The following is a 100,593-nucleotide window of genomic DNA, read 5'->3' as shown; positions in this document are numbered from 1 at the left end:
CCTTCTTCTCGGTGTCGCACCACTGCCAGCCGATCACATGCTCTCCGGCGATCGCGATCAGGCAGCACTACGAGCCGACGTAGATCCCGTCGATCTGGACCTGGTCATGGATCTCGCCCGTGGCCGGAATCGCGGGGGCAATATTCCAGCACCACGCCGTGCGGCGCCGGAAGGACCGGGCCGTACCGAACGAGTCAACCAGCGCTTGGCCGCCGGTACCCAGCAACCAGCCCGGAAACGCACCCAGCTCCGCACGCCGACTCACATCCGGGCGTTCACCCGAGCGGCTCGCCCCGCATTCCAGGCACCGGTAGCGCTGCTTACCCGCGGCCGTTTTCCCGTTCCGTACCAGCGCCTGACCGCAGACCAGACATTCCAGAGATATGCAAGCACCCCAGCCACCCTAAGCTTCCAAAGCTTAGCTACCCCGAAATTCGCCCGCCAACACTGGGAAGCAGGCACAATCCATACACACGTTTTGTCCTATAACCCATCATTTCCGTGTTCAGGCGCCATTTTCATGCCCACTCGGCGGATTCTGCTCAATCATTCGAATGGACAAACCCCGTACCCTTGGAATCAAGCGGCCGGCAACTCGCGCTCTGGGAATGATCCAGCAGAATCTCACGGAGACGCCTGCTCTTGTCTCCGCCTTGTCTTGGCCAAGCGCTAGGGTGGTACTCAAGAGAAGGGGAGGGCTGAATGGACCAGCAGGAAAGCTACACCGCGCCTGAACCGGAAGCCGTTGGGGCTCCGGTATCCGAGGACCGGCAAACGGTGGCAGCAAGTGGCCGTACAGTGATCTCGGATTCCGCTGTCGCCAAGATTGCCGGCATTGCCGCCAGGGCTGTTCCGGGCGTCTATTCGCTCGGCTCGGCTCCGTCGCGCGCCCTCGGAGCCATTCGCGATGCCGTCGGCAGCCAGGACCATGCTGCGGGTGTCCGCGCCGAGGTCGGAGAAACCCAAGTGGCCGTGGACCTCAATCTGGTGGCCGTCTATGGATACCCTTTGCATGATGTCGCCAACCAGGTCCGCGCGGCCGTCTATCGCGCCGTCGAATCGTTGGTGGGCCTTGAGGTCATTGAGGTCAACGTTGAGATCAACGACGTGTACGTCGCTCCTCCGGTCAAAGCCGGAACAAGAGGCGCATTATCGGAAAGGGAGCCACTCCAGTGAACTTGACCGTTGTCGGAATCGGGATCGGCGCCTTCGTGGCGTTCATGGCGTTCCAATTCGGATTGTGGGGTTTCATCATCGCCCTTCTCTTCATGGGCATCGGTGCACTCCTGGGCCGCGCCGCGGACGGAAAGCTTGACCTTCGCAGCGTGCTGGATGCCCTCACCGGCCGCCGTTCGTCGTCATGAGTTCCGCGGCTGAGGCTGTGGAGCCCGCCGTCTCCCTGGCTGGCCACAACCGAATCAGCACCCAGGCCCTCACTACTTTGGCCCAGGCGGCCGCCGCGGAAGCGCTCGGTGTCTCGGCGCAGGATGTTCGCGCCGAATGGTCGGACGACGACGGCCTCCTGGCACTCTCGATTGCCGCCCCGATCCGTGTGCCCTCGCTGACGGAAGTCCTCAGGGACCCCCGGCGGGTAGAAGGATACGGTGGAACGGTCTGGGACCGGGCCGTCGCTGCCAAGACGGCCATCCTTGAGCGCGTCACCCAACTCAGCGGTTCCACCCTGAGCCGCGTGGATATCCGGATCAGCGGCGCACGCGTCAGCGAAGGAGCCCGCGTCCAATGAGCCACGCCCAGACCCCGCACGCCCGGCGCAGCCACCCGGACACCGCGCGCGGGCAGACGACGGACAGCGGCACACCCGGGATGCAGACACCGGAGACCCCAGACGTCGGCGACCGGATCGACGTCGGCCTCCAGCGCATCCTCAAGCGCGAAACCCGTTCCTCGCGTGCGGGAATGGCCGGGCTGGCAGCGGCCCTTGTGATTGCGGCGTGTGTCTACGCCCTCCTCGAATCCGCTTTGCGCGCCATTGGCCAACCGCCGTGGCTCATCGATCCGCAAACGGCTGCCGAACGGCTCATTGCCCTGCCCGGAGGTATTTCGCCCCTGCTGCTCGGTTCCCTCGGCGGCGTCGTGGCCATGGTGGGCCTGATCTTCTTCTTGAACGCGGTCCTGCCCGGCCGAAAGTCCCGTCACTTGCTTCAGGATCCCCGGGCCGGAGTAGTGGTGGACGACGAGGTCATCGCTTCGGCGCTGGCCCGTGCTGCCCGGACCGCAGCGAACGTCACCCAGGAGCAAGTCATGGTGGTGGTTTCACAGCGGCTGGTTGTGGTCAACGTCCGGCCCACCTCGGGCGTGCCCCTGCACGAGGAGCGGATCCTTGCCGCCGTCGAGGATGAACTTCGAAAAATGGCCCCTTCACCCATGCCTTCAGTCCGTGTCAATGTCGCTACGTCCGGGGTGATCGGTGCATGAACGGCACTCCGCACGTCCTCAACCGCATCCTGATCGGCATCCTTGGCCTGAAGCTGCTGGCCATCGGCATTCTCCTGATGCTGCTCGCCACTGTTCCCGCCGTGGGAAATTGGTGGCAAGGCTGGTCCACCGGGCTCTGGGAACACGCCAAGTACCTCTCAGAGCAGACCCGCATTCCAGGTCGGGAGGAAAGCTGGCTCTGGATTGCCGCAGCAGCGGTGCTTGTGGTGCTGATCGTGCTCATGGTGGCCTGGGTGTCGCAGCAGGGCAAAGGCCGCGCCAACCTCATCGTGTCGGAGTACGACGACGCCCGGACGCCTGGCGACGTCAACATCGGCGGGAACCTTGCCGAGCAGTCGCTCAAGGCGGCCCTCGCAGAACGTACGGATCTCGCGGGCTTGACGGTGGCAACCTACGAGGTCAACGGTCGTCCTGGGCTCCGTGTCAGGGTCCAGCCCCGTCAAGGCGTTTCCCCGCACCTGCTGGCCGCGGACGTCTCCCGGCTGGTGGAGGCGCTGGACGTGGTGGTGGGACGCAGGACTCCAGTTTTGATTCATATCGGGGCAGGCGCGCGGACCCGGTTCAGCAAGGCCGAGCGCGTTCGTTGAACTGATAGCAACCCGTGTTAATCGGATAGCTACGTTACCTCCCAGGCATTTTGCGTTGCAGAGGTGTCCGTGTGGGCCATAGTTTGAAGGGTAGGGGGAAATCTTCCCTTTGGTTGGGCTTGCCCGGCCGGCACCGGACCTAGGGTCCGAGTCAAGCCGATGGACCAAAAAACTTGGGCCAGGAACAAGGAGAAAACCATGAGCGAAGAAGTCAACAACATCAAGCAAACCGGCGAAGCCGCGGCTGAACAGGCCAAGAACGTCGCAGGCGATGCCGCGGAACACGTCAAGGAATTCGCCGGCGAAGCGGTCGGGAACGCGAAGGAATTGGCCGGCGATGCCGCTGAGCACGTCAAGGAGTTCCTCTCGGGTGACGTGGCTGAGAAAGCCAAGGACCTCGCGGGCGATGTTGCCGGGAACGCCAAGGAAATCGCGGGCGACGTGGCCGAGAACGCCAAGGGCTTCGGATCCAAGATCGCTGGTTTCTTCAAGGGCGGCAAGTAGGCTCCTCGCCATTACGGCGCCTTCTTGACCCTCTTTGGCTACAGAACGGGGCCGACACGCAGCAAGTTGTGCGTGTCGGCCCCGTTTTCGCGCCAAAGAAGGTCGGGAAGGGAAGGCCCTACTCCGCCACGAGGTACGCCCCGCTGTTCGGGACAATCGAATGCCCGCCCGAGCCGCCGTCGCTGGAGAGTTCCACCCGGAACCCGGCCGGCACGGGGAGGTCAGCAGTACCCATGTTGGCCACTACCAAAACGTCCCGGTTGTGGAAGGCCAGGACACCGTTAGCGGGATCGTGCTCTTCAGCCCACTGGAACGTGCCTGAGCCCAAGCGGTGCGAGCGGCGGAATGCCAGGACGGAACGGTACAGCTCCAGGGTGGAGCCCCCGACGCCGGCCTGGACGTCCGCCGCCAGCTCGCCGAACGCTTCGGGTTGGGGCAGCCAGGGCGCTGCGGGTGCTATGCGAGTAGCACCGGCGCCGCCCGGACCAGCCGACGGGTCCGAGAATCCGAAGCCGGGCTCGGCGGATTTCCAGGGCAGCGGCACGCGGCACCCATCGCGGCCGCGCTCCACGCCCTTGGTACGGAAGAATGATGGGTCCTGACGCGCCTCGGCCGGCAGAGACGTGTGCTCCGGCAGGCCGAGTTCCTCACCCTGGTAAAGATAGGCCGAGCCGGGCAGGGCGAAGGACACCATTGAGGCGGCCCTTGCCCGCGCCAGGCCTAGAACGGCGTCGGGCTGTTCGTCTTCCGCTGCGATTCCCTTGGGGAAAGTGGTGGGATCTGCCAGCCCGAAGCGGCTGGGGTGCCGGACAGTGTCGTGGTTGCTCAGGACCCAAGTGGAGGGCGCCTCGACGGATCCCGCCGCGTCCAGCGAAGATTCGATTGCCTCTGCCATGCGCTCCGCGTCCCAGCCTGCCAAGAGGAAATCAAAGTTGAAGGCCTGTTGCATTTCGTCCTTCCGCACGTAGCGGGCCAGGCGCTCGGCAGGCTCCACCCAGGCCTCGGCAACCAGCATGCGGTCGCCGTCGTACTCGGCGAGGACTCTGTGCCATTCGCGGTAGATCTCGTGGACGCCGTCCTGGTCGAAGAAGGGCGACGGCGGGTCCAGCGGGGGCTTGACCTTGTGCTCGACGGCGGTCGCGACGCCCCCGGCGGCGGGCCTGGCGCCGGTAGCGACATGAGGGTGTGCGGTGTGCGGTTCGACGGCTTCGCTGTGGGCGCCGGGTGCGGATAAACCACCTTCGACCATGGCAGCAACGCCCTCCCAGTCCGGCAATCCGGCTTCTTTGACCAAGCCGTGGGCAACATCCACCCGGAAGCCGTCAACTCCGCGGTCTAGCCAGAAGCGCAGTACCGAACGCATCTCATCATGGACCTCGGGGTTTTCCCAATTGAGATCGGGCTGCTTCGTGTCGAAAAGGTGCAGGTACCACTCGCCGGGAGTGCCGTCGTCGTTCGTTAGGCGCGTCCACGCGGGGCCGCCGAAGATGGACTTCCAATTGTTCGGGGCCAAGGCCCCGTCCCCGGAGCCCGGCTTGGAGTCTTTGCCCGGGTGGAACATGTAACGCTCGCGTTCGGGGGAGCCGGGGGCGGCGGCGAGGGCTTCGCGGAACCAAGCGTGCTCATCCGAGGTGTGATTGGGCACGAGGTCGACGATCACCTTGATGCCCAGGCTGTGTGCCTTCTCCAACATGGCGTCGAAGTCAGCCAAGGTACCGAAGAGGGGATCGACGACCCGGTAGTCCGCCACGTCGTATCCGGCATCAGCCTGCGGCGACTCGTAGAACGGGGAAAGCCACACCGCATCCACGCCCAACGATTGGAGATAAGGCAGTTTCGCGGTGACGCCGGCAAGGTCGCCCATACCGTCGCCATTGGCATCGGCGAACGAGCGGGGATAAATCTGGTAGACGACGGCGCTTGCCCACCACGCGGAATTGCTGGAACCGGGGGTTGGGATCGGGGAGTTCGGCACTGGATTCCTCTCGATGACATATTTTTGTGTAAACGCTTGCATTACTACCGGGAAGCTTACTAATGTGAGGCTCACCACATCAACCGCACTGCGGAAATACCTGGTCCACTCACTGAGGAGTTCCCAGCATGAACACACGCAAGTACCTTTTGCCGGCCGCTGTTGCCGGCGTGCTAGCCATGTCCCTGTCCGCCTGTGGTGGCGGCGGTGGCGGCAGCACAGCCTCAAGCGGCGGAGATGCCGCAGCGAACCTCGACGGGCGGGGTCCAATCACCTACGTCCAGGGCAAGGACAACAGCAACGTTGTCCGCCCGCTCGTCGATAAGTGGAATGCGGCGCACCCGGATCAGAAGGTCACTTTCAAGGAGCAATCCGACCAGGCGGACCAGCAGCACGATGACCTCGTGCAGCACTTCCAGTCAAAGGATGCCAACTACGACGTGGTTGACGTGGACGTCGTCTGGACGGCGGAGTTTGCCGCGAAGGGTTGGCTGCAACCGCTCTCGGACAAGATGAGCATCGATACCTCCAAGATGCTGCCGGCCACAGTCAAGACGGCAACGTACAACAACACCCTTTTCGCCGCACCGCAGACCTCGGACGGCGGCATTCTGTTCTACCGCAAGGACTTGGTGCCCACCCCGCCCAAGACCTGGGACGAGATGATGAGCATGTGCTCCATCGCGAAACAGAACGGCATCGACTGCTACGCGGGACAGTTCGCCAAGTACGAAGGCCTCACGGTGAACGCGGCTGAAGCCATCAACACGGCAGGCGGCACAATCGTTGGAGACGACGGCAAATCGAGCGTGAACTCCACGTCGGCCAAGGACGGCCTTAACAACCTGGTCACCGCATACAAGAACGGAAACATCCCCACGCAGGGCGTCACGTACCAGGAGGAACAGGGCAGGCAGTCCTTCGAAGACGGCAAACTCCTCTTCCTACGCAACTGGCCTTACGTCTACAACCTCGCGAAGACGGACGGCTCATCCAAGGTAAAGGACACCTTCGGCATGGCTCCGCTCCCGGGTAAGAGCGGCCCTGGCGCTTCATCCCTCGGCGGACACAACCTTGCCGTCAGCGTCTACTCGCAGCACAAGGCCACGGCCAAGGACTTCCTGACCTTCATGACCAGCGAAGAAACCGAGAAGTTCTACGCAACGCAGGGATCGCTGGCCCCGGTGCTGACTTCCTTGTACGACGATCCGACCCTGGTCACGCAGCTGCCGTACCTTCCGGTGCTGAAGACCTCGATTTCCAATGCCGTGCCGCGCCCGGTCACACCGTTCTACCCGGCCGTGACCAAGGCCATCCAGGACAACGCCTACGCTGCCATCAAGGGCGACAAGTCTGTCGATCAGGCATTGAAGGATATGGACACGGCCATCAACTCGGCCAGCCAATAGCGACACTTCCAGTGAACCTCGGGCGGCCGGCGCATAAGGCGGACGGCCGCCCGGGGGGCCACACTATCAATTTCCGGAAGGAGGGGAAATGTCCACCCTTGCGCAGCCTAAGCGGGCGCCAGAGACACCAAGCCCCAAAACCAAAAAAGTTCAAAAAGAAGTAGGACAGGACCGGGCAGCCACGTCCCAAGGCCGGTGGGCGTTCTGGTTGATTTCCCCCGCCTTGGTGCTGCTCGCCGTCGTGATCGTATACCCGGTGGTCAACGCCATTATCATGGCGTTCCAGAAGGACCAGGGCCTTGACCCGGCGACCAAGCTATTCGTTCAGGGTGGACCCGCGGGCTTCGATAACTTTGTCCACTGGTTGGCCCAGCAATGTGGCCCCGCTGCCTGTGCTCCTGGCACTCTCGGTTCCCAATTCTGGAGCGCCGTTGGGACGACGTTCTTCTTCACTGTGGTCACGGTAGTCTTGGAGACCGTCCTAGGGTTCTGGATGGCCATCATCATGGCGAGGACGTTCCGCGGTCGCAGCGCCCTTCGCGCTGCTGTCCTGGTTCCGTGGGCCATTCCAACGGCCGTTACCGCAAAGCTGTGGTTCTTCATCTTCGCCTTCGACGGCATCGCCAACAAGCTCTTTGGCACGGCGATCCTGTGGACCGGAAGCGAATGGCCGGCACGCTGGGCGATCATCATTTCCGACGTCTGGAAGACGACGCCGTTCATGGCCCTGCTGATTTTGGCTGGACTCCAGATCATCCCGGCGGAAGTGTACGAAGCCGCGAAGGTCGACGGCGCCTCGGCATGGCAGCGTTTCACCCAGATCACTTTGCCATTGGTGAAGCCTGCGCTCATGGTGGCTGTCCTGTTCCGTGTCCTTGACGCATTGCGCATGTATGACCTCCCGGCCATCATGACCCAGGGCTCCAACAACACCACAACGTTGTCCATCCTGGTGGTTGAACAGATCCGTCAGGGATTTAACTCAGCAGCGGCGCTGTCAACCATCACGTTCCTCATCATCTTCCTCGTCGCGTTCATCTTCGTTCGCTTCCTGGGAGCCAACGCGGTCGCCTCAGCCACACCCAAGACCAAGGGGCAGGAAAAATGACAGCCGTGAGCATCGACGCCGCGCCCAAGACAGCCGCTCGACGGCGGGAACGCTTGGCGAGCAGCCGCACGTACATCAGCGCAGCGCTCATCTTCATCTGGTGCCTGATTCCCTTCTACTGGATGATCGTGACCGCGTTCCGCGACGTTGGATATACCTTCGACTCGACTCCGTTCTTCACCCACGTCACCTGGGACAACTTCACGACGGTGTTCTCGGAGAACCTGGGCAACCACTTCGGCCGGAACCTCCTGAACTCACTCTTGGTAGCAGGGGTAACCACTGTGGTCGCGCTGCTTTTCGGGGTATTCGCGGCGTACGCCTTGTCCAGGCTTGAATTCCGCTTCAAGTTCCTGGTCCTCGGCTTTGTCCTCGGAGCGTCGATGTTCCCGGGCGTGGCCTTGGTGACGCCGCTGTTCCAGCTGTTCACGAACATCGGCTGGTACGGCACATATCAGGCGCTGATCATTCCGAACATCTCGTTTGTGCTCCCTCTGACGGTTTACACCTTGACCTCCTTCTTCCGGGAAATGCCTTGGGAGCTGGAGGAATCGGCTCGAATTGATGGCTGCACACAGGGCCAGGCATTCCGCAAGGTGATCATGCCGCTTGCTGCGCCGGCTGTCTTTACCACCGCAATCCTGGCGTTCATCGCTTCGTGGAACGAGTTCCTCATCGCGAGCCAGCTGTCCAACGAGCAAACCAAGACCGTTACGGTCGCTATTGCCTACTTTGCCGGTGCCCAGGCCCACCAGGAGCCGTACACCGCCGTCATGGCGGCCGGAACGGTTGTGACGATTCCGCTGGTGATCCTTGTGCTGGTCTTCCAGCGCAAGATCGTGGCGGGCCTGACAGCGGGCGCCGTCAAATGACGCATACTCCGGATTCGGCCGGCCCGTCCCTCGGCGGGCCGGCCAAGGAGCAGCACTCGCGAGTGAAATCGGCGGAAGATTTCGACCTCGTGATCGGTTTTCTCGGCTTTTGGGCCTTGGTCCTGCTGGTCATCACTGTGGCCGCCGAGCTCACGGCCCAGCCCGCATTGGGCTGGGCCCTGGGCCTGCTGGCGGTGTTGCTGGCCCTGTGGGGGATGCTCCGGCTTCGCCGACGGCTCCCAGCACGGACAACCAGACGCATCAGGTGAGCAGCCAGCCGAAATAAGTAGCGCGGAATCGGCGGAGGGCAACCATGCGGAATACGCTGGTTATCTGCCGTCTGGGAAGGAACCCCCGGCTTCCGCACGGATTCCTTGAGGGGGCTTGAGTGGCAAAAACGAGTGAACGGTCCCAGCGTGGCGGCCACGCAGGAGCCAGCATTGAGGACGTCGCACAGGCCGCGGGCGTTTCCACCGCCACCGTTTCCCGTGCAGTGCGCGGCCTTCCCCGGGTATCTCCTGCAACCCGGGAGAAGATCCTCAGGGTCGCCGGAGAACTTGGGTATGTTGCGTCGTCGTCCGCTTCGGGACTGGCCACGGGCCGTACCAGGACGATCGGTGTCCTGGCACCTTACGTGGACCGGTGGTTCTTCTTCAAGGCCATCGAGGGCGTGGACCGCGAGCTCCACGCCCGCGGCTACAACCTGTCCCTGTTCAACTTGGGCGGGCAGCGGGGAGCGCGGGAACGGCTCTTCAGCAAGACGATGGTCTATAAGCAGATCGATGCGCTCCTGGTCCTTTGCATGTCCCTGACACCCGAGGAAATCGCCGATCTCCAAAGGATCGAAATCCCTCTGGTCATTGTCGGCGGTCCGGTGGAGGATTGCCCCAGCATCGGCATCGACGATTACGCCGCCTCGGTTGAAGCCACCATGCATCTGTTGAACCTCGGTCACCGGGAGATCGCGCTGCTGCATGGCCAGGACGATTCGGACCTGAACTTCACCGTCCCACGATTGCGCGTTGATGGCTTCACGGATGCCATGACGAGCGCGGGTTTCTCCATGCCTCCGGAATGGGACATTTTCGGAAACTTCACGGTGGGCAGCGGCCAGGAAGCGTTCGACGAGCTCTGGAGCAAGCCCGGGCCTAAACCGACGGCGATCTTCTGCGCTTCCGATGAAATGGCCATGGGAGCCATGTTGCAGGCGCGGCGCCGTGGCGTCCGTGTACCGGAGGACTTGTCCATCATCGGCATTGACAACCATGAATTCGCCGAGGCCATGGGCCTGACAACCGTGGCGCAGGACCCTGTCGAACAAGGCCAACTGGGCACGCGCATGCTGTTGGACGAATTGGCCGGGGCCGCGGGTTCCGTGCGGTCCATGAAAGCGCCCCACCGGCTGATCGTGAGGGAAACCACCGCACCGCCCCGCCCCAAGGACTAACTCCCCCCAAGGGCTAACTCGCCCCAGGAGCGAGGAAGCCCAGGAGCTAGGAAGCCCGGGCCAGCTGCCTGATGGGGATCCAGCGGGAAGCCAGCCTGCGATAAGCCGCGGCCGCTCCTGTCATGTCCCCCTCGGCCAGGCATTCGATGCCGAGCCTGACATCCATGGGCGACTCGTCCGGGTACACCTTGTCCGCCACGGCGCCGTAGTCCAGTTCGACCATTGACTGCACGTGGAACAATTCGAGCCACTCGGTGAGCTGGGTGAGGTCGTCCAACATGTCCAGGTCCGGGGCGGCGAGGGCAAGGTTGGCTACGGCGAACCGGGCCCGGTCCAAGGCGTCCGTCAGTGAGGCCCAGACCCTGACCGTCAGGATGCGTCCGCCGGATTCCACGACATCCTTACGGTCCGACTCCTGGAACAGCGAGAACCAGCTGAAGGGGATGCCCCAAGTGGAGGCCCGGGTGTGCACGCGTTTCGCGTCGTGGCTGGCGTTGATACGGTCTATGCGTGCTTGGTGCCGGTCGCGCTGGTCCACGGGGATGAGCAGGTCCGCGAGGGGACCGTGGATACCTTCCATGAGGGCATTGGCCGCCAATCCTGCCCGGATGACCAGTTGGCTGGGGCAGTAAAGCAGCCGGCCGGCGTCGGGGTCGTTCCGGTCTCCGGAAGGAACCCGTGTGATGCGGACCAGATCGGTGCTGCCGGTGGGGAATGGGTCCCCGCCTTTACGAGTGACCCGTCCGAGGGAAGCGAGCAGCTCGGCAGTTTCGACGGCGGCCCGCGAACCGCTGCGGGTGCCGCTCGCCACGAGCTGCTGCCGCTGGTCCTCGGGGAATGCCTCGAGTGGTTCGTAGACGCGCAACGCTGAAGAGAAGGGCAGCCCTGCCTGGCTCCCGTATAGCTTTCCGCTCATCGCGGGCCCGCCTCCTCCGTCATTGTTGCTGCTCAGTCCGTAAGCTCCACGATCACGGGAGCGTGGTCCGAGGCGCCCTTGCCCTTGCGTTCCTCGCGGTCGATCGAGGCCCCGGTGACACGGGCGGCCAGCGCGGGGGAGGCCATGACGAAGTCGATGCGCATGCCTTCCTTCTTGGGGAACCGCAGCTGCGTGTAGTCCCAGTAGGTGTAGACGCCGGGACCCGGGGTGTAAGCGCGCGCGACGTCGGTGAAACCGGCCGCTTCGAACGCCCGGAAGGCCTCGCGCTCAGGTTCGCTGACGTGGGTGAGCGCGTTCGCCCGGAAGTAATCGATGTCCCAGACATCCTCGTCCAGCGGCGCGATGTTCCAGTCGCCCATGAGCGCCACCTGGGTCTCGGGGTTCTCCGTGATCCAGCCGGCGGCGTGGCCCTTCAGGGTGTCCAGCCACTTGAGCTTGTACGGCATGTGTTCGTCGTCCAATGAACGGCCGTTGGGAACGTACAGGCTCCACACCCGGACCCCGCCACACGTTGCGGCAATCGCACGGGCTTCCTGGACAGGATCCTTGCCGGCTTTTCCGAAGGCGGGCTGGTCAACAAAGGTGCGCTCGACGTCGTCGAGCCCTACACGCGAGGCGATCGCTACGCCGTTCCATTGGCTCAGACCGAAGTGGGCAACCTCGTAGCCCATGCGTTCGAAGAGCTCCCACGGGAAGTTGTCGTCCTTGCACTTGGTTTCCTGCATGGCGAGGACGTCGCAGTCACTGCGCTGCAGCCAGGCTTCGACGCGGTCGGCACGTGCGCGGAGCGAATTCACATTCCAGGTAGCTATCTTCACAGCCACTAACTTACCGAACTTGGGACTGGGCGCATCCCCTTGGGGTGGATTGCTACCGGGGACTAGTGGGCGAGCATCACCGAAGAAGAGGCGCGCCTGCGTAGTTTGATGCCGGAGGCGATCAACAAAACGCCACTGACCGCGGCATATGTCGCGAGGAGAGCCACCACGCTCAGGAATCCCGCGCCCGGATTGACGAGCACAAAGAGCCCAAACAAAGTGGTGACCAACGCTGTCAACATCCAGATCCACCAAGCCCTGACCGTCGTCCTGGTGTCCATGGCAAGGATGATTTGCGAAATGCCGAGGACCAGGGCCCATGCTCCTATGAGGACGCCCAGTGCCGCGGCGGTGATCCCTGGCCACGAAACGGCCACGATGCCGGTCGCGACGGAGATGAAGCCGCCGATCAGGCTCCAGCGGGAGTGGCGCGCAGGGTCGTAGAAGTAGTGGGCCATATTGGTGAGCCCGTCCGTCATAGCGAAGACGCCGAAGACGTAGACGAGGGCAAACACCGTGGCGACTGGCAGGGAAGCGACAAGGAAGGCCAAGAGTAGGGCCAAGGCTCCCCGGAAGATGAGCGCCGTTCCTGAATGCTGGAACAACTTGCGTCCTGCGGTGTCGGACATAGGGTCAGTTTAGACCCGGGGCGGTAGCTGGGGAATGGGCCAGCCGGAACTCCCCACCTTTGGCCTTGAAGCGGCGGCCCGCGTCACTACGCGGGCCGCCGTCGGCGTCGGGCGTCAAAAGCGGTGAGTTTCAGCGGGAGTCTTTAGACCGACTCCAAAATCGAAACGTAGTTCGCAATGCCTACGCCGCCCATGTTCTGCACGGCACCGCGGCGGGCGTTGGGCAGTTGCATGGCGCCCGCGGTTCCCGTGAGCTGCATGGCCGCGATGACGTGCTGCGACACGCCGGTGGCGCCCACGGGGTGGCCCTTGGCCTTGAGGCCGCCGGACACATTGATGGGCAGCTTGCCGTCCTTGTAGACCCAGCCTTCCTGAACCGCCCGGGAGCCTTCGCCACGCGGCGTCAGTCCCATGGCCTCGTACATGATCAGTTCGGCGATCGTGAAGCAATCGTGCACTTCGGCGAAGTCCAGTCCATCGATCCCGACGCCGGCCATCCCCAGCGCGCGCTCCCAGGAGACCCGCGTGGCGGCGAACTCGGTGGGGTCGCGGCGCTCCGCCGGGAAGAAGTCGTTCGCGTGCCCGAAGCCCGCCAACCGCACGGCGTCGGTAGCAGCGCCCGACGCCGGACCGAGGGAAAGCACGACGGCGGCGGCGCCGTCGGACACGGGAGAGCAGTCCGTGCGGCGCAGCGGTTCGGCAACCATGGGATTCTTCTCGGAAACCGTCCGGCAGAACTCTTCGCCGAAGTCCCTATGCATCTGCGCGTAGGGGTTGTCCATGCCGTTGTGGTGGTTCTTGGCGGCGATGGAACCGAGGACGTCGCCCAGGCCGCCGGCAAAACCAGCGCCATCGATGCCAGAACCACGAATGCCCTCGCCGTAGCGCTTTTCGTAGTGCTTGGCCACCTCGGCGAACAGCCCCGTGAATCCGGTGGTGGAGGCCTTGCCCGCCATTTCGTAGGACGCTCCCAGAAGGGCTGCGCCTACGACGTCGGCTCCGGCGTCGGTCATTTTTTCAGCCCCGATCACCAGGACGTTCCGGGCAGTGCCGGCCAAGACAGACTTCACGCCTTGCTGGAACGCTGCAGAACCGGAGGCGCAGGCGTTCTCCGTCCTCGTAGCCGGCACGTTTGCCAGGTCCTCGGACAGTTGCAGCGCCAGCGAGGACGTGAAGCCAAGGGGCTGCATGCCTGAGTTGAACTGGCCGAGGTAGATTTCGTCGATGTCCCGCGGCTCAAAGCCGGAGTTACGGATGGCCTCCGCGGACACCTGGACGATCAAGGACTCCAGCGTCTCGTCCGTGAGTTTGCCGAACTTGCTGTGTCCCCATCCGGTGAGGAGGACATCTTTGCCGAACTGCTCTTTCAGGCTCATGCCAGGGTTCCTTCCAATGCAGGAGTGGTTTCCAATGCGACGTCGAACGCTGCCTCGGTCTTTTCACGGAGTTCCTCTACGGTGATCCCCGTGGCGAGGCGGGTCAGCGTGAGCTGCCGCCCGTCGTCGTCGTCGTTCTTGAACAAATCGAACACAGCGAGGTCACTGACAATCCGGTCCACCACCCCCAGCCCGGTCAGCGGCAGGGTGCATTCCCGGACGATCTTGGCGCTCCCGTCCTTGGCATTGTGCTCGGTGAGGACCACGACGCGCGGGGTGCCGGCCACCAGGTCCATGGCGCCGCCCATGCCCTTGACCATCTTTCCCGGAATGGTCCAGTTGGCGAGGTCGCCATTGCCGGAAACCTGCATGGCACCGAGTATGGCAACCTTGACGTGTCCGCCGCGGATCATGCCGAAAGACGTTGCCGAGTCGAAGATGCTGCCGCCGGGCAGGACCGTGACGGTCTGCTTGCCGGCGTTGATGAGGTCGGCGTCTTCCTCGCCCTCGTAGGGGAAAGGTCCCATGCCGAGGAGGCCATTCTCGCTTTGCAGGACAACCCGCACGCCGTCGGGCAGGTTGTTGGCAACGAGGGTGGGAATGCCGATGCCGAGGTTGACGTAATCGCCGTCGTTGAGCTCCTGGGCCGCAATGGCGGCCATTTCGTCGCGGGTCCATGCCATGGTGGTTCTCCTTGTCGGGTGGGTGCTTAGACGGCCGGGGCTTCAGTGCGGGGCCGGACGGTACTAGAAAGCCGGGGCCGGACGGTGCGCTGCTCAATGTCCTTGGTCCGGCCGCTCGCCTGGACCAGCCCCTGGACGTAGACGCCGGGCGTCACGATGTGGTTCGGGTCCAATTCGCCGGGCTCCACGATCACTTCGGCCTCCGCGATAGTCACGATTCCCGCCGTCGCCACGACCGGGTTGAAGTTCCGCGCCGTGTAGCGGTAGATCAGGTTGCCGTCCGTGTCCGCGGTGTGCGCGCGGACCAGTGCGACGTCGGCGACGATCCCGCGCTCGCGGACGTAGGTGACGCCGTCGAACTCTTCGAGCGGCTTGCCTTCGGCAACCAGTGTGCCGACGCCGGTCCGCGTGTAGAAGGCGGGGATGCCGGCACCACCGGCGCGGAGCCGCTCGGCCAAGGTGCCCTGGGGAGCGAATTCGACCTCGAGCTGCCCGGAGAGGTACTGCTCGGCGAAGAGCTTGTTCTCGCCCACGTACGAGGCGATGACCTTACGGACCTGTCCGGCTTCGATGAGGACGCCAAGCCCCTTGCCGTCAATGCCCATGTTGTTGGAGACCACCGTCAGCTCCTTGACGCCCGAATCGCGGACGGCGTCGATCAGGTCCGCGGGGATGCCACTGAGCCCGAAGCCGCCGACGGCGATCGTCTGGCCGTCGCGGAGGACGTCCTGAAGTGCAACGGCTGCGCTGGGCTGGATTTTGGCCATGGCTTTGTCCTCGTCTTTGAGTAGGATCCCTCATCGGCTATCCACTTTGTGGACACCGGGCTGAGTTAGCGGTCTGAAAAGGAGCTTAGGGCGGCTCTGCGCGGAGGGTCAACGGTCCCGCACGGCGAGTAGGGCTGAACTTGCACAGTGTGGACGCTAGTCTTAGAAGTGTCCACATTGTGGAGGAAATTTTTGAAACGGGGTAGCGTTGCCAGCTCAGCAGCCGCACATCAAGCCGGTCCAGGGCGCCCAAGTGGTGGGCCGGGTCGCCGCGCTCCTCCGGCTCGTGGGGCGAAAGCCGGAGGGCATGTCCATCGCTGGCCTGGTCCGTGAGTCCGGACTAACCCGCCCTACGGTGCACCGCTTGCTCGCGTCCCTCGCCGCCGAAGGCCTGCTGGACCACGACCAGCGGACCGGGAACTGGATCCTGGGACCCGAGATCTTCCTGCTGGGGTCGGTGGCGGCTGCGCGGTTCCCGTTTGAGGACTTGGCCCGGCCCAGTCTGCGCCGCTTGGCAGAGGAGAGCGGGGAAAGCGCCTTCTATTCGATCCGTCGTGGCCACGAAACCGTCTGCGTGCTCCGCGAGGAAGGCAGCTTCCCCGTGCGGTCGTTCGTCTTGCACGAGGGTGTCAGGTTCCCGCTCGGCGTAGCGTCGGCCGGCACGGCAATCATGGCCTTCCTGCCGGACGAAGAACAGGCAATGATCCTGTCCGGCTGGGAACGGCATGCGGGGGACTTCGCCGCCGGCCACACCGAGAGTGTGGTGCGCCGGAACCTTGAGCGCACCCGAATAGCCGGGTACTCGGTGAATCCCGGCTTGGTGCTCGAAGGCAGTTGGGGAATGGCGGCCGCTGTCTTCGACCAGCTGGGCCGGCCAATCGGCGCATTGTCCCTCACTGGGATCGAGCCGCGATTCCGTCCTGAACGCCAGGAATTCCTCGGCAAGTTGCTCATGGAAGAAGCGCACCGCATGAGCCCCGCTTGAGGGGTGCCAAATTAAGTTTTGAAGATCTACCCATCCACCCGGCCCGCACCTCCGAATAGCTGGCATAAGGACTTAGCCCGCAAGGGTGAAGTGCTTTCACACCGGAATCAACCGGCACCGAATGTCAGTCCGTTTGAAGGAGAAATGTCATGCTTGCTACAAAGCGCACGTCTTTTGCGATCGCCGGCCTCGCCGCTTCCGCCCTGCTGGGCCTCACTGCTTGTGGCGGCTCCGCTTCCACGGCCTCACCGTCGTCGGCCGCTCCGAGCCCGTCGTCCACCATGGCGGCGACCCCCTCCGCCTCGGCAAGTGCCGCGATGGACCCGACCAAAGACCTGGTTGGCCCGGGCTGTGCAGGTTACGCCTCCCAGGTTCCCAGTGGTGCAGGTTCGGTTGCCGGCATGGCTCTCGACCCCGTAGCCGTGGCCGCTTCCAACAACCCGTTGCTCAAGACCCTCACGGCCGCGGTGTCCGGCAAGCTGAACCCCAAGGTGAACCTTGTGGACACGCTTAACGGCAGCCAGTTCACTGTCTTCGCTCCGGTGGACAGCGCTTTCGCCAAGATCCCCGCCGCCACCATCGACACCCTCAAGACGGACGATGCCCTCCTGAGCAAGATCCTCACCTACCACGTCATCCCCGGCCAGCTGACCCCGGACCAGATCGTGGGCACCCACAAGACGGTTGAGGGCGACTCCGTGACCGTTACGGGAACCAAGGACGCGCTCAAGGTTGACGGAGGCTCTGCCGTGATCTGTGGTGGCGTCCACACCGCCAACGCCACGGTGTACCTGGTTGACTCCGTCCTGATGCCGAAGTAAATCTCAGTACCGGCCGTGCCCCTTAAGATTCGTCTTAGGGGGCATGACCTTTGCACGAAATTCGAGGGGGATGAGTGAAGCCGTCGATCGTGTGGTTCCGGGACGACCTCCGGGCCGCGGACAACCCGGCACTGCGGGCGGCAGCCGACGACGGTTCCGCCGTCGCGCTCTACGTCCTCGATGAGGAATCACCTGGTATCAGGCCGCTCGGCGGCGCCTCCCGCTGGTGGCTGCATCATTCCCTGCTTGCCCTTCGCGAAGACCTTGCCGCCCTGGGTGTTCCGCTTTTGCTGCGCCGCGGACCGGCAACGGAGGTTGTCCGGGAAACCGCGACGGCGGTGGGTACCGGTTCGCTGTACTGGAACCGCCGCTACGGCGAGCCGGAGCGAATGCTCGACGCCGGCATCAAGACCTGGGCGCGCGAATCCGGGATGCACGCGGAGAGTTTCCAGGCCTCCCTGCTGCACGAGCCGTGGGCCGTGACCACGAAGCAAGGCGGCCCGTTCAAGGTCTTCACGCCTTTTTGGCGGACCGTGTCCGGCTTGGATTTCCGTGAACCGCTAGAGGCTCCGGAACCGGGCCGGGGATTCTCCGGCCGGCTCCCTGAGTCCGAGGATTTGGACACGTGGGGAATGCTGCCGCGAAACCCCGATTGGTCTGCGGGGCTGGCGGAAAGCTGGCAGCCGGGTTCGGCCCAGGCGCATGAGCTTCTTGACGACTTCGTGGAGAACGGGCTCGCGGACTATTCGGTGAACCGGGACCGTCCGGACGTGCCGGGCAGCAGCCGGTTGTCGCCCTTCTTGCGGTGGGGGCAACTCAGCCCGTTCGAGGTATGGCATGCCCAGCAATGCCGGCGTCAGGAACTGGGCGACGGTGCAGCAGTCTTTGCCTCGGAACTCGGGTGGCGTGAATTCTGCTGGCACCAGTACTTCCATCATCCGGACCTTGCAACGGCCAATTTGCGGCCCGGGTTCGACCACTATCCGTGGGCTTGGCCGGGTGGTCAGGGTGCCGGCTCGCATGAACCAGCCGTCCAGGAAGCCGCAAATCTCCTTCGCGCGTGGCAGCAGGGCCGCACCGGGTTCCCCATCGTGGACGCAGGCCAGCGGCAATTGTGGCACACAGGATGGATGCACAACCGGGTCCGCATGGTCTCAGCCAGCCTCTTGGTGAAGAACCTTGGTATCCACTGGCAAGTGGGCGAGCAATGGTTCTGGGACACCCTCGTGGATGCCGATCCTGCGTCCAATCCCGCGAACTGGCAGTGGGTAGCCGGTTCCGGCGCGGACGCCTCGCCCTTCTTCAGGATCTTCAACCCGGAAACCCAGGCCAAGAAATTCGATCCGAACGGCAGCTACGTCGGCCAGTGGATCCCGGAACTGTCCACGGCGGACTATCCGGAGCCGGTGGTGGACCTTAAGGCCTCGCGCCGGGAGGCTCTGGATGCCTACGGCAACCTGCCTCGCTGAGCGGGCTCAACTGAGCACCAGCTGACGTGCTCTAGAAATTAGTAGGAAGTCCGAGTATATTCGGGATCAAAGACGTCCCGGAGCGCAGTTGGACATGTGCCTTCGAGGCCGATGGCGGGTATTCCCCATATGCAAAGGAGCATTCCATGGTGCGCGAACTTTCCCACTACATTGACGGCCAGAGGATCGACGGGACCTCCGGGCGCTTCAGCGATGTCTACGATCCCTGCACCGGCGAGGTCCAGGCAAAGCTCCCCTTGGCCAGCGCCGATGAGGTCAGGAACGCGATCGCGAACGCAGAAAAAGGCCAGCTCGAATGGGCTGCCATGAACCCGCAGCGCCGTGGCCGGATCCTGCTGAAGTTCGTGGACCTCGTCAACGAACACATGGACGAACTCGCTACGCTGCTCTCTTCCGAGCACGGCAAGACCTTCCCCGATGCCAAGGGCGACATCCAGCGCGGCATCGAGGTGGTGGAGTTCGCCGCCGGTGCCCCGCACCTGCTCAAGGGCGAATTCTCGGACAACGCCGGCACCGGCATCGACGTCCACTCGCTGCGCCAGCCGCTCGGCGTCGTCGCGGGCATCACTCCCTTCAACTTCCCGGCCATGATTCCGCTCTGGAAGTCCGGCCCCGCGCTGGCCGCCGGCAATGCCTTCATCCTCAAGCCCTCGGAGCGCGACCCCTCGGTGCCGCTCCGCCTGGCCGAGCTCTTCACCGAGGCCGGATTGCCGAACGGTGTCTTCAACGTCATCAACGGCGACAAGGAGGCCGTTGACGCCCTTCTCGAGGATCCACGCGTGAAGGCCATCGGCTTTGTCGGTTCCACGCCGATCGCCCAGTACATTTACGCCACGGCGGCGGCCCACGGAAAGCGCGCCCAGTGCTTCGGCGGTGCCAAGAACCACATGGTGATCATGCCCGATGCCGATCTCGACATGGCCGCGGATGCACTCATCGGCGCCGGCTTCGGCTCCGCCGGCGAGCGTTGCATGGCGATCTCGGTGGCCGTACCGGTCGGCCAAGAGACGGCCGACGAACTGGTTTCCAAGCTGCAGGACCGCATCAAGGCACTGAAGGTCGGCCCGAGCCTGGCCAAGGATTCGGACTTCGGCCCGGTGGTGGCCGCCTCGGCGAAAGAGCGGATTGAAGGCTACATCCAGGCCGGCGTCGACCAGGGCGCCACGCTTGTCACCGATGGTCGCGGCCTCAAGGTCGATGGTTACGACGGCGGTTTCTGGGTTGGCCCGACCCTCTTCGACAACGTCACGAAGGACATGTCCATCTACAAGGAGGAGATCTTCGGCCCGGTCCTGAGCGTCCTCCGCGCGTCCGACTACGAAGAAGCGCTGCGGCTCTGCTCCGAGCACGAGTTCGGTAATGGCGTCGCGATCTTCACCCGCGACGGCGACGCCGCCCGCGACTTCGCCAGCCGCGTCGAAGTAGGCATGGTGGGCATCAACGTTCCCATTCCGGTTCCGATCGCCTACTACACCTTCGGCGGCTGGAAGGCCTCGGGCTTCGGCGACCTCAACCAGCACGGTGCGGACGCCTTCCGCTTCTACACCAAGACCAAGACGGTCACCACCCGCTGGCCTTCGGGCATCCGCCAGGGCGCCAGCTTCGTGATGCCGGCCGGCAGCTAATGGCCGAGGTTCTGTTCGAGAAGCGCGGCCACCTCGGCGTCATCACGCTGAACCGGCCCAAGGCCGTCAACGCACTCACCGCCGGGATGGTGCACGCCATGCTGGAGCAGCTCACCGCGTGGGCGGACGACGACGCGGTCAAGACGGTCTTGGTGCACGGCTCCGGGGACCGCGGACTGTGCGCGGGTGGGGACATCGTGGCGATCTACGACGACATGCTGCGCCACGGTGACCAGACCGCGGACTTCTGGGCTGCGGAATACCGCTTGAACTTGCTCATTGCCCGGTACCCGAAGCCTTATGTGGCCTTCATGGACGGTCTGGTCCTCGGCGGCGGGGTCGGCATTTCAGCCCACGGCTCCGTCCGCGTAGTCACCGAGCGGACCCGCACCGGCATGCCGGAAACAACGATAGGCTTTGTGCCCGACGTCGGCGGGACCCTTCTGCTGTCCCGCTCGCCGGGCGAGTCCGGCACCCACGCAGCCCTCACGGGTGCCCACTTGAGCGGGGCCGACGCCTTGTTCCTGGGGTTCGCGGACCACTTCGTCCCGTCCGAAAGCCTGCCCGCGCTAGCGGAAGCGCTGCAAAGCTCGACGGCGGAGGCCGCCGTCGGGCGCTTCGTGCAGGAGCCGCCGGCCTCGGCCCTGTCCGGCCAGCGGGACTGGATCGATGCCGCCTATGCTTCCGACGACGCAGAGGAAATCGTCGCGAGACTGCGCGCCGCCGGAGGCGACGCCGCTGCAGCCGCGGACACCATCGAGGCGAAGTCGCCTACGGCCGTGAAAGTCACCCTGGAATCGTTGCGGCGCGTCCGGGAGCTATCCCTCGAGGAGGCCTTGGAGCAGGAATACCGCGTCGGCGTGCGCTGCCTGGCTGGCCCGGATTTCCGCGAGGGGATCCGCGCCCAAGTTGTGGACAAGGACCGCAACCCACAGTGGAAGCCAGCTTCCCTGGCGGAGGTGTCGCGGGCCGCCGTCGAGGGCTTCTTCGCGCCGCTCGGCGACCGTGAACTCAAACTTCATTCAAAGGAGCCCGACCATGTCTGACGCAGTTTCCGGCACTATCGCTTTCCTCGGCCTCGGCCACATGGGCGGCCCCATGGCCGTAAACCTTGTCAAAGCGGGTCATCAAGTAGTCGCGTACGATCCCGTGCCGGCAGCACTCGAGGCAGCCCGTGAACATGGCATTGCCACGGTGGATTCCGCTCCGGAGGCCGTCGCTGGCGCCTCCATTGTCCTGACCATGCTGCCCAGCGGCAAGCACGTCCTTGACGCGTACCGGGGAGTGGACGGAGCACCGGGCCTGCTCTCGGTGGCTGCGCCGAACACGCTGTTCCTGGACTGCTCCACCATCAATGTCGATGAGGCCCGCGAGGCCGCGGCCATTGCCTTGGAGGCCGGCCACCGCTCCGTGGACGCGCCCGTTTCCGGAGGCGTGGTGGGTGCCGAAGCCGGAACCCTGACCTTCATGGTGGGGGCGCTGCCCGAGGACTTCGAAACGGTGAAGCCGATCCTGGAGCTCATGGGCCGGAGGATCGTGCACTGCGGTGACCACGGGGCCGGGCAGGCCGCCAAGGTCTGCAACAACATGATCCTGGGCGTTTCCATGATTGCCGTCAGCGAGGCATTCGTCCTGGGCGAGAAGCTGGGCCTCACGCACCAAGCGCTGTTCGACGTCGCTTCCAACGCCTCCGGGCAGTGCTGGGCGCTGACCACCAACTGTCCGGTTCCCGGACCGGTCCCCACCAGCCCGGCCAACCGCGACTACCAGCCGGGATTCGCCGGAGCGCTCATGGCCAAAGACCTGCGGCTCGCGGTCAACGCGCTTGAGAGCACCGGAGTGGACGGCCAAATGGGGCACTTGGCATCGAAGATCTACGACGCTTTCGCAGCCGAAGGCGGAGCCGGGCGCGACTTCTCCGGCATCATCACGGACATCCGGGACAAGTCCGCCAAGTAGCCTTGGCGGGTAGGTCATTTACGAAAAAAGGGGCACGGCTTGGCGCAGCAGTACGAAAACATCCTGGTGGAACTCCGCGGACGCGTGGGCCTGGTGACCCTGAACCGGCCCAAGGCGCTCAACGCGTTGAACCAGGCCACCATGAATGAGATCGTGGCGGCCGTGTCGGACATGGATGCGGATCCCGCCGTGGGTGCCGTGGTGATCACCGGTTCGGAGAAGGCCTTCGCCGCCGGCGCCGACATCAAGGAGATGGCATCCAAGGGGTACATGGAAATGTATGCCGCCGACTGGTTCCGCGCCTGGGAAAACCTCACGCGCCTGCGCATTCCCGTGATTGCCGCGGTGTCCGGCTTTGCCCTCGGTGGGGGCTGCGAACTTGCCATGATGTGCGATTTCATCATTTCCGGGGACAACGCCAAGTTCGGCCAACCTGAAATCAACCTCGGTGTCATTCCGGGCATGGGCGGCTCGCAACGGCTGACCCGCGCCGTGGGCAAGGCCAAGGCAATGGACATGATCCTCACTGGGCGGTTCATGGACGCCGAGGAAGCCGAGCGGGCGGGACTCGTTTCCCGCGTCGTGCCGCCCGATTCCGTGGTGGAGGAGGCGCTGAAGGCCGCCGAGGTGATCGCGTCCAAGTCCAAGCCGGTTGCCATGGTGGCCAAGGAGGCCGTCAACGCAGCCTTCGAAACCGGCCTCTCCCAGGGTGTTTTGTTCGAGCGCCGGATCTTCCACTCATTGTTCGCCACCGAGGACCAAAAAGAAGGCATGGCAGCGTTCACGGAGAAGCGGCAGCCGGAGTTCAAACACCTTTAGGGTCCGCCCAAAACGGCGCTGGGCCCACGCCGGCAGGGTTCCCTAGCCGAACTTGTGAGGCGAGGGGGCCGGTGGGGAGCTGTGGATGGCGGGTTACCGGGCCCGAGCTCGACCGGGAAATCGAGCGCGTGCCCGTATTGGGACCACCCGCCCGTGAAGAGCCGGCCGTGTCCTAGACCGGCGTGCTCCAGGGCCAGAAGATTGTGGCAAGCCGTCACCCCGGAGCCGCAATAGCTGATCACATTCTCGGCCGAAGTGATTCCTGCCGCGGCGAAGATGCGGAGCAACTCGGCCTTGCTGCGCAGTTTCCCGTGAGAATCCAAGTTCTCCCTGCACGGGACGTTCCTCGCGCCGGGCACGTGCCCGGGCCTTGGATCAATGGGATCCTGCTTGCCCTCGAAGCGGTCGCGGTTCCGTGCATCCACCGCGGAGTTTGTTGCGATCGAGAGCTCGTGGATCTCCGCCAGGCGGTTGCCGGGCCAAGTTTGTGCCGTGAAATCACCGACGGGCCTCGAGGGATGTGTAGTTTCAAGCGGGCCTTCATAGCTGGCCAGCCCGCCATCCAGCAGAGCCGAACTGTGGCCCGTGGCGCGCAGCATCCAGACCAATCGCGCGGCGATGACACCGCCAGCGTCGTCATACGCCACCACGATGTCGTCATCGCTGATTCCCACTCCCCGCATCCCGAAGGCAAAATCGTCCGGGGCAGGCAGCGGGTTTCTTCCCTCGAGAGGCGATCCCTCAGCCGAGAGCCATCGATCCAGGTCGACAAAAACGGCACCGGGGATGTGCCCGCCGTCGTACGCCTCCCGGCCCGAGCGCCCGTCGAGGTACCAGCGCACATCGGCAAGCACCACGCGGCGACGGTTTTGAGACAGCCATTCGAGATCGACAAAAGGTTCCACGGCTGAATTCTGCATAGCCACAATGCTACGTACGAGTCTCACTATTTGATTTGCGAATCTCACAATATGGTCACGCGAACGAAAGTGTACGACCAAGGATTGATCGAACTCGAATACACCGTCTGCAAGTGGGGCTAACGGGCTTCAGCATTGCTGTCCGGCGGGACCAGCGCTGCGTCGAAGAACGTGCGTTCCAGCCGGACCGCCTCGGCGAACGTCCCGGCCACGCGGGCACGGTCTTCGGCGGAGACGGGCTCGACGGCGTCGAACTCCGCCCGCAACCACTCAACCCACGTGTTGTACTCGGGGTTGTTGTGCAGGCGGATCCACTCCGAATGCTTTGGTGCTGACGGCCATGTAGCCGGGTCGCCGGCCCGGGACGCCCAGCCGCCGTACAGCCATTCCGCCACCAGTACGACAGCCAACACGTCCGGGTAGGAGCGCGTGGCGATAGCGCTCCGCATGAGGGCATCGAAGTCGCGGGTCGCAGGACCCAGTGAAGGCGCTATCCGGTCGGCCTCAGGTACGGATAACTCCTCAAAGCAATCCTGGAAGTACGTGTTCTCGTCCGAGGCGAAAGCCCCGAGCACCCGTGCGAACACGAGTCGCGATGGAAGCGACGGTGCTGAGGCAACTGCCTGGCCCAGGAGCGCCGTGAACGCATCGCAGAACTGGTAATCCTGCACGAGGTAGCGGCGCAGGTGGTCATCGGGAAGGCTCCCGTCGAAGAGCTGATCCACGAACGGATGGTTGACGGCTGCGTCCCAATCTGCGGCGCAGTTGCTCCTTAGTAGTTCGGCAAAGCCCACGGTGTTCCTCCTGGAAGTTCAGAACCGCAGCCTAGCAGCCGGCGCCGGCAGGCAAGCCTGGATGACGCACATGATCGACGACTACGCGTTAGCCGTCTGTAAAGTCGCCCGCGGCCTTGCGGAAGTCTCCCAGTACGCGGATCAGGTGCTCGACGTCTTCGTCCCCGAAGCCGGACTGGCCGAACACCTCGTTGTTGAGTGCCGTCGTCGCGCGCTTCGCGAGGGTGCGGCCCTCCGCGGTGAGTTCGATCAGCGTGGTGCGCCCGTCCGTGGGGTGCGGCGAGCGGACCACGAGGGCCGCCTTTTCCAAGCGGTCGACGGCATTGGTCACCGACGTCGGATGCACCTGGAGCAGCGCACTGGCTTTGTTCATGGGCAGCGCGCCGCTGCGGGCGAAACTCAACAGTGCCAGGAGCTCGTAACGCGCGAAGGTCAAGCCGTACGGCTTCAGCACGCCCTCGATCCGCGCCAGCAGGATCTGCTGCGTGCGCATGATCGCGGTGATAGCCGCCATGGGCGCGGCGACTTCGCCCCAGCCGTGGCGTTCCCAGTTTCGCTGGGCGTCGGCGATGGGGTCGCGGGGGAGCGGGCTGCCCACGGTTCCTCCTGACATTGCTTGGCTGCCTATTCTTTCAGACTCGGGAACTCGTCCTCGGTGTACTCGACACCCAGGCCGGCAGGCAGCGGACCGTCGCCGTGACGGGCCACCTCCGTGCCTCGAAGTTCGACACGGCGGATCTTGCCGGAAATCGTCTTGGGCAATTCGCCGAATTCAAGCCGACGGATGCGCTTGAACGGCGCCAGGTGCTGCCGGCAGTATCTGAGGATGTCCTCGGCCACAGCCGGACCGGGCTCGTAGCCGGCGGCGAGCACCACAAAGGCCTTGGGCACCGAAAGTTTGACCGGGTCCGGAGACGGCACGACGGCGGCCTCCGCCACTGCGGGGTGTTCGATCAGCACGCTTTCGAGTTCGAAAGGGGACAAACGGTAGTCGGAGGACTTGAAGACATCGTCGCCGCGGCCCACGTAGGTAATGACGCCGTTCCCGTCCCGGCTGGCCATGTCGCCCGTGTGGTAATAACCGTCACGGAAAGCCTCGGCCGTCTTTTCCGGGTCGCCGAAGTAGGACTTCATGAGCCCCACCGGGCGAGGGTCCAAGCGCAAGCACAGCTCGCCGTCGTCGGCCTCTTCACCTGTGGTTGGGTCAACGAGGACGACGTCGTAGCCCGGCAGGGGCCGTCCCATCGAGCCGGTCTTGACCGGTTGCCCGGGAGTGTTGGCGACCTGGACGGTTGACTCCGTCTGGCCGAAGCCGTCGCGTATGGTCTGGCCCCAGGCCCTCTCCACTTGCCCGATCACCTCGGCATTGAGGGGTTCGCCCGCCGAAACAACCTTCGTGGGCGGCGTTTTGAGCAGGGTCAGGTCCGCCTGGATGAGCATGCGCCATACGGTGGGCGGGGCGCAGAAGCTCGTGACGCCTTCGCGGCCCATCTGTTCCATGAGGGCTTTGGCATCGAAACGATCGTAGTTGTAGACGAAGACGCAGGCCTCGGCGATCCACGGCGTGAAAACGTTGGACCACGCGTGCTTGGCCCAGCCGGGAGAAGCCACGTTGAGGTGGACGTCTCCAGGTTCCAGGCCGATCCAGTACATCGTGGAGAGGTGTCCCACCGGGTACGAAGTGTGGGTGTGCTCCACCAGTTTGGCGCGCGACGTGGTGCCCGAAGTGAAGTAGAGGAGCATGGTCTCGTCGGCGGCGGTGGGGGCGTCCGGGACGAACGTCGTCTCGGCGGAATCCGCTTCGGCGTACTGAAGGGCGCTCGTGTTCTGGTGGCCAGTCGGGCCGCCGTCGCCCACTTCAATGAGGGTGTAATCGCCCGGCACCTCTGCGAACTTGGCTATGTTGGCGCTCCCGACGGCGGCCCACCGGGCGCCGCCGCGCTCCACGCGATCCGTGATGTCGCGAGGACCCATGAGTGTGGTGGTGGGGATCAGGACCACGCCGAGTTTGATCCCGGCGAGCATCAGTTCCCACAGTTCAACCTGGTTGCCGAGCATGATGATCATGCGGTCGCCACGGCGGACGCCCTTGGCACGGAGCCAGTTGGCAAGCTGCGAGGATCGTGCGGAGAGATCGGCGAAGCTGCGACGGGTGGAGCTGCCGTCCTGCTCGACGATGACCAGCGCAGGGTTGTTCGCCGTTGCGGGGTGGGCTGCGATCTGGTCGAACCAGTCGAGGGCGAAGTTGAACTCGTTGAAGCGGGGCCATTGGAATTCGCTGTGTGCGCGGGAGTAGTCGGTGCGTAGCTCGAGGAGCCGGTCGCGGGCTGCACGGAAGTCGTCGGTGACTGTCATTGTCTGCCTTTCGCCCTGCGTGAATGGGTAAGCGCGGACCGGGAACCAGCTGGCCGTGTGATCCGCCTCACTGCAATATACTAGGACATCCAAGGGTTTGGAAGAGGCGGTGGGGGCTTCGTCCTGTCACGACGGGCAGGCTCTTGCGGAATCACGACGGCGGCGCCCCCGCCACGGCGCGGCAGGCCGCCGTCGTGCGCTGCAAAAAGCCGCTCAGCGTGACGGCGGCGCCCTGGCTTAGGAAGTTACTTCCACCAAGTGTCGAAAATCGTGACCGGAACAGTGCGCTTGTGCCGAGTACGGACGTACTTCTGCTCGATCAGCATCGCGGCAGCCTCGGGGATCTCGCGGCCTTCGAGGTAGTCGTCGATCTGGTCGTAGCTGACACCGAGTTCATCCTCGTCGGTGCGTCCGGGCGTGCCGTCCAGGAGGTCCGCCGTCGGAATCTTCTCCCAGACCCGGGACGGGGCGCCCAGCTCCGCGAGGAGTGCGCGGTTCTGCCGTTTGTTGAGGCCGAAGAGCGGCAGGATGTCCGCGCCGCCGTCGCCGAACTTGGTGAAGAATCCGGTGACGGATTCAGCTCCGTGGTCGGTGCCGATCACGAGGTAGTTGAGCTCGCCGGCGAGGGCGTACTGGGCGGTCATGCGGGCCCGGGCCTTCGTGTTGCCCTTGTGGAAATCCGAGATACGGGCGCCCGTGGTCTTCTCGAACTCATCCTCGAAACCGTCGACAGCCCGGGAGATGTTGAACGTCCATTCCGTCTTGGCCTGGATAAAGTCAAGCGCGGCCTGGGCATCGTCCTCATCGTGCTGGGTGCCATAAGGGAGCCGGACGGCCACGAAATTCGCCTCGACGCCCTCGGCCTCAAGCTCTTGGACGGCCAGCTGGGCAAGCCGGCCGGCGAGGGAAGAGTCCAGTCCGCCGGAAATGCCCAGGACAAAGCCCTTGGTATGTGTGGCCTTGAGGTATTCCTTCAGGAACGTGACGCGTTTGCGGACCTCCTCGGCAGGGTCGATCCGGGGCTGGACGCCCATTTCCGCAATGATCGTGGCCTGGAGTGTGCGCATGTCCCCAACACTAGTAACCAGCACTTGAAACACTCAACTGTGTCACCTCAAGTGTCACGCCAATCGAGGAACGCTCGCTCAGATATGGGCGCCAATCGACGAACGCTCGCTCAGATGATGTGAGCGAGGGTCGCGCCAAAACGCACTATACGTGAGCGAGCGTCCTGGGAGGGGCTGCGCCGTCGTGTGTCCGGGCTGTTTGTCACCACCCCCCCGAGCTACTTCGACGATCGCTCGCTCAGATATGGGCGCCAATCGACGAACGCTCGCTCAGATGATGTGAGCGAGGGTCGCGCCAAAACGCACCATAAGTGAGCGAGCGTCGGTGGGGATTACGACGGCGCGGCGCCCGTCGATGCCCGGACCGTGAGATGTGTGGGCATGACGGCCAGGCGCCGGCTGGTGCCGCCGTATTGGGGATTCAGCCGGGACAGGAGCATGGAGACTGCCACGCGCCCGGCTTGTTCGATGGGCGACGCCATGGTGGTCAGCGGAGGGTTGCAGAAATCGGCTCCGAAGATGTCGTCGCAGCCCACAATGCTCATGTCGTCAGGCACCCGGATACCGCGTTCGCGCAGGCGCTGCAGCATCCCGATGGCCAGCAGGTCGTTGAAGACGATGCACGCGGTGGCCCCCGTGTGCACTGCGGCGTCCGCTGCGGCCGCGCCGGATGTGGTCTTGGGCGCGAACGGCCCCACGCTGAATGTGGTCAGCTTCCGTTCGGTGGTTTCGTCCTGGAACGCTTGCCACCGCTTGGCGTTGGACCAGGAGGTGGCCGGGCCTCCGACGAAGCAAATCCTTGTGTGCCCCAGCGAGACCAGGTGTTCCAGTGCCTGGATGATGGCCGACGGCGTATCGATCACCACAGTGGGTGCAATTGCCGGAGCCCGGTTGATGGTAACCAAGGGCTGCTGTGCCGCCGCCTCGGCCAGCTGTGCGTCCGTCAGGCGGGACGCTGCAAGGATGAATCCGTCTGCCGAGCGGCGCATTTTCTGCAGGGCATCTGCCTCCATCTCCGCTGATTCCTCGGTGTCTACGAGCAATTGCGTGTAGCCGGCGGCCTTCAACTGGTGCTGGGCCCCACGGATGATGTCGAAGTAGAACGGATTGGTGATGTCCGGAACCAGGACGGCAACGGTCTGGGTGCGCCCGGAGCTGAGTCCGCGGGCTTGGGAGCTCGGAATGTAATTCAATTGCGCGGCGGCTTCTTCGATCCGCTCGCGCGTCACCCGGTTCACCCTGCCGGGATTGCTCAGGGCTCTCGAAACTGTCGAGGTTGCCACTCCCGCAAGCTCCGCGACGTCTCGGATCGTGGGCTGCCTGCCCGGTGACTGGAGCTGGAGTTCTGCCATTGCCTAGGTGTTCCTCATCTGCCGCAGCCGCTCATCAACGAGTGACTTGTCCCACAATTGCAGCACCGATGACAATTTTTGGCAATCGCTTGTCATCGCTGTTTCGCGTGCCTAGACTCGGAGCAATCACCCGATGTGACGCGCACCACGCCAATGAGGCCATCGGGCTCCAGGGAGGAAAACAATGAAGTTTGCATCGTCCGCCAAATTTGCCGCTGTTGTCGTAACAGCCGCCCTAGCTCTGACCGCCTGCGGAGGCGGCAGCACCAGCTCCGGGGGGAGCTCTGGACCCGTCGACGGGAAGGGCAAGAAGCTGAGCGTCCTGGTCAACTCCAACGCAAACTATCCGGCACAGCAAAAGCAGTGGTTCACGGATATTGCCGCCAAGTTCAAGGCGCAGACCGGTGCCGATGTCGAATTCGAAACGTTCGCGTCGGGAAATGACGAACTCACACGGATCCAGACGTCCGTCGTCTCCGGACAGGGGCCTGACGTTTACAGTCTCGGTACCACGTTCACGCCCACGGCCTATGCAACCAAGGCCTTCGTGACGTTGTCCGACGACGACTGGAAGAAGGTAGGCGGGAAAGACAAGTTCAACCAGGCAGCCCTTGGAATTTCCGGCCCGGATGCCCAGCACCAAGCGGGCATTCCCTTTGTCAGCCGGCCGTTCGTGATGGCCTACAACAAGGACATCCTGAAGGCGGCCGGGATAGATAAGCCCGCAACCAGCTGGGACGAGCTCGCAGCACAGGCCAAGAAGATGACCGACCCGTCCACCGGAACCTTTGGGCTCGCTACCGGGTACAAGGACAGCTTTGATCCGTGGAAATTCATCTGGGCTATGTCCGTCCAGGCAGGTAACCCGCTGGTGGACGGCAAGACACTCAAGCTCGACGACCCGACGGTCAAGAAGGCTTACGAAACGTACTTCGGATGGCTCACCAAGGACAAAGTTGTCGATCCGGCCTCTGTTGGCTGGAGCAGCAGCAACGCCCTGGCGGCATTTGCGAGCGGCAAGGCCGGCTATCTGATGATGACGACGTCGAGCTCCGTCCCGACGCTCGAGAAGTCCGTTGTTGCGGGAAAGTATGCCTACGCACCGATGCCGACGACGGCCCCGGGCCAGTCCTCTCCGCAGGGCGACGCCGCGAATGCAGCCAGCATCCTCTCCGGTGACAACGTGGTTGTTGCCGATTACTCGAAGCAAAAGGACTTGGCCTTCGCTTACGTCAACCTCATCACGTCCAAGGACGAGCAGCTGAACTACCAGAAGATCTTCGGAGATCTGCCCGCCAACGCCGAGGCACTGAAGGCTCTGAATAACCCGATACTCCAACCGGTTGCCGATACCGCCGCTAAGTCCAAGGCAACGCCGTTCACCGGCGCTTGGGGCGACATTCAGTTGGCCCTCGTGAATGTAGTGGTCCAGTCGATCCCCGATCTCTCCAAGGGTTCCGTGGACGATTCGAGCCTCCAGGCCCGCCTCAAGGACGCACAAACCAAGGGCCAGGCCTCACTTGACCGGGCATCGAAGTAAGTAGGAACTGACATGTCCACCGATTCATTGACTGCGGGCAAGTCGACGCGCCGCAAATTGTCCCGTGGTGCAAAGCCGGACCCGCAGTCGCCGGACAATACGCCCCGGCGCCGCAAGGGGCTGAGCGAACGCAACCGCCCGTTGTGGATGCTGATTCCAGGCGGCCTCCTGATGGTGATCATCATCGTGGTGCCGCTCCTGCTCGGAATCTTCATGTCGGGGCTGGACCTGGACCAGTATTCGCTGCGCAAGTGGGTCAGCGCTCCGTTCATCGGAGTCCAGAACTTCGTCGAAGCGCTGACCGCATCGCCTTTGCTGCACGCCATCTGGCTCAGCGTCAGCTACTCCTTGCTCGCCATGGTGGTCACTATCCCGCTCGGCATCGCTGGCGCAGTCGCCACCCAGAACGCGTTCAAGGGCCGGGCGGTGATCCGTTCCATTTTCCTGATCCCCTACGTCCTTCCCTCCTTCGTGGTGGCGACGGTGTGGCGGACCATGTTCCAGCCGGGCAGCGTCATCGACTCGATGCTGCATTCGGTGGGCATCGACCCCGGGCTGTGGCTCAACGGGCCCCAGTCATATTGGACGCTGATCCTGGTCCAGATCTGGGCATCGTGGCCGTTTGTCTACCTGCTGGCTTTGTCCGGGCTCCAGTCCGTGGACCATGAGGTCCACGAGGCCTCGGCCCTTGACGGTGCCCTGTGGTGGAACAAGCTCCGCTACGTGGTCTTCCCTTATCTCAAGGGTCCGCTCTCCTTGGCGTTCCTGATCGGCATGCTGCACCACATCAACAACTTCACCTTGCCGTTCGTCCTGTTCGGGGTGCCTGCTCCGTCCGACGTGGAGCTGCTACCGATCCTCACGTACGTCACCAGCTTCCAGAGCTTCAGGTTCGGGCTCAGCGCGGCCATGGCGTTCATTTCGCTGATCTTGATCGCGATTCCCTTGTTCGTCTATCTGCGGGCCGTCAAACTCGACGACGCCGAAACTCCCGGAGGCAAAAAGTGAGCGCCGCAACTACCGCCGTCGGACGCCAATCGAGCGAAAACTTCCGCCCGGGCTCCAAACGCCAGCATGAAGTCACCCGGCTCATGCCAGGGCCCATGCTCGCCATCATCCTCACGGTGTTGTGTGCCCTGGTGCTGATTCCGGTGGCGTACATCTTCCTCGCGTCCGTGAACTCGGACATCGGGGTGGCCAGGGGCGAGTTCTTCCCGTCCAGCTTCTCCTTTGAGAACTACTCCACGATCTGGACGAGCGTTGGACTGGCCACCGGCTTGGCCAACAGCGTGCTCGTTGCGGGGTCCACCGCCGTGGTCTCCGCGCTGATGTCGATCGCCACCGCCTACGTCCTGGTCCGTTACCAGTTCCGCGGCCGGTTGACCATCCTTCGCGGGCTCCTCGGACTCCAGTCGGTTCCCGGTACCCTCATGGTGCTTCCGGTCTTCGTGCTGTTCTCTTCGTCCGCCACTTACTTGGGCATCCAGGTCATCGGCACGCAGTGGGGCTTGTTCATCACGTATCTGACGTTCGCGATGCCGTTCTCCACGTGGGTGATGGTCACCTATCTGCGCGGCCTGCCGCGCGAACTCGAAGAGGCGGCAAGGATCGACGGCGCCAGCAACCTGGGCGTGCTGGTGCGGATCATCCTCCCGCTGAGCTGGCCCGGCGTCGTCGTTTCCGGTATTTTCGCCTTCCTGCTCGGCTGGAACGACGTCCTGTTCGCCTCAGTCATGACGCGGCCCGAAAGCCAGACGGCCGCCGTCGCGCTCCAGCTCTTCGGTGCTTCGCAAGAGGGCGGCGCGATTCCCTTCTACGGCCAGATGATGGCAGCTTCCCTTGTGTGTGCTGCCCCGGTGGTCATCCTGTACCTCATTTTCCAGCGTTACCTAGTGGGCGGCCTGACCGCCGGAGGAGTCAAGTAACTATGAGCACGCCAGCTGTTGAATGGGAGCTCTCGGGCTTCGGCGACGAGATCGACGACGACCCCAAGATCCAGATTGCCGTGATGCAGGCATTGGGAGCCAACCACATTGAGGTCCGCAGCGCCTGGGGAACCAACATCGTGGACCTGGATGACGCGCAGCTTCGTGAATTGAAGTCCTTGCTGGATGCCGCGGCCATGAAGGTTTCCGCGGTCGCCTCGCCGATCGGTAAAGTGGACGTTTCCCTTCCCGTGGAGCACGAGGTGGAACGGCTTCGCCGGGCCGTCAACGCCGCAAAGGTCCTGGAATCCCGTTACATCCGGATCTTCTCCTTCTACTACGGCGAGGACGTAGCGGTGGAGAGCATCCGGGACGCGGTCATCGAACGCATGCGTGCCCTCGCGGACGTGGCGGAGGAGTCCGGCGTCGTACTTCTGCATGAAAACGAGAAGGACATCTACGGCGACGTCCCCGAACGGGTCCTGGACATCATCGAATCAGTGGCCTCTCCCGCGCTCAAAGTGGCCTGGGATGCGGCGAATTTCGTCCAGGTAGGCGTCAAGCCCTTCGACGACGCCTACGCCAAGCTTCGCCCGCACCTCGAGTACCTTCAGGTGAAGGATGCCTTGTTTTCGAACGCCACCGTGGTCCCGGCAGGCGAGGGCGACGGCGATGTCCTCCGCACGGTTGAGGCCCTGAAGGCCGACGGATACACCGGTTTCGCGAGCCTTGAGCCACACTTGGCCGGTGCCCATGGACTGGGCGGTTTCTCCGGCCCGACGGCGTTCGGCATCGCAGCGAGGGCGTTCGCGAAAGTCCTCAATGAAGCAGGAGTGGAGACGAAGTGAGCGAAACCTCAAATGCTCAGGGGGCTCCAGCGGAGATCCGGGCCGCAATCGTAGGGTGCGGCGTCATAGGCCGCACCCACTCGGCCGCGGTCCGCGAGTTCCCGGAGGTCGTCATCACGGCGCTGGTGGATGTGGTTCCCGAGGCTTCGGAGGCGCTTGCCGCCAAGATCGAAGCCCAGGGCGACCCGAAGCCGGCAGTCTTCCTGACGCTGGCCGAGGCGCTCGCCGCCGCACCCGTGGATCTGGTCATCATCTCGACGCCGAGCGGGCTGCACATCCAGCTCGCGCTGGAAGCGCTCGACGCCGGCAAGCACGTCGTGATCGAAAAGCCCCTTGACGTTGACTTGAGCAAGGCAGACGAGATCCTGGCTGCGGCCAAGGCTGCCGAGGCCAAGGGCCTGGTGGCCACGGTGATCAGCCAGCACCGCTTCGATCCCGCCAGCCGGGTGGTGGACGAGGCCCGTCGCGCCGGACGCTTCGGCACGCTGACCTCCGCTGTTGCCTCCGTCAGCTGGTGGCGAAGCCAGGGCTACTACGATTCGGGCGCGTGGCGTGGTACCTGGGCCATGGATGGCGGTGGCGCCATCATGAACCAGGGCGTACACACGGTTGATCTGCTTTTGTGGTTCCTCGGCCGGCCCCTTGAGATCAGCGCCAAAACCGCGCTTCTCGCCCACGAAGGCGTTGAGGTGGAGGACACCGCAGTAGCTACCGTTACCTTCGAGTCCGGTGCCCTTGCCGTGTTGCACGCGACGACGGCGGCGTACCCCGGCTTGACCGTCCGCCTCCAGGTGATGGGCAGCAAAGGTTCCGCAGTGATCGACAACGACGACCTCGCGTACTTCCACGCGTCCGACGCCGCCGACCCTTCGGAAAGCAGTGCCATGGGCATCCTCGGCGGCGGGAACCAAGCCGCCGTCGAGCTCGCAAAATACCAGGACGACAGGGTCGAAGCACTGGATCCCACGGTGTACCCGGCCGGACATGTCCGGCAGTACCGCGACATCATCGCGGCGATCCGGGAAGGGCGCCCCGCGGGCGTTACCGTCCGGGACGCAGTGACCGCCTTGGCCGCGGTGCGTGCACTGTATGTCTCGGCAACGCTGGGACAGCCCGTCCTGATCGCAGACGTCATAGCAGGCAAGTACAACGACGTGGAGGTCCGCACCGGCGGGGCCCCTGCCCACCCCGGGACCAATCGCGAAGAGGTATCGGCATGAAGTTCTCCGTTTTCACAGCATCCACACCCGAATGGTCGCCGCAGGAAGCCGCCACAAAGCTTGCCGCCCAGGGGTGGGACGGCATCGAATGGCGCGTCACGGATCAGGCAGAGGCAGCAGAACCGGGCTTCTGGGCAGGGAACCGTGCCACCTGGCCCATGACTGGCCTGGAAGATGCGATCCCGGAGATTGCCCGGCTCACCGCTGACGCAGGGCTGGAATTTTCCGGCCTCGGCGGCTACGCCCGCTGCGACAACCACCACGACGTCGATCGCGTCCTCGCGGCGACCGCAGCCTTGGGTGCCAAGCAGGTCCGCGTGAACGTGCTGCCGCTGGGCAACTCGAATATGGGCGGCCCGGAACCCACAGGCCTGCCCTACCCGGAACTCTTTGCCGCCACCCGGGAACACTACGAGTGGGTTGCTTCCCGCGCCGCACACCACGGCGTCAAAGCCCTCGTGGAACTGCACCATGGAACAGTGACGGCATCGGCCTCGTCGGCCCGGCGATTGCTGGAAGGGCTGGATCCGCAGCACGTCGGCGTTATCCACGACCTCGGCAATCTGCTGATCGAGGGCTGGGAATCACCGTTGCCTGCCCTCCAGCTCCTGGGCCCCTATTTGGCGCATGTCCATGTGAAGAACGCCCGCTGGGTCCGCACCGATTCGAAGGACGAAACGGGTGCGGCAGTGTGGGTCAACGAATGGGCTCCCTTGGCCGAAGGCCAAGCAAGCGTCCTCGCGTACTTCCGCGCGCTCGCAGAAGTCGGCTACGACTCCTGGGTCACGCTGGAGGACTTTTCCACCGAGCTTCCATTGGAGGAACGGACAGCGTCGAACCTGGCGTTCGTCCGCAAGGCAGCCGCGTTGGCGGGGTTCGACGTCGCCGCTTCAGCCCCGGCATCCTGACGGATCCGCTGTCTTCGACGCTTAAGAACAGCAGCCGTTTGCCTTTCCGAGGCAAGCGGCTGCTGTGTTGTTTGGAGGTCCTCAGATGGTGCGCGGTGCTTTCGCCAGGTTGTCCTTGAGTTCAACAGCGTTCTGCCGCACCACGTAGGCCGGGCGGTCTCGCTCCACGCGCCAGCTCTCGTCGAGCGGTCCGATGTTGACGGTGTCGAAGCCGAACTCGTCGTAGAGGTTCTCCACGAGTTCGGCGGCCTCGGGGTAGTCGCTGGCGGTGGCCAGCGCGCGGCGGTTTTCTGTTCCCGCCGGAGTGCCGTCGGTGCCGATCTCCTTCGCCATGATGTGGTTGAAACCCTTGGCCACCTTGGACGTGGGCAGGTGCTTCTGCAGCAGACCGGACGTGGTGGCCTCACCTTTGTCCAGCTCCGGGATGCGGCCGTCCCGCTCCCAGTAGTAGTTGTTCGTGTCGATCACAATCTTGCCGGCGAGCGGCTCCACGGGAATGTCCTGGTAGCTCCTCAGGGGAACGGTCACGACAGCGAAATCGCCTGCCGCCGCTGCCTCGGCCGGTGTTGCCGCCCGGGCGTGTGTGCCAAGTTCCGCCACCAGTTCCGCCAGCGTTTCCGGGCCCCGCGAGTTGCTGATCACTACGTCATAGCCAAGCTCGACTGCTTTGCGAGCGACTTGGCTGCCAATGTGTCCTGCACCGATGATTCCGATTGTTGTCATATGTGCGGGAACACCGCCTCCCGCGCAGATATTTCACAGGTTGCGGCGAGTGACGCGGGTCTTCGCGGGGCGCTGGCGACGCGGAATTTTCTCGGCGTCACCCAAAGAGCCTCACGCCCCCGGGATTCCGGTGTCGCTGGGCATCTGGCATGTCGCCAGGGATTCATCGAGGCGCAGGGCAGGATGCGCGTCGCGGACCTTCCATGACGCCGGCCATTCCCTTGCGTCGAACGGCTTTACGTAGAATGGGCACCATGACTGTCGCCTCTGATGCTGCCACCGCCACTGCCGCTGCCCGTGCCCGCCTTCTTGAATTGATCAAAGAACTGGCGGTCGTCCGCGGCAAGGTGATCCTTTCCAGCGGTGCCGAGGCGGACTACTACATCGACCTGCGGCGCATCACGCTCCATCACGAGGCTTCGAAGCTGGTTGGCCAGGTCATGCTCTCCATGATCGACGACGCCGGAATCGCCGTTGAGTGCGCCGGTGGCCTGACGATGGGCGCTGACCCGGTCGGAACCGCCGTCATGCACGCCGCTGCAGACGCCGGCCGTGCCGTCGACGCCTTCGTGGTGCGAAAGGCACAGAAGTCCTACGGCATGGGCCGCCAGGTGGAAGGTCCCTCAGTGGAGGGGCGCAACGTCGTGGTTCTCGAGGATACCTCCACCACCGGCGGCTCGGCGCTGACCGCCGTCGAAGGCGTCCGCAAAGCCGGCGGCAACGTGGTGGCCGTGGCCGTCATAGTGGACCGCAACACTGGCGCCAAGGAAAAGATCGAGGCCGAAACCGGCGTGCCGTACCTCTTCGCCTTCGGCAAGGACGAGCTGGGACTCAACTAACTCGCCCAAGCCTGGGCGGGTTTGCCGGGGATCGTGTGCCCGTCGGCCGAAGAGCCTAAGCTGGCTGCGTGAACATTCCGGCCGGGAAATTTCCCCGGAAGCAGCAGCGCTGGGAGGACCCGGGCTCTCTCGCCCGGGTACTTCGGCAAGCCGCCGAGCTGAAGAGTCTTTCACGCCGCTCCTTCCTGATCGGAGCAGGTGCTTCCACGGCACTCGCGGCCGACATGCTGTTCACCCGCCAGGTCCAGGCAGAACGCCGCGCCACCAAGATCCTCCCGGTGGGGGATGATTTCGCAGAGTCGTACTACCCCAACACGAGTTGGATTCTCTTCCCTGGGTACAAGACCAGTTGGGAAGAGGCCCAATGGATCCTCAACTCGCTCCGTGGTTCGCTCCGGCAGCGCGGCCAGATGGCCGCCGTCGGATACTCCAATCTGGGCTTGGAGGTCGCCGAGGTGGTGGACGCCGTGCTCGCATACGTCAATGAGCGGAAGCTGAACACCCTTTATTTCTACGGCCACAGTTTCGGAGGGATGTTGGCCACTGAAGTGGCCGCACGCCTGCGTGAACGGAACGTCGCCGTCAAGCTGATCCTTTTGGATTCTTCGCCGTTCAGCAAGTACGACATCCTCGACCAAAGCTGGTTCGACGGCGTGGTGCTCTTGTACGAGAGTGGCTTCCAGGTTCCGTCGGTCCTCCGCGGCGGCTACGAGCTGGGCGAGCGCGTGGTGAACAAGAACGAACGTACATGGGGGCAGATCTGGAACCAGACCCTGGAGCAGCTCTCGCCGATCGCGCCGTCGAGCGTCCTGATCCAGAGCGAATCGGACTACATCTACCACTTTGACGGCACAAGGTTTGTCGACGGGCTGGGAGATGCCCGCATGGCCTTCATCGGAAACCCGAACGATGACACGGTGAACTACGGAACGGCCCGGGCTGCGTGGGCCAAGACGTTCCCCCTCAATATCGCATCCACAGGCCGCAGGACCGACGGTGCCCGACCCGCCCACGCGAGCCCGCAGTGGAATCCCTTTATCTACAATCCGATCATCGAGGACCTGGAGAACGAGCTCTTCCCGCTGCCCCGGGCCGGCTCGCGGGTGGTGTTCTACTGACCGGTGCTCCGAACGCCCCTACCTGAGCCGCAGTCCAGCCAGTTCGGAGCCGCTGAGGCCGGCGTCGCGCAAGTAATCCGCCGCGCTGCCGAACTCATGCCCGAAGCGGTCGAGGAAGTATTCCATCGCAGCTTCGGGGGATTGCAGCAGCATGAGCGAGGGACTGAATGCTTCCTCCGGAACCTCAGGGACAGCCAGCCGCCAGGCTGCTGACATGGTTTCCAGCATCGTGGGGAGGGCAGCGGTGCTTGCGGCGTAGTCCGCCACCACAGCGGCGCGGTCAGCGCCCGTCGCGAGCAGCGCCAGAGCGGATACGACGCCGGTGCGGTCCTTGCCGAGCGAGCAGTGGATGAGCGTCCGCTTGCCTTGGACCGCAGGACGCAGCGATTCGGCCACCCAATCCGGGCGGGCGCGAACCCAGCCAAGATACAGCTCGCCAAGATCTTCGGCCGTGTGAATCGATTGAAGCCCCGCGGATGCGGTACGCGGATCGAGGGGGTTCTCCACGAGCTCCACCTCACCGTTGGCCAGTTGCCAGGGCACGATGGCGCGCTCGTACTCGCTCCGGAGATCCACAACCGCCTGGATGCCATGAAGTTCCAGAAAGGCGGCCGTCGCAGCGGTATCCATGCCAAACGGCTGGCTGCCCCTCAGGATGCGGCCACCGGCCAGGGACCGGAGGTTCAGCACAGCCATGGCACCAGCCCCTTTTCCTAGATTTGGTTCTTGAGGTCCGCTACCGAGTTCAGGACCTGGTTTGGCCGGAACGGGAAGGCCGCGATGTCCTCACGTTGGGTGATGCCGCTGAGCACCAGGACGGTGTGCAGCCCGGCTTCCATGCCCGCGATGATGTCGGTATCCATGCGGTCACCGATCATTGCCGTGGTCTCGGAGTGCGCGTCGATCTGGTTCATCGCGGAACGGAACATCATGGGGTTCGGCTTGCCCACAATATAGGGCTCGCGGCCGGTCGCCTTGGAGATGAGAGCGGCGATGGCGCCGGTGGCGGGCATCGGTCCGTCCTTCGAGGGACCGGTGGCGTCCGGGTTGGTGGCGATGAAGCGCGCTCCTGCGAGGATCAGCCGGATGGCCATGGTGATCGCTTCGAAGGAGTAGGTACGGGTCTCGCCGAGCACCACGAAGTCCGGGTTCTGGTCGGTGAGGATGAAGCCGGCCTCGTGCAACGCCGTCGTGAGCCCTGCCTCACCGATGGTGTAGGCACGGTTCCCGGAGTCCGAGCCCCGCACCTGGTCCTTGAGGAACTGTGCCGTGGCCAGAGCCGATGTCCAGATGTTCTCTTCCGGGATTTCGAGGCCGGAGGAGCTCAGCCGGGCCGCCAAGTCCCGCGGGGTGAAGATCGAGTTGTTGGTGAGGACGAGGAATCGCTTGGACGTGTCCACCCAGCGCTGGATCAGTTCAGCCGCTCCGGGAACCGCTTGGTTTTCGTGGACCAGGACGCCGTCCATATCGGTGAGCCAGCATTCGATTTCGTGGCCGTTGCGGTAAATGGCTGAGCTTTTCGGGGCTTCGGTTGCGTTCTCCATGCTTTTCCTCCGCGTATTGGCTGTTTCTCGTCCCAAGTCTTTCATCTTTCGGTCTCCGAGACACCCGGGTGTCCTGCGTTACGGCACTGGGTATCGGCGCCGCAGTCGGCACCGCCCGGGCTAGGGTTGAAGAGTGACTGACCGGCCCCAGAACCCTGCCCCTACCGACTCCGCTGCTGTCCCGTCCATCGTCTCCTCTGCCGAGGGGGAGCCCGAAGCGAAACCGGAGGTCGGCGTCGGGCCCTGGGAAGGCGACTGGCCGGAAGGCGAGCAGTGGGACCCGGATCTCCTGGCGGACGGTGACCGCCGCAACGTCGTCGACAAGTACCGCTACTGGAAGCACGAAGCGATTGTCGCTGACCTGGACGCCCATAGGCACGATTTCCACATTGCCATTGAGAACTGGCAGCACGACCTCAACATCGGCACTGTGGTTCGCACCGCCAATGCCTTCCTCGCCAAGGAGGTCCACATCATCGGACGACGCCGGTGGAACCGTCGCGGGGCCATGGTCACCGACCGTTACCAGCACGTCCGCCACCACCCCACCGTGGAGGATTTCGTGGAGTGGGCCCAGGGCGAAGGCCTGGCCATCATCGGCATCGACATCTTCCCCGATTCCGTGCCGCTGGAAACATACGAACTCCCGCGCAATTGCGTGCTCGTGTTCGGGCAGGAGGGCCCCGGCCTGACTCCCGAGGTGCACGACGCCGCCGTCGCCACCTTGTCGATCGAGCAGTACGGTTCCACGCGCTCCATGAATGCGGCGTCGGCCGCGGCCATCGCGATGCACGCGTGGATCCGCCGGCACAACTTCGGCCAGAGGGTCTCCTGAGCAGACCCCCTCTCCTTGGAGGACCCCGGCTCCTGAGCAGACCCCCCGGCAAAACGTCCGCAAGTGTTACCCGTCTCCGTGACCGGAAACACGATGTCGGATTCTTCAGTCGCTAGGATGGTGCCTAGCCGTATAGGTCTACTCCAGGGTCAACAAAACCCACAGACGAAAATCAGCATAGGAGTCAGCATGCCCATCGCAACCCCAGAGATTTACTCCGAGATGATCGACCGCGCGAAGGCCGGTGGATACGCGTTCCCGGCAGTGAACGTGACCTCGTCGCAGACCCTGAACGCCGCCATCCGCGGCTTTGCCGAGGCCGAATCGGACGGCATCATCCAGGTCTCCACCGGTGGTGCGGCCTACTGGTCCGGCGCCTCCGTCAAGGACATGGTTGCCGGTTCCCTGGGCTTCGCGGCTTTCGCGCGCGAAGTCGCCAAGAACTACAACGTGAACATCGCCCTGCACACGGACCACTGCCCGCAGGACAAGCTGGCTGATTTCGTCCTCCCGCTGCTGGCTGCTTCCGAGGAAGCCGTCAAGGCCGGCAAGGATCCGATCTTCAACTCGCACATGTGGGACGGCTCGCACGAGACCCTGTCCGAGAACCTGCGGATCGGCCGCGAACTCCTGGGACGCGCAGCTGCGGCCAAGATCATCCTCGAGGTTGAAATCGGCACGGTCGGCGGCGAGGAAGACGGCGTCGAGAACGAGATCAACGAGAAGCTGTACACCACCACCGAAGACGCCCTCGCCACCATCGAGGCGCTCGGCGCCGGCGAGAACGGCCGCTACCTGACTGCCCTGACCTTCGGCAACGTCCACGGCGTGTACAAGCCGGGCAACGTCAAGCTCCGCCCGGAACTGCTCAAGCAGATCCAGGCCGAGGTCGGTGCCAAGATCGGCAAGACCAACCCGTTCGACCTCGTCTTCCACGGCGGCTCCGGCTCCACCGAGCAGGAAATCGCGGATGCCGTTTCCTATGGTGTCATCAAGATGAACATCGACACGGACACCCAGTACGCGTTCACCCGCCCGGTTGCCGGACACATGTTCTCGAACTACGACGGCGTCCTGAAGGTCGACGGCGAAATGGGCAACAAGAAGACGTACGACCCGCGCGTCTGGGGTGCCTCCGCCGAAGCCGGCATGGCCGCCCGCATCGTGGAAGCCGCGAAGCAGCTCGGTTCGGTAGGCAAGACCTTCTAATGTCCGACGAATTCCGCAAGAACCTGATGGGCCCGGAGCCGACGCTCCTCCCTGCAGAGACCGAGATCTACCAGCACCTCGCCCTGGGGCAGGAAGCACTGGACCTCGTCGCCAAGTACCCCACGTCTTCGTTGCTGTGGGCGATCCTGGCCGAGGAAGCTTGGGCTGACGGCCGGACCATCGATTCCTACGCGTATTCCCGCGTGGGTTACCACCGTGGACTGGATTCGCTGCGGCGCAACGGTTGGCGCGGCGTCGGGCCCATTCCGTGGGAGCACGAGCCCAACAGGGGATTCCTGCGCGCTCTGTACTCCCTCGGCCGGGCATCCGCTGCCATCGGCGAAGCCGAGGAACCGGAGCGGATCGAGAAGTTCCTGAACGACTCCGATCCCGCCGCGAAGGCAGCGATCGAAGGCTAGGGCATCTCAGTTAAACGCCGACGGCGGCCGTCCACTTAGGTGGGGCGGCCGCCGTCGCGCTTTCCCGGCCCAACTGACTCGCAGTTAATGCCGTTATGAGGCGTCATAACGACAACAAATGCGAGGCAGTTGGTCGGGCGGGTCCTAGGAGACGGGGGTGAGCCCGGTCCGGGCCATCGCCTCGGCGTAGGCGCCGTGGATGAGGTCCAGGTACTCCTGCTGGCGCGTGGGGGAGCCGGCGAAGGAGCGTCCACCGAGCGAGCGGACCTTGAACGTCTTGAAGCCGCGGCGGTGGATGCTCTGCGGTGCGGCCTTCACGAGCTGGTCTGCCAAACGATGGGCTTCGTTGCCGTGGGCTACCAGCACGGAGGTGCGCGGCACGATCGCCAGGAGACGCAGGAGCGGCTTGAGGCCTTCGGTGATGTTGGCGGGAGTCAGCTTGCCCGGCTCGCCGTCGGGCTCGATCCACGGGTAAACGTTCCACGGCATCATGAGTTCCGGACGCAGGCCCAACTGCCACTGCATGCCCACCATGCGGGTAGTGGCATCCGCGTCACCCGGGATGATGAAGCCCGAGCCCTCAGTGGTGCGGGTGTTGGAGAAAAGGCTGATGATGCGGCACTCGTCGACGCTGTGGACGGGGTCCACGTAGAGGACTTCGCTGCCCGGCTTCTGTTCTTTGAGGGAATCGCAAAGCCCCGTGACCTCGGCGATGTGGGGTTCGAAACGTCGGTTCCAGAGCTGCTCTTCGAGTGTTTCAGTCGCCAGGTCTTGCATATGGGCTTGGGTCTCCTACGTGTAGCGAGGCGCACTTATCCGGCCGGGAGCGGTTTGCCGCGACCGGTCGGATTGGGTGCAGTGTTGGGGGCTGGTTAACTCTACCGGAACGACGGTGAGCTGTGGGGTGAATCGGGACTTCTGTGTTGGGTCTCTCGACGGCGGGAGCCGGATTCGGGCATAAAGCGGCTGTGCGTTAACGGAAACGGCACCGTCCCGATGGATTCGGGACGGTGCCGTTTCGGAAGCGCGTGCTACTGCTTGTTCTCGTTCTGGTCGTCGCTTTCCTTGGTCCGGGAAACCACGGTGCCGTTCGATTCGTTGAGGATGAGCTTCACGTCCCGCCCGTTGTCGAAGTTGAACATCGCGTTGATGGAGCCGGCCTTGGCGTCTGCCGACGAGTCGCCGATCTGGCCGGTGTGCCAGTTGTCCTCGATAAAGCGGAGGATGGATGACTGGTCCGTCTGGGTGTGGTCCACGAAGTTCTTCTTGGCGAAGGGGGAGATCACGACGAGCGGCTGGCGGGGGCCGGGGCCGCAACGGTCGGCATAGCCTCCGGCCATCGGGACACCCTTGTTGTAGGCGTTGAGGCACCACGCGGCGTCGTCGGTGGTGTTGGAGGAGTTCTTCACGCCGGCCGCGACGTGGTCATACCAGCCATCCGAGTCATCGTAGGCGAGGACGATGGCGGTGTTTTCCCAGTTCTTCGAGTTCTGGATGGCGTTCACCTGCTGCGTGATGAACTTCTGCTCGTCCAGGGGATCGGAGTAGCCGGCGTGGCCGTCCTGGTAGTTGCCCGCCTTCAGGAAGGAGACTGCAGGCATGTTGTCCGAGTTGACCACCTTGGCGAAGTCCGTGGTGTCGTACTGGTGGTTGGCCTGGCCGTTGTGTCCGATCTCGTCCACGCTGGCCGGAGCAAGGTGGTGGGGGTTGGACGTTGACTTGTAGTACTGGAACGGCTGGTGGTGCGGGTTGTAGTCAGTCACCGTGGCACCCGCGATGTTGGTGTGGGTGGTCATGCAGGCCGCCGGGGTGGTGTCCGTGGCCGGCGTCGTCGGGGCGAAGCCGCCCTGGAACCAGCCCCAGCTGACGCCCTTGTCGTTGAGCAGGTCGCCGACGTTCTTGCCCTGCATGCCCGCAAGGTTGTTTTTGCTTGCGTGGCTCTTGTTGGAGCAGTCGTCGTAGACCGGATCCGGGTCTTCCGTCATGGTGCCGACGCCGTTCGCGTCCGGGAACTTGACCGTGTAGTCGCTGCTTGCCGGCTTGACCGGTTGCCCGGCGGCAGTGAATTCGGTGACGCCGCGGGTCTGGCCGGACACAAGGTTGAGCGCGCCCGGGCTGGACGGGCCGAACACCGTGCTGAAGTGCGAGTCGCTCATGGCGAAGTTCTGGGCGTAGTTCCAGATCCCGGTCACAGTGTTGCCGTCGTAGTAGTCCATGGTGAGTCCGGGACGGCCGAACTGGCCACCCGAACAGGTATCCATGCTGGTGTTCTCGACGAACTTGTTCATCAGGCCACCGTTGTACGCCTTCTGCTCCGCGGTATATTCGTGGTCCTGGTCGCACGTGATTGCCTGGCCCGGAGTCAGCCGCTGGGGCTGGACCGAGTTGGGATTGTTAGGTGCCAACAGATTGTCGTGGGCGAGGGTGGCGATGTTCTTCGGCGTGTTCTTGGCCGCCGTGAACGCGGGAGCCGCTGCGCCGCTGCCTTGCTGGGTTTCGCCGGCAGTGTTGGCTGCCTGCGGGTACGTCGCGAAGTAGTGGTCGAAGGAGACGTTCTCGCCGAAGATAACGACGACGTGCTTGATGGGCGTCGCGGTATCTTTGTGGTCGCTATTGGCCGAGGCGGGCGTCATGCCGAACCCGATCATGCCGGCAGCGATCGTGGATGCCGCGAGGGCGCTCACTCCTGCCGTTGACAAGAGACGTTTGTTGCGAAAATTCATGGATTTCCCTTCAGATTCACGGAAGTGCCCGCCCAACTGGCTCGCATTTGTTGTCGTTATGAGGGCTCATAACGACAACAAATGCGAGTTAGTTGGGTTTGTTGGGGTAAGGATTCACAAAGAATGTAGCCGCTCGCCTGGGGCCCGAGCGCCGATTTGGGAGCTCAATGCGGACTGTTTGGGAAGAGTTCACATTCTGCTCACAGGGAACTTCGAGGGCGCCTGCCTGTATTCATGTCGCCCTCCGACCGTGTGACAACAGGACCAAGAGCCGCATCGGCTAAACTTGGCTGGTAAGAGCCCCGGAACTCTTGCTGATCCCGCCGGTGAACTTTTGCGAAAGTCTGCGGGTAGGGCCGAAAGATTCGGGGCGTTCTCATGTACGGCGCTGAGCCTTGGTGATCCCGCCAGGACCGGCCCGAAAGAATGGGGGAGGATCCCATGCCAGCTATCGTGATCGTCGGAGCCCAATGGGGCGACGAAGGCAAAGGCAAAGCAACCGACCTGCTCGGTGGCCGCGTTGACTACGTGGTCAAGCCCAACGGCGGCAACAACGCCGGGCACACCGTTGTGGTGGGCGGTGAGAAGTATGAGCTCAAGCTCCTTCCTGCCGGCATTCTGAGCCCGAACGCGATTCCGATCATCGGCAACGGCTGCGTGGTCAACCTTGAGGCGCTGTTCCAGGAGATCGATGGCCTGGAAGCCCGCGGCGCCGACACGTCCCGTTTGCGCGTCTCGGCGAATGCCCACCTCGTAGCGCCGTACCATCAGGTGTTGGACAAGGTCACGGAGCGCTTCCTCGGCAGCCGCGCCATCGGCACCACAGGTCGGGGCATTGGCCCGGCTTACATGGACAAGGTGGCCCGCCTGGGTATCCGCGTCCAGGATGTCTTCGACGAGTCGATCCTCCGCCAGAAGGTGGAAGGCTCGCTGCGTCAGAAGAACGAGCTCCTGGTCAAGGTCTACAACCGCCGCAACGTGGTGGTGGACGAGATCGTGGAGTATTTCCTGTCCTACGCCGAACGCCTGCGCCCGCTGGTCATTGACAGCACCCTGGTCCTCAACAACGCTCTGGATGAGGGCAAGGTGGTCCTCATGGAAGGCGGCCAGGCCACGTTCCTGGACGTCGACCACGGCACCTACCCGTTCGTGACCTCTTCGAACCCGACCGCCGGCGGCGCGTCTGTTGGATCGGGCATCGGACCCACCCGGATCTCGCGTTCCATCGGCATCATCAAGGCCTACACCACCCGCGTCGGCGCCGGTCCGTTCCCCACGGAACTCTTCGATGAGATGGGCATGTACCTGCAGAAGACAGGCGGCGAGTTCGGCGTCAACACCGGACGCCCGCGTCGCTGCGGTTGGTACGACGCCGTTCTTGCCCGCCACGCATCCCGCGTCAACGGCTTCACGGACTACTTCGTCACCAAGCTGGACGTTCTGACCGGCATCGAGCAGATCCCGGTCTGCGTGGCCTACGACGTCGACGGCGTTCGCCACGACGAAATGCCCATGACCCAGACCGAGTTCCACCACGCAGTGCCGATCTTCGAGTACTTCGACGGCTGGACCGAGGACATCACCGGCGCCAAGACGATCGAAGACCTCCCCGAGAACGCCCGCAGGTACGTGCTGGCTCTCGAGAAGCTCTCCGGCACGCGGTTCTCCGCGATCGGTGTCGGCCCGGACCGGGACCAGACGATCGTGGTGCACGACCTCATCGAGGACTAGTCACCAAAGCCGGATTACGACGACGGCGGGTCGCCCTTTCAGGGGCGGCCCGCCGTCGTGCGTTCCGCGCCAAAAAGCGCACAAAGAACGCCTTCGGAAAAACTTTTGGAATCCGCGTAACCCTTTGGGGTGCCCCGACGATTACCTCTTTGAAAGGCCGAGCTGAAATTTGTCCCCCATCATGTTTCAGCTCGGCCCTTTTCATGTCTGAAGGGGTTTCGTGGATGTGCAAAAAGTCCGGGAGAGGCAAGCCCCCGGAACCGAAGGCTGGTCCTTGGGCATAGCGGGAGCAGCGGTTAAGCTGGGTGAGGTTGCCCGGCCCTGCCGCGTTTGGGCGGCACCGAGGATCTCGCATGGATCCGGACATTCGCTCCCCAATGAAAGCCACGTTTCAGTGACCGACGCCTTGACCGATGCAGCATTGCTGGCCCTTCGCGGCCGGGAAGCTGAACTGTTCAGCGCCGTCTACCAGGCCTTTGCGGGCCAAGTACTCGGCTACCTGACGGCAAAAGGCGTTTCGGATCCCGAAGCTGTCACACAAGACGTTTTTCTTGCCGTCCTGCCTCGCGTCGAGACGATCACGGGCGGCGTCAGCGGTCTGCGGACGTTCGTGTTCTCGGTGGCCCATGCCCGGATGGTGGATGACCATCGTCGGCAAAGCAGGGCACCTGAGCACCACGAGTTTGAACCTGAACGTGACACGCGCCAGTCGAGTTCGGCGGAAGCCGAAGCGATGAACCGCGTGGCGCCCGGGGAAGTCATGGCGCTGTTGGACCTCCTTGGGGAAGATCAACGGGAAGTCCTGACGCTTCGTATCGTTGCCGGTCTGACCGTGGACCAAGCAGCCGAAATCATGGGGAAAAGCCAAGGCGCAGTCAAGCAACTGCAGCGCCGGGCGTTGAATTCACTCCGCGAGCACTCGGTAGTAAAGGAATACGTGGCACCATGATGCGTTGGGATTGCAAGGACATTGACCGCGACGCGGTCATCCTCGAGCTCATGCTTGAGGCTGGCCTCACGGACGCCCCTGAAGTCACGGATTCGTTGAAAGCACTGGAATCGTTTGCGTCCATGCCGGCGCCTGTCCCAGGGCCTGCACTCGCGGCGATGCTGGCTGGCTCGGCAGTGGGCGAGACTCTTCCGTTCGACGAGCTCGGCAAACGGCGTCAGTTGCGCAAGCATCGCCCCATCGTCATTGGTGCCGCCGTCCTGACCGCCATGGGCCTAGGTGTTGGTGGCGTTGCGGCCGCGAGCGGCGGATTCAGCAAGGGAGCCCCGGAGTTCATGCAGACGCTGATCTCCGGCTGGGCGCCGGCTTGGACCACAGCTCCGCCGTCGTTGGTACCTCCAGCCCCCGCCCAGGACTCCCCGAAAGTCGCGACCCATCCGGCTCCCGCCGACCTGCCGCCGGCGGTGTCCCCAGCGGCAGGCCCGTCGGCGGACCCCGTGGTCACTGCTGCAACCGGCATCGGCGAGGCGCCGCACGGGCCGGCGGCGCCAGCGGCCGTTCCAGCCCCTGCAGGCCGGCCAAATGACGAGCAATCCGAAGCGCCGAAGCAACTTCACACCGAGCCTAAAACCGACGCGCAGGGAATCCCTCTGCAGCCCAAACCGGCCATCCCATCGGTCCCGACGGCGAAGGACCTCCAAAACGGGGTTCAGCAAGCAGTCGAAAAGGCCCAGGACGACGTGTCCCTGAAGCCTGCCGGGCCGTCGCTACGTTGGCTCCTTGGACTGCTGTCCCGCTAGTAGGCTGAAGCTATGACACACGTCAACGATCCGGCAGTCATTGACCGGCTTATGCGAACAAAGGGCCGCTGGGCAATCGTGGGACTCAGCACGAATGAGTGGCGCTCTGCGTTCGAGGTAGCTCTCTATGTTCGCGACACAATGGGCATGGAGATCATCCCGATCAACCAAAAAGGCGAAGACGTCCACGGTGAAACCGGCTACAAATTCCTTGCCGACGTGCCCTTCGAGAAGCGGCCCATCGACGTCGTCGACTGCTTTGTGAACTCCTCGCGCGTCGGCGCCGTAGTGGACGAAGCGATTGCCGTGGGAGCAAAAGCCGTTTGGCTCCAGCTCGGAGTAATTGACGAGGACGCAGCGGAACGGGCCAAAGCTGCGGGCCTGGACGTCGTCATGAACGCTTGTCCGGCACAGATGGGCTGGCGGAGCGGCATCTAGCCGTCGTTTTCCGTTAACCGGACGCTGGTACGTTTTTGGGGCAATCACCCTTTCGAGATCAGGGAATTTCCATGTGTGACGACCACCCTTCAACCGCCAGCCGACGCACCGCGCTCGGTTTCCTCGGGGCTTCCCTCGTGGCTGGGCTGGGGGCATGCGCGGTCCCGGGAAGCCCGTCTCCAGAAAGCCCGACGGCGACCCCCGGCGCTGCTGGCCCCTCGCCGTCGTCGTCCGCAAGGGCCGCGATGAGTCCCACACCAAGCCCCGCCGGCCCCGGGCGCCTCCGGAACCCCTTCGTTCCCGACTTCACGCTGCCGCCTATCCAAGGCGGACTGGCGCCCGTGATCACCAAAATCCCCACCAAGCATCCCGTGGTGTTCCTGACGATCGACGACGGACTGGTCAAGTCCCCGGAAAGCGTCCGGCTCCTCGCGGAGAACGGCTACCCGGCCACACTGTTCCTCACGAGCAACACGGTCCGCGACAACCCTGCATTCTTCAAGGCGTTCATGGCGCAGGGGAGCCTTGTTGAAAACCATACGGTCAGCCACAACGTCAACATGACCACGCAATGGGGCTACCAGCGTCAGCTTGACGACATCGCAGGCATGCAGGATTTCGCCCTCCAGCAGTACGGCCGCAAGCCCACCCTGTTCAGGCCACCTGGTGGTGCCTACTCAACCGCCATGCGCCAAGCCGTTGCCGCCGCCGGCTTGAAGGCGATCGTTACGTGGGAGGCCAAGGCCAATGCCGGGCGCATGGACTACCAGTACGGCAATTCCCTCCGACCCGGCGACATCGTGCTGATGCACTTCCGCCCCGAATTCGCGGCGGACTTCGAGGCATTCCGCTCGGCGCAAGTGGCTGCCGGACTGGAAGTGGTACTCCTCGAGGACTTCCTGGACGTTGCGTGAGGCGGTCGGTCCGCTAGTCGTCGCACTCCGCTAGTCTCGCTACATGGACGCTGCCACACTCCGCCAGATCTGCCTTGCCTTCCCCGGGACCTATGAAGACTTCCCGTTTGGCCCGGAAACCTCGGTCTTCAAAGTCCGGTCCGCTGTGTCCGGCGGATCCAAGCAGGAAGGCAAGATGTTTGCCGCATCTGCGATGGATGACCAGAACTTGGCAGTAAGCCTCAAATGCGATCCCGCCTTGGCTATGCAACTTCGCTCGGCCCATCCGGAAATCACCGGCGCCTGGCACATGAACAAGACGCACTGGAATGGCGTGCGCCTGGACGGCGCCCTCCCCGACTCGATGGTCCGGGACATGGTGGAGGATTCTTATGACCTGGTGGTTTCCTCGTTGAACCGCAAGCAGCAGGAGCAGCTGGGCTGGGCCCGGCTCGCCAAGGACTGACACGCGGACCCTGTCTGCGGCTTCGGCTAGATTGTGAGTGGACCGCACCTTCCATCGCCTCGAAGCAATCAGGAGGAGCCAGATGCTGGAACAAAAGACCCTCGATGAGCTGTGGAATTTTGAGGACCCCGCGTTGTCGGAAGCCCGCTTCCGCGAAGCCATGACGGATCCCGCCTACGATGCCTTTGAGCGGGCCGAGCTCGCCACCCAATTGGGCCGGGCGATCGGCCTGCAAGGCCGCTTCGAGGAAGCGGACGCTCTCTTGGACGGGATTAACGCCGAAGAGGAGCCCACTATTGCGGTGCGGATCCTCCTGGAGCGTGGCCGCCTGCTCAACTCCGCCGGCCATCCTGCCATGGCCGTTCCGCTCTTCGAACAGGCCGCCGAGATGGGCGACCTCTTGGGTGAAGATTTCCTCGCCGTGGACGCGCTTCATATGCTGGCCATCGCGGACTCCGGCCACCAGGAATCATGGACGCGCAGCGCGCTTGAGTATGCCTCCGCCGTCGACGATTCCCGCACCAAACGGTGGATGGTTTCCCTGCACAACAACCTCGGTTGGGCGATGTACGACGACGGTCGCCGCACCGAGGCGATGGTGGAATTCCAGCTCGCTGAGCAGTGGGCCGAGCGGGTAGGAACCGAGCAACAGCAGCAATGGGCGCGCGAGGCTATCGCTCAGTGCGCAAAATCCCTGAATTTACGGGGTTAAAACACCCAAATGACCCCTTCGGGCGGCAGGATCTTCAGATCACATTTTGACAAAAGTTGATCGAAACTGCCCTCAAATATTGCTTTTCAATCACTCGTGGTGAAGTATGTCACACGAAGGGCGCGTCGCAGCGGCGGTGCCCGGACCGATCGACTGCCGGCCAAGACGCCGTCAGGGTTCGGTACAACGAGTCTCTGGAGGGTTTTAGGATGAACGTTCAGCAGCAGTCCCTTGCACGCCGCGGTTTCCTTCGCGGCGCGCTGGCCGCGGCCGTGCTTGTGCCGTTGGCCGGTTCGATGGCCTCTTGCGCCGGGGGTGGCGGCGGAGGAACCACAGGTCCAACGGGGACCGTTTCGGATACCAATCCGTTCGGCATGGCAGACAAGTCCACCGTTGACGCCGTGATCTTCAAGGGCGGGTATGGAATCGACTACGTTGACTTCGCGGGCAAGGGCTTCGAAAGCGCACATTCAGGTTCCACCGCCAAGATTTCCCCATCCACGGACATCGCGCAGGAACTCCAGCCGCGATTCGTCGGAGGCAACCCGCCTGACCTGATCGACAACTCCGGTGCCAAGGCCATCGGGTTCAGCACCATCCTGGCCCAGCTCGAAGACCTCACCAGCGTAGTCAACGCAAAGAACCTCGAGGGCAAGGTCATCAAGGACACCCTCTACGGCGGAGTCCTCGCTCCGGGTACCTTCGAAGGCAAGCTGGCGGCCTTGAACTACGTCCTGACCGTCTACGCAATGTGGTACTCCGACGCCCTGCTCAAGGACAACGGCTGGTCCGTTCCCAAGACTTGGGATGAGATGTACGCACTCGGCGAGCAGGCCAAGGCCAAGGGCAAATACCTGTTCGTGTGGGGCAAGGAAGCCGCCACGTACTACCAGGAAATGGCGATCGCTTCCGCCATCAAGGAAGGCGGACACGATGTCCGCCTCGGATTGGAAAACCTCAAGGCAGATTGCTGGTCCCACCCTGCACTCCAGAGCGTCTTTACCGCCCTGAACAAGATCGTCAAGGCAGGCCACTTCAAGCCCGGCGGTTCAGGCACCCAGTTCACGGCAGCACAGGCACAGTGGAGCAACGCCCAGGAAGCAGTGTTCTACCCGTCCGGTTCGTGGATCGAAAACGAAATGAAGGACCAGACCAAGGCCGGCTTCAAGATGACCGGTGCGCCCGTCCCATCGGTGACCACCAGCCCGAAACTGCCATACGCGTCACTGCACAGCGCAGCGGGCGAGCCCTTCGTGGTTCCTTCACAGGGCAAGAACGTGCCGGGCGGCAAGGAATTGCTCCGCATCATGCTGTCCAAGGACGCTGCCACCAACTTCGCCAAGACCAAGCTGGCGCCCACCATCGTCAAGGACACCGTTCCCTCCGATGGCTTCGGCTCCACGGCACTCGTCTCCCAGACCAAGCTGCTCAGCGACGCAGGCGACAATATCTACACCTGGAACTTCATTGACCTTTACGGCACCAACAAGGACCAGCTGGTTGTGTGGAACACGTTCCTCGATGGAAAGTCCGACGTCGCCACGCTGACATCGGACCTGCAGAAGATCACCGACAAGGTCCGTAACGACAGCTCGGTCAAGAAGATTGAAGTGAAGTGACTTTAGTGAAAGCAAAAACACTCCGGGTCGACGGCGGCGCGTCCGCCGCTGTCGTTCCGGATACCGCACCACCCGTCTACAAGAGACGGCGCAAGCCCTTGACTTTCGACAAGGTCAGTTTCTTCGTGGTCTTCCTGGGCCTGCCCCTGGCGATCTACCTTCTGTTTGTGATTTGGCCTTTCATCCAGGCGTTCGGCTACTCCCTGACGGACTGGAGCGGTTTTTCACCTGACCAGAACTTCATCGGACTTGAGAATTACCGGAAGCTCTTCACAGATGACATCTTCATGAAGGCCATGGGGAACAACATCCTGTTGGTCATCTGCCTGCCTATCATCACCATCATCCTCAGCCTCGTGCTGGCAACGTTGGTGACCGTCGGCGGCAGCAGTAAGGGCCAGATCAAGGGCCTGCGCAATTCCAGCTTCTACCGGGTTGTCTCTTTCTTCCCCTACACGATTCCGGCGATTGCCATCGGCATCATGTGGGGCCAGATCTACGATCCCTCGGGTGGCCTCCTGAACGGCATCCTCACGTCCCTCGGCATGGACCAGTTCAAGTCCTACGCTTGGCTTGGGGATAAGAACACGGCCATGATCGCCACGATGTTCGTGATCGTGTGGGGCTTCATCGGCTTCTACATGGTGCTTTTCGTGGCGGGCATTAAAGGTATCCCTGCCGAGCTGTTTGAGGCGGCCCGGATTGACGGGGCGGGGCGTTTCCGCACTGCCGTGTCGATCACCATCCCGCTGATCCGGGACAACATCCAGACGGCCTACATCTACATGGGCATTTTGGCGCTGGACGCCTTCGTCTATATGGCAGCCCTGAACTCCGGCGGTGGCCCGGACAACTCCACCCTGGTGATGTCCCAGCAGCTCTTCTTCACCGCCTTCACCAAGGGCCAGTTCGGACTGGCCAGCGCCATGGGCGTTGTGTTGGCCGTAGCCACCCTGATCTTCTCCGGCCTCGTGTTCCTGGTCAACAGGCTCACTGGTGGCGACAAGGATGTGTCCCTCTGATGACTACCAAAATTGCCAGCCAGGAAATGAAGTCGCTGCACTTCAACTCGCGCAAACCGGCCACGACTCCCGGAGACAAGGTGGTGGGTGCCGTTTCTCATACGGCCCTGACCATCTGGTCGCTCATCGTGATCCTGCCCTTGTTGTGGACTTTCATGTCCTCCTTCAAGACCTCCAGCGAGATCTTCGCTTCGCCGTTCGCCTTGCCCTCCCAATGGCGCTTCGACAACTACGTCAAGGCCTGGACCGAGGCGGGCATCGGAAGCTACTTCCTCAACTCCGTGATCGTGGTGGGATCAGCCTTGGTGATCGTCATGGTCCTCGGAGCCATGTGCGCCTATGTCCTGGCGCGCTATGTCTTCTTCGGAAGCAAAGCGATCTACTACCTCATGCTGGCCGGGCTCACGTTCCCGATCTTCCTCGCCATGGTGCCCTTGTTCTTCGTCATGAAGAAGATCGGCCTCCTGAACACCCTGCCGGGCTTGACCTTGGTGTACGTCGGCTTCGCGCTGCCGTTCACGGTCTTCTTCCTGTTTTCCTTCTTCAAGTCGCTCCCTCACGAAATCACGGAAGCGGCTGCCTTGGATGGGGCCGGCGAGTGGCGGACGTTCTTCCAGGTCATGTTGCCGATGGCCAAGCCGGGACTCGCCTCGGTTGCCATCTTCAACTTCCTGGGCTTGTGGAACCAGTTCCTGATTCCGGTGGCCATCAACGCGGCAGGGCCCCGCGTGCTATCCCAAGGGCTGGCCGCTTTTGCCGGCCAAATGGGTTATGCGGTGGACTTCGGGGCCTTGTTCGCAGCCGTCACCGTCACCGTCGTTCCCGTGCTGATCGTCTATGTCATTTTCCAGCGCCAGCTTCAGGGTTCGGTGTCGCAAGGCACGTCCAAGTAGCACAGCCAAGCTAAAAAAGCGCCCGACGGCGGTTCCCACCATTGGTGAGGGCCGCCGTCGGGCGTTTCTGCCGGCTGCGCCGTGCCAACCGGCGGGACCCGGCGTCAGAGCCGCTGGTAACGGGAGCGGAACAAAGAATAGATACCGTAGGCCATGAGTCCGAGGCTGACGAACCCCAGCACCCATCCCCCAAAGGGTTGTTTCAGGAAGGCCTTGAGCGCCGAGTCGAGGCCGCCTTGTTGGGAGGGGTCGTGCGCCGCTGTGGCGATCAGGATGAGCAAGCCGACGGCGCCGAGGGCCACCCCTTTGGCGCAATAGCCCACCACGCCAAGCACCGTAAACGCATCTCCCAAGGCCCCGGACGGTTTTCCCCTCAGGTTCTTTTCGTACTTTCGTGTGATCCCCAAGAAGACGTATGTGCCGGCGGCTGCCAGCAGCGCCACCCCGATGATCACCAGGAGGACGGTGCCGGGAGTGCTGGACATGAGGTCTGCGCTGGTCGAACGCGATTTGTCGCTGCTGCTGCTTGGTCGGCTGAGCGCGAAGCTGCCGAAGGTCACCGCGGCCACAGCGAAGACGATCGCCTGCCCGGCCGCCTTGAGCCGATTCATCCAGCGCTTGGAGCTGTCGCGCCCGCTCCACCCCATCACGGCGTCGCTCGCCATGTAGAGCGCGAGGACACCGCAGGCCACAAGTCCCGCCCACAAAAGAACGACGCCGCCGGGCGTGGCGGCCAGCTGGCCGACCGCACCGCTTTGGTCGGCTTGGCCGGATGAGCCCAGCGCGATCCCCAGGGCGATGAGACCGATCAGGAGGTGTATCAGCCCTAAGGCGACGAAGCCGGCCCGTGCCACCACCCTGACGGTGCGTGAATCCTTGGCGTCGTCTACGGCGTCTCCCACCGAATCGGCGCCCCGGGATACCGCATTGCCGGCTTTGTTCGTATGATCGTCCGCGCCCATGGAGCTCCTTTGGTCTGCCCTTATCTTGCCACCGTGGGCTCCGAAGCGGGAGGGCGCGCGGACTACTGGATACGATGGGCGCATGTGGATCGCGTGGATCGAGTTCGACATCCTCCTGGGCGAGGTGCACAGCCTCAAGGAGAAGCGTTCCCTTGTGCGTCCGCTGATCGCCGAGTTGAAGCGGCGTTTCGAAGTCTCTGCCGCCGAGACCGGGCACTTGGACCAGCATCGCCGCGTGCTCATCGGCGCAGGCGCAGTGGCAGCAGACCGGGCGCATCTCGTGGAGGTGCTCGACGCCGTCGAACGCTTCGTTGCAGCACGCCCGGAACTGGAGCTCCTGAGCGCCCGACGCCGGGACCTCCACAGCGAAGACTGAAAACACAACGCGGGGTCACTTACGGCCCATCCCGGGGGGATTCTTGGGCCGTAAGTGACCCCGCGTTGGGGGTTGCCAGGCGCTAGCCGAAGTACTTCGGCAGGGTGGCCTCGTGGGCTTCGCTGAGGGCGTCCAAGGAGAGCTCGTCCACGCCGTTGATCTCCAGCTTGCCGCCGGCAGCGTCGACGACGCCGATCCGGAGGTGGGCGAAGCCGCGGGCAGTGCACATGTCCTTGAAGCGGATTTCCTCGGAGCGCGGAACGGACACGATGGCCCGGCCCTGAGACTCGGAGAACAATGCGGTGAACAAGTCCACGCCGTCGCGCTCCACGAGTTCGTCCAGCGCAATCCGGGCGCCCACGCCGTAGCGAAGTGCGGACTCCACAAGCGCAGCGGCAAGGCCGCCCTCGGAGAGGTCGTGCGCGGCGTCGATCATGCCGTCGCGCGAAGCGTTGATGAGGATCTCGCCGAGCTGGCGCTCGATGGACAGGTCAACCTTCGGGGGCAAGCCACCGAGGTGTCCGCGCAGGTTGGACCATTCCGAACCGTCCAGCTCTGCAGCCGTGGTGCCCAGCAGGTAGATGGCCTGGCCATCTTCCTTCCAGCCGGAAGGCGTGCGGCGCGCGACGTCGTCGAGCTTGCCCAGCACCGCAACCACGGGGGAGGGGTGGATCGGCACGGTACCGGTCTGGTTGTACAGCGAGACGTTGCCACCGGTGACCGGGACGCCCAGCTCCATGCACGCATCGGACAGGCCGCGAATGGACTCGGCCAGCTGCCACATGACGTCCGGGTCCTCGGGGGAACCGAAGTTCAGGCAGTCGCTGACGGCCATCGGGACGGCGCCGGAGGTGGCGACGTTCCGGTAGGCCTCGGCCAGTGCCAACTGTGCGCCGTGGTACGGATCGAGGTAGGTGTAGCGGCCATTGGCGTCGGTGGCCAGGGCCACGCCAAGGCCGGTTTCCTCGTCCACCCGGACCACGCCGGCGTCGTCCGGGAACGCCATGGCGGTGTTGCCGCCGACGTAGCGGTCGTACTGCTTGGTGATCCAAGCCTTGCTGCACATGTTCGGCGAAGCAATGAGCTCGGTGATGGCAGCGGCCAGTTCCCCGGAAGTGGCGGGGCGGCCCGCGTCCTGCACGGAGCCCGTGAAGGTATCGGCCTGGACGGAATCCTGCCATGAGGGGCGGGCAAACGGGCGGTCGTAGACCGGACCGTCGTGGGCAACGGTGCGCGGGTCGACGTCGACAATGACCTCGCCTTCCCACGTGATGATGAGGCGACCGGTGTCGGTCACTTCGCCCAGCCAGGAGTACTCCACGGCCCATTTGTCCATGACCGCTTCGAAAGCGGCGATGTTCTCAGGGGTGACAACCGCCATCATGCGTTCCTGCGACTCGGACATCAGGATTTCGCCCGGGGTCAGGGTGGGATCGCGGAGCAGCACGGAAGTCAGCTCAACCTGCATGCCGCCGTCGCCGTTGGAAGCGAGCTCGGACGTGGCGCAGGAGATGCCCGCGGCGCCAAGGTCCTGGATACCCTCAACCAGCGAACCCTTGAACAGCTCCAGGCAGCACTCGATGAGCACCTTTTCGGCGAAGGGGTCGCCTACCTGGACCGCGGGGCGCTTGGATGGCTTGGTGTCGTCGAAGGACTCCGAGGCCAGCACCGAGGCGCCGCCAATGCCGTCGCCGCCGGTGCGCGCACCGAAAAGGACTACCTTGTTGCCCTTGCCGGAGGCGTTGGCCAGGCGGATGTCCTCGTGGCGCATGACGCCGACTGCCAGCGCGTTGACCAGCGGGTTGCCCTGGTACACGGAGTCGAACACCATTTCGCCGCCGATGTTCGGCAATCCAAGCGAGTTGCCGTAGCCACCGATGCCGGCAACGGCACCGTGCATGACGCGGGCCGTGTCCGGGTGGTCGATGGCGCCGAAACGCAGCGGGTCCATCACGGCTACCGGGCGGGCGCCCATCGAGATGATGTCGCGGACAATGCCGCCGATACCGGTCGCGGCACCCTGGTAGGGCTCCACGAACGACGGCGAGTTGTGGGACTCGATCTTGAACGTCACGGCCCAGCCATCGCCCAAGTTGGTGACGCCGGCGTTTTCGCCGATGCCCACGAGCATGTCCTTCTTCATCTCCTCGGTCACCTTTTCGCCGAACTGACGCAGGTGGTTCTTCGAGGACTTGTAGGAGCAGTGCTCGCTCCACATGACGGAGTACATGGCGAGCTCGGCGCCGGTAGGCCGGCGGCCCAGGACCTTCACGACCTCGTCGAACTCGTTCTGCTTCAATCCGAGTTCGGCCCAGGGGAGCTCGGTGTCCGGCGTTTTTGCCGCGTTCTCCACCGTGTCGATGTTGAACTTCTTGCCGACGGTTTCAGCTGAGGTAGTCACTGTGCGCCTCCCACGATCTTGTTCAGGACGGAGGTGAAGAAGCCCAAGCCATCCGTGCCGGCGTTGGACTCAGGACCGAATCCGGGCTCCACTGCGTGCTCCGGGTGGGGCATGAGGCCCACCACATTGCCTGCGGCGTTGCTGATGCCGGCGATGTCGCGGCGTGAACCGTTCGGGTTCCAGCCGACATAGCGGAACACGACGCGGCCCTCGGCCTCAAGGGCGTCCAGGGTCTTGTCGTCAGCGATGTACTGGCCATCCTGGTTCTTCAGCGGAACCGTGATTTCCTCGCCTGCCTCGTAGTCCGAGGTCCACACGGTCTTGTTGTTCTCCACGCGCAGCACCTGGTCGCGGCACAAGAACTTCAAGTGGTCATTCTTGATCATGGAGCCCGGGAGCAGGTGCGACTCGGTCAGGATCTGGAAGCCGTTGCAAATACCCAACACGGGCAGCTTGGCGTCGCTGTTGGCAGCATCGATGATGCGGGACATCAGCGGAGCGAAGCGCGAAATGGCGCCGGCGCGCAGGTAGTCGCCGTAGGAGAAACCGCCCGGGATGACGACGGCGTCCACGTCGGCAAGGTGGGTGTCCGCATGCCAGAGCGCGACGGCGGTGCCGCCTGCGAGGCGGACCGCACGGGCGGCGTCGCGGTCGTCAAGGGTGCCGGGGAAGGTGACGACGCCGATTTTGGCCCCGGCGAGTTCTCGAGCACTAGCGGCGTCGACGGCCACGGGGGCTCCGCCGATCAAAGGAAGTTCAGTCATGTCAGGCCTCGACGACCTCGACGTTGACGACGTCTTCGATCACGGGGTTGGACAGCAGGGTCTCGGCGGCCTCACGGGCCTGGGCGAGGATGGCGTCGGTCACCTCGCCGTCGACGGTCAGTTCGAAGCGCTTGCCCTGGCGGACTGCGCTAAAGCTGGTGAAGCCGAGGCGGGGCAGTGCGCCCACGATGGCCTTCCCCTGAGGGTCCAGAATCTCGGGCTTGGGCATGACGTCGACGACGATCCGGGGCATCCGGTAACTCCTGTGCGTGAGCGTTGGTTAAACCTTGGTTAAAGGCTGCCGCGGAGTGGTGCCGTCTCACGCCGGAACTGCCTCTAAACAGCGTTCAGCAACAGTGTTTACCGGCAGGGTCTTACGGAATAAGGGGGGCGCTCCGCGAGCTTGCATGCCCATTCTACCGGCCACATCGCTACATACCCTATTTGCGGGAGATCGGTGAAGAGGTGGCTACCAAGCAAAAGGTACGCGCCAATTCGCGTCGGCGCCCCGCCGCCGTCGGGGGTTTTCAATGAACGACGGCGGCTCCGGGCAATGAGCGACGGCGGCTCTGGGCACTGCCCGATCGCGGCGCTAGCTCGAGGTGGTTTGCGTCACTAGGATTGCGGCATGGCCGAAAACGCTAAGTCGATGGTTTTGCCCGTGGTCCTTGCCGCTGTTTTCGCCGGCCTGGGGAGGGTGGTTTTCCAAAGGATCATGGCGGACCGGGCCGCCCGGGAAAACCGCATTTCCGCCCCGCCTGATGCTTCGACAAGGGCAAAAATCAGCGACGCGTTGCGAGGGATCCATTCTTAGCGTGGCCCGGGCAGCTGACACCGTCTGGAGCGCAATAGGGTACGCGCAAATGCGCTAATCCTCCGGGTTAAAGGCGCGTATTCGGGAGTAGCTTGGAATTACTGTCCAGGAAATTCCCCGTCCAACAGGAGGAGCAATGACCGAACACGTCGCCGAAGTGTCCGCGTGCAGCGTTGGCAGCTGCGGATTCAACCATCATGGCTGCACCGCTTACGGGATTACGATCGGCGGAACCGCGGATCATGCTTCCTGCGCCACCTTCATTGACACCGCGCTCATGGGAGGACTCCCCAAAGTACTGGCGCATGTCGGTGCCTGCCAGCGCTCGGAATGCACCCACAACAACAACCTCATGTGTGAGGCCCACGATGTCCGGATCGGCCCCGGCGCCGAAGCGGCTGATTGCTTGACGTACCAGCACGCCTGAGGCTCCTTTCAGGCCGCCTTCGTGATCAATATCTGAATATCCGCACAGCGGGCACGTCCCCTTCCGACGGGGGCGTGCCCGTTGCTGCGTGCGGATGTATTCTGATGCCGAATGACATGACAAAAAACGTGAAATGTGTCCTATGTCATATTCAGCTATCACTCTGTACTCTATGAGTCGACTGGGCTTTAGCTGATTACAAGAACTGTCAATCGGTGCCAGTCCTCAGTTGATTGATCTTGACATGACCGCCACGATCGCCCGGAAAGGTGCAATCACTCGTGAATTCACAAGGAAAGAGCTTCATTAGAAGCGGGGGGCTTCGAAAAGCTGCGGCGTTGGCCGTCGGACTACCGGTTCTGCTCTCCTCGGTGGCATTGACACCCGCTCATGCTTCGCCCGCTTCCGGCTCAACGGTCTTCGGATCAACGGTTGCGGGGGTTGCCCGGAATGTCGACCCCAAGTCTTATCAGGATGGCCGCTACGTAGTGGTGCTGGCAGAGAAGCCAGCGGCCACTTACGACGGCGGAACGCCCGGCTATGTGCCCACCAAGCCGCAATCCGGCAAGAAGCTTGACGTCGGCAGGGCCGAAGTGAAGCAGTACCAGGCCCACTTGCAGCAGAAGCAGCAGGACGTGGCCAAGCAGCAGAGCGTGAGCATCAATCGCGACTACACCACAGCCATCAACGGCTTCAGCGCCACCCTTTCCGCGAACCAGGCCGTCAATCTCGCGAAGAACCCCGATGTTCTCCTCGTTGCCCCGGACACGCAGTCCGCTCCTGACTACTCCACCACCGATTTCCTCAACCTCAGCGGACCGAACGGCGTGTGGAACACCCAGTTCGGCGGCCAGGACCAAGCCGGCAAGGGTACTGTGGTGGGCGTCATCGACACCGGCTACACGCCCACAAGCAAGTTCTTCGCCGGCGATCCCGTCCAACCGCTGGTCGGGGACCCCCAGGTGGGCGTCCCGTACCGCACGAGTGACGGCAAGATCGCCATGCTGAAGGCCAACGGAGATACCTTCGTAGGCGAGTGCCAGAAGGGTACCGACACTGGGGCTGCGTTTGACGGCACTGCCTGCAATTCCAAAGTCCTCGCCGCCCACTACTTCGCGGATGCCTTCCTCCAGACGGTTCCGCCAGCCCAACGGGCACCCCAGGAACAGATCTCGCCCATCGACGTCGTGAGTCACGGTACGCACACGGCGAGCACCGCGGCAGGCAACTCCGGTGTGGAAACGTTCGTGGACGGCCGCAGCTTCGGCAAGACAAGCGGAGTGGCACCAGCTGCCAAGCTCTCGATCTACAAGGTCTGCTGGGAAGACACCGACCCCAATACAGGCGGCTGCTACAGTTCCGCGGCGATCGCCGCCATTGACCAGGCTATTGCCGACGGCGTGGACGTCCTGAATTACTCCATTTCCGGCGCTACGGACACCACCACTGACCCGGTCTCGCTGGCGTTCCTCTCTGCTGCGTCGGCCGGCATCTTTGTGGCAGCGTCCGCCGGTAACTCTGGTCCGCAGGCCAGCACCGTCAACCACGGCGCACCCTGGATGACCACGGTTGCGGCTACTTCCTTCTCCCAGGAACTCCAAGGAACCGTCGAATTCTCCGACGGCACGAAGTTCCGCGGAGCGAGCATCATGAACCACCAGGTGAGCGGGGCCGGCGTCGTGCTCTCCGCAAACGCCGCCTCAGGTGCCGGTAACGCAGCACTCTGTGCGCCCGGGTCCCTGAACCCGGCGAAAATCGCCGGCAAGGTAGTGGTGTGTGACCGTGGGGTGGTTGACCGCGTCGCCAAGAGCGCCGAGGTGCAACGCGGTGGCGGCGTGGGCATGATCCTCGTGAACCTCACCAACTCCTCGTTGGACACGGACAAGCACGCAGTACCCACCGTCCACGTCAATCCTCCGGCTTCGCAAGCCATCAAGGACAAGGTTGCGGCCAACCCGGGACTTACGGTTTCCCTGGTTGACCACGACACCACCGGTCTTCCGCTCGAGGCCCAGCCGCAAATCGCCGGATTCTCCTCCCGCGGCCCGCTCCTCGCCACCGATTCGGATCTCCTCAAGCCGGACGTCTCGGCTCCCGGCGTTGCTGTGCTGGCGGGTGTTTCGCCGATCGGCAGCAAGGGTGATGAGTACGGATTCATGTCCGGTACCTCCATGGCGTCCCCGCACGTTGCAGGTTTCGGAGCCTTGATCCTGGCGAAGAATCCCGATTGGTCACCGGCGATGGTCAAATCGGCCATGATGACGACGGCGAGTGACGTCAAGCTCGCCGATGGAAGCAAGAACCAGGACGTCTTCGCTACCGGTGCAGGAGAGATGAACCCTGCCAGTGTGCTGGAACCGGGCCTGGTCTACGATGCCGGAACCGAGGACTACCTGAAGTTCATCCAGGGCACCGGCGTCGATCTCGGCAAGCCGGGACTTGGCTCGACACTGCCGCGCGACATGAACCTTCCGTCGTTCGCCCTGGGTAACCTGGCGGGCAAGATCGAGGTCACCCGCACCGTCACCGCGCTGACCCCGGGACAATACCGGGCGACAGCCAACGTCCCCGGCGTTGACGTCAACGTCACCCCGTCCGTGCTGAACTTCAACGAAGTCGGCCAGAAGAGGACCTTCACGGTGACGTTCGAAAACAAGAGCGCGCCACTGGGCACTTTCGCGATGGGATCGTTGAAGTGGGAAGGCGCCAACAAGTCGGTGGTCTCTCCGATTGCGGTCCGTCCGCAGTCGGTGGTGGCCTCCAAGAGCGTCGCCTTCACGTCCCAGCAGGCAAGCGGATCGGCGGACATCAACATCGTCTCCGGCTCCGACTCACCCACGGCTGTGACCATTGACGGCCTCTCCAAGGCTGATTCCTCCGCCGCGGAGCTTGTTCCCGGTCCCGTGGCTGTGGCGAACAATGCCTCGAACTTCCTCAAGACCGCCACGGTTCCCCCCGGAACGGCGTTCGCGAAGTTCTCGGTGATTTCCTCCGATCCCACGGCGGATTTCGATCTGTATGTTCTGTCGCCGTCGGGCCAGTTGTTCACGGCAGCGACTGCGAGTGCCAGTGAGTCGCTCTCGCTCGACAACCCGCAGCCTGGGACATACACCATCATCGCGAACCTGTTTGCCAGCCCGAACAACCGGCCCACCAAGGCCAGTGTTGATGCCGCGATCCTGGGCGCAAACCAAGGCAACGCCGCGGTCACGCCCAACCCGATCACGATGAAGAACGGCAAATCCGGGAAGCTCACCTTTGCGTGGAACAACCTGACGCCGGGTTCCTACATCGGCCGACTCACTTTTGCCGGCACCAGCTCGCCGACGTTTGTGTCCGTCCTGGTCTCGGCAAACGGCAGCGTGTCCGTGGTGCCGAACGATGACCAGGAAGGCGGGCACGGGAAGGCCAAACTGCAGAATGACGGGGAAGACCAGTCAAACAACGCGCCGTAGCGCGGCAGTGATGGTCTGACAGAAATGCAAGGCAGCGGCCGGCGGGATATCCCGCCGGCCGCTTTCTCGTCATCCCCCCCGGACGCCAGCTCACTTATATGGCCTTTTCACCGGACGCTCGCTCACCTTTGGGCCCAAACGACGGAACCCTCTTGCAGATGATGTGAGCGAGCGTCGGGTGGGGGACGGTTGTTTGTGAGCGAGCGTCGGGTGGGGGACGGTTGTTTGTGAGCGGGCGTTGGACTAGATGTTTCCCGTGGATCCTGCCACGCCGCCGAGGAGGGCGGCCATGGTGCGCCAACGGGCGATCTCACAGCCGTCCGTCCGGCTGAAGCGGCTGCTCACTTCGCGCCCGCGGAACCTGCCCGTAACCGTTGCCACCTGCGGACCGCCGTATTGCTGGGTACAAATACGGTCCGGCCGGGGAACGGGAAAGAAGATCTCTTCGCCGAATTGCTCGACGGCGGCAAGCGCCGCGCGGGGGTCCGGGAGGGTCGAGCCTTCGGAGACTTCGCCGCCCGAGCCGAGCAGGACGAACTCGTAGTCCACAGCGCCTGGCGCCTCCGTCAGCGTGATGGTGAGCTCGACGTCGTACTTTCCTGTGCTTGAAGTCATCGCTGTCCTTCGTGGGCCGGTGTTTGTCTCAGGAGTTCCAGAAGCGGCTGCACCTCCTCGAGGACCCGCGCACGGAGCGCTTGGGCCTCGGCGGCGAATGCCCGCTGATACTCAACGTACTCGGCCTTGCCTTGCGGTGTCTCGATCCTGATGGCCGGGTATCCCCACTCTTCAAGATCGTAGGGCGAGGCCTGCATGTCCATGGCCCGGATCCGCCAGGACAGTTCGAAACAGTCCATCACCAACTCGCTCGGCAGGGCCGGCGTCAGTTTGTACGCCCATTTGTAGAGGTCCATGTTGGCGTGCAGGCAGCCGGGTTGTTCCATGGTGCGTTGGTTGTCCCGCGTGGGGGTGAGCTCATTGAGCGGAATGGCGTCCGGAGTGTAGAAGCGGAAGGCGTCGAAGTGCGAGCAGCGGATCCGGTTGTCTTCCACCACGGTGTCTGTGCCTTCGGAGCCGAGGCGCAGCTTGAGGTACTCGTGGCGGAGATCGAACTTGTCCTGGCGGTAGACCATGGCCCACTCGTGCAGCCCGAAGCAACCAAACTGGGCGGGCCGCGCGACGGTTCCGGAGAGGATGATGCCGGCGAAGCGGATGGCCTCGGTGCGGTCGGCCGCGAACTTGCGGCGATCGAAGGTGGCCGCAACGGTACGGGCGGGCAGACCCGCGGCCGCCAGCGCGCCGTCGTCGAGCGCTCGGTAATACTTCCACCCGGCCCGCTCCGCCGCTTGGGGGCCGGAGAGCACGACGCCGTCGCCCGGGTGCCAGCGCAGCAGCTGGCCGGGCTTCTGGGTGTAGTAGGTGAAGAGGAAGTCTTCGACGGGATGCTTCTGGCCTGCGGAGCGGCGGGCCAAGTATGGCTTGGCGTAGCGTTCGACGCGGGCGTGGTGGGCGGCCTCCAGCGCGAGCCATTTCTCTTGCGGGAGGTGCGTGTATTTAAGCTCCGGCACCGCTTGAACCAATGATGTCGGCGACGGCGGCCCAGGCGGAAATTTCGCAGCCGTCCGTGAGCTTGTAGGAGGACTCGACGCCAACGCCATCAACGGCCCCGGTGACTATTGCAGTCTGGGGTCCGCCGTAACGCTGCTCGCAGACCTGGTCGCTGGAGCGCGGCGTTCGCGTGAGGAGGGCGGGGTTCTTTTTCAGGGCGGCGCACGCAGCGGCTGCGGTGGGGTGGTGGCTCTCCGCGGAGGGGACACCGCCGGTGCAGACGAGCGTGTAGCTTTCCGGTGCTGCCGTGGGGGAGAGCTTGACGATGATCGAAAGCTCGGCATCTCCGCGGCCGGGTGAGCTGGGCGCGGTGGGGGAGAACGAAGGGGTCGGTTTGCCGCTGGGAGACGCCGTTTCGTCAGGCAAAAGTCCGGTAGGGCTGCTCGACGGCGAGGACGACGCGCTGCTGCCAGGCGCCGGGCTGCTGGGCGAACCGCCCCCGGAGCCGGGCGTGCAGGCGGCGAGCCCGGCGACGGCGAGGACAGCCAGAACGTACCGGACTATTCGCAAACGCATGGGGATCTCCTTGATTCCTGCCAGTTTATCGCCCGGCGGCCGCCCCCGGGAGTTGGGTGGCCGCGATGAGCCCGGTCATTGCCCGGTGCAGTTCCGCTACTTCGGCCCGCGTGAGGTGGAGTCGCTCCATGATGGTTCCCGGCACAGCCGTTGCCTGCTGCCTGAGGGCGGCGCCGGCTTCGGTCAGGGTGATGGCGAGGGCCCGTTCGTTTCCATGGATGCGGTTGCGAGTAACGAATCCTGCTTCTTCGAGCCGGCGCAGGATGGGTGAAAGGGTGGCTGGCTCGTGCAGGAGTGCTTCGCTGATGTCCTTGAGCGTGCGCGGGCTGCGTTCCCAGAGGGCGAGCATCACGAGGTACTGGGGATGGGTCAATCCCATCTTTTCAAGCACCGGCTTGTAGACGCCCACCACGCTCCGCGACGCCACGGTCAGGGCGAAGCACAATTGACGCTCCAGCAACAAATCGTCTTCCGGCGGGGCGGTGGTTTCAGGGGCAAGGGGTGTGCTTGCGGCAGCCATGGTTTGCTCCGTTCCGTGTCGGCGACCGATCCGTACCGGTCAATAGTTAGTGCACTAATTGTTAGTGTACTCTTAAACCACAACATCCTTTTGAGAGAGGGTAGACCAGGTGGCCAAAGAGACCATGACCCAGAGATTCATGCGAGCAACCGGCAAGCTGCGGATCATTTTCGGTCCGGCGCACAGCAGTTCCCTGGATCATGAAATGACCGAGGAGAACAAGCTCCTCCTCGCGCGGCGCCAGGCCGAAGCGCAGCAATGGGAGACGATCCAAAGGCCGGATGGCAGCACCTACGTGGTCCCCAAGAACCCGGACGACAAATCCCTTCGATAGTCCCCACCGGCTCCCGGCCTCGCACCGATCGACGCCGACCCGGGCCTTTTGCGGGTTCCGGGCGTAAAATTGGCCTCACTGGAACCACTCAGCTCCAACCGTACGGCTGGACCTCGCAGCGGGGAAGGAGGTGGGAATTGTGGGACATGCACTCGATAGTTTCATGAGGGTAACCGATCGGCTTCGCTTCTGGTTCGGCCCGGCAACCCGGGGCGACATTGATGCGCCCGTAGTCCACAAGCATGACGACTTCGAGACGGCGTCGGAAGAAGACCTGGGGCATTTCGTCGTTGAAACGGACGACCAGGGCCACCACTACGGAGTCCGCAAGGAAAGCGCCTGAAGCCGCTTGCGGGACCAAAAGCCGCAGGAACGCAAAAGAACCGGAGCCAAAGCTCCGGTTCTTTTGCGTTAGGCACTTCAGATTCATACGGCGGTGCCTGGCTGTGCGCTCCCGACGGCGGGTGCCCGACCGCGGGTGCCCGACGGCGGGTGCCCGGCGGCGGGTTCCCGGCGGCGGTGTCTGACTAGCGGCCGGTGCCGCCATAGACGGTTGCCTCGGCGTCGCCGTCGAGATCGAACGCCTTGTGGATGGCGCGCACGGCGTCATCCAGCAGATCGGCGTGCGTGACCACGGAGATGCGGATCTCCGAGGTGGAAATCATGTTGATGTTGATCCCGGCGTCGGAGAGTGCCTTGAAGAAGGTGGCGGAGACGCCCGGGTGCGAACGCATCCCGGCACCGATCAGCGAAAGCTTGCCGACGTTCTCGTTGTATTCGATGCTTTCGAAGCCGATTTCAGGCTGCGCCGCACGGAGGGCAGTGAGGGCATCGGCGCCTTCCACGATGGGCAGGGTGAATGAGATGTCCGTGCGGCCGGTACCGTGCGTGGACACGTTCTGGACGATCATGTCGATGTTCGAGTGCGCCTTGGCGATGACCTGGAAAATTGCGGCGGCCTTGCCCGGGATGTCCGGGACGCCGACCACAGTGACCTTGGCTTCTGAACGGTCGTGTGCAACACCGGAGATGATTGGCTGCTCCAAGGCAACTCCCTCTTGAATCTTGATCTTGTCGTCGGCGCTGGGCAGGACCCAAGTGCCTTCGTTCTGGCTGAATGAGGACCGGACGTGCAGGGGCACGCCGAATCGGCGGGCGTATTCCACGCAACGCAAGTGCAGGATCTTGGCGCCGGAAGCTGCCAGTTCCAGCATTTCCTCGCTCGAGATACGGTCGATCTTCGTTGCGGTGGAGACCACACGGGGGTCGGCCGTGTAGATGCCGTCGACGTCCGTGTAGATTTCGCAGACGTCCGCTTCGAGCGCGGCGGCGAGGGCCACCGCAGTGGTATCGGATCCGCCGCGGCCAAGGGTAGTGATCTCCCTTGTGCTCCGGGTCATGCCCTGGAAGCCGGCCACGATGGCGACGTGCCCTTTGTCCAATGCGGTACGGATGCGGTGGGGGTCGACGTCGATGATGCGGGCCTTGCCGTGGATGCCGTCCGTGATCATGCCGGCCTGCGAGCCGGTGAATGACTGCGCTGAGGCGCCGAACTTGTTGATGGCCATCGCGAGCAGGGCCATGGAGATCCGCTCGCCTGCGGAGAGGAGCATGTCCATCTCACGAGCGGGAGCAGAATCGGTGACTTGGGCGGCGAGATCCAGGAGTTCGTCCGTGGTGTCTCCCATGGCGGAAACCACCACGACAACCTCGTTGCCGGCCTTTTGTGCGTCAACCACGCGACGGGCAACACGCTTGATGCCTTCCGCATCGGACACCGAGGAGCCGCCGAACTTCTGCACGATCAGCTGCTTGGTCTTGGCAGTCTGCGCGGTCAGGTCTTCGGTTTTCACATCGGTAGTGGGCAAACTCATGCGCGCACCCTCACTGCTCAATTGGGGATCATACGTTGCGTGGCCAGGTAGCGGCACGGCTACGTGGCTTATGTGGCCAGTTTATCGCCGGGCGCGGCGGGCGGGGGAATTGTGACCAAATCTCGGCCCTTGGGTGCGTGCCGGGCAGTTTCAGCTTGGCGTACGATCAAGAAATACGCAGCCTGCGGGCATGTGGGCTCACGGGAATTGAAGCGTACTTGTTCTGTTTGGGGGAAACAGGTGAGTAGAGCATGTCCATAGCTGAAAGTTCAAGCGTCCCGGTGAGCGGCGCCCTCGGAGTATCCGCGGAAGGCGTCTCACGCCGCTTCGGTACGGTCCACGCCGTCGAGCACATCGACTTCCATGCCCCGCCAGGGAAGGTCACGGCGCTCATCGGTCCTAACGGCGCAGGCAAAACGACGCTCCTTCTCATGCTTGCCTCGCTTCTGCGGCCCGACTCCGGGACCATCAGGATCAACGGCCTGGATCCCCTGCACGACAGCGCCGCCGCGCGGCTTCGGATCGGCTGGATGCCGGACACCCTGGGGGTGTGGGAGTCCTTGACCGCACGCGAAATCCTGGTCCAGATGGCGCGCTTCTACCGTCTGCCCACGTCCGGTATCGCCCAGCGTGTTGCCGGGTTGCTCGAACTTGTCCGGCTGGACACCCTTGCCGACCAGCCGGCCCGGGTGCTCTCCAGAGGCCAGCAACAACGGCTCAGCCTGGCCAGGGCTCTCATCCACGACCCCTCCGTGCTTCTGCTCGACGAGCCGGCGTCCGGCCTCGACCCGGGATCCCGCGTGGAGCTCCGAAACCTGCTGCGCCGCCTGGCCGGGGAAGGGAAAGCCGTGGTGGTTTCCTCCCACGTCCTCAGTGAACTCGATGAAATCGCGGACGGAGCGGTGTTCGTCAGCCAGGGCCGCACCGTGAAACAGCAGACCCTCGAGGAGGCCGCCCTGCAGGGCCGGCGCTACGCCATCACAGCCCTCGACAACGCGGCCCTCATAGCAAAGCTCAGCGAACTGGGGCTGGAACACCGCGTGGAGGCGGGCCGCCGCCCGTCGGTCACCTTGCTGCTGACGCACGACGACGGCGCTGCCGCCCTCTTGGCCGAACTCGTCCGGTCCGGCATCGGCGTAGTTTCCTTCGCCCCGGCAGCCGGTGCCCTCGAAGAGACGTACATGAACCTGGATACGGAGAGGCAATGAGCAACGTGAATGACACCGTGCCGGGCCCTGCGGGACCGCGGGGAGCTACGGGCGGCGGGAACGCCGTCGTCGGCTATCTTGGCGGGATCCGCGACGTCGTGGTCCTTGAGATGAAGCAGCGGTTGCGTTCCCGCGGTTGGTACATCATGTTGGGCATCTGGTTCTTTGTGATCGCGGTGGTGACGTGGCTGACCTGGCTCGCATGGAACGCAAGCATGGAAACGCGGCGTTCCACCATGCCGCCGTCGGCACTGGCGCAGCAGGATGGGGCCGGGTCCATGATCTTCGAGGTCGTCCTGGCTTTCGTGCTCCTGTTTGCCCTGCTCGTGGCGCCCGCGCTGTCCGCCAATGCCATCAACGGAGACCGGGGCGGAGGCACACTTGCCATCCTGCAGATCACCTTGCTGACTCCGGGCCAGATTCTCTGGGGCAAGTTCTGCGCGGGATGGCTCGCGGCACTCGCCTTCCTCGCGACGAGTGCCCCGTTCCTTGTCTTCGGAATGTTCCAAGGCGGGCTGACCCCGGGGCACGTCGTGGTTTCCTTGCTGATGCTGGCGGTGGAACTGGCCGTTGTCTGCGGGATCGGAGTGGGGATTTCCGCGCTTGCGGGGCGGCCCTTGTTCTCGATCGTGGTGACCTACTTAGTAGTCGCCGCATTGGTGGTCGGATCGTTGATTTCCTTCGGACTGGGAACGCAACTGGCGCAGGGCACCGTATTGGCCAACTCTCCCGTTGGCCGTGGCGTCTTGTATGCGCCCGTGCAGCCGAATCAGCAGGGACAACCGCTTGAACCGGCGCAACCGGCCTACACCTGCGAGGGTCCCTTGGTTGAGCACCCGGCCGCCCGGACCGAACGCGTGGCGTGGATGCTCGCGTTGAACCCCTACGTGGTGGTGGCCGACGCCATTCCGTATCCGGACCGGAGCGGATCGGTGTTCTACTCGGTCGGCATGATCGAAGGCATCAGCCAGAGTGCCAGGTCCGCGCTCGCCGGACCGGACCACTCCTACCTATGCGCAAACGGCGTGCCGCAGCCGCAGTACCTCAAGCAGACGACGCCCTTGTGGCCACTGGGACTCGGCCTGCAACTGGTCCTGACGGGGCTGCTCATGTGGCTCGGCTGGCGTTCGCTGCGGACGCCCGCAGGCCGGTTGGCCAGCGGGACGCGGATCGCGTAAGCCGGGCGGGCCGCCTAAAGGTCCGCAGCGGCGTCGGGGGCGTTCCTACATGAGGGCGTTGCGGCGACCCTCGAAGGCCCTTCCCAGGGTGACTTCGTCCGCGTACTCCAGGTCCCCGCCCACCGGGAGGCCGGAGGCAAGCCTCGTGACGGTGATGCCGATCGACTTCAACATGCGGGCCAGGTAGGTGGCCGTCGCTTCGCCTTCAAGGTTCGGGTCGGTTGCGATGATGATTTCCTGGATGGCGCCGTCGTTGAGCCGGGTCAGAAGCTCGCGGATACGGAGTTGCTCGGGCCCGATTCCGGCGATCGGATTGATGGCGCCGCCGAGGACGTGGTACCGGCCGCGGAAGGACCGCGTGCGTTCCACAGCCAGGACATCCTTGGATTCTTCGACCACGCAGATCACGGAGGGGTCGCGGCGCGGATCGCGGCAGATGTTGCAAAGCTCCTGCTCGGTGACATTGCCGCAGACCGTGCAGAACTTCACGCGTTCCTTGACTGTGGTGATGGCCGCGACCAGCCGCTTCATGTCCTCGGGATCGGCCTCAAGGATGTGGAAGGCCAGGCGCTGCGCCGATTTCGGCCCCACGCCGGGGAGCCGGCCGAGCTCGTCGATCAGCTCTTGTACTGCGCCTTCGTACACAATGTCCTCGTTCGTTTGGGGTGGACGCCTTTGCTGTTCGGCGGGCGTCGCGGTTTGGTGGCACCTTTTTCGGGCGCCGGCGGGCTCTTAGACAGGGTTCCTTGAGGTTCCCCGCCGAACACCATGCGGGCCCCCGCAGGGTGTTGGGACGGCGTCTCGTTGTTAGCGGCGCATGCTGTCCAGCGACCGTTCTTCCAGTAGCTTTCCGCCCAGAATACGCTCGACGGCAGCGCGTCCAAAGACTCCCGACTCCTCGATGGTTTCATCGTCGGCACTCGGAATGTCCTCCACCACGCTGCCAGGGGCGACGGTAGCCCGTGCCGGTGCTTTCTCACGGCCGGCCATGGCTTCCGGGCTGTTCGAAAGCCGTTGGTAGAGGCTCTGCTTCCCGGTTCCCGAAGGCACCGGCACTGTTGCGGGGGTTGATCCTTGGGCAGGCGCGGGTTCGGGCGCCGGCGCCGGGGCAGACGGAGTGGGAGCGGCTTGTGCGAGTGCTACGACCGAAGGCGCGGGTTCGGCCGCCGGTGCGGTGGCTGGTGCCGGCACTGGAGCCTGCGGCTGGTTTGGAATCTGCGCGGCCGCAGGTTCATAGACGGGGCTGGGTGTCGCCGGGGCGGATGAATTGGCCTGACCGTCAGAACCGGCAGAGATGCCCGAAGCTGCGGAGCCAACGTTGGACTCGGTGCCGACCACCCACGATCCTGGCGCGTGCTCGACAGCCCTGGACCATGGATCTTCCGGGGCCTTGGACTTCTTCTCAGAAGATGCTTGGGTGGGGCGCTTGCTCGTGGGGGCAGAGGTGGCGGGGACTGAGCTGTTCTGCGCCGAATCAGCGCGGGGCGAACCGGCTGGCGATGGTGCGGCTACCGGGGCTGCCGTACTGGCCGACGAACGGGCGGCGAGGCCGGCCGTGGGCACGGCGGCGAAGCCCGGAGGAGCTGCCGGCTCCCAATCCATGGGCGGTTCTTCGTCAAGCGGGGGAGCGTCTTCGTCCCGCGGGGGACCCCAATCATCGTCCGAGTACGAGTAGTCCGCGGCCGGGTCTGTCGGTGCCGTTGGGGACGCCGCAGCTGCTGAGGCGGACGATGCCGGGGCAGCTGCCGAAGCGGAAGCCTGCGCAGGGGAAACGGTTTGGGTCGGAGCGGCCTCGGGGGCTGGTGCCGCGACGGCCTTTTCTGCTTCCGGGACGGCAGGGCTTTGTGCCGCAGGGGCAAGTCCCCATGCGCTGTCCACGGCGGATGACACAACGGGAGAGGCGCCACCCCCTACCGGGGGCGTCGGGTCAGCCGGTGCTTTTGGGTTTGGTTCAGAGCTACCTGAGCTGTTGCCGCCGACTATCGAAGTGATCTGGCAGTCGATGCCGATCGTCTTGTGGATTGCCTGGCGAAGGTTCTCGGCATGGTCTGCCCGGCTGAAAGCGCTCGCAAGGCCGTCAGTGCTGAATGCCAAAGTCAGAAGTTGGCCGTCGAACTGCGCCACCTGTGCGTTCGCTCCGACCAGAGCCCAGCTGCTGCGCTTGATCTTGGTCAGCGTCTGGAGGATCTCGGGCCAAGCCCGCCGGATCACCTCGACATCGGCGCCCGCGGTGGCGGGCCGGGAGGGCTGTGCGGGCGCTGGCGGTTGTGCGGGGGCTGACGCCTGGGCCTGGGCAGGCTCGGGCGTTTGGCGTGGCGCGGCCGTTTGAGCTGGTGCGGCCGAGGACCGGGTCCGGTCCTGATCTGCCGCTGGTTGAGCGGATGGCACCTGGGCAACTGGGCGCCCCGCGGGAGCTTGAGCAGGAAGCTGACCAGGAGCTTGGGCAGCTTGTTCGTGCGCCGGACGGCTGGCCTCTTGCCTGGATTCATCCACGGGCCAGTCAGTAGTGGAGACCCGTGGCGGTGTCAGTTGTTCCCTGGACGGTTCGCCGGAGGCAGGCGAACGGCCGGGCGCCGGAGCCTCAGCGACCTCGGCTGGTAAGGGCGCCGGCGGCACGGGCGCTGGTGAGCCGGGCGCTGGTGAGGCGGGAGCGGGACTGGCGGCCGCCGTCGGGCGCTCCACTGCGTGATCCGCCGGGCGGGCGAGCGGCGCGGCGGAAGGGGAAGGAACCGCAATGCCTTCGGACGCTGTCTGGGCTTCCGCGGGAGGAAGTGCCCCGCCGTAGTTGAGGCGGCGTTCGACGCGGTCGATCCGGGCGGCGATGCCACGTTCGGTCTGCTCGGAACTGGGCAGCAGGATGCGGGCGCAGAGCAGTTCGAGATGCAGCCGGGGCGAGGTGGCGCCGGTCATCTCAGTTAGTGCGGTGTTAGTGACATCGGCGGCACGGGAGAGCTCGGCGGCACCGAGGTTGTTGGCCTGGCTCCGCATGCGGGCGATCTGGTCCGCCGGCATGCCGCGAAGGATGGCTTGGGCGCTTTCCGGCATGGCTTGGACAATGATGAGGTCGCGGAACCGCTCCAGCAGGTCCTCGACGAAGCGGCGGGGATCGTGTCCGGTTTGGATGACACGGTCCACGGCGCGGAAGACGGTGGCGGAATCGGACGCGGCGATTGCCTCGACGACGTCGTCGAGCAGGGAAGCGTGGGTGTATCCAAGCAGCGCGACGGCGAGCTCGTAGTCCAGGCCGTTGGGTCCGGCGCCAGCCATGAGCTGGTCCAGTACGGAGAGGGAATCGCGCACCGACCCGCCGCCGGCCCGGATGACGAGGGAGAGCACGCCGGGAGCTACGGGCACGTTCTCCTGTTGGCAGAGAAGCTCGAGGTACTGCATCAGGGGCTCGGGCGGCACCAGCCGGAAGGGGTAGTGGTGCGTACGTGAGCGGATGGTGCCGATGACCTTGTCCGGCTCCGTGGTGGCGAAGATGAATTTGATGTGTTCCGGCGGCTCTTCGACGATCTTCAGCAGCGCGTTGAAGCCCGCGGAGGTGACCATGTGGGCTTCGTCAATGATGAAGATCTTGTAGCGGTCCCGCACAGGGGCGAAGGTGGCGCGTTCGCGGAGATCCCGGGCGTCGTCCACACCACCGTGGCTGGCGGCGTCGATCTCGATGACGTCGAGGGATCCGGAGCCTCCGCGGGCCAGCTCAACGCAGCTGTTGCATTTGCCGCAAGGAGTGTCTGTAGGGCCTTCGGCGCAATTGAGGCAGCGGGCGAGGATGCGGGCGGACGTGGTTTTTCCGCAGCCGCGCGGGCCGGAGAAGAGGTAGGCGTGGTTGACCCGGTTTTTGCGCAGGGCCGTCATGAGCGGCTCGGTGACGTGTTCCTGCCCGATAACGTCCGCGAAAGAATCGGGGCGATATCTGCGGTAAAGAGCAGTAGTAACAGTCACAGGGGAAACCTACCTATAGGGACTGACATTTAAATAAGAGACCCCTCATGCACCCGCCAGAGCCCATCTACCCTTGCTACCTTCCGGTCCTGGGGGAGTTCAACAGGATGACGCCACATGAGGGGCCGTCGACAAGCTTACCCGAAGTTTTCGAGCCCTCCGAATTCGCGCACATGTCCCCTGTGAGAGCCAGAAAATGGACATGTCCAGTGGGTTAGCGCCAGCCGTTCACGGGCCACGTCATGAACGCGGGCTCCTCGTACGGGTGGGCCGATCGCAGGGCTTGCACTACGGCGTCGAGCATGTCCGCTTCAACTACGCACTCGACCCGGATTTCCGGCACTGCTTCGCCTTGCCCCACGGCTCCGATGAACGGCTGTGCTCCGGGCATTGGAGTGAAGCGTCCAGTGCCAGGAGTGGTGAAGGAGCAATGCGAATAGTCCCCGATTCTGCCGGCCCCGGCATCGCCGATCGCGGCCAGCAAGGACTCGTTATGGGATACGGGGACATAGACAACGAGGGCGTGTAGCTGGCTCATGGCACCATCCTCCCAGTGGCCGCTCAAAAACAGGTCAAAGGATGGTTTCTAATCTCCATTGCCAAACCGTTGAACGCAGCGGACTATGGGTATGTACACCGATTGGGGCAATCTCAAGATTGTGAGCTGCAGGGCCTGGTTTCAGGGGCTGGACCCAGCAGCTCAACGGAGTGCCGGAGGAATGGACGCATTGGGGGCGTCCATTTTTACGTTTAAGCGCAGGGTGGGCCGGCTCGGCGCCATGAAAGTCCCGATTGGGCGATGCTGAAATTCTCGGGTACAGTGGAGTCTGCTTTTGATTCAGAAGCATGGAGAATTCGCCTAGCGGCCTATGGCGCACGCCTGGAACGCGTGTTGGGTTAACGCCCTCGGGGGTTCAAATCCCCCATTCTCCGCGTTTGGCCCCGGTCCTTTTGGATCGGGGCCTTTTTGCGTTCCGGCGCTATTCGAATTGTCACTGCGAGGGGAATGATCGTGCAGAATCCGAAGGCACCAGCCAATCCCACGCCGCGCCGGGGAGCCCCTACATCCGTTCCGCAGCCACCCGTTCCAGGACTTCCCGGCACGCCAGGATTGCGGGGTGGATCCGGCCGGCGGTGCGCGTTGAGGTGAAGACTGTCCGCTTCGGGAGTCCCGGCAGGTCGAGCAATTGGACCGGGGTGGTTCGTCCCGTCCAGACGAGGTCCGGCATGAGGGCCACGGCATTGCCGGACTCGATGAGCCGGATTTGAGCTTGGAGGTCGGCGGTTTCGTAGCGGACATCGGGCTCGAAACCGGCGGAACGGCATGCTTGCTCCGCCCAGTGCCGGGACGCCGCGCCATGAGGTTCCATGACCCATGGCAGCGCAGCCGTATCCGCGAGTGAGGAGATCGATTCCCCGCCAAGGCCAAGCGGGGGAGTGGCCAGCCTGATGGCGTCGCTGGTCAGGGTGGCACGGTCCAGGCCGGGGTGGTGCGGTGCCGCGTGTCCGGGGTATTGCTCGGCCACCACGATGTCGAAGTCGCGGGCCCAGGTTTCATAGAGGGCAGTCTCCGGTTCGCGTTGGATCATCTCTACGCGCACTTCGGGATACTCGCCCTTCATGATGGTGAGGAAGTCCGGCATGAGGGCCAGGGCAGCGGTTTGGAACACGGCCAGCCGCACTGTTCCCGTCACTGTGGAGAGAGACGCCGCGAGATCCGTCTCTGCCCGCTCGAGGGTGGCCAACAAGGACGCCGCGTGCTCCACCAGGATCTCGGCCTGGGGCGTCAGCTGCACGCGCCGGCCCGATTTTCGCAGCAACTTCACGCCGGCTTCCTTCTCCAGCAAGGTCAGCTGCTGGGACACCGACGACGGGCTGTACTTCATCGCGTCGGCAACCTCTGCGAGCGTTCCGCGGATCTTCAATTCGTGCAGCAGGCGCAGCCTACGGACATCCAGCATTCGGCTCTCCAGAAGGGTCGAGAAATCTAATGAATATTCTTCAGAAAAGATCGCTTTTCCTAATCTGATTGTAGATCCATACTGATGGAAACAAAGCCCTCTCCGCACCAAAAGGAACGAAGCGCATGAGCACACCAACCCGGGATTCGAGCATCGACGCCAGGACTCAGTCCACCCCGGAATCCGGACACCTCCAGGAGTTGGCCCACGAAGCCATCCAACTGGTTCGACACTGGCTCACCGAAGCCTCGAAGGTGCCCGTTGACGTTTCCGCCCAGCGCCTCGCCGGCGTCCTCAAGGACCCGAATGGCCTGGACTTCACGGTGGGATTCGTCGACGGCGTCATCCGCCCCGAGGATCTGACCGTCGCCGGCCGCAACTTGGCGAAGCTTGCCCCGAAAGTCCCGGCCTTCCTGCCCTGGTACATGCGTGCCGCCGTGCGTACCGGCGGTGTCATGGCTCCGGTTCTTCCGCAGGTAGTCATCCCGATCGCCCGCAAGGTCCTGCGTGACATGGTGGGCCACCTGATCGTGGACGCCACCGACGCGAAGCTCGGCCCGGCCATCGCCAAGATCAAGCAGAACGGCGTCCACCTGAACGTGAACCTGCTGGGCGAGGCCGTCCTGGGCGAACGCGAAGCCAGCCGCAGGCTTGAGGGAACCCTCAAGCTCCTGGCTCGTGACGACGTCGACTACGTCTCCATCAAGGAGTCCTCCACGGTGGCCCCGCACTCGCTGTGGGCCTTCGATGAAGCAGTGGACCACGTGGTGGAGAAGCTCACGCCGCTCTACAGGCTGGCTGCATCGTTCCCCAAGCCCAAGTTCATCAACTTGGACATGGAGGAATACAAGGACCTCAGCCTGACCATGGCCGTGTTCACCCGGATCCTGGACAAGCCCGAATTCAAGAACCTCGAGGCCGGTATCGTGCTGCAGGCCTACCTCCCGGACGCGCTCTCGGCCATGCAGGAACTGCAGGAATGGGCCGCGGCACGCCGGGCAAACGGCGGCGCTCCCATCAAGGTGCGCGTCGTCAAGGGCGCCAACCTGCCCATGGAACAGGTCCAGGCGTCCATCCAGGGCTGGCCGCTCGCCACGTGGGGCACCAAGCAGGATTCGGACACCAACTACAAGCGGGTCCTCAACTACGCCCTCACCCCAGAACACATCGACGCGGTCCGCATCGGCGTCGCAGGCCATAACCTCTTCGACGTCGCGTTTGCTTGGCTGCTGGCGAAGGAACGCGGCATCGCCGCGCAGGGGCAAGGAGCGATTGAGTTCGAGATGCTCCTCGGCATGGCCACGGGCCAGGCCACGGCCGTCCGCAAGGACGTCGGCAGCCTCCTGTTGTACACGCCGGTAGTGCACCCGGGCGAGTTCGACGTCGCCATCGCCTACCTGATCCGCCGCCTCGAAGAAGGCGCCAGCCAGGACAACTTCATGTCCGCGGTGTTCGAGCTTGGGGGGAACTCCCCAGAAAGCAGAGCTCTGTTCGAACGCGAGAAGCAGCGCTTCCTCGCCTCCCTCGCGAAGCTGGACGACGCCGTTCCGGCCCCCAACCGCACGCAGGACCGCAACAGGCCCGCGGCCGCCATGCCAAACCATGGTTTCGCCAACACGCCGGACACCGATCCTGCCCTGCCAGCCAACCGGGCCTGGGGCCGCGCCATCCTGGAGCGTATTCCGGGCTCCACCGCCGGCAACGCGATCGTTGAAGCCAGCAAGGTGAGGGACGCCCAGGAACTGGACCGCATTATTGCCACCGCAGTGGAAAACGGCAAAGCTTGGGGAGCCATGCCGGCCGCCGAGCGCGCAGCCATCCTGCACCGGGCTGGCGACATCCTGGAATCCCGCCGCGCCGAACTTCTTGAGGTCATGGCTTCCGAGACCGGCAAGACGATCGAACAGGGCGACCCCGAAGTCAGCGAAGCAATCGACTTCGCGCACTACTACGCCGAGCGTGCCAAGGACCTGGAAACGGTCGACGGCGCCACGTTCGTTCCAGCGAACCTCACGGTCGTGACCCCGCCGTGGAACTTCCCGGTGGCGATTCCCGCAGGCTCCACGCTGGCGGCACTCGCGGCGGGATCCGCCGTCGTGATCAAACCGGCAAAGCAGGCCCGCCGCTCTGGTTCCGTCATGGTGGACGCGCTTTGGGAGGCTGGTGTGCCGCGCGAAGTGCTGGCGCTCGTGCAGCTCGAAGAACGCGAGTTGGGCACCCAACTGGTTTCGCACCCCAGCGTTGACCGCGTGATCCTCACCGGTGGCTACGAGACCGCCGAACTCTTCCGCTCCTTCCGGCAGGACCTCCCGCTGCTCGCGGAGACCTCGGGCAAGAACGCCATCATCGTCACTCCGCACGCGGACCTCGATCTCGCCGCCAAGGACGTCGTGTACTCGGCTTTCGGGCACGCCGGACAGAAGTGCTCCGCCGCTTCGCTCGTGATCTTGGTAGGTTCCGTTGCCACCTCGGCGCGCTTCCACAACCAACTCGTGGATGCAGCCCGCTCGCTCAAGGTGGGCTACCCGGAACAGGCAACCACCCAGATGGGCCCGATCATCGAGCCGGCCAACGGCAAGCTCCTCAACGCGCTGACAACCCTCGGCGACGGCGAGACTTGGGCAGTGAAGCCGGAAAAGCTGGACGAGAGCGGCCGCCTGTGGTCCCCGGGCATCCGTTTCGGCGTCAAGCGCGGATCCTACTTCCACCTGACCGAATTCTTCGGCCCGGTCCTCGGCGTCATGACGGCGTCCACCTTGGAAGAAGCCATCGCCATCCAGAATGAGATCGAATACGGACTCACGGCCGGGCTGCACTCGCTCGATTCCGATGAAATGGGCGTCTGGCTGGACACCATCCAAGCCGGCAACCTCTACGTGAACCGCGGCATCACGGGCGCCATCGTCCAGCGGCAGCCGTTCGGCGGCTGGAAGAAGTCGGCCGTGGGCGCAGGCACCAAGGCCGGCGGACCCAACTACCTGGTCGGACTTGGCAGCTGGCTCCCTGCCGAGCCCGCCGCGAAGCGCGGTGCCACACTCAAGGGTGCGGCGGCTTCGATCCTGGCCGCGGCCAAGGCCGCAGGCCCGCTTGTTGAGGCCAGCGACGCGGAGGCCCTGCAGAAGGCGCTCTTCAGCGACGCCGCGGCATGGGCCACGGAATTCGGCACCCGCAAGGACGTCTCAGGCCTGAGTGCCGAGCGCAACGTCTTCCGGTACCGGGCCTTCCTCGTGACCATCCGCTTGTCCGAGGGCGGGAAGCTCGTGGACCTGCTTCGTGTCGTAGCAGCCGGGGCAGTGGCGGGTTCGGCACTCACGGTTTCTTCCGCCGTCGAGCTTCCCGAAGCTGTTATCGGAGCCTTCGCAGGGCTGGGCGTGAGCACCCGCATCCAGAACGACGCCGAATGGCTGGCTTCCGCTGCAGGCATCAACGGTGGCCGCATCCGCCTGATCGGCGGGGACAGCAGCGCCCTGAGCGCCGCGACCGGCGGTCGTCCCGACGTCGCGATCTACCACGGCACGGTGACCCCGGCCGGACGCATCGAGATGCTGCCGTTCCTGCACGAGCAGGCCATCAGCATCACAGCACACCGCTTCGGCACTCCGAACCACCTGTCGGACGCGCTGATCTAGCGGTTCGTCAAAGAAGCCCGGCGGGACGGCCACAAGCCGTTCTGCCGGGCTTCTTTGCTATGCCTCGTACCCCAAGCGCCGCAACCGTGTCCGGGCAGCCTGCTCGCTGGGGCCGCTGCGTCCCAAAGTCAGGCGTACGACGGCGAGGACCAACCGTGCGGCGAAAATCGATGGCAGCGGGATGGGGCCAAAACGGGCCTTTTCCAGCCCCAACAGTTCCCGATACCGGGGCTCCAGGCTGGCCACGGCCGCGGCGAACAAAATCCGGTAACCAGGTTGCAGCGACGCTTTCAATGGCGGATATCGGATGAATTCGATGGTTTCCCTCAGCCGCTCGTCAGCGCGGAGTTGGCCGGAGGCGTACCAGCGGTCCATTTCCGCCGTCACTTCCGCGAGGCTCAGGGGAGGGTCCTCGACTCCCATCAGGCGGCCTGCCTGGGCCCACTCGCGGATGTAGGCGTCGGCGCCGCCGGGGACCGCCCCACCCCAGATCCGGTGCGCCGCTACGAAGGAATCCGCGTACGCGACGTGGACCCAGCGGAGAAGCTCGGGATCGTTGGCTGAGTACTCGCGGGTCTGGCCCTGGGCGTCTACGTAGCTGCCCTTGACGGAGTCGTGCACTCGCCGCACGAAATGGGTTGCGGTCTGCGCGGCATCCATAGAGCCGTAGCTCACGGTGAATATCCAACGGATGGTATTTGCCAGCCGGCCCAGGGGGTCCCTTTTGAAGCCTGAATGGTCGTACACGCCCGCCAAAGCGCCGGGATGCAGGGACTGCATGAGCAGCACCCGGATTCCCGCGATGATCGTGGACATGGAACCGTGGATAGCCCAGACGGCCGAGCCGGGAAGGTGGTATCCGGGGTCGTTTCCCTCCGCAAGCCGCAGCACCCAGTCAGGCGTGGACTGCGGGTGACCCGTAAAAGTCATCCGCAGCTCCGCTTGCCACTTCTTCAAGAAGTTGACCATGGTCCATTGTTGCGCAGCATTCTGTTGGCGCAAGCCGCGGCCTTGTTTACGTCAAGGTGCCGGCCCGCTGGGAAACACCGGGCCGGCACCTTTCGCGCGAATCCGCTTAGACTGCGGGTTGCCTGGCAAGTGCCCGACGGCGGCGCGCCGGGGACGCTGCCACCAGCAGGGCCGCGATTGCCACGGCAGCGCTCAGAACCAGGCCGGGCCGGTACTGATCGAGCATGGCTGCCGCGCTGAGCGTGCCATCCGCCTGCCCATGCCCGCTCACGAGGGCAGTCGTCACAGCAAGGACAAGGGCTGCACCAACCTGCGTGCTGGTCTGGATGAGCCCGGCGGCCAGCCCCTGCTCCGAATCCCGGATTCCAGCGGTGGCTTGGACGTTGATGGACGGGAAGGCCAAAGCGAACCCGATGCCCAGCAGGATCACTGAGGGCAGGATGTCCAGGACGTAGTTGGGTGAGGTTCCGACGCGGAGGAACAGGACGTAGCCCAGTCCCATGGCGGTCAATCCGGTGAGGATGAGCTTCGGGGCTCCGAATTTCTCGATGAACCTATCCGCGAAGGGTGCGCTCGTTGCCACCAGGAGCCCGGTTGGAAGCAAAGCAAATGCCATGCCCAGGGGAGACCAGCCGAGCACCGATTGCAAGTACATGGTGAGGATGAACTGGAAGCTCAGATAGGAACCGAACAGTCCAACCGCACTCAGGTTGGCGCGCGCCACCCAGCCTTCACGAAGGATGCCGAAGCGGATGAGCGGGTGCTTGACGCGGTTTTCGATGACGGCGAAGGTTGCCAGCACGGCAGCAGAGATGGCGAATCCGGCGATTGTTGCCACAGATCCCCAGCCCTTCTCCGGAGCTGAAACCAGGGTGTACACGAGGCCAAGCATGCCCAGCGCGAGCGTGACTGCGCCCCAGACGTCATGGCCGCTCTCTTCCGTGGACGGCTTGTCCCGGGGAATGAACAACATGCCGAGAAGCACGACGGTGACGGCGATCGGTACCGATACGAGGAAGGTCCAGCGCCAGCTCAGGCTGGTCATGAGCCCGCCAACCACCAGCCCGAGCGAGAAGCCGCTCGCGCCGAACGTGGTGAAGATGGACAGCGCCTTGTTGCGCTCACGGCCTTCAGCGAAGTTGGTGGTGATGATGGAGAACCCGGTAGGGGCGGTGAACGCTGCGGCCAGGCCCTTGACGAAGCGCGTCGCGATCAAGAGGGTGGGATCGTTCACGAGGCCGCCGAGGAGTGAAGCCGCAGCGAACACGGTCAAGGCGATCAGGAAGATCCGACGCCGGCCCAGGAGGTCGGCGAGCCGCCCGCCCAGGAGCAACAGGCTCCCGTAGCCCAGGACGTAAGCGGAAACGATCCACTGCAGGGAATCGGTTCCGAGGTGGAGTTCGTGGCCGATGGAGGGAAGGGCCACTCCCACCATGGAAACGTCCAGGCCGTCGAGAGCCAGGACCGTGCACACCACCATTAGCAGCAGCCACTGGGCCCGGGTCCAGCGGACGGCTGTATGGAGCTGCTCGGCAGATCTAGTGAGGGTGCTTGGGGAAGTCATGGAAATCAATCTATATGACACGTCATTCAATGACAAGGAATATGACTAGGAATCTTATGACGTGGACTTTATCTAGGGTTTCGACTAGAATCTCCCTATGGCAACAACGCAGGATCGCCAGCTGGTTGAGCAATGGCGCAGCATCCAGAACTCGTACTTCCGCACCGCGGCCGCCATCGACCGCGCCCTCGAAGCCAAGTTCGACATCGGCCTCAACGAATTCGAAATCCTCGATCTCGTTGCCGAAAGCGTCGACTCTGCCTGCCGCATGAAGGCACTCGGGGAGCGGACTCCCATGACCCAGAGCGCCGTCTCCAAGGTTGTTGACCGCTTGGAGAAAGCCGGACTCGTCTCGCGAGTAACCTGCACGGATGACCGCCGCTCGCTTTACCTCGAGCTCACCGACGCCGGCCGCGCGCTGCATTCGGATGCCGCCGTCGAGCACCGCGCGCTGCTGAAAGAGAACCTCGGCGAGTAGCCCGCTACGGTCCGGCGAGTGTTTCGCGGACCGGCCAAGTATGAAGTCGAGTGTTCCCATTCAATTTCCTAGCGGCCACAATGGGACAAGCGCGCCCGTACTGGGGATGAGCGCCTGTCTCAGGAGCCGCTGTGGGAAAGCATCATGAGTCTGACCGGATTGTCGATCTGGTGCTCACAAGAAAATTTGGCCGGGTCCTTTCGGCCTGCTTCCTCGCTGTCGTGATGATCCTCGCTTTTGGTTTCCAGGGCCCGGGTTTGGGCGGACCGGCACGGGACGGATCCTTGGCCGCGGGCCAAGTCGAACCCGGCATGCTGCCCACGGATGGTGCCGCGCCCAGCGCGCAGGAGGCCGTGCCTCAAAGCGCGACGTCGGCCCCGGTCCAGGCAGGTGACAAAGCCACGGTGTCTTTTGAACGTTCCCCGGTCCAAACCCTCGACAAGAACGGCGTCGGCACTCTCAACGTCTCGTCGAGTTCCCTCGACAGGCCCCCTGCCGGCAAACTCTACGCGCCGCTGGAAACGCTGCTTCCGAGCTCTCCCTTCGGGTTGAGGATCGATCCTTTCACCGGATTGCCGGGGGAGTTCCACTGGGGCCAGGACTTCGCCGCGGCTTGCGGCACGCTCGTCTACGCAGCGGACTCCGGCGTTGTCCGGGCCGTGGGTTGGCACCCGTGGGGTGGCGGCAACCGCGTGGAAATTGATCACGGCAACGGCCTTGTCACCACGTACAACCACCTGCAGGGAATTGCAGTGACCAAGGGGCAATCGGTCCGGGTAGGCGAGGTCATTGCCAGAGTGGGGACCACGGGTTCCTCGACCGGTTGCCACTTGCACTTCGAGACGATCCTCAACGGCGTTTACGCCAACCCTATGAACTGGACGTTCCTGCCAACCAAGCAGGTGGATCCCCTCAGCGATATCCGGATGGTCAGCTATCAGCCAGGTTCCGCCACCGCGACCTCGGCGGGGTCTGTCTGGTCCATCCCCGGGGCCGTGCCAACTGAGCCGGGAGCCGTGCCCTCGAGAGAGGCGGTGACCGGCGGGGTGCAGGAAGCGAAGGTTGTTCCGCCGAGCCCGTCTGCTACAGGCACGCCAACGCCGACGGCGTCACCCACTGGTAGTCCGACGGCGGGTCCGACTGGCACCCCGACCGCGACGCCTTCGCCAACCGCTACTCCCACTCCAAGCAAGACGCCGAGTGCCACCCCGAGCCCAACCGTGACTCAGGCTCCGACCGTGACGGTCCCGCCCACGCTGACGGTCCCGCCCACGGTGACGCAGGCACCCACGGTGACGGTCCCGCCTACCGTGACGCAGGCGCCTACGCTGACGGTCCCGCCCACGGTGACGGTCCCGCCCACGGTGACGGTCCCGCCTGCCGTGACGCAGGCGCCCACGGCGACGGTCCCGCCTACCGTGACGCAGGCGCCTACGCTGACGGTCCCGCCCACGGTGGCACCGGCGTCGAGCCTCCCGGCTCCGATACCGACCGTGACGCCCATCCAGCCACCCCCGACGGCGCCCACGACGCCGGCACCCACCACGCCGTCAGCGCCCGCCAGCCCCGCGCCATCGGCTACCGCGACCAGCAAAACGACCCCAACGGCCCCGTAGCCGTAGAAGTCATCGCTTTCCTGGAGCCTGTCCAGCCGCCCCGCCACGCGTAGACTCGAATGCGGCAGTTTGCCAAGGCTCCACGTCGTAAGGAAGCGATTCAATGTCCCCGCTCTACAGCATCCCCTTGACGCTCAACGACGGCTCCCAGGCCGACTTCGGGCGTTTCGAGGGCAAAGCCGTCCTGGTAGTCAACGTGGCTTCGAAGTGTGGTTTCACGCGCCAGTACTCGGGACTGGAGGAGCTCTATGGCAGATACCGCGACCGTGGATTCGAGATTCTGGGTGTGCCGTGCAACCAGTTTGCCGGCCAGGAGCGAGGTTCCGACGCCGAGATCGCGGACTTCTGCCAGCGCAATTTCGGAGTCTCGTTCCCGCTCGCGAGCAAGTCCAAGGTCCGCGGCAAGGAGCAGCACCCCCTGTATGCCGAACTCACCCGGACGGCCGACGGCTCCAAACCGCAGAAGGTGAAGTGGAACTTCGAAAAGTTCCTCGTGAGCCGCGAAGGCGAGGTGCTCGCCCGCTTCCCGTCCGTCGTCGAGCCCGATTCCCAAGAGCTCATCGAGGCACTCGAAGAGGCTCTCGCCTAAACGGGTTGGAAGGATTCCTCACTGAGGTCGGCGATTCCCTTCGCGATGGCCCGACGGTTGTCAACAACGATTTCTCCGTCAACAACCGTAAGGATCACCGGCGTCTCCGCGAAATCGTCCGGAGCGGTGGTCAGGGGATTGTGTAGGACCACCGTCAGATCGGCGCGGGCTCCGCTCTCTACGATTCCGCCCTCTTCGCCGACCGATCGCCAGTATTGGCTCGTGTAACCTTCGAGCGCGGCACGCGCGGACAGCGCCTGCTGGGGCTGGACGGGCTCGACGTCGGGCCGGCCGGCCGGGCGGCGAGTCTGGGCTGATGCGATGATCGCCCGCGGGTCGAAAGGAGCGATAGGCCAGTCCGATCCGAGGGCGACGATGGCTCCGGCGTCGCGGAGATCGCGGGTCCGCCACGCCTGGTTGGCCCGTTCGCTGCCAAGCCTGCGGGACCAGTTGTCGGTGTGGTCGGCGCGGCTGTAGAGGGCGCAATGCGTCGGCTGCAGGCTCGTTGCGGCACCCGCGCTGATGATTTCCGCCAAGACCGAATCCGGGATGGACTCGATGTGCTCGATCCGGTGGACCGTGCCGTTCTTGGGAAGGGCGCCGATGGTCCGCGCGACGAAGGACACCGCTTGATCGCCGATGGCATGCGTGGTGGTGGGGATCCGGTGTTCGTGGAAGAACTTCATGGCTGCGGCAAGAGCTTCGGGATCGTGCCAGAGCGGATGGAGTGATTCGCCGTGGGTGTCGGCATCAAAGAGCCACGCCGTGCCGTTGTCGATGGTTCCATCCATCATGAGCTTGATGCCGTGAACGTGCCAGCGCCTGCCGTGCCGGCCCTGCATCGCCAGCATGGCCTCCAGGTCATCCTCGGTGGCGCCCGGCATGACCCACGGCGAGATCCGCAGCCGGATGGCGAGCTCGCCTTTGCGCTCCAGGGCCTCCAGCACTTCAAGTGTGTCCGGGGCTCCGAAGTCAAGCATCTGGCCTGCTACCAGCCCGGATTCGGCCATGGAACGCAGGAGCTTCCCGAGCTCGTCGACGCGCCGCTCGAAGGAGGGCTGGGGAAGGACGCGGCGAACGAGCTCCTGGGCGGCCATTTCGTAGAGCATGCCGTTGGGCCTGCCGTGCTGGTCGAGGCCGACGTAGCCGGTGCTGGGCAGTTCTTCCGTTCCGGTGACGCCGGCGAGCTTGAGGGCGGCGTCGGAGACAAGCGAGGCATGGCCGTCGAACAGGGTGATGAACGCGAGTTCGTCGTCGAGGATGCCGTCGAAGAGGGAGTTGTCGAAGACCGCATCCCCGAAGATGGCAGGGTCGAGGCCCCAAGCGAACAACCAATCGGAGCCGACGGCGTGCGGCGTGGAAGCTGCGTACCGCGCAAGGGCCGCGCGGACGTCGTCGAGCCCGGTGATCCCGCCCAGATCAAGGCCACGGGCGATTTCCGCTCCATGGATGGGGTGGATGTGGGCGTCGATCAGGCCGGGGCAGACTGTTGCGTCCCCGACGTCGATCACCTGGTTGGCTTGTGCGGTCCATTCATCGGCAGCCTCGGCGCGGCCGACGTGCGCGATGCGTCCATGTGAGATGGCGACAAAACCGGCGGTCTTTGTGAGCGCCTCACCGTGGAGGATGCCGGACGAGAAGATGACGAGATCGATGGGCTCGGGCGTGGTCACGATGTAACTCCTTGTTGTGTTCGGGTTCCGACGCCGGCCCGGTGGGGATCAGTCGTCGTCGATGGCTGCCTTCAATCCTGCCGAGAGGACATCGGCCAGGAATGCGAAGCGGTCTACTGGGTGCTCTGCCACGGCTTTCTTTGCCGCGAACAGATGGGGATAAGTGCCTTCCTCTTCTTGGTTGATGCTCCATGCGGATTCCATCGTCATTGCGTCGAGGCTCGCGCCGATCGCTGCGCTGTCGAGGGTTTCCAGGGCGGGAATGATGAGGTGCCGTGGCGCCCCGGCGATCTCAAACGCTTCGACAAACTGGTCGTAGCGCTCCAAAGCTGCTGGGTGTGACACCGGCTGCGTGAGCAGGAGGGGAAGGAGCGCCGGCACCAGGCTGTACGCCTTGCGAAGGGAGTCGAAGATCCCGCGGATGACGTCGTCGAGGCTGCCGGACGGCAACTCGGGCATCGGAGCTCTGTCTACGAGCGCGCCACGGGCCAGCTCGATGATCTCCTGCCGACCCGTGACGTGCTTGTAGAAAGATGACTGCCTGACGCCCAGGCGTTCCGCGAGCCGCGGGATCGAGAGGCTCTCTTCCTCCTCGAACATCTCAAGCGCCGCGCGGCCGATCGCCTTCCGCGAGAGCCTCGGTGTCCGGGGCCGTCCTAGCTGGCTGGTTTTGCTGGGAGTCTGCATTCCTCAAGACTAGGCTCCGGGATCACTCGGCGTGGCCGATCTGCTGGTAGGCGGCCGGGTTGACCTTGCGCAGCACGAGGGCCAGCACGGTTCCGGCCGCAAACAAGAGCGGTGCAAATACGAGCAGTGTTGTGTTGACGGGGTCCCCGGCCGGGAGGCCTGTGAGCAATTGGGCGTTGTTGGCCATCAGGTAGGTCACCGCGCACATGATGATCGTGGCTGCCACGGCGGAAGGCATGACGTACCAGCGAAGGCTGTGGTCCTTGAGGCGGGTGAAGAAGACCACGACGCCGACGCCCGTAAGTGCCTGCAGGAGGAGGACGCCGATCACTCCCGGGGTGTTCGTCCAGATCAGGAACTGGGTGAACGGGTCCAGCTGGAGCAGGGCCGCGCCGATCACGAGGGCGAGCGCGAGGAGGGTCTGGTCGAAGCCGGCCACCGAGGGGGTGCGGTAACGCGGGCTGATCCGGCCTGAACGCTTCGGGAAGATGCCCTCGCGGCTCAGGGACAAGGTATAGCGGTTGATGGTGTTGTGGAAGGAGAGCTGGGCGGCGAAGATGCTGGTAACGATCAGCACGCTCATCACGTTCACGCACCAGCCGCCCGCGAAGTTGCCCGCTGCGATGTAGGCGGTGTCCCCGGCGTCGAGGTGGCCGGCGGCGAACGCCTGGACGGCGTCAGCTCCGAAGGCCTGGACGATGATCCAGACGGCGAAGGCGTAGAACGCGCCGATGAAGGCGACGGAGATGTAGGTGGCACGAGGGACGCTGCGGTCCGGGTCCCGGGCTTCTTCCCGGTACAGGGCTCCGGATTCAAATCCCATGAAGGCGGAGAAACCCAGGCCAAGGACCGCGGCGAACTGCGGGGAGAAGATGGCCTGCGGGCTGAATGATTCAAAGCTGATGCCGTGTGCGCCGCCTTGGGCCAGGACGAATGCGGCGACGATGGCAACGATCGCGGTTTCGAGGGTAAGCAGGACGGCGAGGACCCTGGCGCCGACATCGATCCCGCGCCAGCCCAGGTACCAGACGGCCCCGATTGAGACGATCGCGTAGAGCCACCAGGGAAGTTCCACGCCGGTGAAGGATTTGACGGCGAGGTTGGCCTGGATACCGAGCAGTCCGTAGAGGCCGATTTGCAGGCCGTTGTAGCTCATCCAAGCGGTGAGGCCGGAGCCGAGGCCGACCACGCGGCCGAGGGTTTTCGAGATGTAGCCGTAGAAGCCGCTGTAGGAGCGGACGTGGCGGGTGAGCGCCATGAAACCGATGGCGAACAGGCCCAGGCCGATAGCCGCGGCGATGTAGATCGAGGGAGCGCCGACGCCGCCCACCGCGAGAGCGAGCGGGGCGATGCCGACGACGATGGTCAGCGGAGCGGCCGCTGACACCAACATGAACACAATGTCGCGAGTGCCGATTGCGTTCTTCTTCAAACCGCCGTCAACGCTGACGGGCGCGGGCGGCACGAGTGCCGCCTTTTCTTTAGTGAAAGCCATTCGCTTATTGTGAGGGGCGGCACATGTTCGGGTCAAGAGGGTCTGTTTCGGGGCTCGCTCACAACCGGCGCCGAAAACGCCGACGCTCGCTCACCTATGTCGCCTTTTGGGCGAACGCTCGCTCACCTATGTCGCCTTTTGGGCGGACGCCCGCTCATTTTTGGTGAGCGAGCGTCGGGTGGAATGCGGCTAAAGGTGAGCGAGCGTCGTCGAAAATCGCCCTAAAAGTGAGCGAGGATCGCGGGGCAACGCGAGTAATTTTCCAACATTCCGACCGTAAGTTGCCCTGCGTTAGCCTTTTGTCTGGTTGGATTGGGTTTATTGGGGCAGACACTGGAGGCGCCGTCTCCTACCGACCCGAAGGTAGTAATGGAGCTCATCGAGGCCGAGTACCCGCGGCCAGGACACGTACTTCTGCACCTTAGCGACTCCCATCTGTTGGGAGGGTCGGAACCCCTTTACGGCGCGGTTGATAGTGAAGCCCACCTCAGGCAACTCTTTTCGGAAGTGCATGCGTCGAAGGTCCGCCCCGACGCCGTAATCTTCACCGGGGACCTCGCCGATCAGGGTGAGCCCGGTGCCTACGCCAAACTCCGGTCGATCGTCGAACCTGCCTGTCGAGAGATGGGAGCGCGGGTGATCTGGGCGATGGGAAACCACGACGATCGGGCGAATTTCCGTGCTGGCCTCTTCGACCAGAGCGACAATAATGCGCCGGTGGATCACAGCTACTTCGTCAACGGGCTGCGGATCATCACACTGGATACCTCCGTGCCCGGCTTCCATCACGGTGAGCTAAGCCAGAGCCAGCTCGACTGGTTGGGATCGGAGCTCGCGACGCCGGCTCCGGACGGCACGATCCTTGCCCTCCACCACCCTCCGGTCCCGAGCGTCCTCGATCTCTCGATCCTCGTGGAGCTGCGCGGCCAAGCCGCGCTGGCCGACGTCGTGCGCAATTCGGATGTCCGCTCTATCCTGGGCGGCCACCTGCATTACTCCACTACGGCTATGTTCGCCGGTGTCCCGGTATCGGTGGCTTCCGCGAGCTGCTACACGCAGGACCTCAACGTTCCGCAGGGCGGCACCCGCGGCCGTGACGGTGCCCAGGCGTTCAACCTTGTCCACGTTTACGAGCAGACGATTGTGCATTCGGTGGTGCCGTTGGGCAAATCGCCGACTGTCGGTGAGTACGTCAGCCCGGAAGCCACGAGGCGGCGGCTCGCCGAAGCAGGCATCCGGATTCCGCAGAGAGCTACGCACGAACGCGGTTCCAGGGTCGACGCGAAGAGCCCGGAGATGACCCGACGCTAGGGGCCTACTTCTCCCAGGGCGCCTTGACCGGGAAGTACTTCTCCATGAAGTCCGTCACGAGTCCGGCCCTTTCGTCGGCAGCCACCTCGGGGAAGCTGCCATCGTTGAGGCAGAAGAAGTCCACATTGCGTTTGGCGAGCAAGGTGGGCAGGTAGTGCAGCCCGGACCACAGGGTTGTGTCCACATACCTGACCTTGGCCGCCGTCTGCGTCACTGCCCGGCCCGTGAGCAACGAGTAGTAGTGGTAGAACGAGTTGGTCACGGAGATGTTGTCCGCCGCACGGAACCTGCTGGCCGCTGTCTTGGTGAATTCGGCCGGAAACTCGCGCTCCATCTCTGCGATCACGCTGCGCCGAAGGGGTGCGGCGGTGTGCTCCAGATGGCGCGTAGTGATGCGCCCGAACCGCTCCCAGAGAAGCTTCCTGTTGACGCGGGCCGCGTTCTCGAAGCCGCTGCGTTCGGCGTCGTTCTCTCCCAGCCCGATCCGGGTGGAGGCTTCGATGAACTTGGTGATTCCGCCGGGAGTGAAGAACATGTCCGGTGCAACGGGCCTGCCGAAGAACATGTCGTCGTTGGAATACAGGAAGTGCTCGGAGAGGCCCTCAATGTGGTGCAGCTGGGATTCCACGGCCTGGGAATTGTGGGTTGGCAGCACTGTGGGGTCCTTGAAGAACTCCTCGCTGCGCATGATCCTGACGCTCGGGTGCTCGGCCAGCCACTCCGGGGCGGGGGAGTCCGTGGCGATGTAGATCCGGCGAATCCAAGGCGCATACATGTACACCGAGCGCAGGGCATATTTGAGCTCGTTGATCTGCCGGAAACGCGCCTCGTGGGCGTCGCCCTCGCCCACGATTGCGTCTTTCATCTGCTCGCGACGGGCCGCGATGTATGCGGGATCGTTGCCGTCCACCCATGAAAAGACGATGTCGACGTCGAAGTCGATGTCGCTCGCGTGGTCCGCGAACATGTTCTCGATGGTCGGCCAGCTCAGCCCGTGGCGTTCCACCGTGCCCCGGACAGCGTCCTGGCGCAGCATGGTTCGCCGGGTCAGGGAGTTCTCCACCGGCAACACGAGCTGATCGCCGTCGAACTCCCACAATTCCAGTTGCACGCCCAAGGAAGGACCGTAAGTCAGCCCGCCCCCGGGTTCCACGCGTGGACGGAAGAGCCGGAAGATCCTGGCCTTCCGGTTGCTTGAGAGCTCGCCGTCGGCTACGAGCAACGTGGATTTCTTCCGCGCGTCAACGGTCATGGAGTAGAACGGCTCGTTCCGGAAAGCAGAGACCAAAGCCTGGCGCAGTTTCTTCCGGAGCTTCCAATCGACGGCGATCACGGGCCGGTGGTCGTTGCCGCGGACCAGGATGAAGTCAAGCCCTGCCGCGTCCAGCGCGGCGCGGATGACGAGGAGGTCTTCGACCATCACCTGCTGCGGCGTGCGGTTCTGGTTCAGCAAGCTGTAGCGGCCGCGGTGGCGGACGACGTCGGGGCGGTGCTTGAGGCGCGCGTCGACCGCGGGCGATGTCGGTTCAGGAACGACCGCATCGTCGTCGGACGGGGGGCTACCGAAGTAGATTGCTTGCTGGTCCATGTCTGTGATGGCTTTTCTCCGAAAGGTTGTGGTTCGCGCGAGCTTGGTGGACCTAGCCCACCAAGGCTTCACGCCAACTGCGCAGGAATGCGCCTCCGGCGTCGTCGTGAATGATGTCGTCGCCGAGGCCGAGGTCTGTGGCTGTAAGAACATCGTAGGGCTTGTTGGGCACGCCGTCGGCGGGCCGGACGTCGACGTGCTTGACGCTGTGGTCATTGTGGTGGAGCCAATCCGCCATGGCGTAGTCAGTGCGCGAATCGCCCACTGTCCGCCAGGCCTGCGGGGTGATTCCCTGGGCTGCGAGGAGCTCCACCGCGCGGCTCGCGCCGAGGTCCTTGCCGAGCCGGATGGACTCGATGTCCGTGGAGATGATGGTGGGATCCAGACGGTAGTCGGCGGCGTCGTCGGACTCTGGCGCGTGGTGATCCAGGAGCGCGGCGGAGAGCCCGTGCCTGCCCATGAGCTCCAAAGCATCCGCGTCGAAGAGCTTCTGTTCGGCCAGGTAGTCGTCACTTGAGACGTCCAGATGCTGTTCCACCGACACCATGGCGCGCTTTGTCTCATCGAAGAACATGTGCGTCGCGTAGTCCTCCGCCACCATGCGGCGGACGTCGTCGCCGTAGGCCTTCGGAACAGCAAGGGCGTGGTCCACATGGATGGGTCCCGGCCCGCCCGAGGTGTAGCTGAACCACACCGCGCCCTTCTCGCAGATCGCATGGACCACCGTTCCCGCAGGCATTCCGGCGGCAATCATGGGTGCCATGACCTGCTCGCGGATGAAAGCGTCTGACCGGCCGGTGTTGAAAATGACGGGGATGCCTGCGGATGCCAAGCCCACGAGGTCGGCGATGATTTCCGGCTTCACGTCGCGCGTCACGGGACTCGCGACAGGTCCGTCGACGTCGAGGAGGAGTGCGAGGGCGGGAGCAGCCGGGTGCGTGCCTGGCATTGAAGCAGTCATGATCCCATTCTGTCAGTCCGGCGTGATGGCGGCAGCGGTGTGACGGCCGACGGCGGCAGGCGGCACTGTTTCAGCTCGCACCGTCCGTCAACGGTTACCTTTTGGCCACAACCTTGGTGACCGACTTCTCATAAGTTCCCTTGGACGCCTTACTTCTTTAGGCTTGCAAAGTGATATTCAAAGCTGTGGGCGAGGGACGCCCGTACCCCGACCATGGTTTTTCCACGCCCAAGGACTGGGCCTCGCTGCCGCCCCGTCCTGTCCGGCTCGATGAACTCGTCACCACCAAACGCACGCTTGACCTGGAAGCACTGTTGGCTGAGGATTCAACGTTCTTCGGCGACCTTTTCCCACATGTGGTGCAGTACCAAGGCCTGCTGTATCTCGAAGACGGGCTCCACCGTGCAGTCCGTACCGCGCTCCACCAGCGTACGGCCATCCACGCCCGGGTCCTGGTGATAGATGGTTAACGAAACAATCCCGGAGGAGCAGGTGGCAGTGCCCGAAAATGCGGACCCGAGGAAGCGCCGGAAACGTCCTGGTCGTCAGAAAGACGTGACGATTCTGCACGGGCATCGGGTTGTCACCGGTCCGGAACTCCGGGCAACTTTTGCCGAGGCTCCTGGACCCGAGAGCCATCCTGGGTGGTTCAGCCGCCGCCTCTTGCATGGGATCGTTCTCGCGCTGCTCGTCGGATTGGTGGTTGCCGGACTCGTGGGCGCCTGGGCAATCATCAACGGCGTGATCCGTTTCCCTTCCGCCGTTGCAAGCCAGGCGCCGGCGGCAGTGTGTCCTGCCACTGTTTTCGACTACATGCCCAACAACAAGATCAGCGTGAACATCTACAATGCCGCCGGCAGGGCCGGTCTGGCCAAGAACGTTGCGGACCAGTTGAAGGCCCGGGGATACAACGTTGGCACGGTCGATAACTCCACCACCAGCTACACCGGCCCGGCCATGGTTGTTTCGGGATCGGGCGGTCAAGCCGCGGCTTTCAACATCCAGAGGAATATCGCGGGCACCGACTACTTCCAGGACCAACGCACGGATGCCTCCGTGGACCTCATCCTCGCGCCCGGCTTCTCGGCACTGGTGCCGCCGGAGCTCGTGGACAACACTCCGGGCAAGCTCAGTTGTCCCCGTCTGGAGCAGCGGATCGCCGACAACGCGAAGCTGCCGGTAATGCCGACGCCGTAGCGTTGGCCTTCCATGGACTGAGCCATCGGCCGCGCCCGCCCCGCGGCAAGGTCACACGGCAAGGTCACGCCAAGCGCGCGGGCCGGCCGTCGTCGTCGAACCTTGCTCCTGCGCCCAACTGGATGAACCGCACGGTCTGGACCAGCCGCTCCTCAAGCTCGTCCAGCTCTGCTCCGATCGCGGCGTTGCCGCGTGCCGCGCTGGAGGAAAGAGTTCCGTGGATGAGCCTCGCCAGCTGGCCGACGTCCGTGGGCGGGAGGTAGCCGTCTGCGATTCCGTCGCGCAGGATGTCCTGGAGCAGCAGGTTGAGTTCGCCGACGTGATCTGCCAATTTCGCAAAGGAAGCGGGAGAGAGGACAGCCCCCATCGCGGGGCCCGGCGGAAGGTGCCGGCGGCTCAGATCTTCCACTTGGGCGCGCACGTAAAGGGCCAGACGGTCCACCGGGTTCTGCAGTGCGGCGAGGGATTCGCGCAGGTCGCCCAGGAATCGCTCGGTCTCGTCGAGCGCGTACGCAATGAGGAGCTGTTCCATGTCGGCGTAGTAGTTGTATACCGCCGTCCGGCCGACGCCGGCGTGCCGCGCGACGTCGGTCATGGTCAAGCCGGGCAGGCCGTGGGTGAAGAGCAGTTCCCCGAAAGCTGTCAGGACCCGGCGTCGGGTTTCAGCGCGTTGCGCCGCATTGCTGGCGGCCGTAATCCTAGGCATACAGACACTTTACAGGGATCTGTCAGCAAAGTTGGGTGCGTGCGGCGCGAGCTGGCAGCAGATGACCTTTCAACACGCCGTTGGGGTCATCTGGTGCCAGCTCGCGCAAGGTTCTAGATCGCGCAGCCGTCCGGGCCGCAGGCGTCCGCGTCGGGGCTGCCGACGGCGACCAGGGGATTCGCTTCCTGCCACGCCTGCGCGAGGGCCTGCGTGAAGACCTCTGAGGGCTGCGCACCGGAGAGTCCATACTTGCGGTCAATGACAAAGAACGGCACTCCGGTGACACCAAGCATCCGGGCTTCGGCGATGTCGCTGCGTACGTCCGCTTCGTACTTGTCGGTGCTGAACAGTTCCGCGACCTCGGCTTGCGGCAGGCCCAACTCCCTGCCGAGCTTGGCCAGGTATTCCTGGCTTCCGATGTCCTCGCCGTGTTCAAAATGGCCGCTCAGCAGCTGCTCCTTGGCTTCGTCCTGCTTGCCGTGGGCGGCAGCCAAGTGGATGAGGCGGTGCGCCGTGAAGCTGTTGGCCACCACGACGTCGTCGAAACGGTAGTTGAGGCCCTCGCCCTTTGCCTGCAACGCCACGTGCTCGAACATCTGGCTGACCTGCGCGGGGTTCATGCCCTTGCGCTTGCTCAAGTAATCGAGCTCCGTGCCGTCGTAGTGTTCCGGGATGCTCGGATCCAACTGATAGCTGCGCCACTGGATCTCGACCGAGTCGCGGTGCGGAAATTCAGCAAGGGCCGTTTCGAACCGGCGCTTTCCGATGTAGCACCACGGGCAAGCGACGTCTGACCAGATCTCAATCTTCATGGTGGCGACAACCGGAAGCCGGGCCCGGGCATTCCCGCAATGGTCTGTTGGACTGGTCACAGCCCGGCGTTCACGACACGCAAAATGGTGTGCGACGCAGAAACGGGCAGGCGCTACGCGTATCCGGGCCGCGTGAAACTGTTTGCGCGTCGCGGGTCCATTTCCGCGTCGCTAATGCGCGTCCCGGCGTCCTAGACCGCCCGCTCCATCACGAAATCGTGCTCCACGGCATTGCCCAGGCGGAACGACTTGGTCCCGACCTTCCTGAATCCACTCTTCTCATAGAAGCGGATGGCTTTGGCGTTCTGGCTGTTGACGCCTAGCCACACCCCGGCCGCACCCGAGCCGGCAGCGCGGTCCAACGTGGCTTTCATGAGCTCCGCGGCAGCACCCATGCCGTGGTGTTCCGGATGCACATAGCACTTGCTCAGTTCCGTGGACGGGTTGAGCTTCAGGGCCGAAGCGACGTCGGTATCGCTCGTGGCTCGGGCCACCAGCATGCTGTAGCCGCGGAGTTCCCCCGCCGCGTCGATGGCCAGGATGGTGACGTCCGGATCGGCAAGGTATTCCGTGAACTTCTCCGCACTGAGCGTCCTGCGCAGGTGCGCGGCGATGTCTTCGGGCGAGGAGTCCGGCGGGCAGGCGAGCGGAAAGGTGACGGCGGCAAGCTCCGCCAGCCGTCCGGCGTCGTCCGCTGTTGCTTCACGGATTGTCTGGCTCATGCGGTCCTCTCTGGCAAACGGGCGCAGAAATGCCCCTCAAGACTGATCTTAAGGGGCATTTCAGGAAAGACTACGACGGCGATGTCCCGCCGGAGCGTTCCGGTTACGGGGCGCCGGGCTGCTTAGGCGCGGGCTTCCGCAAGCAGGCGAAGATCCTCATCCGGCTCGGGATCCCGGCCCAAAGCGAGGCCGACGATGGTGACGACGGCTGTGGCGAGCAAGTATGCGGCGATCAGGAGCCAGCTACCGGTGGCGGCGTAGAGGGCCGTGAAGATCAACGGTGCCACGGCTCCGCCCACGACGCCCGCCACGGTATATGCGAGGGAACTGCCGGCATAGCGGAGCCGGGCCGGGAACTGTTCGGTGATGAAGGCCGCCTGCGGGCCGTACATGAAGGCGTGCAGCCCGAGGCCGATCACGACGCCGACAGTCAGCACCAGGACGGAGCGTGACTGGATCATGAGGAAGAACAACGGGATGTACACGGCTGTGGCTGCGGCGGTGATGCCGTAGACCAGCCGGCGGTTGAACCGGTCCGTGACAGCGCCTGCGGCCGGGATCAGGAACAGCTGGAATGCCGAGCCCACCAGGACCGCGCCTAGGACGTTGCCGGTGGTCATACCCAATTCCTTGGTGGCGTAGACCGCGACAAAGACGGTGAACAAGGCGTACAAGACGTCGGGGCAGATCCGGCACAATGCGGCGGCGAGGAGGGGACGGAACTGCGTGGTGAGGACTTCCTTGATGGGAGCCTTGGGCCGTTCGCCGGTGGCTTCAATGGCCTTGAAAACCGGGGTTTCCTCGAGCTTGAGCCGGATGACCAGGCCGAAAGCAACCAGGATGGCCGAACTGAGGAAGGCCACGCGCCAACCCCAAGCGATGAAGGCATCGTTGCTCATGACGGCGGCGAGGACGGCCAGTGCGCCGTTGGCCAGCAGGTTGCCCGCGGGCGGCCCGATCTGGGCTGCGGACGACCAGAATCCGCGCTTGCTGGGATTGGCGTACTCGCTGGACAGCAACACGGCGCCGCCCCATTCGCCGCCTACGCCGATCCCCTGGGCCAGGCGAAGGAGGACCAGGATGATCGTGGCCCCAATGCCGATGGTGTGGTAATCCGGCAAGGCGCCGATGAGGACCGTGGCCGCGCCGATGAGGATGAGGGTGATGACCAGGACGTTCTTGCGTCCGATCTTGTCCCCGAGCCGGCCAAAGACAACGCCGCCAATGGGCCGGGCGAGATAACCCACCGCGAAGGCCGAGAAGGACAACAGCAGGCCCGTGGTTTCGTCATTCGTGGGGAAGAAGATCTTGGGGAAGACGAGCGCGGAGGCGACCGAGTAGATGGCGAAGTCGTAATACTCCAGGGAGGTTCCTGTGACGCTGGCAATGAAGGCTTTGATGGCGCCTGCCGAGGGTTTGCTGCGCCGTGTTGGACTTGGCGAAGTGGTCGCGGACATGGTTCCTCCATGGAACGTTGGGCGGGCTTTGTGATCCCGATCTCAATCGGGGCCTACACCCAATGATGCATCACATGGAGGAATTGTTCAACAATTTTTTGGCGAAAGTTCTTGCTGAGGTTCTTAGGTGGTGAGATGTTGGCGGATCCCTTCGACAATGAGGTCATGATCCTCCTGAGATGAAAGGCCCGACGCGGTGAGCCCGGGGCGCCGGATATCGATGCCGATCGCGTGACCGGCCTCCTGGGCCATGCTGGTCAACAATGAGCCGAGCCTCCAGGCGTCTCCGTGATCGAAGGAGGTGAAAATCAGCTCCTCTTCTTGGCGCCTGAGCGCTTCCAATGCTTCAACAGCGGCGCTGTCGGTCATGAGGCCCCTTCTGAGAGATTGCCTGGATAGGCAACATAAGCGAACCGCTCGGAGTCGGGCGACCAGCTGTTGACATTGAGGGTTCCCTGGCCGCCGAAGAGGGGCCACGTGTGGAGCGGAGTGGCCCAGTCGCTCGTGGAAACAACGACGACGTCGACCCGCAAGTCCGCGGGGTGGCCTACCGTGCCGCCGGGGAAACGGATATAGCTGGCCAGGCGCCCGTCGGGCGAGAGGTGCGGGAACCAGTCAACGGTGCCGCTTTCAAGCAGGCGCTCTGGCGTGCCGCGGTGACTGGCCCGCACCCTGGCAAGTTGGGCGTGGCCCGGCCGATCCGTGAAGGCCTCGGTATTGAAGTACAGCCATTCGCCGTCGGGCGAGTACTCGGGGCCGTCGCAGTGGCCGTCGACGTCGATTGCGGTCGCTGGTCCGCCCCCTGCTGGAATCGTGATGAGCCGGCCCGGCTGGGTGAAGTCGCCGCCGTCGATGCCGACGTAGGCGAGTGTCTGTCCGTCCGGGCTGATGCCGTGCAGGAAATGGAACCACCCGTCGTCGTCCGTGATCTTAGTGGCCTCACCGCCGTCGAGGGCTGCGCGGTAGAGGTGGCCGTCATTCGCCGAGAGGTAAATGGTGGTGCCGTCGGGCGCGAGGACGTGGTCATTGTTGAGATCCGGGATGCCAGTGATGGCTATCTTTTCGAGTCCGCCGGAAAGATCCAGCCGCCACAGGGCGCCGTCCCCATTGAGGATGAGGGCCTGGCCATTGAGCGTCCAGTTGGGTGCCTCCAGGAGCAAATTGTCCGTGCTGAAGGCCAGCTCGGAAGTGCCGGTGGCAGAGGCGATCCATACTTCGCAGCGCTGGCCGGGTTGGAGGGTTCGTATCACAGTGCTTCCTCGGGAGAACTCGGGGCGCGAGTTGGCAGCAGATGCCCGCAAAATCGGATCTTGGGGTCATCTGCTGCCAGTTCGCGCTAACCGGGTGGTTAGTCCTGGCTGAACGCGGCGTCGAAGCTGGTCTGGGAGGGCGGGAAGTCGAACTTCTTGAGGGCGGCGAGGGCTTCGGGGGCGCCGTGGAGGCGGTCCATGCCGGCGTCCTCCCATTCCACGGAGATCGGGCCGTTGTAGCCGATCGCGGTGAGGGCCCGGAAACTCGATTCCCAGGGCACGTCGCCGCGTCCGGCGGAGACGAAGTCCCAGCCCCGGCGCGGGTCGCCCCAGGGCAGGTGGGAGCCCAGGACGGTGTTGCGGCCGGTGGGGCGCAGCTTGGTGTCCTTGCAGTCCACGTGGTAGATCCGGTCCTT

The 100,593-nt window shown here is 64.0% G+C and carries 100 protein-coding genes, 1 tRNA gene, 1 other RNA gene and 1 pseudogene; 55 read left to right on the top strand and 48 right to left on the bottom strand.

Features of this window, described 5'->3' with window-relative positions; translation table 11 throughout:
- Positions 1-67: 67 nt before the first annotated feature.
- Positions 68-265 (bottom strand): hypothetical protein, encoded by a 198-nt coding sequence (locus ABEA18_RS11755; protein ID WP_345449590.1) that lies wholly within the window; start codon positions 263-265, stop codon positions 68-70.
- A gap of 33 nt (positions 266-298) precedes the next feature.
- Positions 299-370 (bottom strand): annotated as a pseudogene (locus tag ABEA18_RS24640) (IS1/IS1595 family N-terminal zinc-binding domain-containing protein); the annotation flags it as partial.
- 332 nt (positions 371-702) lie between these two features.
- Between ABEA18_RS24640 and ABEA18_RS11750 the strand changes: the two are divergent.
- From ABEA18_RS11750 to ABEA18_RS11725, 6 genes are all read left to right on the top strand, one after another.
- Positions 703-1,176, top strand: a complete 474-nt coding sequence (locus ABEA18_RS11750; protein ID WP_345449589.1) for an Asp23/Gls24 family envelope stress response protein — start codon at positions 703-705, stop codon at positions 1,174-1,176.
- Positions 1,173-1,364, top strand: coding sequence for a DUF2273 domain-containing protein (locus ABEA18_RS11745; protein ID WP_059388473.1), 192 nt, complete (start codon positions 1,173-1,175; stop codon positions 1,362-1,364). Before ABEA18_RS11750 ends, ABEA18_RS11745 begins: the two co-directional genes overlap by 4 nt.
- Positions 1,361-1,744 (top strand): hypothetical protein, encoded by a 384-nt coding sequence (locus tag ABEA18_RS11740; RefSeq protein WP_345449588.1) that lies wholly within the window; start codon positions 1,361-1,363, stop codon positions 1,742-1,744. Before ABEA18_RS11745 ends, ABEA18_RS11740 begins: the two co-directional genes overlap by 4 nt.
- An 80-nt stretch (positions 1,745-1,824) precedes the next feature.
- Positions 1,825-2,436, top strand: coding sequence for a hypothetical protein (locus tag ABEA18_RS11735; protein ID WP_345449596.1), 612 nt, complete (start codon positions 1,825-1,827; stop codon positions 2,434-2,436).
- Positions 2,433-3,044, top strand: a complete 612-nt coding sequence (locus tag ABEA18_RS11730; RefSeq protein ID WP_345449587.1) for a hypothetical protein — start codon at positions 2,433-2,435, stop codon at positions 3,042-3,044. Before ABEA18_RS11735 ends, ABEA18_RS11730 begins: the two co-directional genes overlap by 4 nt.
- A 198-nt stretch (positions 3,045-3,242) precedes the next feature.
- Positions 3,243-3,548 carry a hypothetical protein gene (locus tag ABEA18_RS11725; protein WP_345449586.1) on the top strand — a complete coding sequence of 102 codons (306 nt, stop codon included), beginning with the start codon at positions 3,243-3,245 and terminating at the stop codon, positions 3,546-3,548.
- A gap of 118 nt (positions 3,549-3,666) precedes the next feature.
- Here the strand turns inward: ABEA18_RS11725 and ABEA18_RS11720 are convergent, their stop codons facing one another.
- Positions 3,667-5,565 carry a glycoside hydrolase family 13 protein gene (locus ABEA18_RS11720; RefSeq protein WP_486303810.1) on the bottom strand — a complete coding sequence of 633 codons (1,899 nt, stop codon included), beginning with the start codon at positions 5,563-5,565 and terminating at the stop codon, positions 3,667-3,669.
- Between the two features lie 86 nt (positions 5,566-5,651).
- On the opposite strand from ABEA18_RS11720, the gene ABEA18_RS11715 reads away from it, so the two are divergent.
- From ABEA18_RS11715 to ABEA18_RS11695, 5 genes are all read left to right on the top strand, one after another.
- Complete coding sequence (locus ABEA18_RS11715; protein ID WP_345449585.1) at positions 5,652-6,932, top strand: ABC transporter substrate-binding protein; 1,281 nt, start codon at positions 5,652-5,654, stop codon at positions 6,930-6,932.
- Between the two features lie 88 nt (positions 6,933-7,020).
- Positions 7,021-8,040, top strand: a complete 1,020-nt coding sequence (locus ABEA18_RS11710; protein WP_345449584.1) for a carbohydrate ABC transporter permease — start codon at positions 7,021-7,023, stop codon at positions 8,038-8,040.
- Positions 8,037-8,912 carry a carbohydrate ABC transporter permease gene (locus ABEA18_RS11705; protein ID WP_345449583.1) on the top strand — a complete coding sequence of 292 codons (876 nt, stop codon included), beginning with the start codon at positions 8,037-8,039 and terminating at the stop codon, positions 8,910-8,912. The genes ABEA18_RS11710 and ABEA18_RS11705 overlap by 4 nt, the downstream gene beginning before the upstream one ends.
- A 62-nt stretch (positions 8,913-8,974) precedes the next feature.
- Complete coding sequence (locus tag ABEA18_RS11700; RefSeq protein WP_425550513.1) at positions 8,975-9,181, top strand: hypothetical protein; 207 nt, start codon at positions 8,975-8,977, stop codon at positions 9,179-9,181.
- Between the two features lie 119 nt (positions 9,182-9,300).
- Positions 9,301-10,359, top strand: coding sequence for a LacI family DNA-binding transcriptional regulator (locus tag ABEA18_RS11695; protein ID WP_284981923.1), 1,059 nt, complete (start codon positions 9,301-9,303; stop codon positions 10,357-10,359).
- Between the two features lie 46 nt (positions 10,360-10,405).
- Here ABEA18_RS11695 and ABEA18_RS11690 read toward each other — a convergent pair whose 3' ends face one another.
- The 6 genes from ABEA18_RS11690 to ABEA18_RS11665 form a co-directional block, all read right to left on the bottom strand.
- Complete coding sequence (locus ABEA18_RS11690) at positions 10,406-11,275, bottom strand: DUF8083 family protein (protein ID WP_345449581.1); 870 nt, start codon at positions 11,273-11,275, stop codon at positions 10,406-10,408.
- A 32-nt stretch (positions 11,276-11,307) separates the two neighbouring features.
- Positions 11,308-12,114, bottom strand: coding sequence for an exodeoxyribonuclease III (locus tag ABEA18_RS11685; protein WP_234752737.1), 807 nt, complete (start codon positions 12,112-12,114; stop codon positions 11,308-11,310).
- Between the two features lie 62 nt (positions 12,115-12,176).
- Entirely contained in the window at positions 12,177-12,743 is a 567-nt protein-coding gene (locus ABEA18_RS11680; protein WP_345449580.1) for an HdeD family acid-resistance protein, read from the bottom strand.
- Positions 12,744-12,886: 143 nt separating this feature from the next.
- Positions 12,887-14,119: an acetyl-CoA acetyltransferase gene (locus ABEA18_RS11675; protein WP_345449579.1), complete on the bottom strand. Its 1,233-nt coding sequence runs from the start codon at positions 14,117-14,119 to the stop codon at positions 12,887-12,889.
- The gene (locus tag ABEA18_RS11670; protein ID WP_345449578.1) at positions 14,116-14,802 is read right to left on the bottom strand and encodes a CoA transferase subunit B; all 687 of its coding nucleotides are present in this window, start codon (positions 14,800-14,802) and stop codon (positions 14,116-14,118) included. The genes ABEA18_RS11675 and ABEA18_RS11670 overlap by 4 nt, the downstream gene beginning before the upstream one ends.
- 26 nt (positions 14,803-14,828) lie before the next feature.
- Positions 14,829-15,569, bottom strand: a complete 741-nt coding sequence (locus ABEA18_RS11665) for a CoA transferase subunit A (RefSeq protein ID WP_345449577.1) — start codon at positions 15,567-15,569, stop codon at positions 14,829-14,831.
- Between the two features lie 208 nt (positions 15,570-15,777).
- Between ABEA18_RS11665 and ABEA18_RS11660 the strand changes: the two genes are divergently transcribed.
- From ABEA18_RS11660 to ABEA18_RS11630, 7 genes are all read left to right on the top strand, one after another.
- The gene (locus tag ABEA18_RS11660) at positions 15,778-16,554 is read left to right on the top strand and encodes an IclR family transcriptional regulator (RefSeq protein ID WP_345449576.1); all 777 of its coding nucleotides are present in this window, start codon (positions 15,778-15,780) and stop codon (positions 16,552-16,554) included.
- A 149-nt stretch (positions 16,555-16,703) separates the two neighbouring features.
- On the top strand, positions 16,704-17,375 hold the full coding sequence (locus ABEA18_RS11655) for a fasciclin domain-containing protein (RefSeq protein ID WP_345449575.1): 672 nt from the start codon (positions 16,704-16,706) through the stop codon (positions 17,373-17,375).
- A gap of 74 nt (positions 17,376-17,449) precedes the next feature.
- Positions 17,450-18,844 (top strand): cryptochrome/photolyase family protein, encoded by a 1,395-nt coding sequence (locus ABEA18_RS11650; RefSeq protein WP_345449574.1) that lies wholly within the window; start codon positions 17,450-17,452, stop codon positions 18,842-18,844.
- Positions 18,845-18,990: 146 nt separating this feature from the next.
- Positions 18,991-20,490 (top strand): CoA-acylating methylmalonate-semialdehyde dehydrogenase, encoded by a 1,500-nt coding sequence (locus ABEA18_RS11645; protein WP_345449573.1) that lies wholly within the window; start codon positions 18,991-18,993, stop codon positions 20,488-20,490.
- Positions 20,490-21,536: an enoyl-CoA hydratase/isomerase family protein gene (locus tag ABEA18_RS11640; protein ID WP_345449572.1), complete on the top strand. Its 1,047-nt coding sequence runs from the start codon at positions 20,490-20,492 to the stop codon at positions 21,534-21,536. Before ABEA18_RS11645 ends, ABEA18_RS11640 begins: the two co-directional genes overlap by 1 nt.
- Positions 21,529-22,449, top strand: a complete 921-nt coding sequence (gene mmsB, locus ABEA18_RS11635; RefSeq protein WP_345449571.1) for a 3-hydroxyisobutyrate dehydrogenase — start codon at positions 21,529-21,531, stop codon at positions 22,447-22,449. Before ABEA18_RS11640 ends, mmsB begins: the two co-directional genes overlap by 8 nt.
- 39 nt (positions 22,450-22,488) lie before the next feature.
- A complete protein-coding gene (locus ABEA18_RS11630; RefSeq protein WP_345449570.1) occupies positions 22,489-23,268 on the top strand; it encodes an enoyl-CoA hydratase in 780 nt (259 codons plus the stop codon).
- On the opposite strand, the gene ABEA18_RS11625 is transcribed toward ABEA18_RS11630, so the two are convergent.
- From ABEA18_RS11625 to ABEA18_RS11600, 6 genes are all read right to left on the bottom strand, one after another.
- Positions 23,265-24,188, bottom strand: a complete 924-nt coding sequence (locus ABEA18_RS11625; RefSeq protein WP_345449569.1) for a sulfurtransferase — start codon at positions 24,186-24,188, stop codon at positions 23,265-23,267. The two genes, ABEA18_RS11630 and ABEA18_RS11625, sit on opposite strands and share 4 nt — an antisense overlap.
- Positions 24,189-24,307: 119 nt before the next feature.
- Positions 24,308-24,982: a TenA family protein gene (locus ABEA18_RS11620; protein WP_345449568.1), complete on the bottom strand. Its 675-nt coding sequence runs from the start codon at positions 24,980-24,982 to the stop codon at positions 24,308-24,310.
- A gap of 88 nt (positions 24,983-25,070) precedes the next feature.
- Positions 25,071-25,580, bottom strand: coding sequence for a MarR family winged helix-turn-helix transcriptional regulator (locus ABEA18_RS11615; RefSeq protein ID WP_345449594.1), 510 nt, complete (start codon positions 25,578-25,580; stop codon positions 25,071-25,073).
- Between the two features lie 26 nt (positions 25,581-25,606).
- Positions 25,607-27,337 (bottom strand): AMP-binding protein, encoded by a 1,731-nt coding sequence (locus ABEA18_RS11610; protein ID WP_345449567.1) that lies wholly within the window; start codon positions 27,335-27,337, stop codon positions 25,607-25,609.
- A gap of 245 nt (positions 27,338-27,582) precedes the next feature.
- Positions 27,583-28,404 (bottom strand): ammonia-dependent NAD(+) synthetase, encoded by an 822-nt coding sequence (gene nadE / locus ABEA18_RS11605; RefSeq protein ID WP_345449566.1) that lies wholly within the window; start codon positions 28,402-28,404, stop codon positions 27,583-27,585.
- Positions 28,405-28,736: 332 nt separating this feature from the next.
- Positions 28,737-29,756, bottom strand: a complete 1,020-nt coding sequence (locus ABEA18_RS11600) for a LacI family DNA-binding transcriptional regulator (RefSeq protein ID WP_345449565.1) — start codon at positions 29,754-29,756, stop codon at positions 28,737-28,739.
- A gap of 184 nt (positions 29,757-29,940) precedes the next feature.
- On the opposite strand from ABEA18_RS11600, the gene ABEA18_RS11595 reads away from it, so the two are divergent.
- The 6 genes from ABEA18_RS11595 (at position 29,941) to ABEA18_RS11570 (ending at position 36,197) form a co-directional block, all read left to right on the top strand.
- A complete protein-coding gene (locus ABEA18_RS11595; protein ID WP_345449564.1) occupies positions 29,941-31,296 on the top strand; it encodes an ABC transporter substrate-binding protein in 1,356 nt (451 codons plus the stop codon).
- Between the two features lie 12 nt (positions 31,297-31,308).
- The gene (locus ABEA18_RS11590) at positions 31,309-32,304 is read left to right on the top strand and encodes a carbohydrate ABC transporter permease (protein WP_345449563.1); all 996 of its coding nucleotides are present in this window, start codon (positions 31,309-31,311) and stop codon (positions 32,302-32,304) included.
- An 83-nt stretch (positions 32,305-32,387) separates the two neighbouring features.
- Entirely contained in the window at positions 32,388-33,221 is an 834-nt protein-coding gene (locus ABEA18_RS11585; protein WP_425550514.1) for a carbohydrate ABC transporter permease, read from the top strand.
- 2 nt (positions 33,222-33,223) lie between these two features.
- Positions 33,224-34,069 (top strand): sugar phosphate isomerase/epimerase family protein, encoded by an 846-nt coding sequence (locus ABEA18_RS11580; protein ID WP_345449561.1) that lies wholly within the window; start codon positions 33,224-33,226, stop codon positions 34,067-34,069.
- The gene (locus tag ABEA18_RS11575; protein WP_345449560.1) at positions 34,066-35,289 is read left to right on the top strand and encodes a Gfo/Idh/MocA family protein; all 1,224 of its coding nucleotides are present in this window, start codon (positions 34,066-34,068) and stop codon (positions 35,287-35,289) included. The genes ABEA18_RS11580 and ABEA18_RS11575 overlap by 4 nt, the downstream gene beginning before the upstream one ends.
- Positions 35,286-36,197, top strand: a complete 912-nt coding sequence (locus tag ABEA18_RS11570; RefSeq protein ID WP_345449559.1) for a sugar phosphate isomerase/epimerase family protein — start codon at positions 35,286-35,288, stop codon at positions 36,195-36,197. Before ABEA18_RS11575 ends, ABEA18_RS11570 begins: the two co-directional genes overlap by 4 nt.
- Positions 36,198-36,278: 81 nt before the next feature.
- Here ABEA18_RS11570 and ABEA18_RS11565 read toward each other — a convergent pair whose 3' ends face one another.
- Positions 36,279-36,920, bottom strand: a complete 642-nt coding sequence (locus ABEA18_RS11565; RefSeq protein WP_345449558.1) for an NADPH-dependent F420 reductase — start codon at positions 36,918-36,920, stop codon at positions 36,279-36,281.
- A 254-nt stretch (positions 36,921-37,174) separates the two neighbouring features.
- Between ABEA18_RS11565 and pyrE the strand changes: the two genes are divergently transcribed.
- Positions 37,175-37,759 carry an orotate phosphoribosyltransferase gene (gene pyrE / locus ABEA18_RS11560; protein WP_345449557.1) on the top strand — a complete coding sequence of 195 codons (585 nt, stop codon included), beginning with the start codon at positions 37,175-37,177 and terminating at the stop codon, positions 37,757-37,759.
- Between the two features lie 74 nt (positions 37,760-37,833).
- Positions 37,834-38,877: a thioesterase domain-containing protein gene (locus ABEA18_RS11555; RefSeq protein WP_345449593.1), complete on the top strand. Its 1,044-nt coding sequence runs from the start codon at positions 37,834-37,836 to the stop codon at positions 38,875-38,877.
- 18 nt (positions 38,878-38,895) lie between these two features.
- Here ABEA18_RS11555 and ABEA18_RS11550 read toward each other — a convergent pair whose 3' ends face one another.
- Positions 38,896-39,573, bottom strand: a complete 678-nt coding sequence (locus ABEA18_RS11550; protein WP_345449556.1) for a tyrosine-protein phosphatase — start codon at positions 39,571-39,573, stop codon at positions 38,896-38,898.
- A 17-nt stretch (positions 39,574-39,590) separates the two neighbouring features.
- Positions 39,591-40,421 carry an HAD-IIA family hydrolase gene (locus ABEA18_RS11545; RefSeq protein WP_345449555.1) on the bottom strand — a complete coding sequence of 277 codons (831 nt, stop codon included), beginning with the start codon at positions 40,419-40,421 and terminating at the stop codon, positions 39,591-39,593.
- 133 nt (positions 40,422-40,554) lie between these two features.
- Between ABEA18_RS11545 and ABEA18_RS11540 the strand changes: the two genes are divergently transcribed.
- The 3 genes from ABEA18_RS11540 (at position 40,555) to ABEA18_RS11530 (ending at position 42,884) form a co-directional block, all read left to right on the top strand.
- The gene (locus tag ABEA18_RS11540; protein WP_425550512.1) at positions 40,555-41,256 is read left to right on the top strand and encodes a TrmH family RNA methyltransferase; all 702 of its coding nucleotides are present in this window, start codon (positions 40,555-40,557) and stop codon (positions 41,254-41,256) included.
- Positions 41,257-41,349: 93 nt separating this feature from the next.
- The gene (gene fbaA / locus ABEA18_RS11535) at positions 41,350-42,465 is read left to right on the top strand and encodes a class II fructose-bisphosphate aldolase (RefSeq protein ID WP_345449554.1); all 1,116 of its coding nucleotides are present in this window, start codon (positions 41,350-41,352) and stop codon (positions 42,463-42,465) included.
- Positions 42,465-42,884: a DUF3151 domain-containing protein gene (locus tag ABEA18_RS11530; RefSeq protein ID WP_345449553.1), complete on the top strand. Its 420-nt coding sequence runs from the start codon at positions 42,465-42,467 to the stop codon at positions 42,882-42,884. The genes fbaA and ABEA18_RS11530 overlap by 1 nt, the downstream gene beginning before the upstream one ends.
- A 144-nt stretch (positions 42,885-43,028) precedes the next feature.
- Here ABEA18_RS11530 and ABEA18_RS11525 read toward each other — a convergent pair whose 3' ends face one another.
- Both ABEA18_RS11525 and ABEA18_RS11520 read right to left on the bottom strand, forming a co-directional pair.
- Positions 43,029-43,661, bottom strand: a complete 633-nt coding sequence (locus tag ABEA18_RS11525; protein WP_345449552.1) for a uracil-DNA glycosylase family protein — start codon at positions 43,659-43,661, stop codon at positions 43,029-43,031.
- Positions 43,662-43,915: 254 nt separating this feature from the next.
- Positions 43,916-45,607 (bottom strand): phospholipase C, encoded by a 1,692-nt coding sequence (locus ABEA18_RS11520; protein ID WP_345449550.1) that lies wholly within the window; start codon positions 45,605-45,607, stop codon positions 43,916-43,918.
- A gap of 441 nt (positions 45,608-46,048) precedes the next feature.
- On the opposite strand from ABEA18_RS11520, the gene ABEA18_RS11515 reads away from it, so the two are divergent.
- From ABEA18_RS11515 to ABEA18_RS11470, 10 genes are all read left to right on the top strand, one after another.
- A complete protein-coding gene (locus tag ABEA18_RS11515) occupies positions 46,049-47,338 on the top strand; it encodes an adenylosuccinate synthase (RefSeq protein WP_345449549.1) in 1,290 nt (429 codons plus the stop codon).
- 394 nt (positions 47,339-47,732) lie between these two features.
- Positions 47,733-48,287, top strand: coding sequence for an RNA polymerase sigma factor (locus tag ABEA18_RS11510; RefSeq protein ID WP_284988629.1), 555 nt, complete (start codon positions 47,733-47,735; stop codon positions 48,285-48,287).
- A complete protein-coding gene (locus tag ABEA18_RS11505) occupies positions 48,284-49,087 on the top strand; it encodes a hypothetical protein (protein WP_345449548.1) in 804 nt (267 codons plus the stop codon). The genes ABEA18_RS11510 and ABEA18_RS11505 overlap by 4 nt, the downstream gene beginning before the upstream one ends.
- Before the next feature lie 12 nt (positions 49,088-49,099).
- Positions 49,100-49,525, top strand: coding sequence for a CoA-binding protein (locus ABEA18_RS11500; protein ID WP_345449547.1), 426 nt, complete (start codon positions 49,100-49,102; stop codon positions 49,523-49,525).
- Positions 49,526-49,770: 245 nt separating this feature from the next.
- Complete coding sequence (locus ABEA18_RS11495; protein ID WP_345449546.1) at positions 49,771-50,439, top strand: polysaccharide deacetylase family protein; 669 nt, start codon at positions 49,771-49,773, stop codon at positions 50,437-50,439.
- Positions 50,440-50,482: 43 nt separating this feature from the next.
- Positions 50,483-50,884, top strand: a complete 402-nt coding sequence (locus ABEA18_RS11490; protein ID WP_345449545.1) for an MmcQ/YjbR family DNA-binding protein — start codon at positions 50,483-50,485, stop codon at positions 50,882-50,884.
- Between the two features lie 82 nt (positions 50,885-50,966).
- Positions 50,967-51,596 carry a hypothetical protein gene (locus ABEA18_RS11485; RefSeq protein WP_345449544.1) on the top strand — a complete coding sequence of 210 codons (630 nt, stop codon included), beginning with the start codon at positions 50,967-50,969 and terminating at the stop codon, positions 51,594-51,596.
- Between the two features lie 209 nt (positions 51,597-51,805).
- Complete coding sequence (ngcE, locus tag ABEA18_RS11480; protein WP_345449543.1) at positions 51,806-53,215, top strand: N-acetylglucosamine/diacetylchitobiose ABC transporter substrate-binding protein; 1,410 nt, start codon at positions 51,806-51,808, stop codon at positions 53,213-53,215.
- Positions 53,212-54,237, top strand: coding sequence for a carbohydrate ABC transporter permease (locus ABEA18_RS11475; protein WP_345449541.1), 1,026 nt, complete (start codon positions 53,212-53,214; stop codon positions 54,235-54,237). The genes ngcE and ABEA18_RS11475 overlap by 4 nt, the downstream gene beginning before the upstream one ends.
- Positions 54,237-55,130 carry a carbohydrate ABC transporter permease gene (locus ABEA18_RS11470; RefSeq protein ID WP_345449540.1) on the top strand — a complete coding sequence of 298 codons (894 nt, stop codon included), beginning with the start codon at positions 54,237-54,239 and terminating at the stop codon, positions 55,128-55,130. The genes ABEA18_RS11475 and ABEA18_RS11470 overlap by 1 nt, the downstream gene beginning before the upstream one ends.
- Positions 55,131-55,234: 104 nt before the next feature.
- Here the strand turns inward: ABEA18_RS11470 and ABEA18_RS11465 are convergent, their stop codons facing one another.
- A complete protein-coding gene (locus tag ABEA18_RS11465) occupies positions 55,235-56,092 on the bottom strand; it encodes a DUF1206 domain-containing protein (protein WP_345449539.1) in 858 nt (285 codons plus the stop codon).
- 82 nt (positions 56,093-56,174) lie between these two features.
- Here ABEA18_RS11465 and ABEA18_RS11460 point away from each other — a divergent pair, with 82 nt between their 5' ends.
- Positions 56,175-56,468, top strand: a complete 294-nt coding sequence (locus tag ABEA18_RS11460; RefSeq protein WP_236814542.1) for a DUF503 domain-containing protein — start codon at positions 56,175-56,177, stop codon at positions 56,466-56,468.
- Positions 56,469-56,550: 82 nt separating this feature from the next.
- Here the strand turns inward: ABEA18_RS11460 and purL are convergent, their stop codons facing one another.
- From purL to purS, 3 genes are read right to left on the bottom strand one after another with little or no spacing between them, the layout of a single operon-like run.
- Positions 56,551-58,869 (bottom strand): phosphoribosylformylglycinamidine synthase subunit PurL, encoded by a 2,319-nt coding sequence (purL, locus tag ABEA18_RS11455; RefSeq protein WP_345449538.1) that lies wholly within the window; start codon positions 58,867-58,869, stop codon positions 56,551-56,553.
- Positions 58,866-59,633, bottom strand: a complete 768-nt coding sequence (gene purQ / locus ABEA18_RS11450) for a phosphoribosylformylglycinamidine synthase subunit PurQ (protein WP_345449537.1) — start codon at positions 59,631-59,633, stop codon at positions 58,866-58,868. The genes purL and purQ overlap by 4 nt, the downstream gene beginning before the upstream one ends.
- 1 nt (position 59,634) lies before the next feature.
- Positions 59,635-59,886, bottom strand: coding sequence for a phosphoribosylformylglycinamidine synthase subunit PurS (purS, locus tag ABEA18_RS11445; RefSeq protein WP_028265707.1), 252 nt, complete (start codon positions 59,884-59,886; stop codon positions 59,635-59,637).
- 375 nt (positions 59,887-60,261) lie between these two features.
- Here purS and ABEA18_RS11440 point away from each other — a divergent pair, with 375 nt between their 5' ends.
- The 3 genes from ABEA18_RS11440 to ABEA18_RS11430 all read left to right on the top strand — a co-directional run bounded on the left by ABEA18_RS11440 (position 60,262) and on the right by ABEA18_RS11430 (position 64,329).
- Positions 60,262-60,447: a hypothetical protein gene (locus ABEA18_RS11440; RefSeq protein WP_345449535.1), complete on the top strand. Its 186-nt coding sequence runs from the start codon at positions 60,262-60,264 to the stop codon at positions 60,445-60,447.
- A 136-nt stretch (positions 60,448-60,583) separates the two neighbouring features.
- The gene (locus ABEA18_RS11435; RefSeq protein ID WP_345449533.1) at positions 60,584-60,874 is read left to right on the top strand and encodes a DUF1540 domain-containing protein; all 291 of its coding nucleotides are present in this window, start codon (positions 60,584-60,586) and stop codon (positions 60,872-60,874) included.
- 338 nt (positions 60,875-61,212) lie between these two features.
- Positions 61,213-64,329: a S8 family serine peptidase gene (locus ABEA18_RS11430; protein WP_345449531.1), complete on the top strand. Its 3,117-nt coding sequence runs from the start codon at positions 61,213-61,215 to the stop codon at positions 64,327-64,329.
- Positions 64,330-64,572: 243 nt separating this feature from the next.
- On the opposite strand, the gene ABEA18_RS11425 is transcribed toward ABEA18_RS11430, so the two are convergent.
- The 4 genes from ABEA18_RS11425 to ABEA18_RS11410 are packed head-to-tail and all read right to left on the bottom strand — an operon-like array spanning position 64,573 to position 66,970.
- Positions 64,573-64,944: a serine protease inhibitor gene (locus ABEA18_RS11425; protein WP_345449530.1), complete on the bottom strand. Its 372-nt coding sequence runs from the start codon at positions 64,942-64,944 to the stop codon at positions 64,573-64,575.
- A complete protein-coding gene (locus ABEA18_RS11420; protein WP_425550511.1) occupies positions 64,941-65,984 on the bottom strand; it encodes a 3-methyladenine DNA glycosylase in 1,044 nt (347 codons plus the stop codon). Before ABEA18_RS11420 ends, ABEA18_RS11425 begins: the two co-directional genes overlap by 4 nt.
- A complete protein-coding gene (locus tag ABEA18_RS11415) occupies positions 65,881-66,450 on the bottom strand; it encodes an SSI family serine proteinase inhibitor (RefSeq protein ID WP_345449527.1) in 570 nt (189 codons plus the stop codon). The genes ABEA18_RS11420 and ABEA18_RS11415 overlap by 104 nt, the downstream gene beginning before the upstream one ends.
- A 25-nt stretch (positions 66,451-66,475) precedes the next feature.
- Complete coding sequence (locus tag ABEA18_RS11410; protein WP_345449525.1) at positions 66,476-66,970, bottom strand: MarR family winged helix-turn-helix transcriptional regulator; 495 nt, start codon at positions 66,968-66,970, stop codon at positions 66,476-66,478.
- Between the two features lie 124 nt (positions 66,971-67,094).
- Here ABEA18_RS11410 and ABEA18_RS11405 point away from each other — a divergent pair, with 124 nt between their 5' ends.
- Together ABEA18_RS11405 and ABEA18_RS11400 are read left to right on the top strand one after the other, a co-directional pair.
- A complete protein-coding gene (locus tag ABEA18_RS11405) occupies positions 67,095-67,304 on the top strand; it encodes a hypothetical protein (RefSeq protein ID WP_345449524.1) in 210 nt (69 codons plus the stop codon).
- A gap of 163 nt (positions 67,305-67,467) precedes the next feature.
- On the top strand, positions 67,468-67,647 hold the full coding sequence (locus ABEA18_RS11400) for a hypothetical protein (RefSeq protein ID WP_284754587.1): 180 nt from the start codon (positions 67,468-67,470) through the stop codon (positions 67,645-67,647).
- 184 nt (positions 67,648-67,831) lie between these two features.
- Here the strand turns inward: ABEA18_RS11400 and ABEA18_RS11395 are convergent, their stop codons facing one another.
- Positions 67,832-69,178, bottom strand: a complete 1,347-nt coding sequence (locus tag ABEA18_RS11395; protein ID WP_345449522.1) for an aspartate kinase — start codon at positions 69,176-69,178, stop codon at positions 67,832-67,834.
- Between the two features lie 251 nt (positions 69,179-69,429).
- Here ABEA18_RS11395 and ABEA18_RS11390 point away from each other — a divergent pair, with 251 nt between their 5' ends.
- Together ABEA18_RS11390 and ABEA18_RS11385 are read left to right on the top strand one after the other, a co-directional pair.
- Positions 69,430-70,386 carry an ABC transporter ATP-binding protein gene (locus ABEA18_RS11390; RefSeq protein ID WP_345449521.1) on the top strand — a complete coding sequence of 319 codons (957 nt, stop codon included), beginning with the start codon at positions 69,430-69,432 and terminating at the stop codon, positions 70,384-70,386.
- Entirely contained in the window at positions 70,383-71,564 is a 1,182-nt protein-coding gene (locus tag ABEA18_RS11385; RefSeq protein WP_345449519.1) for an ABC transporter permease, read from the top strand. The genes ABEA18_RS11390 and ABEA18_RS11385 overlap by 4 nt, the downstream gene beginning before the upstream one ends.
- A gap of 45 nt (positions 71,565-71,609) precedes the next feature.
- On the opposite strand, the gene recR is transcribed toward ABEA18_RS11385, so the two are convergent.
- The 4 genes from recR to ABEA18_RS11365 all read right to left on the bottom strand — a co-directional run bounded on the left by recR (position 71,610) and on the right by ABEA18_RS11365 (position 76,050).
- Entirely contained in the window at positions 71,610-72,209 is a 600-nt protein-coding gene (recR, locus tag ABEA18_RS11380; protein WP_028265726.1) for a recombination mediator RecR, read from the bottom strand.
- Between the two features lie 162 nt (positions 72,210-72,371).
- Complete coding sequence (locus tag ABEA18_RS11375; protein WP_345449518.1) at positions 72,372-75,512, bottom strand: DNA polymerase III subunit gamma and tau; 3,141 nt, start codon at positions 75,510-75,512, stop codon at positions 72,372-72,374.
- Positions 75,513-75,545: 33 nt separating this feature from the next.
- An RNA gene (gene ffs, locus ABEA18_RS11370) (signal recognition particle sRNA small type) lies at positions 75,546-75,642 on the bottom strand.
- A gap of 84 nt (positions 75,643-75,726) precedes the next feature.
- Positions 75,727-76,050, bottom strand: coding sequence for a YqfO family protein (locus ABEA18_RS11365; protein WP_345449517.1), 324 nt, complete (start codon positions 76,048-76,050; stop codon positions 75,727-75,729).
- 310 nt (positions 76,051-76,360) lie between these two features.
- Between ABEA18_RS11365 and ABEA18_RS11360 the strand changes: the two genes are divergently transcribed.
- Positions 76,361-76,445, top strand: a tRNA-Ser gene (locus ABEA18_RS11360).
- Between the two features lie 128 nt (positions 76,446-76,573).
- Here ABEA18_RS11360 and ABEA18_RS11355 read toward each other — a convergent pair.
- The gene (locus ABEA18_RS11355; protein ID WP_345449516.1) at positions 76,574-77,473 is read right to left on the bottom strand and encodes a LysR substrate-binding domain-containing protein; all 900 of its coding nucleotides are present in this window, start codon (positions 77,471-77,473) and stop codon (positions 76,574-76,576) included.
- Positions 77,474-77,598: 125 nt separating this feature from the next.
- Between ABEA18_RS11355 and ABEA18_RS11350 the strand changes: the two genes are divergently transcribed.
- Positions 77,599-81,102 carry a proline dehydrogenase family protein gene (locus tag ABEA18_RS11350; protein ID WP_345449515.1) on the top strand — a complete coding sequence of 1,168 codons (3,504 nt, stop codon included), beginning with the start codon at positions 77,599-77,601 and terminating at the stop codon, positions 81,100-81,102.
- Positions 81,103-81,159: 57 nt separating this feature from the next.
- Here the strand turns inward: ABEA18_RS11350 and ABEA18_RS11345 are convergent, their stop codons facing one another.
- A complete protein-coding gene (locus ABEA18_RS11345; protein WP_345449514.1) occupies positions 81,160-82,071 on the bottom strand; it encodes an oxygenase MpaB family protein in 912 nt (303 codons plus the stop codon).
- 106 nt (positions 82,072-82,177) lie between these two features.
- Entirely contained in the window at positions 82,178-83,635 is a 1,458-nt protein-coding gene (locus ABEA18_RS11340; RefSeq protein WP_345449513.1) for an MFS transporter, read from the bottom strand.
- 97 nt (positions 83,636-83,732) lie between these two features.
- On the opposite strand from ABEA18_RS11340, the gene ABEA18_RS11335 reads away from it, so the two are divergent.
- The 3 genes from ABEA18_RS11335 to ABEA18_RS11325 all read left to right on the top strand — a co-directional run bounded on the left by ABEA18_RS11335 (position 83,733) and on the right by ABEA18_RS11325 (position 86,318).
- The gene (locus tag ABEA18_RS11335; RefSeq protein ID WP_234752616.1) at positions 83,733-84,113 is read left to right on the top strand and encodes a MarR family winged helix-turn-helix transcriptional regulator; all 381 of its coding nucleotides are present in this window, start codon (positions 83,733-83,735) and stop codon (positions 84,111-84,113) included.
- Positions 84,114-84,244: 131 nt separating this feature from the next.
- Positions 84,245-85,729 (top strand): M23 family metallopeptidase, encoded by a 1,485-nt coding sequence (locus ABEA18_RS11330; protein WP_345449511.1) that lies wholly within the window; start codon positions 84,245-84,247, stop codon positions 85,727-85,729.
- A gap of 103 nt (positions 85,730-85,832) precedes the next feature.
- Positions 85,833-86,318, top strand: coding sequence for a glutathione peroxidase (locus tag ABEA18_RS11325; protein ID WP_345449509.1), 486 nt, complete (start codon positions 85,833-85,835; stop codon positions 86,316-86,318).
- Here the strand turns inward: ABEA18_RS11325 and ABEA18_RS11320 are convergent.
- The 3 genes from ABEA18_RS11320 to ABEA18_RS11310 are packed head-to-tail and all read right to left on the bottom strand — an operon-like array spanning position 86,315 to position 90,173.
- Positions 86,315-87,991 carry an amidohydrolase gene (locus ABEA18_RS11320; protein ID WP_345449507.1) on the bottom strand — a complete coding sequence of 559 codons (1,677 nt, stop codon included), beginning with the start codon at positions 87,989-87,991 and terminating at the stop codon, positions 86,315-86,317. The two genes, ABEA18_RS11325 and ABEA18_RS11320, sit on opposite strands and share 4 nt — an antisense overlap.
- Before the next feature lie 48 nt (positions 87,992-88,039).
- Positions 88,040-88,678, bottom strand: coding sequence for a TetR/AcrR family transcriptional regulator (locus tag ABEA18_RS11315; protein ID WP_345449505.1), 639 nt, complete (start codon positions 88,676-88,678; stop codon positions 88,040-88,042).
- Between the two features lie 22 nt (positions 88,679-88,700).
- Positions 88,701-90,173, bottom strand: coding sequence for an APC family permease (locus tag ABEA18_RS11310; RefSeq protein ID WP_345449503.1), 1,473 nt, complete (start codon positions 90,171-90,173; stop codon positions 88,701-88,703).
- A 369-nt stretch (positions 90,174-90,542) separates the two neighbouring features.
- On the opposite strand from ABEA18_RS11310, the gene ABEA18_RS11305 reads away from it, so the two are divergent.
- Positions 90,543-91,484: a phosphodiesterase gene (locus ABEA18_RS11305; RefSeq protein ID WP_345449501.1), complete on the top strand. Its 942-nt coding sequence runs from the start codon at positions 90,543-90,545 to the stop codon at positions 91,482-91,484.
- Positions 91,485-91,488: 4 nt separating this feature from the next.
- Here the strand turns inward: ABEA18_RS11305 and ABEA18_RS11300 are convergent, their stop codons facing one another.
- Together ABEA18_RS11300 and ABEA18_RS11295 are read right to left on the bottom strand one after the other, a co-directional pair.
- The gene (locus tag ABEA18_RS11300; RefSeq protein WP_345449499.1) at positions 91,489-93,072 is read right to left on the bottom strand and encodes a stealth family protein; all 1,584 of its coding nucleotides are present in this window, start codon (positions 93,070-93,072) and stop codon (positions 91,489-91,491) included.
- Positions 93,073-93,124: 52 nt separating this feature from the next.
- The gene (locus ABEA18_RS11295; RefSeq protein ID WP_345449497.1) at positions 93,125-94,033 is read right to left on the bottom strand and encodes a Cof-type HAD-IIB family hydrolase; all 909 of its coding nucleotides are present in this window, start codon (positions 94,031-94,033) and stop codon (positions 93,125-93,127) included.
- Between the two features lie 170 nt (positions 94,034-94,203).
- On the opposite strand from ABEA18_RS11295, the gene ABEA18_RS11290 reads away from it, so the two are divergent.
- Both ABEA18_RS11290 and ABEA18_RS11285 read left to right on the top strand, forming a co-directional pair.
- Positions 94,204-94,503: a type II toxin-antitoxin system VapB family antitoxin gene (locus tag ABEA18_RS11290; protein WP_059388531.1), complete on the top strand. Its 300-nt coding sequence runs from the start codon at positions 94,204-94,206 to the stop codon at positions 94,501-94,503.
- Positions 94,504-94,588: 85 nt separating this feature from the next.
- Entirely contained in the window at positions 94,589-95,230 is a 642-nt protein-coding gene (locus ABEA18_RS11285) for a LytR C-terminal domain-containing protein (protein ID WP_345449495.1), read from the top strand.
- A 64-nt stretch (positions 95,231-95,294) separates the two neighbouring features.
- On the opposite strand, the gene ABEA18_RS11280 is transcribed toward ABEA18_RS11285, so the two are convergent.
- The 7 genes from ABEA18_RS11280 to ABEA18_RS11250 all read right to left on the bottom strand — a co-directional run.
- Complete coding sequence (locus tag ABEA18_RS11280) at positions 95,295-95,936, bottom strand: TetR/AcrR family transcriptional regulator (protein WP_345449493.1); 642 nt, start codon at positions 95,934-95,936, stop codon at positions 95,295-95,297.
- 113 nt (positions 95,937-96,049) lie between these two features.
- On the bottom strand, positions 96,050-96,748 hold the full coding sequence (locus ABEA18_RS11275; protein WP_345449591.1) for a DsbA family oxidoreductase: 699 nt from the start codon (positions 96,746-96,748) through the stop codon (positions 96,050-96,052).
- Positions 96,749-96,939: 191 nt separating this feature from the next.
- Positions 96,940-97,470, bottom strand: coding sequence for a GNAT family N-acetyltransferase (locus ABEA18_RS11270; protein WP_345449491.1), 531 nt, complete (start codon positions 97,468-97,470; stop codon positions 96,940-96,942).
- A gap of 122 nt (positions 97,471-97,592) precedes the next feature.
- Positions 97,593-98,927: an MFS transporter gene (locus tag ABEA18_RS11265; RefSeq protein WP_345449489.1), complete on the bottom strand. Its 1,335-nt coding sequence runs from the start codon at positions 98,925-98,927 to the stop codon at positions 97,593-97,595.
- 123 nt (positions 98,928-99,050) lie between these two features.
- A complete protein-coding gene (locus tag ABEA18_RS11260) occupies positions 99,051-99,296 on the bottom strand; it encodes a hypothetical protein (protein WP_345449488.1) in 246 nt (81 codons plus the stop codon).
- Complete coding sequence (locus tag ABEA18_RS11255) at positions 99,293-100,177, bottom strand: TolB family protein (RefSeq protein ID WP_345449487.1); 885 nt, start codon at positions 100,175-100,177, stop codon at positions 99,293-99,295. The genes ABEA18_RS11260 and ABEA18_RS11255 overlap by 4 nt, the downstream gene beginning before the upstream one ends.
- Positions 100,178-100,275: 98 nt before the next feature.
- A partial coding sequence (locus tag ABEA18_RS11250) for a sugar phosphate isomerase/epimerase family protein (protein ID WP_345449486.1) occupies positions 100,276-100,593 on the bottom strand: 318 nt, incomplete at its 5' end.

The organism is Arthrobacter gyeryongensis (genome assembly GCF_039543785.1).
Lineage (GTDB): Bacteria > Actinomycetota > Actinomycetes > Actinomycetales > Micrococcaceae > Arthrobacter > Arthrobacter gyeryongensis.
Note: the sequence above shows the minus strand (reverse complement) of the source record. Positions and strands in the feature narration are given on the sequence as shown.

Bases quoted from the DNA above. Each gene is read 5' to 3' on its own strand.
- mmsB (WP_345449571.1), top strand. From the start codon at position 21,529: ATGTCTGACGCAGTTTCCGGCACTATCGCTTTCCTCGGCCTCGGCCAC.
- ABEA18_RS11400 (WP_284754587.1), top strand. From the start codon at position 67,468: ATGAGGGTAACCGATCGGCTTCGCTTCTGGTTCGGCCCGGCAACCCGG.
- pyrE (WP_345449557.1), top strand. From the start codon at position 37,175: ATGACTGTCGCCTCTGATGCTGCCACCGCCACTGCCGCTGCCCGTGCC.
- ABEA18_RS11425 (WP_345449530.1), bottom strand. From the start codon at position 64,944: ATGACTTCAAGCACAGGAAAGTACGACGTCGAGCTCACCATCACGCTG.
- ABEA18_RS11490 (WP_345449545.1), top strand. From the start codon at position 50,483: ATGGACGCTGCCACACTCCGCCAGATCTGCCTTGCCTTCCCCGGGACC.
- ABEA18_RS11275 (WP_345449591.1), bottom strand. From the start codon at position 96,748: ATGAAGATTGAGATCTGGTCAGACGTCGCTTGCCCGTGGTGCTACATC.
- ABEA18_RS11340 (WP_345449513.1), bottom strand. From the start codon at position 83,635: ATGACTTCCCCAAGCACCCTCACTAGATCTGCCGAGCAGCTCCATACA.
- ABEA18_RS11675 (WP_345449579.1), bottom strand. From the start codon at position 14,119: ATGAGCCTGAAAGAGCAGTTCGGCAAAGATGTCCTCCTCACCGGATGG.
- ABEA18_RS11350 (WP_345449515.1), top strand. From the start codon at position 77,599: ATGAGCACACCAACCCGGGATTCGAGCATCGACGCCAGGACTCAGTCC.
- ABEA18_RS11550 (WP_345449556.1), bottom strand. From the start codon at position 39,573: ATGGCTGTGCTGAACCTCCGGTCCCTGGCCGGTGGCCGCATCCTGAGG.
- ABEA18_RS11720 (WP_486303810.1), bottom strand. From the start codon at position 5,565: ATGCAAGCGTTTACACAAAAATATGTCATCGAGAGGAATCCAGTGCCG.
- ABEA18_RS11580 (WP_345449561.1), top strand. From the start codon at position 33,224: ATGAGCACGCCAGCTGTTGAATGGGAGCTCTCGGGCTTCGGCGACGAG.
- ABEA18_RS11640 (WP_345449572.1), top strand. From the start codon at position 20,490: ATGGCCGAGGTTCTGTTCGAGAAGCGCGGCCACCTCGGCGTCATCACG.
- ABEA18_RS11270 (WP_345449491.1), bottom strand. From the start codon at position 97,470: ATGAGCCAGACAATCCGTGAAGCAACAGCGGACGACGCCGGACGGCTG.
- ABEA18_RS11705 (WP_345449583.1), top strand. From the start codon at position 8,037: ATGACAGCCGTGAGCATCGACGCCGCGCCCAAGACAGCCGCTCGACGG.
- ABEA18_RS11525 (WP_345449552.1), bottom strand. From the start codon at position 43,661: ATGCAAGACCTGGCGACTGAAACACTCGAAGAGCAGCTCTGGAACCGA.
- ABEA18_RS11680 (WP_345449580.1), bottom strand. From the start codon at position 12,743: ATGTCCGACACCGCAGGACGCAAGTTGTTCCAGCATTCAGGAACGGCG.
- ABEA18_RS11600 (WP_345449565.1), bottom strand. From the start codon at position 29,756: ATGGCAGAACTCCAGCTCCAGTCACCGGGCAGGCAGCCCACGATCCGA.
- ABEA18_RS11365 (WP_345449517.1), bottom strand. From the start codon at position 76,050: ATGAGCCAGCTACACGCCCTCGTTGTCTATGTCCCCGTATCCCATAAC.
- ABEA18_RS11530 (WP_345449553.1), top strand. From the start codon at position 42,465: ATGTCCGACGAATTCCGCAAGAACCTGATGGGCCCGGAGCCGACGCTC.
- ABEA18_RS11565 (WP_345449558.1), bottom strand. From the start codon at position 36,920: ATGACAACAATCGGAATCATCGGTGCAGGACACATTGGCAGCCAAGTC.
- ABEA18_RS11325 (WP_345449509.1), top strand. From the start codon at position 85,833: ATGTCCCCGCTCTACAGCATCCCCTTGACGCTCAACGACGGCTCCCAG.
- purS (WP_028265707.1), bottom strand. From the start codon at position 59,886: ATGCCCCGGATCGTCGTCGACGTCATGCCCAAGCCCGAGATTCTGGAC.
- nadE (WP_345449566.1), bottom strand. From the start codon at position 28,404: ATGCGCACACTCCAGGCCACGATCATTGCGGAAATGGGCGTCCAGCCC.
- ABEA18_RS11740 (WP_345449588.1), top strand. From the start codon at position 1,361: ATGAGTTCCGCGGCTGAGGCTGTGGAGCCCGCCGTCTCCCTGGCTGGC.
- ABEA18_RS11495 (WP_345449546.1), top strand. From the start codon at position 49,771: ATGAGTCCCACACCAAGCCCCGCCGGCCCCGGGCGCCTCCGGAACCCC.
- ABEA18_RS11655 (WP_345449575.1), top strand. From the start codon at position 16,704: ATGCTTGCTACAAAGCGCACGTCTTTTGCGATCGCCGGCCTCGCCGCT.
- ABEA18_RS11300 (WP_345449499.1), bottom strand. From the start codon at position 93,072: ATGGACCAGCAAGCAATCTACTTCGGTAGCCCCCCGTCCGACGACGAT.
- ABEA18_RS11505 (WP_345449548.1), top strand. From the start codon at position 48,284: ATGATGCGTTGGGATTGCAAGGACATTGACCGCGACGCGGTCATCCTC.
- ABEA18_RS11690 (WP_345449581.1), bottom strand. From the start codon at position 11,275: ATGAGCGGAAAGCTATACGGGAGCCAGGCAGGGCTGCCCTTCTCTTCA.
- ABEA18_RS11440 (WP_345449535.1), top strand. From the start codon at position 60,262: ATGGCCGAAAACGCTAAGTCGATGGTTTTGCCCGTGGTCCTTGCCGCT.
- ABEA18_RS11260 (WP_345449488.1), bottom strand. From the start codon at position 99,296: ATGACCGACAGCGCCGCTGTTGAAGCATTGGAAGCGCTCAGGCGCCAA.
- ABEA18_RS11305 (WP_345449501.1), top strand. From the start codon at position 90,543: ATGGAGCTCATCGAGGCCGAGTACCCGCGGCCAGGACACGTACTTCTG.
- ABEA18_RS11265 (WP_345449489.1), bottom strand. From the start codon at position 98,927: ATGTCCGCGACCACTTCGCCAAGTCCAACACGGCGCAGCAAACCCTCG.
- ABEA18_RS11520 (WP_345449550.1), bottom strand. From the start codon at position 45,607: ATGAATTTTCGCAACAAACGTCTCTTGTCAACGGCAGGAGTGAGCGCC.
- ABEA18_RS11735 (WP_345449596.1), top strand. From the start codon at position 1,825: ATGCAGACACCGGAGACCCCAGACGTCGGCGACCGGATCGACGTCGGC.
- ABEA18_RS11355 (WP_345449516.1), bottom strand. From the start codon at position 77,473: ATGCTGGATGTCCGTAGGCTGCGCCTGCTGCACGAATTGAAGATCCGC.
- fbaA (WP_345449554.1), top strand. From the start codon at position 41,350: ATGTCGGATTCTTCAGTCGCTAGGATGGTGCCTAGCCGTATAGGTCTA.
- ABEA18_RS11310 (WP_345449503.1), bottom strand. From the start codon at position 90,173: ATGGCTTTCACTAAAGAAAAGGCGGCACTCGTGCCGCCCGCGCCCGTC.
- ABEA18_RS11280 (WP_345449493.1), bottom strand. From the start codon at position 95,936: ATGCCTAGGATTACGGCCGCCAGCAATGCGGCGCAACGCGCTGAAACC.
- ABEA18_RS11460 (WP_236814542.1), top strand. From the start codon at position 56,175: ATGTGGATCGCGTGGATCGAGTTCGACATCCTCCTGGGCGAGGTGCAC.
- ABEA18_RS11485 (WP_345449544.1), top strand. From the start codon at position 50,967: ATGCTGGAACAAAAGACCCTCGATGAGCTGTGGAATTTTGAGGACCCC.
- ABEA18_RS11405 (WP_345449524.1), top strand. From the start codon at position 67,095: ATGACCCAGAGATTCATGCGAGCAACCGGCAAGCTGCGGATCATTTTC.
- ABEA18_RS11420 (WP_425550511.1), bottom strand. From the start codon at position 65,984: ATGGCGTTGGCGTCGAGTCCTCCTACAAGCTCACGGACGGCTGCGAAA.
- ABEA18_RS11585 (WP_425550514.1), top strand. From the start codon at position 32,388: ATGCCAGGGCCCATGCTCGCCATCATCCTCACGGTGTTGTGTGCCCTG.
- ABEA18_RS11295 (WP_345449497.1), bottom strand. From the start codon at position 94,033: ATGACTGCTTCAATGCCAGGCACGCACCCGGCTGCTCCCGCCCTCGCA.
- ABEA18_RS11385 (WP_345449519.1), top strand. From the start codon at position 70,383: ATGAGCAACGTGAATGACACCGTGCCGGGCCCTGCGGGACCGCGGGGA.
- ABEA18_RS11670 (WP_345449578.1), bottom strand. From the start codon at position 14,802: ATGGCATGGACCCGCGACGAAATGGCCGCCATTGCGGCCCAGGAGCTC.
- ABEA18_RS11470 (WP_345449540.1), top strand. From the start codon at position 54,237: ATGACTACCAAAATTGCCAGCCAGGAAATGAAGTCGCTGCACTTCAAC.
- ABEA18_RS11590 (WP_345449563.1), top strand. From the start codon at position 31,309: ATGTCCACCGATTCATTGACTGCGGGCAAGTCGACGCGCCGCAAATTG.
- ABEA18_RS11665 (WP_345449577.1), bottom strand. From the start codon at position 15,569: ATGGCCAAAATCCAGCCCAGCGCAGCCGTTGCACTTCAGGACGTCCTC.
- ABEA18_RS11465 (WP_345449539.1), bottom strand. From the start codon at position 56,092: ATGGGCGCGGACGATCATACGAACAAAGCCGGCAATGCGGTATCCCGG.
- ABEA18_RS11410 (WP_345449525.1), bottom strand. From the start codon at position 66,970: ATGGCTGCCGCAAGCACACCCCTTGCCCCTGAAACCACCGCCCCGCCG.
- ABEA18_RS11715 (WP_345449585.1), top strand. From the start codon at position 5,652: ATGAACACACGCAAGTACCTTTTGCCGGCCGCTGTTGCCGGCGTGCTA.
- ABEA18_RS11515 (WP_345449549.1), top strand. From the start codon at position 46,049: ATGCCAGCTATCGTGATCGTCGGAGCCCAATGGGGCGACGAAGGCAAA.
- ABEA18_RS11500 (WP_345449547.1), top strand. From the start codon at position 49,100: ATGACACACGTCAACGATCCGGCAGTCATTGACCGGCTTATGCGAACA.
- ABEA18_RS11710 (WP_345449584.1), top strand. From the start codon at position 7,021: ATGTCCACCCTTGCGCAGCCTAAGCGGGCGCCAGAGACACCAAGCCCC.
- ABEA18_RS11625 (WP_345449569.1), bottom strand. From the start codon at position 24,188: ATGCAGAATTCAGCCGTGGAACCTTTTGTCGATCTCGAATGGCTGTCT.
- ABEA18_RS11725 (WP_345449586.1), top strand. From the start codon at position 3,243: ATGAGCGAAGAAGTCAACAACATCAAGCAAACCGGCGAAGCCGCGGCT.
- ABEA18_RS11545 (WP_345449555.1), bottom strand. From the start codon at position 40,421: ATGGAGAACGCAACCGAAGCCCCGAAAAGCTCAGCCATTTACCGCAAC.
- ABEA18_RS11390 (WP_345449521.1), top strand. From the start codon at position 69,430: ATGTCCATAGCTGAAAGTTCAAGCGTCCCGGTGAGCGGCGCCCTCGGA.
- ABEA18_RS11335 (WP_234752616.1), top strand. From the start codon at position 83,733: ATGGCAACAACGCAGGATCGCCAGCTGGTTGAGCAATGGCGCAGCATC.
- ABEA18_RS11415 (WP_345449527.1), bottom strand. From the start codon at position 66,450: ATGCGTTTGCGAATAGTCCGGTACGTTCTGGCTGTCCTCGCCGTCGCC.
- ABEA18_RS11345 (WP_345449514.1), bottom strand. From the start codon at position 82,071: ATGGTCAACTTCTTGAAGAAGTGGCAAGCGGAGCTGCGGATGACTTTT.
- ngcE (WP_345449543.1), top strand. From the start codon at position 51,806: ATGAACGTTCAGCAGCAGTCCCTTGCACGCCGCGGTTTCCTTCGCGGC.
- ABEA18_RS11395 (WP_345449522.1), bottom strand. From the start codon at position 69,178: ATGAGTTTGCCCACTACCGATGTGAAAACCGAAGACCTGACCGCGCAG.
- ABEA18_RS11595 (WP_345449564.1), top strand. From the start codon at position 29,941: ATGAAGTTTGCATCGTCCGCCAAATTTGCCGCTGTTGTCGTAACAGCC.
- ABEA18_RS11750 (WP_345449589.1), top strand. From the start codon at position 703: ATGGACCAGCAGGAAAGCTACACCGCGCCTGAACCGGAAGCCGTTGGG.
- ABEA18_RS11570 (WP_345449559.1), top strand. From the start codon at position 35,286: ATGAAGTTCTCCGTTTTCACAGCATCCACACCCGAATGGTCGCCGCAG.
- ABEA18_RS11730 (WP_345449587.1), top strand. From the start codon at position 2,433: ATGAACGGCACTCCGCACGTCCTCAACCGCATCCTGATCGGCATCCTT.
- ABEA18_RS11315 (WP_345449505.1), bottom strand. From the start codon at position 88,678: ATGCAGACTCCCAGCAAAACCAGCCAGCTAGGACGGCCCCGGACACCG.
- ABEA18_RS11645 (WP_345449573.1), top strand. From the start codon at position 18,991: ATGGTGCGCGAACTTTCCCACTACATTGACGGCCAGAGGATCGACGGG.
- ABEA18_RS11435 (WP_345449533.1), top strand. From the start codon at position 60,584: ATGACCGAACACGTCGCCGAAGTGTCCGCGTGCAGCGTTGGCAGCTGC.
- purQ (WP_345449537.1), bottom strand. From the start codon at position 59,633: ATGACTGAACTTCCTTTGATCGGCGGAGCCCCCGTGGCCGTCGACGCC.
- ABEA18_RS11610 (WP_345449567.1), bottom strand. From the start codon at position 27,337: ATGACAGTCACCGACGACTTCCGTGCAGCCCGCGACCGGCTCCTCGAG.